Annotated in this window: 99 protein-coding genes, 1 tRNA gene, 2 pseudogenes and 1 riboswitch (1 of these 103 running past the window's edge); of the genes and pseudogenes, 43 read left to right on the forward strand and 59 right to left on the reverse strand. The window is 72.8% G+C overall.

What is annotated here, in order from left to right; all coding sequences use genetic code 11:
* A protein-coding gene (locus AB0O36_RS20800) for an alpha/beta fold hydrolase (RefSeq protein WP_365112384.1) crosses the window boundary here: on the reverse strand, positions 1–505 show its start. The gene continues 626 nt to the left of window position 1, outside the view; 505 of the gene's 1,131 nt are visible here — the first part of the coding sequence; its start codon is at positions 503–505; its stop codon lies off the left edge, out of view.
* A gap of 320 nt (positions 506–825) precedes the next feature.
* On the opposite strand from AB0O36_RS20800, the gene AB0O36_RS20805 reads away from it, so the two are divergent.
* From AB0O36_RS20805 to AB0O36_RS20835, 7 genes are all read left to right on the forward strand, one after another.
* Positions 826–2,088: an inorganic phosphate transporter gene (locus tag AB0O36_RS20805; protein ID WP_365112386.1), complete on the forward strand. Its 1,263-nt coding sequence runs from the start codon at positions 826–828 to the stop codon at positions 2,086–2,088.
* 22 nt (positions 2,089–2,110) lie between these two features.
* Complete coding sequence (locus tag AB0O36_RS20810; protein WP_365112389.1) at positions 2,111–2,332, forward strand: hypothetical protein; 222 nt, start codon at positions 2,111–2,113, stop codon at positions 2,330–2,332.
* Between the two features lie 163 nt (positions 2,333–2,495).
* Positions 2,496–2,598: riboswitch (cobalamin riboswitch) on the forward strand.
* A gap of 57 nt (positions 2,599–2,655) precedes the next feature.
* The gene (locus AB0O36_RS20815) at positions 2,656–3,669 is read left to right on the forward strand and encodes a cobalamin biosynthesis protein (protein WP_365112392.1); all 1,014 of its coding nucleotides are present in this window, start codon (positions 2,656–2,658) and stop codon (positions 3,667–3,669) included.
* Positions 3,666–5,213 carry a cobyric acid synthase gene (locus AB0O36_RS20820; protein ID WP_365112395.1) on the forward strand — a complete coding sequence of 516 codons (1,548 nt, stop codon included), beginning with the start codon at positions 3,666–3,668 and terminating at the stop codon, positions 5,211–5,213. Before AB0O36_RS20815 ends, AB0O36_RS20820 begins: the two co-directional genes overlap by 4 nt.
* A 177-nt stretch (positions 5,214–5,390) precedes the next feature.
* Entirely contained in the window at positions 5,391–7,601 is a 2,211-nt protein-coding gene (locus tag AB0O36_RS20825; RefSeq protein WP_365112398.1) for a putative cobaltochelatase, read from the forward strand.
* Positions 7,601–8,200 carry a cob(I)yrinic acid a,c-diamide adenosyltransferase gene (gene cobO, locus AB0O36_RS20830; RefSeq protein ID WP_365112401.1) on the forward strand — a complete coding sequence of 200 codons (600 nt, stop codon included), beginning with the start codon at positions 7,601–7,603 and terminating at the stop codon, positions 8,198–8,200. Before AB0O36_RS20825 ends, cobO begins: the two co-directional genes overlap by 1 nt.
* Positions 8,197–9,723: a cobyrinate a,c-diamide synthase gene (locus AB0O36_RS20835; protein ID WP_365112649.1), complete on the forward strand. Its 1,527-nt coding sequence runs from the start codon at positions 8,197–8,199 to the stop codon at positions 9,721–9,723. Before cobO ends, AB0O36_RS20835 begins: the two co-directional genes overlap by 4 nt.
* Before the next feature lie 14 nt (positions 9,724–9,737).
* Here AB0O36_RS20835 and AB0O36_RS20840 read toward each other — a convergent pair whose 3' ends face one another.
* The gene (locus AB0O36_RS20840; RefSeq protein WP_365112404.1) at positions 9,738–10,463 is read right to left on the reverse strand and encodes a ZIP family metal transporter; all 726 of its coding nucleotides are present in this window, start codon (positions 10,461–10,463) and stop codon (positions 9,738–9,740) included.
* A gap of 124 nt (positions 10,464–10,587) precedes the next feature.
* On the opposite strand from AB0O36_RS20840, the gene cobC reads away from it, so the two are divergent.
* Positions 10,588–12,153, forward strand: coding sequence for an Rv2231c family pyridoxal phosphate-dependent protein CobC (gene cobC / locus AB0O36_RS20845; RefSeq protein ID WP_365112407.1), 1,566 nt, complete (start codon positions 10,588–10,590; stop codon positions 12,151–12,153).
* A 393-nt stretch (positions 12,154–12,546) separates the two neighbouring features.
* Positions 12,547–13,740, forward strand: a complete 1,194-nt coding sequence (locus AB0O36_RS20850; RefSeq protein ID WP_365112410.1) for a CapA family protein — start codon at positions 12,547–12,549, stop codon at positions 13,738–13,740.
* Positions 13,741–13,757: 17 nt separating this feature from the next.
* Here AB0O36_RS20850 and AB0O36_RS20855 read toward each other — a convergent pair whose 3' ends face one another.
* Both AB0O36_RS20855 and AB0O36_RS20860 read right to left on the reverse strand, forming a co-directional pair.
* Positions 13,758–14,690, reverse strand: coding sequence for an SCO1860 family LAETG-anchored protein (locus AB0O36_RS20855; RefSeq protein ID WP_365112413.1), 933 nt, complete (start codon positions 14,688–14,690; stop codon positions 13,758–13,760).
* A gap of 260 nt (positions 14,691–14,950) precedes the next feature.
* Positions 14,951–16,087 (reverse strand): amidohydrolase family protein, encoded by a 1,137-nt coding sequence (locus AB0O36_RS20860; RefSeq protein ID WP_365112416.1) that lies wholly within the window; start codon positions 16,085–16,087, stop codon positions 14,951–14,953.
* A gap of 84 nt (positions 16,088–16,171) precedes the next feature.
* On the opposite strand from AB0O36_RS20860, the gene AB0O36_RS20865 reads away from it, so the two are divergent.
* A complete protein-coding gene (locus AB0O36_RS20865) occupies positions 16,172–17,260 on the forward strand; it encodes an aminotransferase class V-fold PLP-dependent enzyme (protein ID WP_365112419.1) in 1,089 nt (362 codons plus the stop codon).
* 328 nt (positions 17,261–17,588) lie between these two features.
* On the opposite strand, the gene AB0O36_RS20870 is transcribed toward AB0O36_RS20865, so the two are convergent.
* The 8 genes from AB0O36_RS20870 to AB0O36_RS20905 all read right to left on the reverse strand — a co-directional run bounded on the left by AB0O36_RS20870 (position 17,589) and on the right by AB0O36_RS20905 (position 25,739).
* Positions 17,589–18,656: an aminotransferase class V-fold PLP-dependent enzyme gene (locus tag AB0O36_RS20870; RefSeq protein WP_365112421.1), complete on the reverse strand. Its 1,068-nt coding sequence runs from the start codon at positions 18,654–18,656 to the stop codon at positions 17,589–17,591.
* 89 nt (positions 18,657–18,745) lie between these two features.
* Positions 18,746–19,447 (reverse strand): DsbA family oxidoreductase, encoded by a 702-nt coding sequence (locus AB0O36_RS20875; protein ID WP_365112424.1) that lies wholly within the window; start codon positions 19,445–19,447, stop codon positions 18,746–18,748.
* 57 nt (positions 19,448–19,504) lie between these two features.
* Positions 19,505–20,029: a GNAT family N-acetyltransferase gene (locus AB0O36_RS20880; protein ID WP_365112426.1), complete on the reverse strand. Its 525-nt coding sequence runs from the start codon at positions 20,027–20,029 to the stop codon at positions 19,505–19,507.
* Positions 20,030–20,084: 55 nt separating this feature from the next.
* Positions 20,085–21,533, reverse strand: coding sequence for a penicillin-binding protein 2 (locus AB0O36_RS20885; protein ID WP_365112429.1), 1,449 nt, complete (start codon positions 21,531–21,533; stop codon positions 20,085–20,087).
* A gap of 93 nt (positions 21,534–21,626) precedes the next feature.
* Positions 21,627–22,298 (reverse strand): response regulator transcription factor, encoded by a 672-nt coding sequence (locus AB0O36_RS20890; protein ID WP_365112431.1) that lies wholly within the window; start codon positions 22,296–22,298, stop codon positions 21,627–21,629.
* Entirely contained in the window at positions 22,295–23,689 is a 1,395-nt protein-coding gene (locus AB0O36_RS20895; RefSeq protein WP_365112433.1) for a histidine kinase, read from the reverse strand. The genes AB0O36_RS20890 and AB0O36_RS20895 overlap by 4 nt, the downstream gene beginning before the upstream one ends.
* Before the next feature lie 175 nt (positions 23,690–23,864).
* Positions 23,865–24,854 carry a hypothetical protein gene (locus tag AB0O36_RS20900; protein WP_365112436.1) on the reverse strand — a complete coding sequence of 330 codons (990 nt, stop codon included), beginning with the start codon at positions 24,852–24,854 and terminating at the stop codon, positions 23,865–23,867.
* A gap of 114 nt (positions 24,855–24,968) precedes the next feature.
* Positions 24,969–25,739 carry an IclR family transcriptional regulator gene (locus tag AB0O36_RS20905; protein WP_365112438.1) on the reverse strand — a complete coding sequence of 257 codons (771 nt, stop codon included), beginning with the start codon at positions 25,737–25,739 and terminating at the stop codon, positions 24,969–24,971.
* Between the two features lie 177 nt (positions 25,740–25,916).
* Here AB0O36_RS20905 and AB0O36_RS20910 point away from each other — a divergent pair, with 177 nt between their 5' ends.
* The 4 genes from AB0O36_RS20910 to AB0O36_RS20925 all read left to right on the forward strand — a co-directional run bounded on the left by AB0O36_RS20910 (position 25,917) and on the right by AB0O36_RS20925 (position 29,313).
* On the forward strand, positions 25,917–27,440 hold the full coding sequence (locus AB0O36_RS20910; protein WP_365112441.1) for an aldehyde dehydrogenase (NADP(+)): 1,524 nt from the start codon (positions 25,917–25,919) through the stop codon (positions 27,438–27,440).
* Between the two features lie 42 nt (positions 27,441–27,482).
* Positions 27,483–27,710: a hypothetical protein gene (locus AB0O36_RS20915; protein ID WP_365112443.1), complete on the forward strand. Its 228-nt coding sequence runs from the start codon at positions 27,483–27,485 to the stop codon at positions 27,708–27,710.
* Positions 27,711–27,776: 66 nt separating this feature from the next.
* The gene (locus tag AB0O36_RS20920) at positions 27,777–29,006 is read left to right on the forward strand and encodes a TerD family protein (RefSeq protein WP_365112446.1); all 1,230 of its coding nucleotides are present in this window, start codon (positions 27,777–27,779) and stop codon (positions 29,004–29,006) included.
* 124 nt (positions 29,007–29,130) lie between these two features.
* The gene (locus AB0O36_RS20925) at positions 29,131–29,313 is read left to right on the forward strand and encodes a hypothetical protein (RefSeq protein WP_365112448.1); all 183 of its coding nucleotides are present in this window, start codon (positions 29,131–29,133) and stop codon (positions 29,311–29,313) included.
* 21 nt (positions 29,314–29,334) lie between these two features.
* On the opposite strand, the gene AB0O36_RS20930 is transcribed toward AB0O36_RS20925, so the two are convergent.
* Entirely contained in the window at positions 29,335–30,774 is a 1,440-nt protein-coding gene (locus AB0O36_RS20930; protein WP_365112451.1) for an alkaline phosphatase PhoX, read from the reverse strand.
* A 311-nt stretch (positions 30,775–31,085) separates the two neighbouring features.
* Positions 31,086–32,588 carry a hypothetical protein gene (locus AB0O36_RS20935; RefSeq protein WP_365112454.1) on the reverse strand — a complete coding sequence of 501 codons (1,503 nt, stop codon included), beginning with the start codon at positions 32,586–32,588 and terminating at the stop codon, positions 31,086–31,088.
* Positions 32,589–32,854: 266 nt separating this feature from the next.
* On the opposite strand from AB0O36_RS20935, the gene AB0O36_RS20940 reads away from it, so the two are divergent.
* Together AB0O36_RS20940 and AB0O36_RS20945 are read left to right on the forward strand one after the other, a co-directional pair.
* Positions 32,855–34,711, forward strand: coding sequence for an endonuclease/exonuclease/phosphatase family protein (locus AB0O36_RS20940; RefSeq protein WP_365112457.1), 1,857 nt, complete (start codon positions 32,855–32,857; stop codon positions 34,709–34,711).
* Between the two features lie 200 nt (positions 34,712–34,911).
* Positions 34,912–35,226 (forward strand): hypothetical protein, encoded by a 315-nt coding sequence (locus tag AB0O36_RS20945; RefSeq protein ID WP_365112460.1) that lies wholly within the window; start codon positions 34,912–34,914, stop codon positions 35,224–35,226.
* A 110-nt stretch (positions 35,227–35,336) separates the two neighbouring features.
* Here the strand turns inward: AB0O36_RS20945 and dapD are convergent, their stop codons facing one another.
* Both dapD and AB0O36_RS20955 read right to left on the reverse strand, forming a co-directional pair.
* Positions 35,337–36,320, reverse strand: coding sequence for a 2,3,4,5-tetrahydropyridine-2,6-dicarboxylate N-succinyltransferase (dapD, locus tag AB0O36_RS20950; RefSeq protein ID WP_365112462.1), 984 nt, complete (start codon positions 36,318–36,320; stop codon positions 35,337–35,339).
* 9 nt (positions 36,321–36,329) lie between these two features.
* Positions 36,330–37,556, reverse strand: coding sequence for an MFS transporter (locus tag AB0O36_RS20955; RefSeq protein WP_365112652.1), 1,227 nt, complete (start codon positions 37,554–37,556; stop codon positions 36,330–36,332).
* A 124-nt stretch (positions 37,557–37,680) separates the two neighbouring features.
* Here AB0O36_RS20955 and AB0O36_RS20960 point away from each other — a divergent pair, with 124 nt between their 5' ends.
* Entirely contained in the window at positions 37,681–38,559 is an 879-nt protein-coding gene (locus AB0O36_RS20960; protein ID WP_365112465.1) for a winged helix-turn-helix transcriptional regulator, read from the forward strand.
* A gap of 58 nt (positions 38,560–38,617) precedes the next feature.
* Here the strand turns inward: AB0O36_RS20960 and AB0O36_RS20965 are convergent, their stop codons facing one another.
* The gene (locus AB0O36_RS20965) at positions 38,618–39,169 is read right to left on the reverse strand and encodes a TetR family transcriptional regulator (protein WP_365112468.1); all 552 of its coding nucleotides are present in this window, start codon (positions 39,167–39,169) and stop codon (positions 38,618–38,620) included.
* Complete coding sequence (locus AB0O36_RS20970) at positions 39,169–39,489, reverse strand: multidrug efflux SMR transporter (RefSeq protein WP_365112471.1); 321 nt, start codon at positions 39,487–39,489, stop codon at positions 39,169–39,171. Before AB0O36_RS20970 ends, AB0O36_RS20965 begins: the two co-directional genes overlap by 1 nt.
* A 98-nt stretch (positions 39,490–39,587) precedes the next feature.
* Between AB0O36_RS20970 and AB0O36_RS20975 the strand changes: the two genes are divergently transcribed.
* Complete coding sequence (locus AB0O36_RS20975) at positions 39,588–40,784, forward strand: hypothetical protein (RefSeq protein ID WP_365112474.1); 1,197 nt, start codon at positions 39,588–39,590, stop codon at positions 40,782–40,784.
* Here the strand turns inward: AB0O36_RS20975 and AB0O36_RS20980 are convergent.
* The 9 genes from AB0O36_RS20980 to AB0O36_RS21020 form a co-directional block, all read right to left on the reverse strand.
* Positions 40,771–42,159 carry a hypothetical protein gene (locus AB0O36_RS20980; RefSeq protein WP_365112476.1) on the reverse strand — a complete coding sequence of 463 codons (1,389 nt, stop codon included), beginning with the start codon at positions 42,157–42,159 and terminating at the stop codon, positions 40,771–40,773. The two genes, AB0O36_RS20975 and AB0O36_RS20980, sit on opposite strands and share 14 nt — an antisense overlap.
* 216 nt (positions 42,160–42,375) lie before the next feature.
* Complete coding sequence (locus AB0O36_RS20985; RefSeq protein WP_365112479.1) at positions 42,376–42,720, reverse strand: metal-sulfur cluster assembly factor; 345 nt, start codon at positions 42,718–42,720, stop codon at positions 42,376–42,378.
* Positions 42,721–42,740: 20 nt separating this feature from the next.
* Positions 42,741–43,190: a Fe-S cluster assembly sulfur transfer protein SufU gene (gene sufU / locus AB0O36_RS20990; protein ID WP_365112481.1), complete on the reverse strand. Its 450-nt coding sequence runs from the start codon at positions 43,188–43,190 to the stop codon at positions 42,741–42,743.
* A 41-nt stretch (positions 43,191–43,231) separates the two neighbouring features.
* Positions 43,232–44,488 (reverse strand): cysteine desulfurase, encoded by a 1,257-nt coding sequence (locus tag AB0O36_RS20995; protein WP_365112484.1) that lies wholly within the window; start codon positions 44,486–44,488, stop codon positions 43,232–43,234.
* Positions 44,485–45,249 carry a Fe-S cluster assembly ATPase SufC gene (gene sufC, locus AB0O36_RS21000; protein ID WP_365112487.1) on the reverse strand — a complete coding sequence of 255 codons (765 nt, stop codon included), beginning with the start codon at positions 45,247–45,249 and terminating at the stop codon, positions 44,485–44,487. Before sufC ends, AB0O36_RS20995 begins: the two co-directional genes overlap by 4 nt.
* Positions 45,250–45,256: 7 nt before the next feature.
* A complete protein-coding gene (locus AB0O36_RS21005) occupies positions 45,257–45,574 on the reverse strand; it encodes a bifunctional 3-phenylpropionate/cinnamic acid dioxygenase ferredoxin subunit (protein ID WP_365112490.1) in 318 nt (105 codons plus the stop codon).
* Positions 45,574–46,752 (reverse strand): Fe-S cluster assembly protein SufD, encoded by a 1,179-nt coding sequence (sufD, locus tag AB0O36_RS21010; protein WP_365112493.1) that lies wholly within the window; start codon positions 46,750–46,752, stop codon positions 45,574–45,576. Before sufD ends, AB0O36_RS21005 begins: the two co-directional genes overlap by 1 nt.
* A 58-nt stretch (positions 46,753–46,810) precedes the next feature.
* On the reverse strand, positions 46,811–48,226 hold the full coding sequence (gene sufB, locus AB0O36_RS21015) for a Fe-S cluster assembly protein SufB (protein ID WP_365112495.1): 1,416 nt from the start codon (positions 48,224–48,226) through the stop codon (positions 46,811–46,813).
* On the reverse strand, positions 48,223–48,978 hold the full coding sequence (locus tag AB0O36_RS21020) for an ArsR family transcriptional regulator (RefSeq protein ID WP_365112498.1): 756 nt from the start codon (positions 48,976–48,978) through the stop codon (positions 48,223–48,225). The genes sufB and AB0O36_RS21020 overlap by 4 nt, the downstream gene beginning before the upstream one ends.
* 264 nt (positions 48,979–49,242) lie before the next feature.
* Between AB0O36_RS21020 and AB0O36_RS21025 the strand changes: the two genes are divergently transcribed.
* The 4 genes from AB0O36_RS21025 (at position 49,243) to AB0O36_RS21040 (ending at position 53,245) form a co-directional block, all read left to right on the forward strand.
* The gene (locus AB0O36_RS21025) at positions 49,243–50,169 is read left to right on the forward strand and encodes an ABC transporter ATP-binding protein (protein WP_365112500.1); all 927 of its coding nucleotides are present in this window, start codon (positions 49,243–49,245) and stop codon (positions 50,167–50,169) included.
* A gap of 88 nt (positions 50,170–50,257) precedes the next feature.
* The gene (locus AB0O36_RS21030) at positions 50,258–51,025 is read left to right on the forward strand and encodes an ABC transporter permease (protein WP_365112503.1); all 768 of its coding nucleotides are present in this window, start codon (positions 50,258–50,260) and stop codon (positions 51,023–51,025) included.
* A 71-nt stretch (positions 51,026–51,096) separates the two neighbouring features.
* On the forward strand, positions 51,097–52,251 hold the full coding sequence (locus AB0O36_RS21035) for a hypothetical protein (RefSeq protein ID WP_365112506.1): 1,155 nt from the start codon (positions 51,097–51,099) through the stop codon (positions 52,249–52,251).
* 4 nt (positions 52,252–52,255) lie between these two features.
* Positions 52,256–53,245 (forward strand): COX15/CtaA family protein, encoded by a 990-nt coding sequence (locus AB0O36_RS21040; protein ID WP_365112509.1) that lies wholly within the window; start codon positions 52,256–52,258, stop codon positions 53,243–53,245.
* A 34-nt stretch (positions 53,246–53,279) separates the two neighbouring features.
* Here AB0O36_RS21040 and AB0O36_RS21045 read toward each other — a convergent pair whose 3' ends face one another.
* The 3 genes and pseudogenes from AB0O36_RS21045 to AB0O36_RS21055 all read right to left on the reverse strand — a co-directional run bounded on the left by AB0O36_RS21045 (position 53,280) and on the right by AB0O36_RS21055 (position 56,002).
* Complete coding sequence (locus AB0O36_RS21045) at positions 53,280–54,383, reverse strand: amidohydrolase family protein (RefSeq protein ID WP_365112512.1); 1,104 nt, start codon at positions 54,381–54,383, stop codon at positions 53,280–53,282.
* A 332-nt stretch (positions 54,384–54,715) separates the two neighbouring features.
* Positions 54,716–55,039: pseudogene (locus AB0O36_RS21050) on the reverse strand (hypothetical protein); the annotation flags it as partial.
* Positions 55,040–55,054: 15 nt separating this feature from the next.
* Entirely contained in the window at positions 55,055–56,002 is a 948-nt protein-coding gene (locus AB0O36_RS21055; RefSeq protein WP_365112515.1) for a heme o synthase, read from the reverse strand.
* 317 nt (positions 56,003–56,319) lie between these two features.
* Here AB0O36_RS21055 and tkt point away from each other — a divergent pair, with 317 nt between their 5' ends.
* The 5 genes from tkt (at position 56,320) to pgl (ending at position 63,330) form a co-directional block, all read left to right on the forward strand.
* Positions 56,320–58,422 carry a transketolase gene (tkt, locus tag AB0O36_RS21060; protein WP_365112518.1) on the forward strand — a complete coding sequence of 701 codons (2,103 nt, stop codon included), beginning with the start codon at positions 56,320–56,322 and terminating at the stop codon, positions 58,420–58,422.
* Between the two features lie 35 nt (positions 58,423–58,457).
* Positions 58,458–59,576 carry a transaldolase gene (tal, locus tag AB0O36_RS21065; protein ID WP_365112521.1) on the forward strand — a complete coding sequence of 373 codons (1,119 nt, stop codon included), beginning with the start codon at positions 58,458–58,460 and terminating at the stop codon, positions 59,574–59,576.
* Between the two features lie 5 nt (positions 59,577–59,581).
* Positions 59,582–61,111, forward strand: coding sequence for a glucose-6-phosphate dehydrogenase (gene zwf, locus AB0O36_RS21070; protein WP_365112524.1), 1,530 nt, complete (start codon positions 59,582–59,584; stop codon positions 61,109–61,111).
* A complete protein-coding gene (gene opcA, locus AB0O36_RS21075) occupies positions 61,108–62,181 on the forward strand; it encodes a glucose-6-phosphate dehydrogenase assembly protein OpcA (RefSeq protein WP_365112526.1) in 1,074 nt (357 codons plus the stop codon). Before zwf ends, opcA begins: the two co-directional genes overlap by 4 nt.
* A 366-nt stretch (positions 62,182–62,547) precedes the next feature.
* Positions 62,548–63,330 carry a 6-phosphogluconolactonase gene (pgl, locus tag AB0O36_RS21080; RefSeq protein ID WP_365112529.1) on the forward strand — a complete coding sequence of 261 codons (783 nt, stop codon included), beginning with the start codon at positions 62,548–62,550 and terminating at the stop codon, positions 63,328–63,330.
* A gap of 81 nt (positions 63,331–63,411) precedes the next feature.
* On the opposite strand, the gene pgi is transcribed toward pgl, so the two are convergent.
* The 13 genes from pgi to AB0O36_RS21145 all read right to left on the reverse strand — a co-directional run bounded on the left by pgi (position 63,412) and on the right by AB0O36_RS21145 (position 79,371).
* Positions 63,412–65,067, reverse strand: a complete 1,656-nt coding sequence (gene pgi / locus AB0O36_RS21085) for a glucose-6-phosphate isomerase (protein WP_365112655.1) — start codon at positions 65,065–65,067, stop codon at positions 63,412–63,414.
* Positions 65,068–65,218: 151 nt separating this feature from the next.
* Entirely contained in the window at positions 65,219–65,554 is a 336-nt protein-coding gene (locus AB0O36_RS21090) for an RNA polymerase-binding protein RbpA (RefSeq protein ID WP_007263454.1), read from the reverse strand.
* A gap of 65 nt (positions 65,555–65,619) precedes the next feature.
* Positions 65,620–65,856 carry a preprotein translocase subunit SecG gene (gene secG / locus AB0O36_RS21095; protein ID WP_365112533.1) on the reverse strand — a complete coding sequence of 79 codons (237 nt, stop codon included), beginning with the start codon at positions 65,854–65,856 and terminating at the stop codon, positions 65,620–65,622.
* Positions 65,857–65,970: 114 nt separating this feature from the next.
* The gene (gene tpiA / locus AB0O36_RS21100) at positions 65,971–66,747 is read right to left on the reverse strand and encodes a triose-phosphate isomerase (protein WP_365112536.1); all 777 of its coding nucleotides are present in this window, start codon (positions 66,745–66,747) and stop codon (positions 65,971–65,973) included.
* Positions 66,748–66,753: 6 nt separating this feature from the next.
* Complete coding sequence (locus tag AB0O36_RS21105; protein ID WP_365112538.1) at positions 66,754–67,965, reverse strand: phosphoglycerate kinase; 1,212 nt, start codon at positions 67,963–67,965, stop codon at positions 66,754–66,756.
* A 124-nt stretch (positions 67,966–68,089) separates the two neighbouring features.
* A complete protein-coding gene (gene gap / locus AB0O36_RS21110; RefSeq protein WP_365112541.1) occupies positions 68,090–69,094 on the reverse strand; it encodes a type I glyceraldehyde-3-phosphate dehydrogenase in 1,005 nt (334 codons plus the stop codon).
* 225 nt (positions 69,095–69,319) lie between these two features.
* Positions 69,320–72,277, reverse strand: a complete 2,958-nt coding sequence (locus tag AB0O36_RS21115) for a M14 family zinc carboxypeptidase (RefSeq protein WP_365112544.1) — start codon at positions 72,275–72,277, stop codon at positions 69,320–69,322.
* A 163-nt stretch (positions 72,278–72,440) separates the two neighbouring features.
* Positions 72,441–73,430, reverse strand: coding sequence for a DNA-binding protein WhiA (gene whiA, locus AB0O36_RS21120; protein ID WP_365112547.1), 990 nt, complete (start codon positions 73,428–73,430; stop codon positions 72,441–72,443).
* Entirely contained in the window at positions 73,421–74,455 is a 1,035-nt protein-coding gene (gene yvcK, locus AB0O36_RS21125) for a uridine diphosphate-N-acetylglucosamine-binding protein YvcK (RefSeq protein ID WP_365112658.1), read from the reverse strand. The genes whiA and yvcK overlap by 10 nt, the downstream gene beginning before the upstream one ends.
* A gap of 11 nt (positions 74,456–74,466) precedes the next feature.
* On the reverse strand, positions 74,467–75,402 hold the full coding sequence (gene rapZ / locus AB0O36_RS21130; RefSeq protein WP_365112550.1) for an RNase adapter RapZ: 936 nt from the start codon (positions 75,400–75,402) through the stop codon (positions 74,467–74,469).
* Positions 75,399–77,453 (reverse strand): excinuclease ABC subunit UvrC, encoded by a 2,055-nt coding sequence (uvrC, locus tag AB0O36_RS21135; RefSeq protein WP_365112553.1) that lies wholly within the window; start codon positions 77,451–77,453, stop codon positions 75,399–75,401. Before uvrC ends, rapZ begins: the two co-directional genes overlap by 4 nt.
* A gap of 383 nt (positions 77,454–77,836) precedes the next feature.
* The gene (locus AB0O36_RS21140; protein ID WP_365112556.1) at positions 77,837–78,685 is read right to left on the reverse strand and encodes a hypothetical protein; all 849 of its coding nucleotides are present in this window, start codon (positions 78,683–78,685) and stop codon (positions 77,837–77,839) included.
* Between the two features lie 5 nt (positions 78,686–78,690).
* A complete protein-coding gene (locus AB0O36_RS21145; protein ID WP_365112559.1) occupies positions 78,691–79,371 on the reverse strand; it encodes a papain-like cysteine protease family protein in 681 nt (226 codons plus the stop codon).
* Positions 79,372–79,631: 260 nt separating this feature from the next.
* On the opposite strand from AB0O36_RS21145, the gene AB0O36_RS21150 reads away from it, so the two are divergent.
* Entirely contained in the window at positions 79,632–80,588 is a 957-nt protein-coding gene (locus tag AB0O36_RS21150; RefSeq protein ID WP_365112562.1) for a hypothetical protein, read from the forward strand.
* Positions 80,589–80,726: 138 nt separating this feature from the next.
* Here the strand turns inward: AB0O36_RS21150 and AB0O36_RS21155 are convergent, their stop codons facing one another.
* On the reverse strand, positions 80,727–81,332 hold the full coding sequence (locus tag AB0O36_RS21155) for a TetR/AcrR family transcriptional regulator (protein WP_365112565.1): 606 nt from the start codon (positions 81,330–81,332) through the stop codon (positions 80,727–80,729).
* A gap of 84 nt (positions 81,333–81,416) precedes the next feature.
* Between AB0O36_RS21155 and AB0O36_RS21160 the strand changes: the two genes are divergently transcribed.
* Entirely contained in the window at positions 81,417–81,848 is a 432-nt protein-coding gene (locus tag AB0O36_RS21160) for a DUF4345 domain-containing protein (RefSeq protein WP_365112568.1), read from the forward strand.
* A gap of 44 nt (positions 81,849–81,892) precedes the next feature.
* Here AB0O36_RS21160 and AB0O36_RS21165 read toward each other — a convergent pair whose 3' ends face one another.
* Complete coding sequence (locus tag AB0O36_RS21165) at positions 81,893–82,321, reverse strand: Rieske 2Fe-2S domain-containing protein (protein ID WP_365112571.1); 429 nt, start codon at positions 82,319–82,321, stop codon at positions 81,893–81,895.
* A 214-nt stretch (positions 82,322–82,535) separates the two neighbouring features.
* On the opposite strand from AB0O36_RS21165, the gene AB0O36_RS21170 reads away from it, so the two are divergent.
* A complete protein-coding gene (locus AB0O36_RS21170) occupies positions 82,536–83,414 on the forward strand; it encodes a carbohydrate kinase (protein WP_365112573.1) in 879 nt (292 codons plus the stop codon).
* Here AB0O36_RS21170 and AB0O36_RS21175 read toward each other — a convergent pair.
* Positions 83,404–84,021, reverse strand: coding sequence for a TetR family transcriptional regulator (locus AB0O36_RS21175; RefSeq protein ID WP_365112576.1), 618 nt, complete (start codon positions 84,019–84,021; stop codon positions 83,404–83,406). The two genes, AB0O36_RS21170 and AB0O36_RS21175, sit on opposite strands and share 11 nt — an antisense overlap.
* Before the next feature lie 77 nt (positions 84,022–84,098).
* Between AB0O36_RS21175 and AB0O36_RS21180 the strand changes: the two genes are divergently transcribed.
* The gene (locus AB0O36_RS21180; protein ID WP_365112579.1) at positions 84,099–84,749 is read left to right on the forward strand and encodes an NAD(P)H-binding protein; all 651 of its coding nucleotides are present in this window, start codon (positions 84,099–84,101) and stop codon (positions 84,747–84,749) included.
* Positions 84,750–84,862: 113 nt separating this feature from the next.
* Here AB0O36_RS21180 and uvrA read toward each other — a convergent pair whose 3' ends face one another.
* The gene (gene uvrA, locus AB0O36_RS21185; RefSeq protein WP_365112582.1) at positions 84,863–87,871 is read right to left on the reverse strand and encodes an excinuclease ABC subunit UvrA; all 3,009 of its coding nucleotides are present in this window, start codon (positions 87,869–87,871) and stop codon (positions 84,863–84,865) included.
* 158 nt (positions 87,872–88,029) lie between these two features.
* Here uvrA and AB0O36_RS21190 point away from each other — a divergent pair, with 158 nt between their 5' ends.
* The 5 genes from AB0O36_RS21190 (at position 88,030) to AB0O36_RS21210 (ending at position 93,846) form a co-directional block, all read left to right on the forward strand.
* Entirely contained in the window at positions 88,030–88,719 is a 690-nt protein-coding gene (locus AB0O36_RS21190) for a maleylpyruvate isomerase family mycothiol-dependent enzyme (RefSeq protein ID WP_365112585.1), read from the forward strand.
* Between the two features lie 9 nt (positions 88,720–88,728).
* Positions 88,729–89,385: an MBL fold metallo-hydrolase gene (locus AB0O36_RS21195; RefSeq protein WP_365112588.1), complete on the forward strand. Its 657-nt coding sequence runs from the start codon at positions 88,729–88,731 to the stop codon at positions 89,383–89,385.
* Positions 89,386–89,672: 287 nt separating this feature from the next.
* Positions 89,673–90,956 carry an MFS transporter gene (locus AB0O36_RS21200; protein ID WP_365112661.1) on the forward strand — a complete coding sequence of 428 codons (1,284 nt, stop codon included), beginning with the start codon at positions 89,673–89,675 and terminating at the stop codon, positions 90,954–90,956.
* Between the two features lie 344 nt (positions 90,957–91,300).
* Complete coding sequence (locus AB0O36_RS21205; RefSeq protein WP_365112591.1) at positions 91,301–91,633, forward strand: hypothetical protein; 333 nt, start codon at positions 91,301–91,303, stop codon at positions 91,631–91,633.
* An 83-nt stretch (positions 91,634–91,716) separates the two neighbouring features.
* Positions 91,717–93,846, forward strand: a complete 2,130-nt coding sequence (locus tag AB0O36_RS21210) for a hypothetical protein (RefSeq protein WP_365112594.1) — start codon at positions 91,717–91,719, stop codon at positions 93,844–93,846.
* 85 nt (positions 93,847–93,931) lie between these two features.
* Here the strand turns inward: AB0O36_RS21210 and AB0O36_RS21215 are convergent, their stop codons facing one another.
* From AB0O36_RS21215 to uvrB, 4 genes are all read right to left on the reverse strand, one after another.
* Entirely contained in the window at positions 93,932–94,918 is a 987-nt protein-coding gene (locus tag AB0O36_RS21215) for a TerC/Alx family metal homeostasis membrane protein (RefSeq protein WP_365112597.1), read from the reverse strand.
* 329 nt (positions 94,919–95,247) lie between these two features.
* Positions 95,248–97,209, reverse strand: coding sequence for a TerD family protein (locus tag AB0O36_RS21220; protein WP_365112600.1), 1,962 nt, complete (start codon positions 97,207–97,209; stop codon positions 95,248–95,250).
* Between the two features lie 142 nt (positions 97,210–97,351).
* Positions 97,352–97,930 (reverse strand): TerD family protein, encoded by a 579-nt coding sequence (locus tag AB0O36_RS21225; protein WP_365112664.1) that lies wholly within the window; start codon positions 97,928–97,930, stop codon positions 97,352–97,354.
* A 56-nt stretch (positions 97,931–97,986) separates the two neighbouring features.
* Positions 97,987–100,140 carry an excinuclease ABC subunit UvrB gene (gene uvrB, locus AB0O36_RS21230; protein WP_365112603.1) on the reverse strand — a complete coding sequence of 718 codons (2,154 nt, stop codon included), beginning with the start codon at positions 100,138–100,140 and terminating at the stop codon, positions 97,987–97,989.
* Between the two features lie 163 nt (positions 100,141–100,303).
* On the opposite strand from uvrB, the gene AB0O36_RS21235 reads away from it, so the two are divergent.
* From AB0O36_RS21235 to AB0O36_RS21245, 3 genes are all read left to right on the forward strand, one after another.
* Entirely contained in the window at positions 100,304–101,332 is a 1,029-nt protein-coding gene (locus AB0O36_RS21235; protein ID WP_365112606.1) for a glycerophosphodiester phosphodiesterase family protein, read from the forward strand.
* 114 nt (positions 101,333–101,446) lie between these two features.
* Positions 101,447–102,007: a methylated-DNA--[protein]-cysteine S-methyltransferase gene (locus AB0O36_RS21240; protein ID WP_365112609.1), complete on the forward strand. Its 561-nt coding sequence runs from the start codon at positions 101,447–101,449 to the stop codon at positions 102,005–102,007.
* An 80-nt stretch (positions 102,008–102,087) separates the two neighbouring features.
* Positions 102,088–103,368 carry an MFS transporter gene (locus tag AB0O36_RS21245; RefSeq protein ID WP_365112612.1) on the forward strand — a complete coding sequence of 427 codons (1,281 nt, stop codon included), beginning with the start codon at positions 102,088–102,090 and terminating at the stop codon, positions 103,366–103,368.
* Here AB0O36_RS21245 and AB0O36_RS21250 read toward each other — a convergent pair.
* A complete protein-coding gene (locus tag AB0O36_RS21250) occupies positions 103,358–103,732 on the reverse strand; it encodes a cupin domain-containing protein (RefSeq protein ID WP_365112614.1) in 375 nt (124 codons plus the stop codon). The genes AB0O36_RS21245 and AB0O36_RS21250 overlap by 11 nt on opposite strands.
* A gap of 297 nt (positions 103,733–104,029) precedes the next feature.
* On the opposite strand from AB0O36_RS21250, the gene AB0O36_RS21255 reads away from it, so the two are divergent.
* Together AB0O36_RS21255 and AB0O36_RS21260 are read left to right on the forward strand one after the other, a co-directional pair.
* The gene (locus AB0O36_RS21255) at positions 104,030–104,953 is read left to right on the forward strand and encodes a pseudouridine-5'-phosphate glycosidase (RefSeq protein WP_365112617.1); all 924 of its coding nucleotides are present in this window, start codon (positions 104,030–104,032) and stop codon (positions 104,951–104,953) included.
* Positions 104,954–104,994: 41 nt separating this feature from the next.
* The gene (locus AB0O36_RS21260; RefSeq protein WP_365112620.1) at positions 104,995–105,966 is read left to right on the forward strand and encodes a PfkB family carbohydrate kinase; all 972 of its coding nucleotides are present in this window, start codon (positions 104,995–104,997) and stop codon (positions 105,964–105,966) included.
* Between the two features lie 58 nt (positions 105,967–106,024).
* Here the strand turns inward: AB0O36_RS21260 and AB0O36_RS21265 are convergent, their stop codons facing one another.
* Together AB0O36_RS21265 and AB0O36_RS21270 are read right to left on the reverse strand one after the other, a co-directional pair.
* Complete coding sequence (locus AB0O36_RS21265) at positions 106,025–106,693, reverse strand: hypothetical protein (protein WP_365112623.1); 669 nt, start codon at positions 106,691–106,693, stop codon at positions 106,025–106,027.
* Between the two features lie 215 nt (positions 106,694–106,908).
* Positions 106,909–107,559 (reverse strand): uridine kinase, encoded by a 651-nt coding sequence (locus AB0O36_RS21270; RefSeq protein WP_365112626.1) that lies wholly within the window; start codon positions 107,557–107,559, stop codon positions 106,909–106,911.
* A 93-nt stretch (positions 107,560–107,652) separates the two neighbouring features.
* On the opposite strand from AB0O36_RS21270, the gene AB0O36_RS21275 reads away from it, so the two are divergent.
* Complete coding sequence (locus AB0O36_RS21275) at positions 107,653–109,098, forward strand: WGR domain-containing protein (RefSeq protein ID WP_365112629.1); 1,446 nt, start codon at positions 107,653–107,655, stop codon at positions 109,096–109,098.
* A 102-nt stretch (positions 109,099–109,200) separates the two neighbouring features.
* Here AB0O36_RS21275 and AB0O36_RS21280 read toward each other — a convergent pair.
* Positions 109,201–109,276: transfer RNA gene (locus AB0O36_RS21280), tRNA-Trp, on the reverse strand.
* 16 nt (positions 109,277–109,292) lie between these two features.
* Positions 109,293–109,667 (reverse strand): cupin domain-containing protein, encoded by a 375-nt coding sequence (locus tag AB0O36_RS21285; RefSeq protein WP_365112632.1) that lies wholly within the window; start codon positions 109,665–109,667, stop codon positions 109,293–109,295.
* 106 nt (positions 109,668–109,773) lie between these two features.
* Here AB0O36_RS21285 and AB0O36_RS21290 point away from each other — a divergent pair, with 106 nt between their 5' ends.
* Positions 109,774–110,442, forward strand: a complete 669-nt coding sequence (locus tag AB0O36_RS21290; RefSeq protein ID WP_365112635.1) for a DUF2293 domain-containing protein — start codon at positions 109,774–109,776, stop codon at positions 110,440–110,442.
* On the opposite strand, the gene AB0O36_RS21295 is transcribed toward AB0O36_RS21290, so the two are convergent.
* The 3 genes and pseudogenes from AB0O36_RS21295 to AB0O36_RS21305 all read right to left on the reverse strand — a co-directional run.
* A complete protein-coding gene (locus AB0O36_RS21295) occupies positions 110,426–111,139 on the reverse strand; it encodes a chaplin (protein ID WP_365112638.1) in 714 nt (237 codons plus the stop codon). The genes AB0O36_RS21290 and AB0O36_RS21295 overlap by 17 nt on opposite strands.
* A gap of 146 nt (positions 111,140–111,285) precedes the next feature.
* Positions 111,286–112,440, reverse strand: a complete 1,155-nt coding sequence (locus AB0O36_RS21300; RefSeq protein WP_365112667.1) for an SWIM zinc finger family protein — start codon at positions 112,438–112,440, stop codon at positions 111,286–111,288.
* A gap of 38 nt (positions 112,441–112,478) precedes the next feature.
* Positions 112,479–112,688 (reverse strand): annotated as a pseudogene (locus AB0O36_RS21305) (ATP-dependent helicase); the annotation flags it as partial.

A 112,688-nucleotide genomic window follows, 5' to 3' on the forward strand; every position in this document is an offset into this window, starting at 1 on the left:
GGGTGCCGCCGAGCCCGTGGACGGCGATCACCCAGGTGTCGCGGGCGCCGGGCACGAACCAGGCGGGCAGGCCGCCCAGCTCTCCGGGGACGTCCACGTCTGCGTGGTCGAGCCCGAGCGCGGAGCGCGGGTCGCCGATGTGGATCTGCGGGGTGAGCCGGACCCGGGTGCCGGGTTCCAGGGTGCCGTGGGTGACCCGGACGAGTTCCCGGACCACGGTGTCCGGGTCGTGCGGGACGTCCCGCAGCACCCGGCCGACCACGGCGTGCACGCCGGGGGCGTCCAGCCCGTGGGTGCCGGGGCGGAGGGTGGCCAGGGAGCGGGTCAGGGCGACCCGGCCGGGCGCGGTGGAGTGGACGGTGAGCCGGGGGCCGCCGGGGAGCGGGCGCCCCGGTACGGGCCGCAGCGTGACGTCGGCGGCGTACCGCCCGGCCACGACGGCGGCCGCTCCGGCCCCCAGGAGGGTGGTGGTGACGGCCGCTGCCGTCGCAGTCGCGGTGCGCACCGTTCCAGTTTCGGTGGCGGGATGGGCCCCGGCCAGTGGAAGACACCTGGAAGGGATCGCTCCGGAAGCCTCCGGCCTGGAGTGATGTACGTCTCTTTCGGTGGACCCGAAGGGCGGGCCGCGCACCGGAGGTCCCGTTCGAAAGGTTCCGTTCACCCTTCGATGACGTGCACGAATCCCCCCAATGAGGGCAGTATCGGGACGAGCGTCCGCAACTCGAACCGCACGGGTACACCGCACAGCCCGAGTCAGTTCACTTTTCGTTCACCTAGGTTGCTTACGTTCGCCTCGCCACTGACGCCAAACAGAAGCCTGGGTAAATGGAGCACATAACGCTTCTCCTCGGGATCGTGATCATCACCGCTCTCGTGTTCGACTTCACGAACGGTTTCCACGACACCGCCAACGCGATGGCGACCACCATCTCGACCGGCGCCCTCAAGCCCAAGACGGCGGTGGCCATGTCCGCCGTGCTGAACCTCGTCGGCGCGTTCATGTCCGTGGAGGTCGCCAAGACGATCTCCAAGGGGCTCGTCAACGAAGACGGCATCCAGCCAGAGGTGATCTTCGCGGCGCTCGTCGGCGCCATCCTCTGGAACCTGGTGACCTGGCTGGTCGGCCTGCCCTCCAGCTCCTCGCACGCCCTGATGGGCGGCCTGATCGGTGCCGCGGTCGCTTCTGCCGGCATCGGCGCGGTGAACGGCGACGTCATCGTGACCAAGGTCCTCATCCCCGCAGTGGCCGCGCCGATCGTCGCCGGCGTCGCCGCGATGCTGGCCGCGCGCCTCACCTACAAGCTCGGCAACAACGTCGGCGAGAAGACCTCGGCCAAGGGCTACAAGGCCGGCCAGATCGCCTCCGCCGGCCTGGTCTCCCTCGCGCACGGCACCAACGACGCGCAGAAGACGATGGGCATCATCACCCTGGCCCTGATCGCCGGCGGCGCGCTGGCGCCCGGCTCCAACCCGCCGGTCTGGGTCATCGTCTCCGCCGGCATGGCCATCGCGCTCGGCACCTACCTGGGCGGCTGGCGGATCATCCGCACCATGGGCTCCGGCCTGACCGACCTGCAGCCGCAGCAGGGCTTCGCCGCCCAGACCTCGGCCGCGTCCGTCATCCTCGCCTCCTCCACCCTGGGCTTCTCCCTCTCCACCACCCACTCGTGCTCCGGCGCGGTCATGGGTGCCGGCCTCGGCCGCAAGGGCGGCGTGGTCCGCTGGTCCACCGCGACCCGCATGTTCGTCGCCTGGGGCCTGACCCTGCCGGCCGCCGCCCTCGTCGGCGCGGGCGCCGAGTACGTCATGCGCATCGGTGACATCGGCGTCGCCGCCGTCACCGTCTTCCTGGTCGGCTCCTGCCTGGCCATCTGGCTGATCTCCCGCCGCCAGGTCGTGGACCACAACAACGTCAACGAGACCGGCGCCGAGGAGCCGGGCGTGGTCACCACCGCGATCGCGGCCGTCACCGTCCCGCCGGCGGGCACCATCGCCGCGGTCATCGACGAGGACCTGAAGGCCACCATCCCCGCCCCGAACGCCCACGCGTCCGGCGAGACCCCGACGGCCCCGGCCGCCGCGGTCTGACCAGCAGAGAAGGTTTCGCAGCATGAAGATCGACTGGGCAGCCCTGGGCTCCGTCTTCGGAGTCAGCCTCTCCGCCACCGTCCTCCTGGTCGCCCTGTTCACCCTGGGCCTGATCGGTCTGTCCCGGCACGAGGCCGCCACCGAGCAGGGCGGCACCGCCACCCTGGCCCGGACCGGCGCCTACGCCGCCTTCGCGCTCTGCGCCGCGGCCGTGGCCTACGGGATCTACCTGATCGTCGTCTGACCCTCAGCGGCACCCGCCGCGTCCGAAGGCTCCTCCCGGTTCTCCCGGGGGGAGCTTTCGCATGCCCTGCCCCGCCCGCACCCCCACTTCCACCGCAGGTCAACGGCAAGTTGACGGGCGATCGCGGTGCGTGGTGGACTGCCGGAGCCATCACGGCGGCAGCAGAGGAAGTCCGGTGCGAATCCGGCGCGGTCCCGCCACTGTCACCGCGGAGCCCGGCCCGTACGCCCGTACGAGGACCCGGGGCTCCCGGGAGCCAGGAACTCTCGCCGCCGGACACGTCGAACCAGGGCGCGGACCCTGAGTGAGGACATAGCTGCCCCATGCGTGCCGATCGCGTTTTCGCGTACGGCGTGACGGCGGGCCTGATCGGCGACCGGATCCTCGGTGATCCGCGCCGCGGGCACCCCGTCGCCGCCTTCGGACGAACCGCCGCCGCCGTGGAACGCGCCCTCTGGCGCGACCGGCGCTCCCGGGGCGTCGTGCACGCCGCGGTGTGCGCCGGGGGCGCGGCAGCACTGGGCGCGCTCGCCGCCCGCGCCGTGCGCTCCCGCCCCGCCGCCGTCCGGATCGCCCTGACCGCGGCCGCCACCTGGGCCGTCGTCGGCGGCACCTCGCTGGGCCGGGAGGCCCGTGCGATCGGCGGGGCGCTCGCCGCCGGTGACACCGACGTGGCCCGCGAACGCCTCCCCCACCTGTGCGGGCGCGACCCGCAGTCACTGGACGAGCAGCAGATCGCCCGGGCCGTGGTGGAGTCGGTCGCCGAGAACACCTCCGACGCCGTGGTCGGCGCGCTGGTGTGGGGGGCCGTCGCGGGCGTACCGGGGCTGGTCGCGTTCCGCGCCGTGAACACCCTCGACGCGATGGTGGGCCACAAGTCGCCCCGCCATCTGAACTACGGCTGGGCCTCGGCCCGGCTGGACGACGTCGCGGGCTGGCCGGGCGCCCGGCTGACCGCACTGGCCGCCGTACTCGCCGGCCCTGACCGTCGGGGGGCGGTCAGGGCCTGGCGTACCGACGCGGCGGCCCACCCCAGCCCCAACGCCGGCCCGGTCGAGGCCGCCTTCGCCGGGGCGCTCGGGGTCAGGATGGGCGGCACCCTCGCCTACGGCGGCCGGGTGGAGCACCGGGCGGTGCTCAACGGGGCGGCGGGGCGGCCGGTGCAGGTCGCGGACATCGAACGGGCGGTCCGGCTGTCCCGGCAGGTGACCTGGCTGGCGCTGGGCACGTGCGTGGCGGGCCGGCTGCTGGCGGCACGCACGGTACGGGCGGTACGGGCGGCACGGGCGGCACGGACGGTACGAGCGGTACGAGCGGCACGGAGGGGACGCGGATGAGCGGGACCGGTAGGCGCGGCGGGGGTCTGCTCGTCGCGGGCACGACCTCGGACGCCGGGAAGAGCGTGGTCACCGCCGGCATCTGCCGGTGGCTGGCGCGGCAGGGCGTGAAGGTGGCGCCCTTCAAGGCGCAGAACATGTCGCTGAACTCCTTCGTGACCCGGGAGGGCGCGGAGATCGGCCGCGCCCAGGCCATGCAGGCGCAGGCGGCCCGGGTGGAGCCGACCGCCCTGATGAACCCGGTGCTGCTCAAGCCGGGCAGCGACCGCAGCAGCCAGGTGGTCCTGCTGGGCAAGCCGGTGGGCGAGATGAGCGCCCGCGGCTACCACGGCGGGCGGCAGGAACAGCTGCTCGGTGTGGTCACGGACTGCCTGGAGCAGCTGCGGGGCACGTATGACGCCGTGATCTGCGAGGGGGCGGGCAGTCCGGCCGAGATCAACCTGCGCCGGACGGACATCGTGAACATGGGGATCGCGCGCGCCGCGGACTTCCCCGTGGTGGTGGTCGGGGACATCGACCGGGGCGGGGTGTTCGCGTCCTTCTTCGGCACCACGGCCCTGCTCTCGGAGCAGGACCAGTCGCTGATCGCCGGCTATCTGGTGAACAAGTTCCGCGGTGATGTGTCCCTGCTGGAGCCCGGCCTGGAGATGCTCCGGTCGATGACCGGGCGGGCCACGTACGGAGTGCTGCCGTTCCGGCACGGGCTGGGCATCGACGAGGAGGACGGGCTGCGGGTCTCGCTGCGCGGCGCGGTCCGGGAGTCGGTGGTGGCCCCGCCGGTCGGCGAGGACGTGCTGCGGGTCGCGGTGTGCGCGGTGCCGCTGATGTCCAACTTCACGGACGTGGACGCGCTCGCCGCGGAGCCGGGCGTGGTGGTGCGCTTCGTGGACCGGCCCGAGGAGCTGTCCGACGCGGACCTGGTCGTCGTACCGGGCACCCGCGGGACGGTTAAGGCGCTGGAGTGGCTGCGGGAGCGCGGCCTGGCCGACGCCATCGCCCGGCGGGCCGCGGAGGGGCGGCCGGTGCTGGGCGTCTGCGGCGGCTTCCAGGTCCTCGGCGAGCGGATCGAGGACGAGGTCGAGTCGCGGGCGGGCGTGGTGGACGGCCTCGGACTGCTGCCGGTCCGGATCCGGTTCGCCAGGGAGAAGACCCTGGCCCGTCCGACGGGCACGGCCCTCGGCGAGACCGTCGACGGGTACGAGATCCACCACGGGGTCGCCGAGGTGCTGGGCGGCGAGACGTTCATCTCTGATGACGAGGGACGCAGTCTCGAGGGGTGCCGGGTCGGCGCGGTCTGGGGCACCCACTGGCACGGCTCGCTGGAGTCCGACGGCTTCCGCCGCGCCTTCCTCCGGCAGGTCGCGGAGGCGGCGGGCCGGCGCTTCGTCCCGGCCCCGGACACGTCCTTCGCCGCGCTGCGCGAGGCACAGCTGGACCTGCTGGGCGACCTGATCGAGCAGCACGCGGACACCTCCGCCCTGCTGCGGCTGATCGAGTCCGGCGCGCCCGCGGGCCTGCCGTTCATCCCGCCGGGGGCGCCGTGAAGGTCGGGCAGAAGAAGTTCACCCCCGCATCGGCGGGGACCACGGAAGTGAGCAACGCGTGAGAACGCCCTACCCGGGATCGTCCCCGCAGGAGCGGGGAGCACACGGCAACCCTTGCACGATCGGAGCGCGTCGGCGGGTACGTCCCCGCGCGCCACTCGAAGGAGTGATCGGTTCATGAGCGGCGTCCCCTTCCCCTTCTCGGCCGTGGTCGGCCAGGACGGCCTGCGACTGGCGCTGCTGCTGAACGCCGTCAGCCCCGCGGTCGGCGGCGTGCTGGTGCGCGGCGAGAAGGGCACCGCCAAGTCCACGGCCGTACGCGCCCTGTCGGCGCTGCTGCCGGCGGTCGACGTCGTCGCCGGCTGCCGGTTCTCGTGCGCGCCGGGCACGCCCGACCCGGCCTGCCCGGACGGGCCGCACGACACGGCCGAGGGCACCGCCCGCCCCGCCCGGATGGTGGAGCTGCCCGTCGGCGCCTCCGAGGACCGGCTGGTCGGCGCGCTCGATATCGAACGTGCCCTGGCGGAGGGCGTGAAGGCCTTCGAGCCCGGTCTGCTGGCCGACGCGCACCGCGGGATCCTCTACGTGGACGAGGTCAACCTCCTCCACGACCACCTGATCGACCTGCTGCTGGACGCCGCCGCGATGGGCGCCTCCTACGTGGAGCGGGAAGGGGTGTCGGTCCGGCACGCCGCCCGGTTCCTGCTGGTGGGCACCATGAACCCGGAGGAGGGCGAGCTGCGTCCGCAGCTGCTCGACCGGTTCGGCCTGACCGTGGAGGTCGCGGCCTCCCGCGAGCCGGAGCAGCGGGTCGAGGTGGTCCGGCGCCGGCTCGCCTACGAGGACGACCCGGCCGGTTTCGCCGCCCGCTGGGCCGGCGACGAGGCGGACGTCCGGGCCCGGGTGGTGGCGGCGCGCGCGCTGCTGCCGCAGGTCCGGCTGGGTGACGGCGCGCTGCTGCAGATCGCGGCCGTGTGCGCCGCCTTCGAGGTGGACGGCATGCGGGCCGACATCGTGATGGCCCGGACGGCGACCGCGCTGGCCGCGTGGGCCGGGCGGGACGCCGTACGGAAGGAGGACGTCCGGCAGGCGGCACTGCTGGCGCTCCCCCACCGGCGGCGCCGCAACCCCTTCGACGCGCCGGGGCTGGACGAGGAGATGCTCGACCGGATCCTCGACGGCTTCCCCGACGACGAGCCGGAGCCCGAGCCGGAGCCGGAGCCTGAGCCGGACCCCGACGGGGGCCCGGACGGCGGGCCGGACCAGGGCCCGGACGACGGCGGTGACGGCGGACCGGACGGGGGCGGCGGCGTGCCGCCGCAGGCCGGCCCGGAGCAGCAGGAGCCGCAGGAGCAGCAGCCCGACGGGGCCCCGGACCGGCAGGAGCCCGCCCCCGCGCGCGGCGAGGCCCCCACGGACGCTCCCGAGGGAACACCCGAGCCGGCCGGGGACACCGCGACCCAGGCCGCCGTACGCGCCGCCGACCCGTTCCGGACCCGGATGCTCAGCGTGCCGGGGCTGGGCGAGGGCGCATCCGGACGGCGGTCGCGGGCCCGGACCGAGCACGGCCGGACCACCGGGGCCCAGCGCCCGCGCGGGCACCTGACCAAGCTGCACCTCGCCGCGACCGTGCAGGCCGCCGCCCCGCACCAGCGGGCGCGCGGCCGGTCCGGGCGCGGCCTGGTGATCCGCAAGGACGATCTGCGCCAGGCGACCCGTGAGGGCCGCGAGGGCAATCTGGTGCTGTTCGTCGTGGACGCCTCCGGCTCGATGGCCGCCCGGCAGCGGATGAGCGCCGTCAAGGGCGCCGTACTGTCCCTGCTGCTCGACGCCTACCAGCGGCGGGACAAGGTCGGCATGATCACCTTCCGGGGGGCGGGTGCCGACCTGGCGCTGCCGCCCACCTCCTCGGTGGACGCGGCGGCCGCCCGTCTGGACCGCCTGCCCACCGGCGGCCGCACCCCGCTCGCGGCGGGGCTGCTCAAGGCGCACGAGGTGCTGCGCGTCGAGCGGCTGCGCGATCCCGCGCGGCGGCCGCTGCTGGTGGTGGTCACCGACGGCCGGGCCACCTCGTCGGGTGCCCTCGGCGGGGACCCGCGGGAGGCCGCGAGCCGCTCGGCGCGCCTGCTGGCCGGCGGGGGGATCGCCTCGGTGGTCGTGGACTGCGAGTCCGGGCCGGTCCGGCTGGGCCTGGCCGGGGCGCTGGCCGCCGATCTCGGCGGCCCGGTGGTCACCCTCGACGGGCTGCGGGCCGACTCGCTCGCCGGGCTCGTCAAGCACGTCCGTACGGCCGCCACGTCCGCCACGCCTGCCGCGTCCGCCAGGTACGCCACAGCCACCACGTCCGGCACGTCAGTTCCGGCAAGAAGCCACAGGAGGGCCGCGTAATGCCTCAGGGACAGCCGACCGTCATCCCCGACGACGGTCTCACCACGCGTCAGCGCCGCAACCGGCCGCTGGTGTTCGTCCACACCGGGCCCGGCAAGGGCAAGTCCACGGCGGCCTTCGGGCTGGCACTGCGCGCCTGGAACCAGGGCTGGCCGATCGGGGTGTTCCAGTTCGTCAAGTCGGCGAAGTGGAAGGTCGGCGAGGAGAACGCGCTGAAGGTGCTCGGCGCCTCCGGCGAGGGCGGCTCCGTCGTCTGGCACAAGATGGGCGAGGGTTGGTCCTGGGTCCAGCGGGACGCGCAGCTCGACAACGAGCAGGCCGCGAAGGAGGGCTGGGAGCAGGTCAAGCGCGACCTGGCCGCCGAGACGCACCGGCTGTACGTGCTCGACGAGTTCGCGTACCCGATGCACTGGGGCTGGATCGACGTCGACGAGGTGATCGAGGTGCTGCGGAACCGCCCGGGCACCCAGCACGTGGTGATCACCGGCCGTAACGCCCCCGCGAAGCTGTGCGAGTTCGCGGACCTCGTGACCGAGATGACCAAGATCAAGCACCCGATGGACGCCGGCCAGAAGGGCCAGAAGGGCATCGAGTGGTGACCTCCGTCTCCGTCCCCCGCCTGGTGATCGCCGCCCCGTCCTCGGGGAGCGGCAAGACCACGGTCGCGACCGGCCTGATGGCCGCGTTCGCCGAGCGCGGCCTCGCCGTGTCCCCGCACAAGGCCGGCCCCGACTACATCGACCCCGGCTACCACGCCCTGGCCACCGGGCGGCCGGGACGGAACCTGGATGCCTTCATGTGCGGCCCGGAGCTGGTCGCCCCGCTGTTCGCGCACGGGGCGCGGGGCTGTGACCTGGCCGTGGTCGAAGGCGTGATGGGCCTCTACGACGGCGCCGCCGGGCGCGGGGAGCTCGCCTCGACCGCGCACGTGGCGAAACTGCTGCGGGCGCCGGTGGTGCTGGTCGTCGATGCCTCCTCGCAGTCCCGGTCGGTGGCGGCCCTGGTGCACGGGTTCGCCTCGTTCGACCCGCAGGTGCGGCTCGGCGGCGTGATCCTGAACAAGGTCGGCTCCGACCGGCACGAGGTGATGCTCCGCGAGGCGCTGGAGGAGGCCGGCATGCCGGTGCTGGGCGTGCTGCGCCGGGCCCCGCAGGTCTCCGCGCCGTCCCGGCACCTCGGGCTGGTCCCGGTCGCCGAGCGGCGTGCCGACGCACTGGCCTCCGTACGCGCGCTGGCGGACCAGGTCCGTGCAGGCTGCGACCTGGAGGCCCTGCTGGCCCTGGCGCGGAGCGCGCCGCCGCTGGACACGGTGGCCTGGGACCCGGCCGATGCCGTGGCGAGTGCGTCCGCGGGCGCGAGCGGGGGCCGGGCGCAGGCCGGGCTCGGGGCGGAGCTCCGGGCGGGGTTCGGGGCGGAGGCCCGGGCGGGGTCCGGGGGCGCAGTCCCCGGTTTCGGGAAGGGGCGGGGTGGGGCACCCCTCGTCGCCGTCGCCGGAGGCCCCGCATTCACCTTCTCCTACGCCGAGCACGCCGAGCTGCTCACGGCCGCCGGCGCGGAGGTGGTCACCTTCGACCCCCTCCACGACGAGGCCCTCCCCCACGGCACGAGCGCGCTCGTGATCGGCGGGGGCTTCCCCGAGATGTACACCCCCGAGCTCGCGGCGAACGAGCCGCTCCGCAAGGCCGTGGCGGAGCTGGCCGCGAGCGGTGCCCCGGTGGCCGCCGAGTGCGCGGGCCTGCTCTATCTGGCGCGTTCCCTCGACGGCACGCCGATGTGCGGGGTGCTCGACGCCGACGCGCGGATGTCGGAGCGGCTGACCCTGGGCTACCGCGAGGCCGTCGCGGTGTCCGACAGCGCGCTGGCCGCCGCCGGGAGCCGGCTGCGCGGGCACGAGTTCCACCGGACCGTGATCGAGCCCGGCGCCGGGACCGCCCCCGCGTGGGGGTTCACCCATCCGGAACGCCGGGTCGAGGGCTTCGTCCAGGGCGGTGTGCACGCCAGTTACCTGCACACGCACTGGGCGGCGGAGCCTGCGGTCGCCGTGCGTTTCGTCGCCGCGGCGGCCACATCGGCGGCCACATCGGCGGACGCGTCGGCTGCGGACGCGTCGGCCCGGCCGTGACCCTGCCGCCGGGCTCACTCCGCGAGGCCCACCACCAGCCAGATGCCCACCACTCCGCCCACCGTGCACATCAGCGTGGACAGGGCGGGGTGGCTGTGGTGGGCCTCGGGGAGGATCTCCGCGGCGGCGAGGTAGAGCAGCGCCCCGCCGAAGAACGCGAGGTAGGCGCCGAGCGGTTCCTCGGGGAGCGTGAACAGCAGGGTGGAGGCCGCGCCGACGACCGGGGCGAGCGCGTCGGCGAACAGCATCAGCTGGGCCTTGCGGCGGGCGTTCCCGTACAGGCGGGTCAGGGTGTAGGTGTTGAACCCGTCGGCGAAGTCATGGGTGACCACGGCCAGCGCGACGGCCGCGCCCATGCCCCCGCCGACCTGGAAGGCCGCGCCCAGGGCCACGCCGTCGGCGACGCTGTGACCGACCATGGCCGCGGCGGCGGTCAGGCCGACCTCGGGGGTGCGGCCGCCGTTCTCGGCCCCGTGGGCCGCCTGGCGTACCGCCAGCAGCCGTTCCACGACATGGGCCACGAGGAAGCCGGCCACGAACAGCAGCAGCGCGAGCGGCACGCCGAGGAACGGGCGGCCGGCGGCCTCCAGCGCCTCCGGCAGCAGGTCCAGGCCGACCACGCCGAGCATCAGCCCGCCGGCCAGGCCGAGTACGAGGTGGCGGCGGTCGGTGACCCGCTGCGCCGTCCACCCGCCCGCCAGCGTCATCAGGAACGCGCCCAGAGCCACGATCACCGCCATGTGCCCCTGCATACAGACTGCGGGCGGCGGGCGCACGTCCGCGCGCGGGGTGGCGGCGAACCGGGATGCGGCCGGTATGCGTTCGATGACGGAGAAAACGGAGAAAAGGGAGAAAGGGCCCCGGATGGGCGAGAGTGAGCAGGTCATCGTCGGGGTCGGCGGCCGGGCCGGGGTCGGCGTGGAGGAGGTCTGCGACCTGGTCGAGGAGACGCTGGGCCGGGCCGGGCTGGCGGCCGGTGCGGTGTCGGCGCTGGCGACCGTCGCGGCGAAGGCCGGGGAACCCGGGATCGCGGGCGCGGCGGAACGTTTCGGCGTACCGCTGCTGACGTATGCGGCGGAGGACCTGGCACGGGTGGCGGTGCCCGGCCCGCCGTCCGCGGCGGCCGCGGCCGCGGTGGACACGCCTTCGGTGGCGGAGGCCGCGGCCCTCGCCGGGGGCGGCGAACTCCTGGTCCCCAAGCGGAAGTCGCCTTCGGCGACGTGCGCGGTGGCACGGGTGCCGGGGGGCGCTCGGGGGGCGGGGGCTTCGGCCGATGCGGCTGGTGCTTCTGCCTTTCCCCTTGCCTCTCCCCCTGCCTCTCCTTCAGCCTCCCCCTCTGCTTCTGTCTCTCCCTCGGCTGCTGCCGGCGCCGCCGCCTCCGTGGAGGCGCACGATCTGCGGCACCACGGGGACGCGGAGGTGGTGGACGCCGGGGCCGGGCTGGTCGACCTGGCCGTCAACGTCCGCTCGGACACCCCGCCGGCCTGGCTCAAGGAGCGGATCGCCGGCTCCCTGGACTCCCTCGCCGCCTACCCGGACGGGCGGGCCGCACGGGCGGCGGTCGCGGCGCGACACGGGCTGCCGGTTGAGCGGGTGCTGCTGACCTCGGGTGCAGCCGAGGCGTTCGTCCTGATCGCGCGGGCGCTGGCCGCCGTACGACCGGTGGTGGTGCACCCCCAGTTCACCGAGCCCGAGGCCGCACTGCGGGACGCCGGACACGAGGTGGACCGGGTGCTGCTGCGCGAGGAGGACGGCTTCCGGCTGGATCCGGCGGCGGTGCCGGAGGACGCGGACCTGGTCGTCGTGGGCAACCCGACGAACCCGACGTCGGTGCTGCACCCGGCGGCGGTGCTGGCCTCGCTGGCGCGACCTGGGCGGGTGCTGGTCGTGGACGAGGCGTTCATGGACGCCGTACCGGGCGAACGGGAGGCGCTGGCCGGGCGCACGGACGTGCCCGGCCTGGTCGTCCTGCGGAGCCTGACGAAGACCTGGGGGCTGGCCGGGCTGCGGATCGGTTACGTCCTGGCGGAACCGGAGGTGATCGCCGCACTGGAACGGGTGCAGCCGCTGTGGCCGGTGTCCACGCCGGCACTGGTCGCGGCGGAGGCGTGCGTGTCGCCTGCGGCGCTGGCGGAGGCGGAGGACGCGGCGCGGCGGATCGCGGTGGACCGGGCGCATCTGCTCGCCGGGCTCGCGGAGTTCGAGGAGGTCCTGTCGGTGGGGGCGGCGGAGGCGTCGTTCGTGCTGATCCGGGTGCGGCGGGCGGCGGAGGTCCGGCTGCGGCTGCGGGCGATGGGGTTCGCGGTGCGGCGCGGGGACACGTTTCCCGGGCTGGGGCCGGACTGGTTGCGGGTGGCGGTGCGGGACCGGGGGACGACGGGGCGCTTCCTCCAGGCGCTTGACGCTGCGCTGGCCTTGACGACGCGGTAGCTGCCCGGCGGGGCGGGTGGTGGCCCGCTTCGGGTGCGGGGGCTCCGGCTGCCGGGCCGGGTCGTGCTCCGGGCTCCGGGCTCTGGGTGCGGGGGCTCCGGCTACCGGGCCGGACCGGGCTCCGGGTGAGCGTGGCTTCGGGTGCGGGGGCCGGGGGCTCCGGGTGGGGTGTCCGGGACGGCATGATTTACGGCGCGCTGAGCGGGTCCGGCTGCCTGGCGGCGCGCGCCACACATCACGCTTGAGTGTCCCGGACACCCCACCCTCCACCCCCGTCCCCCTCCCGCCACACTCCGGCTCCCCCGCTCCGGGAGAGCCGCGCTCCGGTCACGAGGTGCGGGTGGGGAACCGTTGTGCGAAGTTGGACATCCTGTTGTGCGGGGGGAGCAAGAGATGAAGACATCAGGGAAGGCCGCGATAGCGGTGGTCGGGGCGGCCGTGGTCGTGGGGGCGGCGTTCGTCGTGCCGCGCATCGGGGGTGACGGCGGGGCACCCGCCACGCAGCGGCTCGGGGGTGCGCGGGCCACGCCCGGGGGCGTCGCGCCTGCGGGTGCGCGGCCGTTCACGCTGGTGGGGACCGGGGACATCATTCCGTACCCGTCGATCATCCAGCGTGCCGCGGACGACGCGGGCGGGAAGGGGCACGACTTCCGGAAGATACTCGCGGGGGTCAAACCCATCGTCGCGGGGGCCGACGTCGCGCTCTGCCACCACGAGATACCGTACGGGCGGCCCGGTGGGCCGTACACCGGCTATCCGACCTTCAAGGCACCGCACCAGCTCGCCGACGCCCTCAAGGACGCGGGGTACGACGGCTGTTCCACGGCCTCGAACCACACCCTGGACGCCGGCTACGAGGGCCTCGCCCGCACCCTGGAGAACCTGGACCGGGTCGGCATCAAGCACGCCGGTTCGGCGCGCAGCCCCGAGGAGGCCCGGACCCCCGGGTGGGTCACCGCCGGCGGGGCGAAGATCGCCCAGCTCTCGTACACGTACGGCACCAACGGCATCCCGCTGCCGGCCGGCAAGCCCTGGGCGGTGAACGTCACCGACAAGGACCGGATCCTCGCCGACGCCCGCGCGGCACGGGCGGCCGGTGCGCACGTGGTGGTGCTCAGCATCCACTGGGGCACCGAGTGGCAGACCGCGCCCGACGCGCAGCAGCGCGAGCTGGCCCAGGCCCTGACGGCCGCCCGTACCGACGGGCTGCCGGACATCGACCTGATCCTCGGTACGCACAACCACGTGCCGCAGCCGTACGAGAAGATCAACGGGACCTGGGTGGTCTTCGGCATGGGCGACCAGGTCGCCAGCTTCGTGCCGGCCGACAAGAAGCGCGGCAACACGTCCTCCGTCCCGCGGTTCACGCTGAACCCGTCCGCCTCGCACCCGGGCCGGTGGGAGGTGGTGAAGGCCGAGTACTTCACCCAGTACTCGGACATGGGGCCGCCGTTCCGGGTGGTGTGCACCTCGTGCGAGGGCACCGGCGGGCGGGCCGACCACCGGGCCGTGGACCGGCAGGTGACGGAGGCCGTGATGTCGCGCGGGGCGGGGGCGCAGGGACTCACCCGCGCCACCCGCCCCTGACCCCGTCCGTCAGGGCGTCACGCGCCCCGGCGGTTCCGGCCGCGGCTGAGGACCAGTGCGCCCGCGCCCACGCCGAGCAGGAGCAGGGCGCCGCCCGCGACGTAGGGGGTGGCCGAACTGCCGCCGGTCTCGGCCAGGTTGGCCTTGGTTCCGGAGGTCTGGGGCTTGAGGCCGGTGTCCGCGGACGGTTCGGCCGGCATCGGCGTGGGCTTCGGGGCGGGTGAGGAGGGGGCGGCGGGGGCCTCGCAGCGCGCTTCGGCGAGGACCACCTCGCCGTCCACCTGCGCCACGTTCAGGTTCAGCGGGTTGACCGAGACCTTGAGGCGGAGCGCCGTCGCGGCGGCGGTGCGCGAGGTGGTCTCGGTGCCGGACAGGGTGAGGCTGACCTCTCCGACGCCGGGTACGGCCACCCTGGTGGTGCCGCCCGTGGACAGGGTGGTCTTCTTGCCGAGGACGGTCACCGAGCCGAGCAGGTTCGAGCTCGCGGCCGGCTTCTCGCCCGCCGCGCACACGGCCTTGGAGGTGACCTGCTCCACCTGGATCAGCGACAGCAGCGGCAGTCCGGGGACGTGGACCTTCGCGTCGACCAGGTTGACCTCGGCAGCGGCACGCGTCCGGTCGGCGGTCGCCTTGGTGGTGGCCACGTCCGCACGGAGCACCTGGACCGGTCGGCCCTGGTCGACGCCGTCGAGGGTGACGCTCAGCGCGGTCTGCCGGGCCGTGGCCGGGGCGCTGACCTCGTTCAGGGTGGCCTTCAGCGGCACGTGCACGGTCTTGTTGAGCAGACCCACGTCGAGTCCGGTGCGGAGGACCACCGCACTGGCCTTGCCGCTTCCGCCGCCGGAACCGCCGCCGCCGGTGGCGTGGGCGGCGGGCGCGGCGGCCAGGACGGCGACGGGCGCGGCCGCGGCGAGCAGGAGTGCGGGCATGCGGAAGGTGTTGCTGTTCACGGGTGGAACCCCCAAGGAGACATGGAGCCGTCGCGCCGCCAATGGGGGACATTGCGCGCGCCGACGACCTCGACCCCGGAATCTTTACGCACTGAGAGTGAACAGGTGGGCACCTGGCGTCAGTTCACCCCAAGGGGTGGTTTCCATGCACATATTCGATTCTTCGGACCACACGCGGAACGCTGGTCCTCTTCCGCCCCAACCGGGCGCCCGGTGCGGGCAGTCACAACGACCGCCCGCACCACCGCGTCACGCCCGGGTCAACCCCGCACCCGCCCGCGCAGCACCACCCGCAGCGGGTCGGCCAGCACCCCGACGTCCTCGCGCGGATCGGCCCCGTAGACCACCAGGTCCGCCGGTGCGCCCTCCGCGAGTCCCGGGCGGCCCAGCCATTCCCTGGCCCCCCAGGTGGTCGCCGAGAGGGCGTCCGGGACCGGGATGCCGGCCTTCACCAGTTCGGCCACCTCGGCCGCGACCAGGCCGTGCGGGAGCGAGCCGCCGGCGTCCGTGCCGACGTACACCGGTACGCCCGCGTCGTACGCCGACCGCACGGTGTCGTAGCGCCGCTCGTGCAGCCGCCGCATGTGCGCCGACCAGCGCGGGAACTTGCCCTCGCCGCCGTCCGCGAGCCGGGGGAAGGTGGCGATGTTGACCAGGGTCGGCACGATCGCCACCCCGCGCTCGGCGAACAGCGGGATGGTCTCGTCGGTCAGCCCGGTGGCGTGTTCGATGCAGTCGATGCCCGCCTCGACCAGATCGCGCAGCGAGTCCTCGGCGAAGCAGTGCGCGGTGACGCGGGCGCCCAGCCGGTGCGCCTCGGCGATGGCCGCCTCGACGGCGGCGCGCGGCCAGCAGGCCGTCAGGTCGCCGGCCTCCCGGTCGATCCAGTCGCCCACCAGCTTCACCCAGCCGTCGCCGCGGACCGCCTCCCGGGCGACGTACGCGACGAGGTCCCCGGGCTCGATCTCGTGGGCGTAGTTGCGGATGTAGCGGCGGGTGCGCGCGATGTGCCGCCCCGCCCGGATGATCTTCGGGAGGTCCTCGCGGTCGTCGATCCAGCGGGTGTCCGAGGGCGATCCGGCATCCCGGACCAGCAGCGTTCCCGCGTCCCGGTCGGTCAGGGCCTGCTTCTCGCTCGTCGCCTCGTCGACCGGGCCGTGCGCGTCGAGGCCGACGTGGCAGTGGGCGTCGACCAGGCCGGGCAGCACCCAGCCGTTCACCGTGGTCACCGCGTCGGCGCGGGCCGCGCGCGGCCGCTCGTAGGTGATCCTCCCGCCGACGACCCAGAGTTCGTCGCGGACCTCCTCGGGTCCGACCAGCACCCGGCCCTTCACATGCAGCACTTCGCTCACGCCGACCACGTCGCTCCTGTCGTCCCGGTCGTTCCCGTCGCCCATGAGCGCACTGTACGCATGCGGTCGGTACCCTCGGCCGGGTAGCACCGGACAACCCCGGCAACCCCGGACGAAGAGAGCGGACCCGTGAGCACCCACCCCCTGCTTGACCTGCCGCCGCTGACCGCGGAGCGTTTCGCGTCGATCGAGAAGGGGGTCGCGCGGCTCCTCGGCACCCGCCAGGACGTGGTGATCACCCAGGGCGAGGCGCTGCTGCCGCTGGAGGGGTGCATCCGGTCGGGGGCCCGGCCGGGCTCCACCGCGCTGAACGTGGTGACCGGCCCCTACGGCACCACCTTCGGCAACTGGCTGCGGGACTGCGGGGCGACCGTGGTGGACCTGGAGGTGCCGTTCGACACGGCCGTCACCGCCGGTCAGGTCGCCGACGCGCTGGCGGCCCACCCGGAGACCGACTTCGTGTCGCTGGTGCACGCGGAGGCGGCGACCGGCAACACCAATCCGGTGGCCGCCGTCGGCGAGGTGGTACGGGCGCACGGGGCGCTGTTCATGCTGGACGCGGTGGCTTCGGTGGGCGCGGAACCGCTGCTGCCGGACGAGTGGGGCGTGGACCTGTGCGTGATCGGCGCGCAGAAGGCGATGGGCGGGCCGGCGGGGGTGTCCGCGGTGTCGGTCTCGGACCGCGCCTGGGAGCGGTTCGCCGCCAACCCCGCGGCTCCGCGCCGGTCCTACCTCTCGCTGCTGGATTGGAAGGAGCGTTGGATCGACGGCGGCCGGAAGGCGCTGCTGCACGCCCCGGCGCAGCTGGAGATGCTGGCGCTGGAGGCGTGCCTGGACCGGATCGCGGAGGAGGGCCCGGACGCGGTCGCGGCCCGGCACGCGGCGGCGGCCGCCGCGACCCGGGCGGGTGCGGCGGCGCTCGGGCTGGCGCCGTACGTGGCGGTGGCGGCGGAGGCCGCGCCGGTGGCCACCACGCTGCGGGTGCCGGAGGCTTCGCTGGTCGCGGCGAAGGCCCTGGCGGCGGACCCGTCGGCGGCGCTGGCGGCGGGCGGGGGCGCGCTGGCGGGCTCGATGCTTCGGGTCAACCATTACGGTGCGGCGGCGGCCCTGCCGGCGGTCACCTCGGCCCTGACCGCCCTCGCGGGCGCCCTGTCGGCACCGGCGGCCCCGGCCCTGGCCGCGGCGGAAGCCGCCTGGTCGACGACCCTGCGGGGCTGACGCCTGGGGCGGTCGCCCGTCGGGCCGACCGCCGGGACGGTGACCCGGCGGGGCCGGGAGCCGGCGTGGCCGCCCGGCCGGACCGACCGCCGGGACAGCGGCCCGGCAGGACCGGAGCCGGCGTGGCCGCCCGGCCGGACCGACCGCCGGGACAGCGGCCCGGCAGGGCCGAGGGCCGGTCCGTCGCCCTGCGAGGCCGTTGGCCGCCACAGGGTCGGGCCGGCCGGGAGTGCCCGGTCCGCCACCAGAGCGTGGACCGCCGACGGGGCGCGGGCCGCCGACGGGATGCGGACCGCCGGGGTCCGCGTGGCGCGCCCGCGGGGTGGGGTCAGCCCGCCAGGACGTTCAGCAGGCGGTCCACCTCCGCTTCCGTGTTGTAGAGGTGGAAGGAGACCCGCAGGGACCCCGCGCGGCCGGCGGTGAGGATGCCCGCGCGTGCCAGTTCCGGCTGGCGCGCGGCCAGCCCCGGCACCGAGACGATCGCCGAGTCGCCCGGCACGGGCTCGATCCCCAGCTCCGCCAGGCCCGCCCGGTACCGGGCGGCCAGGGCGGTGTCGTGCGCGTGCACGGCCTCGATCCCGACGCTCTCCAGCAGGGCCAGCGACGCCTCCACCGCGTGGTACGACAGGAAGGCCGGGGACTCGTCGAACCGCCTCGCGTCCGGGGCCGGTTCCGCCATCGGCCCGTAGATGGCGTCCCACATGGACTTCGCCGCCACCCAGCCCGCGTGCAGCGGGACCAGCGTCTCCTGGGCCTCCTCCGAGACCGTGAGGAACGAGGCCCCGCGCATGCCGAGCATCCACTTGTACCCGGCCGCGACCACGTAGTCGTACGGCGAGGCGTCGAACGGCAGCCAGCCGGCCGCCTGGCTCGCGTCCACGAGCGTCCGCGCTCCGTGGTCCGCCGCGGCCGCCCGGACGGCGGCGAGGTCGGCGGTGCGCCCGTCCGCGGACTGTACGGCGCTGACCGCGACCAGCGCGGTGTCCGCGCGGACGGCCCCGGCGAGCTCCTCCAGCGGGACGAACCGGGTCCGGAGGTCCCCCCGGACGACGAACGGGTTGATCACCGAGGCGAACTCCCCCTCGGCGAAGAGCACTTCCGCCCCGGAGGGCAGGGCCGCGGCGACCAGTCCGACGTGGGTGGCCACGGCGGAGCCGACCGCCACCCGGTCCGCGCCGACGCGGACCAGGCGGGCGAAGCGTTCGCGCGCCGCATCCACCAGGCCGAAGTCGCCGAATCCGGCGGGCACTCCGGCCGCCGCCGCATCGGCCAGCGCGTGGACCGCAGCCACCGCACCGCGCGGGACCAGCCCGCAGGTGGCGGTGTTGAGGTAGGTCGTCGTGGGGGTGAACTCCTGGGCCGGGTCGGGGACCGGCTGCTTCAGCGGAAGATCCATGCCTCCACTGTGCGCCGCCCCGAACCCAAAGTCCATTGCCGAATATTGCGTGACTTTCCCAAGAATTGCTTATACCTGCGGGGTTCGGGTCAGCGGACCGCGCAGGCGCCGTCGGGCTCGCACGCCTCCGCCGGGGCTTCCGGTTCCGTGACCTCGCGTCCGGCCCACGCCTGTTCCAGTGCGCGGGTGAAGACCTCGGCGGGCTGTCCGCCGGAGATGCCGTACCGGCGGTCGAGGACGAAGAACGGCACGGCGTTCGCGCCCAGTTCGGCGGCCTCCCGCTCGTCGGCGCGCACCTCGTCGGCGTAGGCGGTGCGGTCGGCCAGCACCGCCCGCACCTCCGTCTCGTCCAGTCCGGCCCCGACGGCGATGCCGGTCAGGACCTCCGGGTCGAAGAGGGAGCGCTCGTCCGCGAAGTGGGTACGGAACGCCAGGTCGAGCAGCGCGTCCTGGCGTCCGCGGGCGGCGGCGAGATGGAGCAGCCGGTGGACGTCGAAGGTGTTGCCGTGGTCCCGGCCGTCGAGCAGGTAGGCCAGGCCCTCGGCGTGCGCGGTGGCCGCCACGTGCTCCTCCATGGCGCGGGCCTCGTCGAGGGTGCGGCCGTACTTGCGGGCGAGCATCTCGACGACGGGCGCGATGTGGGCCGGGTCGCCGTGCGGGTCGAGCTCGAAGGACCGGAAGACCACCTCGACCCGGTCCCGGTGCTCGAACGCGGCCAGCCCCTTCTCGAACCGGGCCTTGCCGATGTAGCACCACGGGCAGGCGATGTCGCTCCAGATCTCGACGCGCATGATCCTTCTTCTCTCCGATGCGGGGGGTCAGGACCTGCAACGCCCCACCGGAGCGTCTCATTCCCCGGACGCCGCCGGCCCGGGGTCGAGAGTGAGCCAGAGGGCGATGTGGGAGCCGGCCGAGGGGACGGCCGGGTCGGGGCGCCAGCCGTGGGCGGCGTAGAAGGCCTGGGCCCTCAGGTTGTGTTCGTAGACGTCGAGGCGGACCCGGGGCACGCCGGCCCGGAGCCAGGCGTCGCGGCAGCCGGTGTGCAGGGCGGTGCCGACGCCGCGCCGCCAGTGGGCGGGCTCGACGTGCAGCTGGGTGAGGGTCATCCGGCCGTCGACGGGGCGGTAGGCGGCGACTCCGGTCAGCTCGCCGTCCTCCACCGAGCAGAGCACCCCGCCACCGGCACCGCCCTCGCCATCGCCCTCGCTCTGCGCGCGTTGCAGTGCGGTGGACCAGCCCTCCCGGGTCCGGGCGAGTTCCGCGGCGCCGGCGTACGCCTCTTCGGGTATCCGGCCCGCGTAGTAGGTGGCCCGGGCCCGGGCGTGCAGGGCGGCGATGGCATCGAGATCGCCGGGGAGCGCTTGTCGGATCATGGAGGGGAGGACGTGGCGGAAACCGCAGAAGTTCCCGCCGCGCACCTCCGGTGGCTCAATTCTTCAGGGCGGCCGCCATCATCTTCTGGGCGACGGGGGCGGCCAGCCTGCCGCCGCCGATCTCGGAGCGGTCGGTGTCGGAGTTGACGATCATCACGGCGACGGCGACCTGCTTGCCGTTCATCGTGGCGTAGGAGGCGAACCAGGCGAGCGGCGGGATGCTGTTGTTGATACCGCGCTGGGCGGTGCCGGTCTTGCCGCCGACCTCGGCCCCGGCCACCTTGGCGGGCTTTCCGCCGCCCTCGCTGACCACGGTGCGCATGGCGTCGCGGAGCATCGAGGCGGTCCGCTCGCTCATCACCTGCTTGCTCCCGGGGTTCTTGAAGCTTTCCAGCACGCTGCCGCTGCCGTCGGTGACCTCGGAGACCACGTGCGGGGCGACCAGCCTGCCGTCGTTCTCGATCGCGGCCACGACCATCGCCATCTGCAGCGGGGTGGCCTGCACGTCGAACTGGCCGATACCCGTCTGCGCCACCTGGTCCTGGGACAGCTTCCCGGAGGGGTACTTGCTGGGCGTCGCACGGAACGGGATGTCCTGCTTCTTGTCGTTGAAGCCGAGCTTCTCGCTCATCTCCAGCATCTTCTGCTGGCCGAGGCGGTGGGCGAGCTCGGCGAACACGTTGTTGCAGGACAGCCGGAGGGCGGTGCGCAGCGAGACGTTGTCACAGGCGGGGGGCCTTGCCTCGCTCTTCAGCGGGGTGACCGTGCCCGGGATGATGTAGGGGTCCTTGATGCCGGTGGGCGTGTCGATGGAGTCGAACAGCCCGTTCTCCAGCGCCGCGGCGAGGGTGACCAGCTTGAAGGTGGAGCCGGGCGCCATCGGTTTGCGGGCGGCGAGGTTCTCCATCGCCCTGCCGTTGTCGGCGGAGAGCTCCTTCCAGGCCGCCTTGTCGGTGGCGGCCGTGATCCGGTTCGGGTCGAAGGAGGGGTTGGAGACCATGCCGAGGATCTCGCCGGTGGCCGGGTCGATGGCGACCGCGGCACCCTCCTTGCCCTTCAGTGCCTCGTAGCCGGCCTTCTGGACGTCGGGGTCGATGGTGGTCAGGACGTTGCCCGGGTCCGCGTGCTTGTTGGTGAACACGTCGAGGGGGCTCTTCAGGCGGTTGTCGGACCCGTCGAGGACGTCCTTGTAGACGCCCTCCAGCTGGGTCTTGCCGAACGCCTGCGAGCTGTAGCCCGTCACCGGTGCGTAGAGCTCGCCGTCGGTGTACGTCCGCTTGTAGCCGAAGTCGCCCTGGTCCACCTTCTTCGAACCGGTGACGGACTCTCCGGCCACGATGATGTTCCCGAGCGGGCTGGCGTACCGGGCGATCGTGTTCCGTTGGTTGTGGTCGTCGTCTGCGAGGGCCTGGCCCCTGTACGCCTGCACCCAGGTGACCCGCACCAGCAGGGCCAGGACCAGCAGCAGACAGAAGACCGACGCGCGCCTGATTGTCTTGTTCATCCCCCTGGAGGACGTGTCCGCCGCTCCGGGCGTTCCGCTCTGACCCGATTGTGGCCGGATTCTCAGGGATCTCTCATCCGGTGACCGGCCGGCTCATCCGCCGGCCCGTCCGGCCAGGAACCCTCCCTCGTACGCCGCGATGACCGCCTGGGTGCGGTCCCGGGAGCCGGTCTTGGCCAGCACCGCCGTCACATGGGTCTTGACCGTCTGCGGGCCGACCCCGAGCCGTTCGCTGATCTCGTGGTTGGACAGCCCGCCGGCCATCAGCTTCAGTACGTCCGCCTCCCGGTCGGTGAGCCGGGCCACCCAGGGGGCGGCCGCGGGAGCGCCCGCGCCGGAGTGCCGTGCGGCCAGCTCCCGGACGGCGGCCGGGAACAGCAGGGAGTCCCCCCGGGCGACCAGCCGGACCGCGGCCAGCAGGTCCTCGGGGTCGGCCCGCTTGAGCAGGAAGCCGGCCGCTCCGGCGCGCAGCGCGTCGTAGACATAGGCGTCGTTCTCGAAGGTGGTGACGACGACGATCCTGGGCGGCGCGTCCATGCCGGCGAGGATCTGCTCGGTGGCGCGTATGCCGTCGATGCCGGGCATGCGGACGTCCATCAGCACCACGTCGGGGGTGAGGGAGCGGACCACGGAGACGGCCTCGGCTCCGTCGGCTGCCTCGCCGACCACCGTGAGGTCCGGCTCGGCCTCCAGGATGACCCGCAGCGCGGTGCGGACCATGCGTTCGTCGTCGGCGAGGACGACGCGCAGCGGCGGGCGGCTCATCGGCGTCCTCCGGTGGTCTCCGCGGGGGCGTGCCCTCCGGTGTCGGCGGTGGCCCGGCCTCCGCCGTCCGCGGTGGACCCCGTCGCCCGCTCCCGGTCGGCGCCGGTGAGCGGGAGGACCGCCCGCAGCCGCCAGCGGCCCCCGTGCTCCCCCGCCTCGACGGTGCCGCCCAGCAGCGCGGCCCGTTCGGCGGTGCCGTGCAGCCCCCGCCCGCCGCCCGTGCGCTCCGCCCGCCCCGTCCGCTCCGCGCGTCCGGTCGACCGGTCCGGCCGGTTGGTCATGGTGATCTCCAGTTCACGTCGGTCCTCGTCCCCCGGTGCCGGCCGTACGGCCATGCCCAGCTCCACCGGTCCCTCCCCGTGCTTCATGGCGTTGCTCAGTCCTTCCTGGACGATCCGGTACGCCTCCCGCGAGACGATCGCCGGGAGCTGCTCCCAGCTTCCGGAAGGCCCCGGCCGCAGGCGCTCGGCCACCTGCGTCCCGGCGGCCCGGGTCCGGTCCAGCAGCCCGGCCAGGTCGGTGTGCAGGGTCGGCGCGGGCGCCGTGCCCGTGCCGGCCGCGTCCCCGTCCCGCAGCAGGCCCAGTACGGCGTCCAGCTCGCCCACGGTGCGCCGGGTGGTGTCCTCGATCGCGGCCAGCGCCTCGCGGACGAACTCCGGGTCGGTGTCCAGCACCCGGCGGGCGGCCACGGCCTGCAGGGTGACCGCGCTCAGCGCGTGCCCGACCGAGTCGTGCAGCTCGCGGGCGAGCCGGTTGCGGACGGCCAGGTCCGCGGCCCGCTCCTCGGCCGCGGCCAGCCGGTCCGCCGGGGTCGGACCGAGCAGCACCGGCGCCACCCGGGCCAGCAGCGCACCCGCGCCGGCCGCACACAGCACCACCGCGGCCATCAGCAGCAGTCCGAGGAGCGGAGCAAGGTAGGGCGACACCTGGCCGCTGAACCACCCGAGCCCGAGCTCCGCCTTCCGCAGCCGGGTCACGAACGGCACCGTCAGCAGCACCACCGCCATGGGCGTGGCCGCCAGCGTCATCCCGCTGACCAGCGCGCCGAGCCCCAGGTGCAGGGTCCACCAGGCGCAGGCCCGCCCCCGGGCCGCCCGGCCGCGGGCCGGCCCCTCCGCCAGGCGCTCCCCCGGCACCCCGCACAGGGACCGCACGGCGGTCACCGACAGCGGCCTGACCAGCGGGAACAGGCCGGTGACGGTGGCGAGCGGCAGGGCCACGGCGTAGGAGGCCAGGAACAGCGGGAAGGAGGCGAGGGCGTTGCGGCCGTCCGCCACCACCCCGACCGCCACCGAGGCGAGCAGGAAGTACGGCATGAGCAGGGCACCGCCCAATATCTGGTGCACCCAGCGCAGCCGTGCCCGGCCGTCCAGCAGTCGTGCCATCCCCATCCCCGTCGCCCCGTCCTGGTCACCACCACCCACTCCCGGGGTCCCGGTCCCCGGCCCCGTCAGCCCGTCCCCTGTCGGCCCGTCCCCTGTCGGCCCGTCCCCTGTCGGCCCGTCCCCCGTCGGGCGCCACGGCCGCTCCGGCCGCGCCTGCCGCGCCCGCCGGTCTCAGCCGTTCTCAGCCGGTGCGGCGGGCGGTGAGGAACCGGGCCGCCACGGCCGCCACGAGCAGGCCGGTGATCGTTTGGCCAGCGTAGGCGAGATGCAGCAGTGCCGCGGGGTCCTTGGCGGGGTCGTCCGACGGAGCCATGGCGGCGATGCTCAGCCAGGCGCCCCAGCACGCCGCCGCCGAACCGCCCACCCAGGCGAGGGCCAGCGGTCCGCGTGCCGCCCGGCGCCCGCCGCGGACCAGCAACAGCCCGCCGGCCGCTCCGGCCAGCGCGCACAGCGCGTTCACCACGGCCATCACCACCGAGTCCGAGGACCAGTGGGCGATCTGATCGGCGCTCAGGCCCGCCGTACCGCCCGCGGTCCAGTAGATCTGCACGGCGGTGAGGGCCAGGGCGCCGACCGCCCCGGCCGCCGCCACCGCGCGTATCCGCCCGCTCATCGGTGCCCCCAGCGGCCCCTGCCACAGCCGGCCCCACCGCTCCCTGGCGTACGGGACGAACAGCCCGGCCAGGGCGATCGCCTGGAGGGAGAAGCCTGTGTAGACGACGTGGTACACCCACGGGTCGAGGAAGGGCTCGGCCGTTGCCGCCTGCGCCGCGTCCTCGCCGCCCCCGAGCATCCGCATCAGCGTCACCCCCGGGAACCCGAGGAAGATCGGGGTGAGCAGCCCGGTCGCCGTGAACACCGGCACCGTCAGCAGCCAGGACGGTATGCGCCGCCCCCAGGGCCGGGTGAGCGCCAGGACGATCACCACCAGCACCGCGTCCATCAGCAGGGTCGCCGCGTTGGCGACGGTGAAGAACACGCCCGGCTCCCGCAGCACGCTGCCGTCCGGAATGCCGATCCGGCTCCCCGACAGCCAGGCGGCCTTGAGGGTCAGGTAGGGCAGGGTCGCCGCGACGGCGAGGAAGCGCAGGGTCCGGCGAACAGCACCGAGCGGAGCGGGGGTTCCGGGGCCGGCCGCCCCGTACGTCTGGTTCACGAATGCCGTGGTCATGCCTCCACGATCCCCGCCGCAGAGCCGCCGCACCTCCCCCGTGAAGGGGAACCCGCTCCCCCGCACGGGGGAGATCCCCCTCCTCCTCGGCGCATCGGCCCCGGGCTGTCCGGCTCACATGCGCCGGGCCACCAGCGCCAGCCGGTCCCGCGCCTCGAACAGCGCCCGCCTGATCGCCTGCTCGTGCCCGGCGGTCAGCCGGGCCACCGGCACCGAGCAGCTGACCGCGTCCCGGGCGGGCGAGCGGTACGGCACCGCCACCCCGAAGCAGCGCAGCCCCAGGGTGTTCTCCTCGCGGTCCACCGCGTAGCCCTGCTCCCGCACCAGGGCCAGCTCCTCGATCAGCCGTTCCCGGTCGGTGTGGGTGTGCTCGGTGACCGCCTCCAGCCGCTCCGGCAGCAGCCGCCGCACCTCGTCGTCGGTGTGCGTGGCCAGCAGTGCCTTGCCGAGCGCCGTGGAGTGCACCGGCAGCCGGCGCCCCACCCGGGTGAACGGCCTCAGGTAGTGCCGGGAGGGCCGGGTCGCCAGGTAGACCACGCTGGTGCCGTCCATCCGGGCCAGGTGGATGGTCTCCGTGGTCTCGTCCGACAGCCGGTCCAGGGTGGGCCGGGCGGCCGCCACGACCTCGTCCCCGTCGATGTACGAACTCCCGACGAGCAGGGCCCGTACGCCGATCCCGTAGCGGGTCCCGGTCGCGTCGGTCTCCACCCAGCCCAGGTCCACCAGCGTGCGCAGCAGCATGTACAGGCTGGACTTGGGCAGTCCCAGGTCGTGCTGGATGTCGGCCAGGCTGTGCAGTCCCGGCCGGGAGGCGAAGTGCTCCAGCAACAGGACCGTACGGACGGCCGACTTCACCGGTGTGCTCGCCGGCTCGGTTGTGCTCATCGGCTGCTCTTCCCCTCTGACGCCTCCGGACGCCCTCGGGCACCCCTTGGACGTCCTCTGGCGCCCTCTGTCGCCACTTGTCACCTTCAGGACGCGGAAATAGAGTCCGCAGCGGCAGCGATCATTCATCCACCGGAACGGCGTTCAGAATACTGAACGCCCCAGGAGGCAGTGGGCATGGCAGCGAAACCAGTCTGGAGTGTGGACCCCCGCACCGGGAAGCAGCGTGCGCAGGTTGCGGCGGAAGCCACACACCGGGAGGTCGACGCCGTCGTACGGGAGGCCCACGCCGCCCGGGCCGCCCTCGCGGACCGTACCGCCCGGATCGCCTTCCTGCGCACCGCGGCCGAGCTGCTCGACGGGGCGGCCGGCCGGATCGTGGAGACGGCCGACTCCGAGACCGCCCTGGGCGCCGCCCGCCTCACCGGCGAGCTGGCCCGCACCACCTACCAGCTCCGCGCCTTCGCCGACGCCGTCGAGGAGGGCTCGTACCTGGACATCCGGATCGACCACCCCGACCCGGGCCTGACCCCGCCGCGCCCCGCGCTGCGCCGCTACAAGGTGCCGCTCGGCGTGGTCGCCGTCTACGCCGCCTCCAACTTCCCGCTGGCCTTCTCGGTCCCCGGCGGCGACACCGCCAGCGCCCTGGCCGCCGGCTGCCCGGTCGTGGTCAAGGCCCACCCGGACCACCCCGCCACCTCCGAGCTCTGCGGTGCGCTGCTGCGCCGCGCCGCCGTGGCCGCCGGGCTGCCCGCCGACGCGGTCGCGGTGGTCCACGGCTTCGACGCCGGCCTGGAGCTCATCCGGCACCCGCTGGTGGCCGCCGCCGGCTTCACCGGTTCCATCCGCGGCGGACGGGCGCTGTTCGACGCGGCCGCCGCCCGGCCCGTCCCCATTCCCTTCCACGGCGAACTCGGCTCCCTCAACCCCGTCGTCGTCACCCCGGCCGCCGCCGCCGAGCGCGCCGAGGAGATCGGCGCCGGCCTGGCGGCCTCGGTGACCCTCGGCACCGGCCAGTTCTGCGTCAAGCCGGGCCTGGTCCTGGTGCCCGCGGGAGCGGACGGCGACCGGCTCGCCGACACCCTGGGCAAGGCGCTCGGCGAGACCTCCCCCGGAGTGCTCCTGGACCGCCGGATGCGCGAGGAGTTCCTCGCCGGGGTGGCCCGGCGGGCCGCGCTGCCCGAGGTCACCGCCCCCGTCCCGGCCGGACCGGGCGACGGGCACACCGTCGGCGCCGGCTACCTCTCCGTACCGGCCGGCCTGCTCGCCGATCCGGCCTACGAGCTGCTGCTCGACGAGTGCTTCGGCCCGGTGACGGTGCTCGCCCGCTACGCCGGCCAGGAGGAGGCGGAGGCCGTGCTCGACCGGCTCGGCGGGAACCTGAGCGCCACCCTGCAGCTGTCCTCCGCCGAGGCGGACGGCGGCCCGGGCCCGGCCGCGGAGCTGATCGGCCGGGTCACCGCCCTGGCCGGCCGGGTGGTGGTCGACGGCTGGCCGACCGGAGTGGCGGTGGCGCCCGCCCAGCACCACGGCGGCCCGTACCCGGCCGCGACCTCCCACTCCACCTCCGTCGGGGGCACCGCGATCGAGCGCTGGCTGCGCCCGGTGGCCTACCAGTCGGTGCCGGACCCGCTGCTCCCCCCGGAACTGCGGGACGCCAACCCGCTCGGCCTGCCCCGCCGCACCACCGGCGCCCACTAATCCCGTTGCCTGCCCGGCCGTGCGCCGGGCAGGCTTCGCCGCATGCCCAGACCCAGCGGATTCACGTACGAGCAGCGCGGCGACGGAACGGTCGTCATCACCCATCGCGGCCGCGCCGCAGCAACCCTGCGCGGGGACCGGGCCGCCCGGTTCCTGGCCGAGGTCGGCTCCGGGGACGATCAGCTGGTCATGGCCCGCTGGACCGGCGCGTACAAGTTCGGCAACGAGCGCACCGCCCGGAACCACCCGCGCAACGCCGGTCGCCGCTGACCCCGCCCCACCCGGACGGCCCAGGGGTAAGGGAACGGCAAAGGCGCCCCGCTCGTTTGACCCGGCATGACCGCCATGACCCCTGGTTCGAACCTGCCGCTCAACGCCGTCCGCGTGACGGTGGACGTGGCCGCTCCGGTACGGCTCGACGTATCGGGGCTGCTGCTCGCCGCGAACGGCAAGGTGCGCTCCGACGCCGACTTCATCTTCTACAACCAGCCGTCCGGGCCCGGTGTCAGCCACCGCTCCGGCGGCGGGGCGGCGCCCGACTCGATCACCGTGGACACCTCAGCCCTGCCGCCCGGCATCGAGCGGATCGTGGTCACGGCCAGCCCGGACGCCGCCGGCCAGACCTTCCAGGGCATCGAGCCCACCGCCACCGTGCGCAACGCGGACGACGGCGGGGTCATCGCGAGCTTCACCCCGCCGCAGCTGGCCACCGAGACCGCCCTGGTGGTCGTCGAGGTCTACGTGCGCAACGGCCAGTGGAAGGTCCGCGCGGTCGGCCAGGGGTACGCCAACGGGCTGGCCGGGATCGCCACGGACTTCGGCGTCACGGTCGACGAGGAGCCGGCGGCGCCCCAGGCCCCCGCACAGCCCCAGGCCCCTGCCGCGCCCCCGGCCCCGGCCCACGTGCAGCCGCCGGCCCCGGTGCAGCCGCCGGCTCCGCCGATGCCCCCGGCGGCCCCGGCCGCACCCGTGCCCGCGCCCGGCTCGGGGAAGATCAACCTCGACAAGGGCCGGGTCAGCCTGCAGAAGAACCAGACGGTCTCCCTGGTCAAGGGCGGCAAGCCGCTGCTCTCCCAGGTCAAGATGGGTCTCGGCTGGGAGCCCGCCCACCGCGGGCGGAACATCGACCTCGACGCCTCGGTCATCGCCTACGGCCCCCAGCGCAACCATCTGGACAGCTGCTACTTCGGCCGGCTGTCCATCCTCGGCGGCTCGGTCAAGCATTCGGGTGACAACCTCACGGGTGAGGGCGCCGGGGACGACGAGGTCATCGTGGTGGACCTCGGCCGGCTGCCCGCCGAGGTCACCGGTCTGGTCTTCACCGTCAGCTCCTTCACCGGGCAGAAGTTCACCGACGTGGCCAACGCCTACTGCCGTCTGATCGACGCGGCGACCGACGAGGAGCTCGTCCGCTTCGACCTCACCGGCGCCGAACCCCAGACCGGGGTGATGATGGCCAAGTTCATCAAGCAGTTCTCCGGCGAGTGGGAGATGACGGCCATGGGCCAGTTTGTGAAGTCCCGCACAGTGCGCGACCTGGTCAAGCCCGCCGCCCAGGCGCTCTGAGCAGGTGGGCGGGCCGCGGACACCGTCCGCGGCCCGCCCGGGGTGACCCTCCGTGGGCCCTTCGTGACCCATCCCACCCCCAAACCGGAGGTACCTGTCGGTGGCCCCCCGTAGCCTTGGAAGCATGTACGAGACACCCCCGCCCGCGGGTCCCGCGCGTCCGTCCGCCGCCGAGGCGAACGAGGCGATACGGCAGCTCGTGGACAGCCGGGCGGAGGGCGAGGAGTGGCCCGCGGAGGCGTACGAGTTCCTGCTCGCGGAATGGGCGGCCGCCCAGGCCGAGCCGGCGGGCAGCGCGGCCCTCTGAGCCGCCCGCCGCTCCGCGGCGTCAGCCCCTGCGCCGCCAGGGCCCGGTGATGGCCACCAGGAGCCCCGGCTCCTGGATGCCCGCGAACAGGGTGCGTCCGTCCGGTGAGAAGCAGACCCCGGCGAACTCGGAGTACTCCGGCTCCTCCGGGGTCCCGATGTTCAGCTCGTTGCGCGCCAGCGGGTAGGTCCGCCCCGACTCCGTCGCCCCGAAGATGTGCTGCAGTCCGTCGCCGTTCTCGGCGAGGACGAGCCCCCCGTACGGGGAGACGGTGATGTTGTCCGGGCCGTCGTGGGCGCCGGGCGCGGACGGGTCGGCGTTCACCCCGAGCAGCACCGCCAGCCGGACGGTGCGCCGCTTGGGGTCGTAGAACCACACCTGGCCGTCGTGGGCGGCGCCCGGGCTCTCCTCCCGCGCGTAGGAGGAGACGAAGTAGGCGCCGCCGTCCGCCCACCACATGCCCTCCAGCTTGCGGCCCCGGGTGACCGCCCCGGCGGGGAACTGCTCGCGGACCGGTGTGGTCCGGGCGTCCCGGTCGGGCACCTCGACCCAGTCGACCCCGTACACGGTGCCGATCCGGGTGGCCCGCGAGAGGTCGTCCACCAAACGGCCCGCACTGTCGAAGCACTTGGCCGCCGCGAGTACGCCCGCGTCGTCGGCCAGGGTGCGCAGCCGGCCGCGCCCGTGCCGGAACCCGGCCGGCGGAGTCCAGCGGTAGAACAGGCCGTTGGGGCCGGCCGCGTCCTCCGTGAGGTAGGCGTGGCCCCGCTTCGGGTCGATGACGACGGCCTCGTGGTCGTACCGGCCCAGCGCCTTGAGCGGCTTGGGCCGCAGGTTCGCCCGCCGGTCGTGCGGGTCGACCTCGAAGACGTAGCCGTGGTCCCTGGTCATCCCGTTCTCGCCGGCCAGGTCCGAGTTCTCCTCGCAGGTCAGCCACGTGCCCCAGGGGGTGGCGCCGCCCGCGCAGTTGGTCGACGTACCGGCGATGCCGACCCATTCGGCGACCGCGCCGCCGGGCCGTAATTCGACGACGGTGCAGCCGCCGGCCGCCGCCGGGTCGTAGACCAGGCCCTCGGCGAGCGGCACCGGGTGCTCCCACTCGGGCCGGGGGCCCTTCAGCTCGTGGTTGTTCACCAGCAGGGTGACCCCGCGGTGGCCGGCGAAGGCGGCCGTGCCGTCGTGGTTCGAGGGGGTGAACTCGCCGGACTCCAGCCGGGTGACACCGCTGTGGGTGAGGACCCGGTACGAGAACCCGGCGGGCAGGGCCAGCAGTCCGGCCGGGTCGGGCAGCAGGGGCCCGTAGCCGGGTGCGCACGGGCGGCCCCGCTCGTCGCGGAGGGTGCTGTCGTCGGCGGCCAGTGCCCCCGGGGCGGTGGCGAGGGCCCCGACCGTCCCGGTGAGGGCCACGCCCGCCCCGGCGAGGACGGTACGGGCGGCGAAGTCTCTGCGGCTGAGCGGCATCGGATCTCCTGAGGTGGGGAGCCGGCACGCTGCCGTGCGGCCGGCGCACCACCTCCCGCGGACATAACACCAGCTGAATTCCCGACGAATGCCCGGAATCCCCCTCCGGCTTCCGGAATGGCTGAGTCTGATCGAATAAACGACCGATCCCAGCCGTATCAGCCGTATCCGCCTTCCTCAGGGGCACCACCGGCCCCATCCCGCTCGGTCCCACTCGGTCCCGCTGGGCCCCGCTGGGCCCCGCCGGGCCCCGCTGGGCCCCACCCCACAGCAGTGCGGACGGTGCCGCCGCGACACCGCCGCCGGCTGGGTCAGTGCTGCCTGGAGCGGGCCTTGAAGGCCGCCTTGCGGGCCTCCTTGGCCACCGCGCGGTCCGGATGCAGCCGGCCCATCGCCTCCAGCACCTCGGCCGCCGCAGGGTGTTCCACCCGCCAGACCTCGTCGAAGAAGCCCGTGTGGCGGTCGGTCAGGTTCGCCATCAGGCCGGACAGCTCCTCGGTTTCGCCGCCCGCGGCGAGCTGGGCCGCGAGGGTGTCCACGGTCAGCCAGAACACCACGGCCCCGTCCGGCGCGGGTACGTCGGCCGCGCCGTGCTCGGCGAGCCAGACCCGGGCCAGACCGCCGAGCTCCGGATCGGCGAGCACCCCGCGCACCGCGGGCTCGGCCACCGCCCCGGCCAGCGCCAGCGCCTGCTGGCAGCGCAGCCGGCGCAGCGGGCCGCCCTCGTCCCCGCCGCGGGCCGCGGCCAGCAGCCGGGTGACGGCCTCCGGCAGCTCCCCGCCTTCCCGGCGGGCGAGCCACAGCTCGATCTCGGCCAGGGCGGCCTCCTCGGAGAAACCGGACACCGCGTCGAGCAGCGCCTCGGCGCCCTTGTCCGCGAGGTCCCCGATCGCCGGCGCCTCGACTCCGGCGTCCATCATCCGGCTCCGGATGCCGTACAGGCCGAGCGGGGTGAGCCGGACCAGCCCGTACCGGGAGACGTCCTCCTCGGCGCCCTCCCCCTCGCCGAAGGCGCCGGAGCCCGGCTCGCCGAACTCCTCGTCGTCCGCCTCCGCCAGCAGGGCCTCGTCCACCGGCCGGAACTCCACCAGCCCGATCGGCTCCAGCTGCCGGAACTGGTCGTCCAGCCGCATCATCGCGTCGGAGACGCGCTCCAGCACCTCCTCGGTCGGATCGCCCATCTCCTCGGGCACCACCATGGACGCGGCGAGCACGGGCAGCGGCACCGGCGCCTCGCCCGAGCCGCCCTCGGCGACGGTGAGCAGGTAGAGGTTGGCGAGGACGCCCTCCAGGAAGTCCGCCTCGCGCTGCGGGTCCCAGTCCAGCTGGTCGAAGTCGATGCCGCCGCCCGCGTCCAGCGCGTCGACCAGGTCGTCGAGGTCCGGTACGGCCGCGTCGGCGATGACCGAGTCCAGCGCCGCCAGCCACAGGTCCAGCACGTCCGCCGGGGCTCCGCCGGTCACCAGGGCGAGGTCCTCGCCGGGTTCGGCGCTGGCGAACCCGCCCTCGTCGGCGTCCCGCTCCACGTCCTCCGGTTCGGTCACCTCGACGAGTCCGGCGTCGACGGCGACCCGCCACGCCTGGCTCGCGTGCGCCGGCCCGTCCGGGTCCGAGCCGAGGCCGAGCGCCTCGGCCGCCTGGGGGAGCTGCTCGTCGAGGAGTTCGCCGCCGGCGCCGACCCGGATCGCGGGTCCGGCCCAGCGGGCCAGCCGGACGGCGTGGGACAGCAGGGACGTCGAGAGGGCCGTACGGGCCAGTTCCGCTTCGGGGTGCAGCCGTACCGGCGGCAGCGTTTGGCGCGGCTGTGCGGACATGGGGGGTCTCCTCGCGGAACAGAACCAGCAGGTGGGGGGTCAGTGCGGTCCAGAGTAGACGCATTCCGGACCCGTCCGGCCGAACAGCGCCGTCGGTTCATCCGACAGTCAGACGGCGTATCCCCTGGAGGCCTTGACAAGTTCCGTGCCCACGCAGGACATTGACGCGCGTAGATCTCAGCCTGATTTCCTGACGATCGCACCGCCACTCAGAGCTTTCTCCGCTATATCCGTTTTCCCCATCCAGTACCCGGAGTTCCCTGACCATGCGCTCCTCCCTCCCCCGCTCCGCCGCGGTCGCGGCCGTCGTGGCCACCGCCCTCGCCACCGGCCTCCTCGCGGGCACCGCCGACGCCGCGGACACCGCGGCGTCGGCCGACGCCGCGTCCGCCGGATCCGTCCGCATCCACGACATCCAGGGCGCCACGCGCACTTCGCCCCTGGTCGGCAAGCAGGTTGCCGACGTCGAGGGCATCGTGACCGGCGTCCGGACCTACGGCTCGCGCGGCTTCTGGATGCAGGACCCGGACGCCGACGACAACGACGCGACCAGCGAAGGCATCTTCGTCTTCACCAGCAGCGCCCCCACCGTCGCCGTCGGCGACGCGGTCAAGGTCTCGGGCCTCGTCGGCGAGTACGTCCCCGGCGGCCTGAACTCGGGCAACCAGTCGATGACGCAGATCTCCAAGCCCACCGTGACGGTCCTCTCCTCGGGCAACCAGCTGCCCGAGGCCGTCCGCATCACGGAGTACTCGGTGCCGGGCGAGTACGCCCCGGCAGGGGACCCGGCCGCCGGCGGCAGCATCAACGGCCTGACCCTGGAGCCCGGCCGCTACGCCCTGGACTTCTACGAGTCCCTGGAGGGCATGAACGTCGGCATCGGCACCTCCCGCGTCGTCGGTGCCACCGACCCGTACGCCGAGCTGTGGGTCACCGTGAAGGGCTGGGAGAACCCGACCCGCCGCGGCGGCGCCCTCTACGGCTCCTACGACGCCCAGAACACCGGCCGCCTGATGGTCCAGCAGCTGGCCCCGCTGGCCCAGCAGCCCTTCCCGGTGGCCAACGTCGGCGACAAGCTGACGGGCACCACCGAGGGCCCGCTCGACTTCAACCAGTTCGGCGGCTACACGCTGACCGCCCGCACCCTGGGCACCGTGGTCTCCAAGGAACTGCAGCGCGAGAAGACCAAGCCGCAGGCCGAGGGCGAGCTCGCGGTCGCGACGTACAACGTCGAGAACCTGGACCCCAGCGACCCGCAGGAGAAGTTCGACGCGCTCGCCAAGGCGGTCGTCGAGAACCTCGCCTCGCCCGACATCGTGGCGCTGGAGGAGATCCAGGACAACACGGGCGCCAAGAACGACGGAATCGTTTCCGCCGACCAGACCCTGACCAAGTTCACCGAGGCCGTCAAGGCCGCGGGCGGCCCTGCGTACCAGTGGCGGTCCGTCGACCCGGAGAACAACAAGGACGGCGGCGAGCCCGGCGGCAACATCCGCCAGGTGTTCCTCTTCAACCCGGAGCGGGTCTCCTTCACCGACCGCGACGCCGGCAACGCGACCACCCCGACCGGCGTGCTGCAGGACGGCGGCAAGGCCGCCCTCAGCCACTCCCCCGGCCGCATCGACCCGGCGAACGCCGCCTGGGGCGACAGCCGCAAGCCGCTCGCGGGCGAGTTCGTCTTCCGCGGCCGCACGGTCTTCGTGATCGCCAACCACTTCTCCTCGAAGGGCGGCGACGAGGGCCTGACCTCGCACCACCAGCCGCCGGCCCGTCCCTCGGAGACCAAGCGGCTGCAGCAGGCGCAGGCCGTCAACGGCTTCGTGAAGGACATCCTGGCCACCCAGAAGAACGCGAACGTCGTGGTCCTCGGTGACATCAACGACTTCGACTTCTCGAACACCACCAAGGCGCTGACCGACGGCGGGGCCCTGTACCCGGCGATCCAGTCGCTGCCCAAGTCCGAGCGCTACTCGTACGTCTACCAGGGCAACTCGCAGGTGCTGGACCAGATCCTGACCAGCCCGGCGATCAAGAAGTTCACCTACGACAGCGTGCACGTCAACGCCGAGTTCGCCGACCAGAACAGCGACCACGACCCGCAGGTCCTGCGCTTCCGCCCGTAGTCACGGCGGGCGGAGGAGGGGCCCCGGCCGCCGTCCCGGCCGGGGCCCCTGCCGTACTCCGCCCGACCCCCGGGTGGCTCGTTCGGGACCTTCGCCCCTGGCGTGATACTGACCACACGGGCTCCCGCGGCGGGCGCCGTGTGGTGTTGAGTGGCTCCACGCACGATCTTGCGCCGCCCGCACTCCCCTGGAGGCCCCTCGTGTTCTCCTCCGTCCCCCTCGCCCGGGAGATCGGCCTGGCCGTGCTGTTCACGGCCGTCCTGGTCCGGCTCCTCTGCCTGGGACGCGTGCCGCGGGACGAGCGCCCCCACCACGCCGGGCCGTCCGCCGCCACGCCGGCCACCACCCCCGCCGAGGAACTCCCGGTCATCCCCGCGACCCCCGCGATCCCGGCGATCCCGGCGATCCCGGGCCAGCGGACCGCCGCCGCCCACCCGATGGAGTCCGTCGAGCTCACCGAGGCCGAGGAGCAGGCGTTCGCGGGCCTGGTCCGCCGCTTCTCCCCGATGGGCTGACGCCCCCGCACACGGAACGCACACGGGGAACGCCCTCCCGCGGCGCAGGCCGCGGGAGGGCGTTCCCCGTACCGGTGTTCCGACGGTTCGACCGGTTCCGACCCCGTGGGTCAGTTGTGGCTGTGCAGGACCTCGTTGAGGCCGCCCCAGTTCGCCTTGTACGGGCGGGCCTCGACGGCGCCGGTGACCGAGTTGCGGCGGAAGAGGATGTTGTCGGCGCCGGAGAGCTCCAGGGCCTTGACGACCTGGCCGTCCGGCAGGGTGACCCGGGTGCCGGCGGTGACGTAGAGGCCGGCCTCGACCACGCACTCGTTGCCCAGGGCGATGCCGATGCCCGCCTCGGCGCCGATCAGGGTGCGCTCGCCGATCGAGATGATCTGCTTGCCGCCGCCCGACAGGGTGCCCATGGTGGAGGCGCCGCCGCCGATGTCGGAGCCGTCGCCGACCACGACGCCCGCGGAGATCCGGCCCTCGACCATGGAGGTGCCCAGGGTGCCCGCGTTGAAGTTGACGAAGCCCTCGTGCATGACGGTGGTGCCCTCGGCGAGGTGCGCGCCGAGGCGGACGCGGTCGGCGTCGGCGATGCGCACGCCCTTGGGGGCGACGTAGTCGGTCATCCGCGGGAACTTGTCGATCGAGGTGACCTGCAGGTGCAGGCCCTCGGCGCGGGCGTTCAGGCGGACGGTCTCGACCTGGTCGACGGCGACCGGGCCCAGCGAGGTCCAGGCGACGTTGGCCAGCAGGCCGAATACGCCGTCCAGGTTCTGGCCGTGCGGCTTCACCAGGCGGTGGCTCAGCAGGTGCAGGCGCAGGTACGCGTCGTGGGCGTCCAGCGGCTTGTCCTCCAGGGAGGCGATCACCGTGCGGACGGCCACGACCTCGACACCGCGGACGGCGTCCGAGCGGATCGCCTTGGTGGCGGCCGCGCCCAGCAGCTCCACGGCCTGCTCGGCGGAGAGGCGCTCGGTGCCGGCCGGTGCGGCCGGCTCCTCGACCAGCTCGGGGGCCGGGAACCAGGTGTCGAGAACGGTGCCGTCGGCGGCGATGGTGGCAAGTCCGGCGGCGACGGCGCCGGTGGTACGCGTAGCAGTCATACGGGAAACCTAACCGGGGACGGCCTGCCGTTGCGAACCGGTCTCATGTGCCGGTCGTGTCGTCCGCCGCCCCGCCCGCGCCCCCGCGGCCAGGACGGCCGCTCCGGCTGCCGCCGCGAGCAGGGCGCACACCGGCCAGAGCAGGCCGGGGGCCGCCGCGTAGAGGGTGCCGCCCAGGGGCGCGGCGAGCACCACGCCGCTGACGGAGACCCCGGCGTACAGGCTCTGGAACCGGCCGGTGGCGTGCTCGGGGGCCTCGTCGGCGACGTAGGCGGTGGCGGTGGTCTTGTAGAGGATCTCCCCGAGGCTGAGCAGCACCATCATGACGACGGCGGTGGCGGTGCCGACGCCCGCGAGCAGGGCTCCGTATCCGGCGCCGACCAGCAGCAGTCCGGTGCCCACGACCCGCAGCGGCGGACGGTCCCGAAGGGCGACGGCGGCGGGCAGTTCCAGGAGCAGGATCACCAGCCCGTTGAGCGCGATGACCAGGCCGAAGGCCCGTACGTCCAGACCGTGCGCGGCGAGGACGACCGGGAAGGTGGAGTACTGCTGGCGGTAGACCACGTCCGTCACCAGGATCGCGCCCAGCAGCACCAGCAGGGCCGGCCGGGCCGCGAGTTCGGGGAGGATCCCGCGGCCCCGGCCCCCGTGCGGGGCCGCGGGGGTCTTCACGGCGCCGCGGGCCGGGACCACCCGGGCGGTCCACAGCGCCATGGCCAGGGTGCCCAGTCCGTCGGCCACGAACAGCCAGCCGTACGAGAGGCCGGTCGCCATCAGCGCGCCCAGCGGCGGCCCCAGGGCGAAGCCGCCGTTGCCGGCGCAGCGCACCACGGCGAAGGCCTGCCGGCGGGCCCCGGCCGGGACGATCACCGCGACCAGCGCGGAGTTCGCGGCGCGCAGCACTCCGAGGGCGTACTGGGCCAGGGGCAGGGCGGCGTAGAGGGTCGCGGTGGGCAGGACGGGGATCAGGGCCAGGACGGCTCCGCCGAGCACGGCGGCACAGAGCAGCACCCGGCGGTGGCCGAACCGGTCGCCGAACCAGCCGCCGGTGAAGTTCCCGGCGACCGTGCCGAGGCCGCCGATCCCGCTGACGAGTCCGGCCTCCGCCGTTCCCAGCCCGCGCGGGCCGGTGAGGTAGACGAAGACGAAGACGAAGGTGAACGCCGCGAAGGCGTTGACGAACGTGCCCACGGCGAGCAGCCAGACCGCTCTCGGTACGTCCTTGAACCCTTGCAGCACGGCGCCCCCCGTGATCGCGCGGCCGACCGGTCGTCGGACCGGCCCCCCTTGTCAGTTCCTTTTGGGAACTGACTATGCCAACATGACAGCCTCGGGTCAACGGACGACGGAGGGAACGGCCATGGCCCAGCGCACCCGGCTCGACGACGCCGACTGCTCGATCGCCCAGGCCCTCGACGTGGTGGGCGACTGGTGGACCCTGCTGATCGTGCGCGACGCGGCGCGCGGCATGCACCGCTTCGAGGACTTCCAGCGCGAGCTGGGGGTGTCCCGGAAGGTGCTCGCCGAGCGGCTGCGGCTGCTGGTCGAGGCGGAGGTCCTGGTGCGCGAGCCGTACCAGGACCGCCCGGTACGTCACGCGTACCGGCTGACCCCGCGCGGGCGCGCGCTGCTTCCGGTCCTGGTCGCCCTCCAGGACTGGGGGGACACCTGGATCCTGGGAGAGGGAGAGATGACGGCGACCACGGAGACGGCCTCGCGGGAGGCGGCCCGGATGCACGGACTGCGCGGGACGAGGCTGCCGGAGCTGCTGCTCCCGGACCGGTTCGGCGGGATGACCGATCCGGTGTCGGCGGAGACCGCATTCACCGTCCTGTACTGCTTCCCCGGCGCCTACGCGCGCGCCGAGGCGTACCCGCCCGGGTGGGCCTCGATCCCCGGGGCACGCGGCTGCACCTTCGAGTCCTGCACCTACCGCGACCAGCTCGCCGAGTTCACCGCGGCCGGCGCGGCGGTGCACGGGGTGTCCACGCAACGCCCTGACGAGCAGCGGGACTTCGCGGAGAAGGAAGGGCTGCGCTTCGCGCTGCTCTCGGACGCCGAACTGGCCCTGACCGCCGCACTGCGGCTGCCCACCTTCCGCGCGGCGGGGGTCAGCCGGCTGAAGCGGCTGACGCTGGTGGTGGGGCGGGACCGGGTGGTCCGCGAGGTGCTGTACCCGGTCCGGGACATCGAGGCCGGCGTGGCGGCCGCCCTGGCCGCGGTGCGCGCCGGGGACTGACGGGGCCCTGCCCACCGCCGACCGCCCACCGCCCGACGCGGCGCAGGCTGCGCCCGGCTCAGGCGCGCAGCACCCGGGCCAGGACCTCCCGCGCGTACTCCTCGTCGTACGGCAGGTCCGTGAGCAGCACCTGCAGGGTGATCCCGTCCAGTACCGCCACCAGCGCCCGCGCCGTGTCCGGGTCGGTACGGGCGGCCAGTGCGCCCGCCATGGCCTCGCACCACTCCGCCGCGACCGGCCGGAGGGCCGGCCGCCGCAGCGCGGCGAGGTAGAGCTCGTACTCCAGCTCCGCACGGCCGCGGTCCGCCGCGAGGAGCTCGCCGAGGAAACGGGCGAGCGCGGAGGGCAGGTCCGCCGCGGGATCGGCCAGCACGGGACTCGCCGCGACCTCCGCGGCGAAGCCCTCGTTGGCCCGGCGCAGGGCCGCCACCAGCAGGTCGTCCAGGGTCTTGAAGTGGTACGTGGTGGAGCCGAGCGGTACGTCCGCCTCGGCGGCCACGCTCCGGTGGCTCAGCCCGGCGATGCCCCTGGCCCCGACCACCCGGATCGCCGCGTCGATGATCCGGTCCCGCCGGTCCGGGTCGTAGCGGCGTACGGCGCCGGCGGCCATCAGTGCGACCCGCCCAGGTTGAGCAGGACCACGCCGGCGATCACCAGCACGATCCCGGCGAGCTTCGCGGCGGTGGCGGCCTCGCCGAGGAAGAGCACCCCGATCGCGGCGATCGCGGCGGTGCCGACGCCCGCCCAGATGGCGTAGGCGGTGCCCACCGGCATGGACTTCAGGGTCTGCGCGAGCAGGGTGAAGGCCAGCAGGTAGCCCACTGCCGTGCCCAGCGAGGGCCACAGCTTCGTGAAGCCGTGGCTGTACTTCATGGCGGTGGTGCCGGCGACCTCGGCCGCTATGGCCGCGGCAAGCATGACGTAAGGCATGCGTACGAGCGTACACAACGATGTGTACGGTCGTACGCAAAGCCGGAGGATAGGGTGTCCCCGCAGATCAGGGGACGGGAACGGGACCGGAGTACGACGTGTCACAGAACGAGGGGGGCCTCCCGGAACAGCCGGGACAGCCGCACGCACAACCGCAGGCACAGCCGCACGCACAGCCGCGGCACCCGCAGCACCCGCAGCCCCAGGCCCACTGGGGCAGCGCCTGGATACCGCCCCTGCCTCCGCAGCCCGGTGTGATCCCGCTCCGCCCCCTGGGCACGGGCGACGTCTTCAACGGGAGCTTCGCCACCCTGGGCCGCCACTGGAAGCAGCTCACCGGCTTCCTGCTGGCCGTGCAGTTCGCCGCACTGCTGGCCGTGGGCGCCCTCGCCGGCCTCGGCGTCGCCCTCACCCACAGCCACCTCGACGGCGTGTTCGGCCTCGACCACGGCCAGGATCCCGCTCCGGCCGACCTCAACCCGGTGCTGGCCACCTTCGTCCCGCTGGGCCTGGTGGCGGCGGTCGTCGGGGTCTGGTCCCTGGCGCTGACCAGCGCGGGCCTGACCGCGCTGCTCCAGGAGGCCGTGGTCGGCCGGCCCGTCACCGTCCGCCTGATGTTCGCGCGCGCCCGGCAGCACGCCTGGCCGGTGGCCGGCGTCTGGGCGCTGACCGGGCTGCTCGCCGCCCTGCCCGTGCTGCTGGTGCTGCTCGTCACGGTGCCGCTGTCGATCGGCTCGGACGGATCGGACCTGCCCGTCACCCTGTTCCCGGTGGCGTTCCTGCTCAGCCTGCCCTATGCGGCGTGGATCGGGATCCGCTTCAGCCTGGCTCCGGCCGCCGCCGTGTGCGAGGCGCTGGGCCCGGTCACGGCCATGCGGCGTTCGGTGAAGCTGGTGCGCGGCAACTGGTGGCGGATCTTCGGCACCACCCTGCTGATCGGGCTGGTGTCCCTGATCATCGCCTACTTCATCCAGTTCCTGACCGGGCTCCTGGGCCTCGTCCTGATGTTCCCGGCCCTCGGGCTGGCCGCCGGCACCGGGGCCGACGACCCGGCCTCGGGGCTGCTCGTCGTCATCGCCGGCTATGTGCTGATCTCGGCCGCCGGCAGCGCACTGGGGCAGGTCTTCTTCCCCACCCTGCCCCAGCTGGGCACCGCGCTCCTCTACGTCGACCAGCGCATCCGGCAGGAGGACCTGGTCTCGGGCCTGCTCGCGGCCGCCGCAGGGGTCACCGCGGGCCCGGCGTCCGGACCCGGCACGACGGCCGGGCCCGGCACCGACCTCAGGACAGGGTGAACCAGGCGGCCCGGGACTTCTTCCACTCCGGGTGCGTGAGGTCCTTGGCCTCGATGCCGTCGCCGTACAGGTCCGCCGAGCCGTTGTCCGTGATCAGCTGGACCCGGGCGCCCGCCACCGACAGGTCGGGCACCTCCACGATGGCCTCCCAGCCGCCCGGGTCGGTGGTCGGCAGGTCGGCGCGCTTGACCGGCGCGTGGCCGGCGACGCCGTCCCAGGAGTAGACGGCGTACGGGTCGGTGTTGTCGTCCGCGGCCCAGGAGCCGGCCAGGATCAGGTACTGGTCGGCGGCGTTCTTGCGGATGTCGCGGACCGACAGGCCGCCGAGGTCGAGTTCGACCGGGGCACCGAAGACGGCCTTGGCACCGCCGACGACCTTGTCCATGTTGGTGACGGGCACCAGGAGCGCCTTGCCGCCCGGGACGGCCGGCGCCAGCGGGGCGCGGAAGCCGAGGTAGGCGGTGGTGGTGGAACCGGGCGCGAACTCCAGCCCCTCCACGTTGAACCCGTCGATCTGCTTGGGCGCCTGGCCGGCCGCGGTCCCGGCCGCGAAGCCGTAGCGGTTGCCGTTGGCGGTGTCCCAGGCGACGAGGTCGTCCCGGAGCTTCTTGTACGCGCTGCCGAAGCCCAGCTGGGCGCTCGCGCCGGAGCCCGTCACCGTGGTGGTGAACACGGTGTTGCGGGGGGCCTTGTACTCGCCGTCCTTGTTGTTGCCGAGCGAGCCGGTCCAGTAGATCGTGTTGCCGACCCGGGTGGCGCCCTCGATGTCGACCTCCTTGGTGACCCCGAGCTGGGAGCTGAAGTCCCAGGTCCGCAGGGGCGCGCCGGAGACGGAACGGTTGTACAGGCGCAGCACGTTGGACTCGTCGTCGGCGACGACGGCGTAGCCGCCGCCCAGGTCCACGGCCGCCGAGGAGTCCGAGGCACCGGTCAGGTAGCGGGCGTCGGCCGGGTTCTGCACGGCGGCGGAGGCCGCGTAGGACAGGGACTTGGTGGCGGTCTTGCCGCCGAGCCCGGTGACCTTGATCGTGAGGTTGGTGTAGCCGCGGCCGCGCGCGCTGACGGCCAGCTGCCGGACCGCGCCGGTGCCGGTCACGGTGACGTCGGCGGTGCCCGCCACGGAGCTCTTGCTGCTCGCCGACGCGGCCACGGTCAGCGCCGACACGTCGGCCCCGCTCTGCCCGACGGTCACGTTCACGACCGGGTCGCCCACCGCGCCGACGGCACCCGTCAGGTACCCGGCCGACAGGGAGATCGTCGGCGTCCCGTACGTCACGGCCTGCGCGGGGAACACCCCGAAACCCGCCGTGGCCAGCACGGCCGCGCCCGCCGTCACCGCGCCCCGCCGGGCCATCTGCGAAACGAAAACCTGCACTGGGAGCCTCTCCTCGAACCGTCGGCATGGATGCCGAGGAGAAGGCTCCGCTCCGGATCCCAACACGTGGCACACGCCGTCCGTACGGCAGACGAACAGCGCACGCCGAAGGCCCCCGGCGGGAGTGCCGGGGGCCTTCGGAGAGGGCGGGAGGGCCCTCGGGCGTTTCTCGAACGTCTCTCGGACGTCACTCGGACGTCGAAGCCGAGCGACGTCTCAGACGTTGAAGCCGAGCGCGCGGAGCTGCTCGCGGCCGTCGTCCGTGATCTTGTCGGGACCCCACGGCGGCATCCAGACCCAGTTGATCCGGAGCTCGCTGACGATGCCCTCGGTCGCGGACTTGGCCTGGTCCTCGATGACGTCGGTCAGCGGGCAGGCCGCCGAGGTGAGCGTCATGTCCAGGGTCGCGATGTTCGCGTCGTCGATGTGGATGCCGTAGATCAGGCCCAGGTTGACGACGTCGATGCCCAGCTCGGGGTCGACCACGTCGTAGAGGGCCTCGCGGACCTCCTCCTCGGTGGCCGGCTTGATGGACGCCTGGGGCGCCGCGTTCTCGGTCATGCCGACTTCCTCGCTGCTCGTCACTTGCTCTCACCCATGGCCTGAGCGGTCGCGTCCTTCCACGCCATCCAGCTCAGCAGAGCGCACTTCACCCGCGCGGGGTACTTGGAGACACCGGCGAACGCGACCGCGTCCTCCAGCACCTCCTCCATCGCCTCGTCGGGCTCGATCTTGCCCTTGGACTGCATCAGCTCCAGGAACGCCTCCTGGATCTTCTGCGCCTCGGCGACCTGCTTGCCCACCATCAGCTCGTTCAGTACGGACGCGCTGGCCTGGCTGATCGAGCAGCCCTGGCCCTCGTACGAGACGTCCGTGAGCGTCTCGCCGTCGTACTTCACGCGCAGCGTGATCTCGTCGCCGCACGTCGGGTTGACGTGGTGCACCTCGGCGTCACCGTCGCGCAGGCCACGCCCGTGCGGGTGCTTGTAGTGGTCCAGGATCAGTTCCTGGTACATCGAATCCAGCTTCACAGCGCCTCGTCGTCCTGTCCTCGTCGCCTCGTCGTCCTCGGTCAGCCGAAGAAGTTCCGTACGTGCTCCAGCCCGTCGATCAGCGCGTCGACGTCCGCCGGAGAGGAGTACAGGTAGAACGACGCCCGCGTGGTCGCAGGAATTCCGTACCGCAGGCAGACCGGGCGCGCGCAGTGGTGTCCCACGCGGACCGCGATGCCCTGCTCGTCCAGGACCTGGCCGACGTCGTGCGGGTGGATGTCGCCGAGCACGAAGGAGATCGCCGCGCCGCGGTCCTCGGCCGTGGTGGGGCCGATGATCCGCAGGTCGGGAACCTCCTGCAGACGCTTCACCGCGTACTCGGTGATGGCGTGCTCGTGCGCCGCGATGCGCTCCATGCCGATCGAGGTCAGGTAGTCCACGGCCGCGCCGAGGCCGACGGCCTGGGCGATCGGGGGCGTGCCCGCCTCGAACTTGTGGGGCGCCGGGGCGTAGGTGGACGAGTGCATCGACACGGTCTCGATCATCTCGCCGCCGCCGAGGAACGGAGGCAGGTCCTCCAGCAGTTCCTGACGGCCCCACAGGACGCCGATGCCGGTCGGGCCGCACATCTTGTGGCCGGTGAAGGCCACGAAGTCGGCGCCGAGGGCCTGCACGTCCAGCGGCATGTGCGGAGCGGCCTGCGAGGCGTCGATCAGCACCAGGGCGCCGACGTCCTGCGCCCTGCGGACGATCGCCTCGACCGGGTTGACCGTGCCCAGGATGTTGGAGACCAGCGTGAAGGAGACGATCTTCGTCTTCTCCGTGATGACCTCTTCGATGTTGGACAGGTCGAGCCGGCCGTCGTCGGTCAGGCCGAACCACTTCAGCTTCGCGCCGGTGCGCTGCGCGAGCAGCTGCCACGGGACGATGTTGGAGTGGTGCTCCATCTCGGTGATGGCGATCTCGGTCTGGGCGTCGACCCGGTAGGGCTCGTCGGCCCAGCCGAGCATGTTCGCGACCAGGTTGAGCGACTCCGAGGCGTTCTTCGTGAAGATCACCTCGTCACGGCTCGGCGCGTTCACGAAGGCGGCCACCTTGTCGCGGGCGCCCTCGTACAGTGCCGTGGCCTCCTCGGCGAGCACGTGCACGCCGCGGTGCACGTTCGCGTTGTGCCGCTCGTAGTAGGCGTTCAGCGCGTCGAGCACCTGGCGAGGCTTCTGCGAGGTCGCCGCGTTGTCCAGGTAAACGATCTTCTTCCCGTCGTGGACCACACGATCCAGCAGGGGGAAGTCCTTGCGGATCGCCTCGATGTCGAGGAGGCCAGGCAGCTGTGTCACGCGCTCGCGCCACCCTTCACGTACTTGTCGTAGCCCTCGGCCTCCAGCTGGTCGGCGAGCTCGGCACCGCCGGACTCGGCGATCCGGCCGTTCGCGAAGACGTGCACGAAGTCGGGCTTGATGTAGCGCAGGATGCGCGTGTAGTGGGTGATCAGCAGGGTGCCGACCTCACCGCTCTCGCGCACGCGGTTGACGCCCTCGGAGACGATGCGCAGGGCGTCGACGTCCAGACCGGAGTCGGTCTCGTCGAGGATCGCGATCTTCGGCTTGAGCAGCTCCAGCTGGAGGATCTCGTGGCGCTTCTTCTCACCGCCGGAGAAGCCCTCGTTGACGTTGCGCTCGGCGAAGGCGGGGTCCATGGAGAGACGCTCCATGGCCTCCTTGACCTCCTTGACCCAGGTGCGCAGCTTGGGGGCCTCGCCGCGGACGGCGGTGGCCGACGTGCGCAGGAAGTTGGAGACCGAGACGCCGGGGACCTCGACCGGGTACTGCATGGCGAGGAAGACGCCGGCGCGGGCGCGCTCGTCGACGGACATCTCCAGGACGTCTTCGCCGTCGAGGGTCACGGTGCCACCGGTGATGGTGTACTTCGGGTGACCGGCGAGGGAGTACGCGAGGGTGGACTTGCCGGAGCCGTTCGGACCCATGATGGCGTGCGTCTCACCCTGCTTGACGGTGAGGTCGACGCCCTTGAGGATCTCGCGGGCGCCGTTCTCGGCCTCGACGGAGACGTGCAGGTCGTGGATTTCAAGCGTAGCCATGGATGCCTCAGGACTCCTGGGTGAGGGAGACGAGCACGTCGTCCCCTTCGATCTTTACGGGGTATACGGGGACGGGGCGCGTCGCGGGGAGCCCGGACGGCTTGCCGGTGCGCAGGTCGAACGCAGATCCGTGCAGCCAGCACTCGATCTGGCAGTCCTCGACCTCGCCCTCCGACAGGGAGACGTTCGCGTGCGAGCAGACGTCGTGGATCGCGAACACCTCCCCCTCGGTGGAGACGAGGGACACCGGCGTGCCGTCGAGTTCCACCCGCTTGGGGGTGTTCTCCTCGAGCTCGCTCAGCGCGCAGGCCTTGACGTAGGTCATCAGACGGACGCCTCGAGTTCCGCCTCGATCTTGCCGATCAGGCGCTCCTCGACGTCCGGAACGCCGATCTGCTGGACGAGCTCGGCGAAGAAGCCGCGCACCACCAGGCGGCGGGCCTCGTCGGCCGGGATGCCGCGGGCCTGGAGGTAGAACAGCTGCTCGTCGTCGAAGCGGCCGGTCGCGGAGGCGTGGCCGGCGCCGACGATCTCGCCGGTCTCGATCTCCAGGTTCGGCACGGAGTCGACCCGCGCGCCGTCGGTGAGGACGAGGTTGCGGTTGAGCTCGTAGGTGTCGGTGCCCTCGGCGGTCTTCTCGATCAGCACGTCGCCGATCCAGACCGCGTGCGCGCCCTCGCCCTGCAGCGCGCCCTTGTAGGTCACGTTGGACTTGCAGTGCGGCACGTCGTGGTCGACCAGGAGGCGGTGCTCCTGGTGCTGGCCGGCGTCGGTGAAGTACAGGCCGAGGAGCTCGGCCTCGCCGCCGGGGCCCGCGTAGTTCACCCGCGGGTGGATGCGGACCAGGTCGCCGCCGAAGGTGACGACCACGGACTTGAAGGAGGCGTCGCGGCCGACCAGCGCGTTGTGCTGGGAGGTGTGGACGGCGGTGTCGTCCCAGTCCTGCACCGACACGAAGGTGACCTTGGCGCCGTCGCCGACGAGGATGTCGACGTTGGCGGCGCGCACGCCGTCACCGGTGTGGTCGATGACGATGACCGCCTCGGCGAACGGCTTGATGTCGAAGACCGTGTGGCCGAAGGTCGTGCCGCCCTCGCCGTGCAGCGAGACGCGGATCGGGTCGGCGAGGACGGTCTCCTTGGGCACGGTGACGACCGTGGCCTTGGCGAACGAGGAGAACGCCTGGGCGGACACCCGGTCCACCGGGGTTCCGGCCTTGCCGACGCGCTCGTCGTCACGGTCGACGGCCTCGACGGTGACGCCCTCGGGCGCGTCGATCTGGGCCTTCATCGTGCCGTTGGCGATGGCGGTGCCGTCGTGGAGGCCGCGCAGGCGCTCCAGCGGCGTGAACCGCCACTCCTCCTCCCGGCCGTGCGGCACGGGGAAGTCGGCCACGTCGAAGGACGGGGGCGCACTCATCCGGGTGGCGACGGTGGACTCTGCGGCCACCGCGATCGCGCCGGCGGTGGTGGCACCCGCCGGAATGTTCTGAGCCTCAGCCATGGCTGTCGTCTTGCTCTCTTCCTACGTCAACGAATGTGCTGCGAGTGGGGCCGTGGCGTCAGCCGACGGCGCCTTCCATCTGCAGCTCGATCAGCCGGTTCAGCTCCAGCGCGTACTCCATCGGCAGCTCCTTGGCGATCGGCTCGACGAAACCGCGCACGATCATGGCCATGGCCTCGAACTCGGTCATGCCGCGCTGCATCAGGTAGAACAGCTGGTCGTCGGAGACCTTGGAGACCGTGGCCTCGTGGCCCATGGTCACGTCGTCCTCGCGGACGTCGACGTACGGGTACGTGTCCGAGCGGGAGATCTGGTCGACCAGCAGTGCGTCGCAGAGCACGTTGGACTTGGAGCCCGGGGCGCCCTCGCCGATCTCGACCAGGCCGCGGTAGGACGTGCGGCCGCCGCCCCGCGCCACCGACTTGGAGACGATGTTCGAGGAGGTGTTCGGCGCCATGTGGACCATCTTGGAGCCGGCGTCCTGGTGCTGGCCCTCGCCCGCGAAGGCGATGGAGAGGGTCTCGCCCTTGGCGTGCTCGCCCATCAGGTAGACGGCCGGGTACTTCATGGTGACCTTGGAACCGATGTTGCCGTCGATCCACTCCATGGTCGCGCCCTCGTACGCCACAGCGCGCTTGGTGACCAGGTTGTAGACGTTGTTCGACCAGTTCTGGATGGTCGTGTAGCGGCAGCGGCCGCCCTTCTTCACGATGATCTCGACCACGGCGCTGTGCAGCGAGTCCGAGGAGTAGATCGGGGCGGTGCAGCCCTCGACGTAGTGGACGTAGGCGTCCTCGTCGACGACGATCAGCGTCCGCTCGAACTGGCCCATGTTCTCCGTGTTGATGCGGAAGTAGGCCTGGAGCGGGATCTCCACGTGCACGCCCTTCGGCACGTAGATGAAGGAGCCGCCGGACCACACGGCGGTGTTCAGCGAGGCGAACTTGTTGTCGCCGACCGGGATGACGGTGCCGAAGTACTCCTTGAAGAGCTCCTCGTGCTCCTTCAGCGCGGTGTCGGTGTCGACGAAGATGACGCCCTGCTCCTCCAGGTCCTCGCGGATCTGGTGGTAGACGACCTCGGACTCGTACTGGGCCGCGACACCGGCGACGAGGCGCTGCTTCTCCGCCTCCGGGATGCCGAGCTTGTCGTACGTGTTCTTGATGTCCTCGGGCAGTTCGTCCCAGGAAGCGGCCTGCTTCTCGGTGGAACGCACGAAGTACTTGATGTTGTCGAAGTCGATGCCGGACAGGTCGGAACCCCAGGTCGGCATGGGCTTCTTGTCGAAGAGCTTCAGGCCCTTGAGGCGGAGCTTCAGCATCCACTCGGGCTCGTTCTTCTTCGCCGAGATGTCGCGGACGACGTCCTCGTTGAGACCGCGCTTGGCTGCGGCACCGGCCGCGTCGGAGTCGGCCCAGCCGTACTCGTACTTGCCCAGGCCCTCGAGCTCAGGGTGAGCAATCTCCGTGGTCATGCGGGGTTCCTCCCGGCCGTGCTTGCAGATGCTGATGTGGTTGCCTGTGCGGCGCTTCGCGGAATGAAGGTCGTACACACCCCGTCGCCGTGGGCGATCGTGGCGAGACGCTGCACATGCGTCCCGAGCAGGCGCGAGAAGACCTCGGTCTCCGCCTCGCACAGCTGCGGGAACTGCTCGGCGACGTGCGCGACCGGGCAGTGGTGCTGACAGAGCTGTTCTCCGCTGTGCGGACCGGGAGCGCTCTTCGCTGTAGCAGCGTACCCGTCCACGGTCAACGCCTTGGCCAGTGCCTCGGTGCGCTCCGCGGGGTCCGCCGCGTCGACGGCTTCCCGGTACGCCTCCGCCTGTGCGTCCAGTCGCGCCTTGGCGAACGCGGCGACGGCCGCCTCGCCCTTCTCGCCACCGCCGGCGGCCTGCGCGATCCAGCGCAGCGCGTCCGCAGCGAGCGTGTCGTACGACTGGTCGAAGGCGTCGCGTCCGCAGTCGGTCAGCGCGAACACCTTCGCGGGTCGCCCACGGGTGCGCGCGCCGTACACGCGCTGCTCACGGGGTGCGACCACGTCGTCGGCGACGAGCGTGTCGAGATGGCGGCGGACGGCGGCCTGGGTGAGGCCGAGACGCTGGGCGAGGTCGGCGACGGTGGACGGACCGTGGTCCAGGATGGACCGCGCGACCCGGTTGCGGGTGGACCGCTCCCCGGTCGCGAGTTCCCCCTGGGGGGTCTCGGTCAGCCGTTCGCCGTTTTTCACAACGCCATTGTTGCGTAATTAGTCGGGGACCGACAAGCCGTGACCGACGCCACTCCTGGTGTCTTCCATCACTAAGGGTCACCTAATTTATGCACGGAGAGTTAAGCGGAGGTAGACATTCCGAAGCCTTCGCCGGGGATTCCGCAGCTCGGGAATTCACGGCCGTCACAGGCCGTGGAGGAACGTCGAATTCCCGTCGCGGGCCGGAAATGATCGCCTCCCCGGCGCAAAGGCCCTCTTCCGCGGCTCCGTAGACTCACCGGCATGAGCAATGACCCCGCCGTGGAGATCCGCGGACTGGTGAAGCGGTACGGGCCCAAGACCGCGGTGGACGGGCTCGACCTCACCGTCCCGGCGTCCTCGGTCACCGCGGTCCTCGGTCCCAACGGCGCGGGCAAGACGACCACCGTCGAAATCGCGGAGGGCTACCTCCGCCCCGACTCCGGCTCCGTCCGCGTCCTCGGCCTCGACCCGGTCGCCGACGCCTCCGCCCTGCGCCCCCGGACCGGCGTGATGCTGCAGTCCGGCGGGGTCTACTCCGGCGCCCGCGCCGTCGAGATGCTCCGCCACATGTCCAAGCTGTACGCCGACCCGCTCGACGTGGACGCCCTGGTGGAACGGCTGGGCCTGGGCAGCTGCGGCCGGACCCCCTACCGCCGGCTCTCCGGCGGGCAGCAGCAGCGCCTGGCGCTGGCCATGGCCGTGGTCGGCCGCCCCGAGCTGGTCTTCCTCGACGAGCCCACGGCCGGCATGGACCCGCAGGCCCGCCGCGCCACCTGGGACCTCGTACGGGAACTCCGCGCGGACGGGGTCGGCGTCGTCCTGACCACCCACCACATGGACGAGGCCGAGCAGCTGGCCGACGAGGTCGCGATCATCGACGCGGGCCGGGTCATCGCCCACGGCAGCCCCGAGCAGCTGTGCCGCGGCGGCGCCGAGAACACCCTGCGCTTCACCGGCCGCCCCGCCCTGGACCTGGCCTCGCTCCTCAAGGCCCTGCCGGACGGGACCCAGGCCGCCGAGCTGCTCCCCGGCGTCTACCGGGTGACCGGCGACGTCGACCCCCAGATGCTGGCCACCGTCACCTCCTGGTGCGCCCAGCACGGCGTGATGCCAGACAGCCTCTCCGTGGAGCGGCACACCCTGGAGGACGTCTTTCTCGAGCTGACCGGCAAGGAGCTGCGCGGATGACCCGGCACACGACTCGGCCCCGCCGGGGGTCCGGGGGTTGCCCCCCGGGAGGACACGGCCTCGAGCTGACCGGCAAGGAGCTGCGCGGATGAGCGCCGGCACGTACGCCCCCGCACCGGGGGCCGCCCCCGTCTCCCGGATGATCGCCGCGCAGGCGGCCCTGGAGACCCGGATGCTGCTGCGCAACGGGGAGCAGCTGCTGCTGACCGTGATCATCCCGGCGCTGCTGCTGACCCTGTTCTCCGCCGTCGACATCGTCGACACCGGCTCCGGGAAGTCCGTGGACTTCCTCGCCCCGGGCGTGCTCGCGCTCGCCGTGATGTCCACCGCCTTCACCGGGCAGGCCATCGCCACCGGCTTCGACCGGCGCTACGGGGTGCTCAAGCGGCTCGGCGCCTCGCCGCTCCCCCGCTGGGCGCTGATGGCGGCCAAGACCCTGTCCGTGCTGGTCACGGAGGTGCTCCAGGTCGCGCTGCTCACGGTGATCGCGCTGGCGCTGGGCTGGTCCCCGCAGGGGAACCCGCTGTCGGTGGCGGTGCTGCTCCTGCTGGGCACGGCCGCCTTCTCCGGGCTCGGGCTGCTGATGGCCGGCACGCTCAAGGCCGAGGTGACGCTGGCCGCCGCCAATCTGGTGTTCCTGCTCCTCCTGGTGGGCGGCGGGGTGATCGTGCCGCTGGAGAAGTTCCCCGGCCCGGTCCAGGCGGTGCTGGGCCTGCTGCCGATCTCGGCACTGTCCGACGGGCTGCGCGAAGTGCTGCGGCACGGAGCCGCCCTGCCATGGGGCGACGCGGCGGTGCTGGCCGTCTGGGCGGTGCTGGGGCTCGGCGCGGCAGCCCGCTGGTTCCGCTGGGAATGAATCCCTTCCACCCGGCCTGACCGTGCCGGAGGATGTACGTCTAGACCATCCACGTGACGCCGGGGGGCCGTGTGGCGCAGCGAGAGGCCGTTCTGCGGCTGGACGAACAATGGGCCCGGATCCGTTCGGGTGAGGAGCATGCGGAGTCGGCGGAAGCGGACCGGCTGCTCGCCGAGCTGATCGGCGCGCTGCGGGAACCCGCCCGGACCGATGCCGAGTGCGCGGCCCGGCTGGGCCTGCGCCTGGGCGACCTGGCGGCCCGCCGGTTCGCTTCCGGCGACCGGCCCGGGGCGCTGTCCGCCGTGGAGGAGGCCCTGCGGTACGGGGAGCAGGCGGCGGCGCACGCTCCGGAGTACACCCGCTGGTACGCGCGCGGGCTGATCAACCAGGCCGTCTGGCTGTCCTGGCCGCTCAGCGACGAGCTGCGCTGGCCGCGCTATCCGCTGGGCCGGGCAGCCGAGGAGGGGCCGAGCCCGATGGAGCGGGCGGCCGGGGAACGGGCGCTGGACCTGACCCGGACCGCCGTGGACGTCTGGGCCGGCCTGGACCAGCAGGACGTGGTCAACCGGCGCGGGCTGGCGCAGGCCAAGGTGTTCCTCGGGGACCGGCTCGCCGAGCTGGGCCGGACCGGGGAGGCGGTGGCCTGGGCGGTGGACGCCGAGGGCGGCTTCCGCGCGCTGCTGCTGTCGGGCCCGGACCCGGACGCCGCGCAGGAGGCCGAGGAGGCACTCGACCACCTCGCGCGCCAGCTGGAACTGCGGCTGCGCTTCCTTTCCTTCGACTCCCTGGTGCACCTGCGGTCGCAGGGCCTGCTGCCCGAGCGGCTGCTGCCGCAGGCGGCGGTGGCGGCCCGGATCCAGGGGGTGCCGGAGGACCGGATCGCCGCCGGGCTGCAGCTGGACCCGGAGCACGTGGCCACGATGCTGGAGGTCACGCCGTGGCTGGCGGTGTGGCGGTTCGAGGTGCGGGGCGCCGACGGGCTGTGGAGCGCACGGTCGCATCCCTGGCACAGCGCGGCGGAGGTGCGGAACCGGACGGCCGAGGACGTGGCGTCCGAATTGATGCAGGGCTGGCGGAATTCTCCGGATTACCCCGGCCCCTCCGCTTATTGGCGCATCCATCTCTGGTGGCAGGAGGAGGGCGACCCGGCCGGGGCGCAGTTCCGGCTGCTCGTGGGACCCGACTCCGGAAGCGTGCCCTCGCAGACCGCCGTACCCCCCTCGTGAAAGTTTGCACAAGGGTTCGCCTACGATATGGGGCGTGTTGAACCCCCTCGCATACATCGCCACCCGCTGGACCCCGTCACCCCGGACCGTCCGGCGGGCCGCGCTGGCCGCGCTCATCGCGAGCGTGGTCATCGTCGTGACCGGCGGCGCGGTCCGGCTGACCGGATCCGGTCTCGGCTGCGACACCTGGCCCAAGTGCACCGACGACAGCCTGATCACCACCCAGGAACAGGGCTTCCACGGCATCATCGAGTTCGGCAACCGGATGCTCACCTACGTGGTGAGCGCCGCCGTCGGCTGGTGCATCCTGGCCGCGCGCTCGGCCAAGCCGTGGCGCCGTTCGCTGTCCCGGCTCGGCTGGACGCAGTTCTTCATCGTGCTGGGCAACGCGGTCCTCGGCGGCATCACCGTGAAGACGGGCCTCAACCCCTACAGCGTGGCCGGCCACTTCCTCCTCGCCACCGCGCTCATCGCGGTGACCACGGTCACCTGGCAGCGCACCGGCGAGGGCGACGGCGATCCGCGTCCGCGGGTCCCCGGCCCGGTGCGCAAGCTGTCCTGGGCGCTGATCGGCGTCACCCTGGTGCTGATCGCGGCCGGCACGGTGGTGACCGGCTCCGGGCCGCACGCCGGCGACAGCAGCGAGGTCGAGCGGATGGGCTTCGACTGGGAGACCACCGCGCACCTGCACGCGGTCGCCGCCTGGGCGGTCTGCGCGCTGGCGGTGGCGATGTGGCTGGTGCTGCGCGTCGTGGACGCCCCGGACGACACCCGGGCCCGCGCCCGCGACCTGCTGATCGTGCTGCTCGCCCAGGGCGCCATCGGCTACGTCCAGTTCTTCACCCAGCTCCCCGAGGTCCTCGTGGCCGCGCACATGCTCGGCTCCTGCCTGGTGTGGATCGCCGTACTGCGGCTGACCCTGAGCCTGCGCGAACGCCCGGCGGTCCTGCCGGACGTCCCGGAGCGGCAGGACCAGGCCCTGACCGCGGCCTAGGTGTGTTGTCCGGCGGATCAGGGCCGGACAGGCCCTAGGCGCGGTCGAGGCGGTAGACGCGGCGGGCGTTCCCCGCCGCGACCATCGCCGCGACCCGGTCCGCGTCGTGCCGGGACCAGGCGCCGTCGGCCACCCAGCCGCCGAGCACCCGGCCCAGGGCCTCCCGGAACGCGCGGGCGGCCACCACGTGGAGTTCGGGCAGCCGGCGCCCGGCGCTGGAGAACAGCAGCTTGCCGAAGGGCGCGAGTTCGAGGAGCTCGGCGAGGACGGCGGCGGCACGGGCCCCGGTGTGTGCGAGGGCCGGCCCGATGTCGGCGTGGACGTGCGGGAACACGGCGGCCAGCTGTGCCGCGTGCCGGTGGTACGGGTGCCCGTGCAGCAGCACGAGGTCCGACCCCAGTCCGGCGGTGGCCCGTACGAACTCCGTCAGCAGGGCCGGGTCGGTCCGGTCGAGCCGCTCGCCGGGGCCGGAGTGGAGCTGCAGCGGCAGTCCGGTCGCGACCGCGCTCCACAGCAGGTGCCGCAGGAGTACGGGGTCCCGCACCGGCCCGCCCCGGGGCCGCGCGGCCAGCCAGCGCGAGGCGGCACCGCGTACCTCGCCCGGACCGGGCGGCTCGGGCGCACCGGCCAGGACGGTCCCGTTCGCGCCGGCACTGGTGAAGGCGACGGCGGACCGGGCGGCCGCGTGCACGGCTTCGGCCAGCCCGGCGAGGAACGAGGCGACGGTGTCCGCACCGTCCGCCGCCCGCTCCGCGAGCGACTCCAGCCGGACGATCTCGTGCGCCTCGGCGCCCGCCGCGGCGGCCAGTTCCACGGGCCGGGTCAGGTCCCCCGGCCCCCCGGTGTCCACCAGGTACGTCCCGATCCCGGAGCCGCGCAGCAGCAGCCGCCCGGACTCCAGTACGCCGAGCTCCCGCCGCCGCGCGAGGTACCGGGCCGGCGGGCAGTGCGCCTCCAGGCCCAGGAGCGGTGGACACCACCGCCGTACGGCGAAGCCGAGCTGGCTGTCGAAGAAGGTCGTCCCGGCGGCCGGCGCACCCGCGCCCCGCCCCAGCGCGGCCTCGAACGTCCCGAGCCCGAGCTCCGTCCGCAGGACGCCGTGACAGTACTGGTCCACCAGGGGCGGCATTTCGATCATCGGGGCATCCCGTTGCGGCAGCGGACAGCACTTGCACCCCTCCTAACGGGTGACCCACCCCGGAGGTGTTGCTGTCGCCGTGCAAGCAATCATCATTGGGCACACGGCACACCGGCGCGCACCGGCCGCGCAGCGTGCGCCTGCACCCCGGCCCCGCCAAGCAGTCCAGCGGCTCAGGCAGAAGCCCCGGGCTTCGTCGGCTCGTCCCCGGCGGCAGCCTCGGGCTCCGCCCCGGCGGCCGGCTCCGCAGCCCCCGCTTCGGCCGAAGCCGGCTCCGCATCCGCGACCACAGCCTCCGGCTCCGCCTCCGGAGCCACCGGCACCGCCACGGAATTCCGCGGCCCGCCCAACTGGATGCCCGCCATCCGGGTCCACTCGTACGGCCCGGTCTTCACCTTCGCCGCCATCTCGCCGTCAAAGGCGTCCTGCAGCGTCAGCCCGGCCTTCTCCGCCGCGAGCCGCGCCACCTCGCGGGTCGGGGCCACCAGGTCGCCCCAGCCCCCGTCCTCGCCGACGAGCACGATCCGGGTGCCCGCCTGGCCGATGTACGCGAGCTGCCCTTCGGCGCCCCCGTGCTCCTTGGAGAAGGCGCCGATCTGCCGGGCGAGCTTCGCCGCGGTGCGCTCCTGCTTCGTGTCTGCTGCCATGGCAGGCATGCTACCGGCGAGTAATCAGCGGAGGAAGGGATCCACGGCCACCGCCACGAACAGCAGCGACACATAGGTGATCGACCAGTGGAACAGGCGCATCTCCTTGAGCTTCGCGCCGGTCACACCCGCCTTGGCCCGCGCCTGCAGCGCGTGCGCCTCCCACAGCCACCAGCCGCCCGCCACCAGCGCCACCGAGGTGTAGAACCAACCGGTGTACCCCAGCGGGGTGAGCAGCAGGGAGACGGCCACCATCACCCAGCTGTAGAGGACGATCTGCCGGGCCACCACCCTGTTGCCCGCGACGACCGGCAGCATCGGCACGCCGACCCGCGCGTAGTCGTCCTTCACCTTCATGGACAGCGGCCAGTAGTGCGGCGGGGTCCAGAAGAAGATGACCAGGAAGAGGATGATCGCGGCCCACGACATCGAGTTGGTCACCGCGGACCAGCCGATGAGCACCGGCAGGCAGCCGGCGATGCCGCCCCAGACGATGTTCTGCGCGGTGCGCCGCTTCAGCAGCATCGTGTAGACGACCACGTAGAAGAGGAGCGCGCCGAGCGAGAGCGCGGCCGAGAGCCAGTTCACCAGCAGGCCGAACCACAGCGTGGACACCACCGCGAGGGTGATGCCGAACACCATCGCCTCGCGCGGGCTGACCATGCCGGTCACCAGCGGGCGCTGCGCGGTCCGGTCCATCAGCGCGTCGATGTCGCGGTCGATGTACATGTTCAGCGCATTGGCGCCGCCCGCCGACAGGTAACCGCCGATGCAGGTGGCGAGGACCAGCCAGAGCGAGGGCACACCCTGCTCGGCCAGGAACATCACCGGCACCGTGGTGATGAGCAGCAGCTCGATGATCCGCGGCTTGGTCAATGCCACGAACGCCATGACCCGGGCCCCGAACGGCCGGTGATCGGGGCTCGTCCCGAGTACCCCCGCTGGACGGGATTCGACGGCCGTCACGCACACCCCTGACGAAAGACTCCCAGCAAGACTCCAGCCGGACTCGTAGGGGAAGAGACGTGACGGTCCGGTTAAGACTTGCGCGTACCACGCCACTCTAGACGCTGCCCTTGCGTCGCCCCGCGCGGGGGTCGTCCCGTGTTGGCCCGAGAGCCGCAACACGAACCCGACCGCGCGCTCCGGTGATCCAAAGGTGACAGGGTGGTGACGGAGCGGAGGCACTCGAATAGCTGCACGCTGCGGCGAGGGTAGGCTCGGAAACGCGCCGGTGCACCGTTCGTCACCGGGACAACCAAACATGTGGAGAGGAGCCCTGACCGACGGTGAGCACCAAGCCGACCACCACAGAGCTCGAATGGACCGAACTGGACCAGCGGGCGGTTGACACCGCCCGCATCCTGGCCGCCGACGCGGTCCAGAAGGTCGGGAACGGACACCCCGGCACGGCCATGAGTCTGGCCCCTGCCGCGTACACCCTCTTCCAGAAGGTCATGCGGCACGACCCGGCGGACCCGCAGTGGGTCGGCCGCGACCGTTTCGTGCTCTCCGCGGGCCACTCGTCCCTCACCCTGTACACCCAGCTGTACCTGGGCGGCTTCGGGCTGGAGCTGGACGACCTCAAGGCGTTCCGCACCTGGGGTTCCAAGACCCCCGGCCACCCGGAGTACGGCCACACGGCCGGCGTGGAGACCACCACCGGCCCGCTCGGCCAGGGTGTGGCCAACGCCGTGGGCATGGCCATGGCCGCCCGGTACGAGCGCGGCCTGTTCGACCCGGAGGCCGCGCCGGGCACCTCGCCCTTCGACCACATGGTCTACGCCATCGCCGGTGACGGCTGCCTCCAGGAGGGCATCTCCGCCGAGGCCGCCTCCCTGGCCGGCCACCAGAAGCTGGGCAACCTGGTCCTGCTCTGGGACGACAACCACATCTCCATCGAGGGCGACACCGAGACCGCCGTCTCGGAGGACACCTGCAAGCGCTTCGAGGCGTACGGCTGGCACGTCCAGCGCGTGGCCCAGCAGCCGAACGGCGACCTGGACCCCAAGGCCCTCTACGCCGCGATCGAGGCGGCCAAGGCCGAGACCGGGCGCCCGTCCTTCATCGCGGCCCGCTCGATCATCGCCTGGCCGGCCCCGCACGCCCAGGGCACCGAGGCCTCGCACGGCTCCGCCCTCGGCAACGACGAGGTGGCCGCCACCAAGCGCGTCCTCGGCTTCGACCCGGAGCAGACCTTCGAGGTCGCCGACGAGGTCATCGCCCACACCCGCAAGGCGCTGGACCGGGGCCGCGAGGCCAAGGCCGCCTGGGAGAAGGACCTCTCCGCCTGGCGCACCGCCAACCCCGAGCGCGCCGCTGAGTTCGACCGGATCAACGCCAACGAGCTGCCCGAGGGCTGGGAGGCCAAGCTCCCCGTCTTCGAGCCCGGCACCGGTGTCGCCACCCGTGCGGCCTCCGGCAAGGTGCTGCAGGCGCTCGGCGCGGTCATCCCGGAGCTGTGGGGCGGCTCGGCCGACCTGGCCGGCTCCAACAACACCACCATCGACAAGAACTCCTCGTTCCTGCCGAAGGGCAACCCGCTGCCGGAGGCCGACCCGTACGGCCGCACCATCCACTTCGGCATCCGCGAGCACGCCATGGCCGCGGCCATGAACGGCATCGCGCTGCACGGCCACACCCGCATCTACGGCGGCACCTTCCTGGTGTTCTCCGACTACATGCGCAACGCGGTCCGCCTCTCCTCCCTGATGCACCTGCCGGTGACGTACGTGTGGACGCACGACTCCATCGGTCTCGGCGAGGACGGCCCCACGCACCAGCCGGTCGAGCACCTGGCCTCGCTGCGCGCCATCCCGGGCCTGAACGTCGTCCGCCCGGCCGACGCGAACGAGACCGCCCTGGCCTGGCGCGAGATCCTCCGCCGCCACACCAAGGTGTTCGGCAAGGGCGCCCCGCACGGTCTGGCGCTGACCCGCCAGGGCGTGCCGACGTACGAGGCGAACGAGGACACCGCCAAGGGCGGCTACGTGCTGTTCGAGGCCACGGGCGCCGACGGGCAGAGCGCAGCCGCCCAGGTGGTCCTCATCGGCACCGGCTCCGAGGTGCACGTGGCCGTCGAGGCCCGTGAGCAGCTCCAGGCCGCCGGCATCCCGGCCCGCGTGGTCTCCATGCCGTGCGTGGAGTGGTTCGAGGAGCAGGACCAGGCGTACAAGGACAGCGTGCTGCCGCCGTCGGTGAAGGCCCGCGTGGCCGTCGAGGCGGGCATCGGCCTGACCTGGCACCGTTACGTCGGGGACGCCGGCCGGATCGTCTCGCTGGAGCACTTCGGTGCCTCGGCCGACGCCAAGGTGCTGTTCCGCGAGTTCGGATTCACGCCCGAGGCCGTTGCCGCCGCCGCCCGCGAGTCGCTGGCCGCCGCCGCGCGCTGACGCCCCCACCCGTACCAGTAGGAGATGCAATTCCCATGGCAGACGCACTGAAGCGCCTCTCGGACGAAGGCGTGGCGATCTGGCTGGACGACCTGTCCCGCAAGCGCATCACGTCCGGCAACCTGGCCGAGCTGATCGACCAGCAGCACGTGGTGGGCGTGACCACCAACCCGGCGATCTTCCAGAAGGCGATCAGCGGCGGCGACGGCTACGGCCCGCAGCTGGCCGACCTGGCGGCCCGCAAGGTGACGGTCGACGAGGCCATCCGGATGATCACCACGGCGGACGTGCGGGACGCGGCGGACATCCTCCGTCCCGTGTACGACGCGACGGACGGCCAGGACGGCCGGGTGTCGATCGAGGTCGACCCGCGGCTGGCCCACAACACCCCCGCCACCATCGCCGAGGCCAAGCAGCTGGCCTGGCTGGTGGACCGCCCGAACACGCTCATCAAGATCCCGGCGACCAAGGCCGGCCTGCCGGCGATCACCGAGGTCATCGGCCGGGGCATCAGCGTCAACGTGACGCTGATCTTCTCGCTGGAGCGCTACCGCGAGGTCATGGACGCGTACCTGGCGGGTCTGGAGAAGGCCAAGGCCGCCGGCCTGGACCTGTCCAAGATCCACTCGGTCGCCTCCTTCTTCGTGTCCCGCGTGGACACCGAGATCGACAAGCGCCTGGACGCCCTCGGCACCCCCGAGGCCAAGGAGCTCAAGGGCAAGGCCGCCCTGGCCAACGCCCGTCTGGCCTACGAGGCGTTCGAGGAGGTCTTCTCCTCCGAGCGCTGGGCCGCGCTGGACAAGGCCCAGGCCAACAAGCAGCGCCCGCTGTGGGCCTCCACCGGCGTCAAGGACCCCTCGTACAAGGACACCCTGTACGTGGTGGATCTGGTCGCCCCGGGCACGGTGAACACCATGCCGGAGGCCACCCTGGAGGCCACCGCCGACCACGGCGAGGTCGCCGGCGACACCGTCCGCGGTACGTACGACCAGTCCCGCGCCGAGCTCGAAGCGGTCGCCAAGCTGGGCATCTCGTACGACGATGTGGTGCAGCTGCTCGAAGACGAGGGCGTCGAGAAGTTCGAGACGTCCTGGAACGACCTGCTGAAGTCGACCGAGGCGGAGCTGTCGCGCCTCGCCCCCGCGGAGGACTGAGTATTTTGTCAGTGAACGGAGCGAGCAACCCGCTTCGTGACGCACAGGACCGGCGGCTCCCGCGCATCGCGGGGCCGTCCGGCCTGGTCATTTTCGGCGTTACGGGCGACCTGTCGCGCAAGAAGCTGATGCCCGCCGTCTACGACCTGGCGAACCGGGGGCTGCTGCCGCCGGGCTTCTCGCTGATCGGTTTCGCCCGCCGCGAGTGGGAGCACGAGGACTTCGCCCACGAGGTGTACGAGGCCGTCAAGGAGCACTCGCGCACCCCGTTCCGGGAGGAGGTCTGGCAGCAGCTGGTGCAGGGCTGCCGGTTCGTGCAGGGCGACTTCGACGACGACGCGGCGTTCGAGACGCTGAAGGCGACGATCGAGGAGCTCGACAAGCAGCAGGGGACGGGCGGCAACTTCGCCTTCTACCTCTCGGTGCCGCCGAAGTTCTTCCCCCAGGTGGTCCAGCAGCTCAAGAACCACGGGCTGGCCCAGCAGGAGGGTTCGTGGCGGCGCGCCGTCATCGAGAAGCCCTTCGGCCACGACCTGGCGAGCGCCGAGGAGCTCAACAAGATCGTCCACGAGGTATTCCCCCGGGACGAGGTCTTCCGGATCGACCACTACCTCGGCAAGGAGACCGTCCAGAACATCCTGGCGCTCCGCTTCGCCAACACCATGTTCGAGCCGATCTGGAACCGGTCGTACGTCGACCACGTGCAGATCACCATGGCCGAGGACATCGGCATCGGCGGCCGGGCCGGCTACTACGACGGCATCGGCGCCGCCCGTGACGTCATCCAGAACCACCTGCTCCAGCTGCTCGCGCTGACCGCGATGGAGGAGCCCGGCTCCTTCCACCCCAAGGCGCTGGTGGCGGAGAAGCTCAAGGTGCTCAGCGCCGTGCAGATCCCGGAGGACCTGGGCAAGCACACGGTGCGCGGCCAGTACACCTCCGCCTGGCAGGGCGGCGAGAAGGTCGTCGGGTACCTGGAGGAAGAGGGCATCAACCCCGGCTCCAAGACCGACACCTACGCGGCCATCAAGCTGGAGATCAACAACCGGCGCTGGGCGGGCGTCCCCTTCTACCTGCGGACCGGCAAGCGCCTGGGCCGCCGGGTGACGGAGATCGCGGTCGTCTTCAAGCGGGCCCCGTACCTGCCGTTCGAGTCGGGCGCCACCGAGGAACTCGGGCAGAACGCACTCGTCATCCGCGTCCAGCCGGACGAGGGCGTGACGGTCCGCTTCGGCTCCAAGGTCCCCGGCACCTCCATGGAGGTCAGGGACGTCACGATGGACTTCGCGTACGGCGAGTCCTTCACGGAGTCGAGCCCCGAGGCCTACGAGCGCCTCATCCTCGACGTGCTCCTGGGCGACGCGAACCTCTTCCCCCGCCACCAGGAGGTCGAACTGTCCTGGAACATCCTCGACCCGATCGAGGAGTACTGGGACAAGCACGGCAGGCCCGCGCAGTACCCGGCGGGTACCTGGGGGCCGGTCGAGGCGGACGAGATGCTCGCACGAGACGGACGGAGCTGGCGCCGGCCATGAAGATCGATCTCACGGAGACCACCTCCAGCAAGATCAATGCCGCGCTGGTGCAGGCGCGCCGAGCCATCGGCACGCCTGCCATCGGCATGGTCCTCACCCTGGTCATCGTCACCGACGAGGAGAACGCGTACGACGCGCTCAAGTCGGCGAACGACGCCTCGCACGAGCACCCGTCGCGGATCATCGTGGTGATCCGGCGGGTCAGCCGGTCGCCGCGGGCGCGGCGGGACGCGCGGCTGGACGCGGAGGTCCGGGTCGGTACGGACTCGGGGACCGGAGAAACGGTTGTCCTGCGTCTGTACGGCGACCTGGTCAACCACGCGCAGTCGGCGGTGCTCCCGCTGCTGCTGCCGGACGCCCCGGTGGTCGTGTGGTGGCCGGAGGACGCGCCCTCGGACGTGGCGGGCGACCCGCTGGGTTCGCTGGGCCAGCGCCGGATCACCGACACCTACGCGTGCGAGGACCCGGGCGCGCACCTCGGGGCCCGCGCCGCGGCGTACGCGCCGGGCGACACCGACCTGTCGTGGACGCGGATCACCCCGTGGCGTTCGATGCTGGCCGCCGCGCTGGACCAGCGTTCGCTGACGGTGCTCTCGGCCACGGTCGAGGGCGAGGACGAGAACCCCAGCTGCGAACTGCTCGCCATGTGGCTGGCGGACCGGCTGCAGGTGCCCGTCCGGCGGACCGTCTCCGAGGGGCCCGGTCTGACCGCGGTCCGGCTGGAGACCAAGGAGGGCGACATCGTCCTGGACCGGGCGGACGGCTCGCTGGCGACCCTGTGCATGCCCGGTCAGCCGGACCGGGCGGTGGCGCTGAAGCGGCGGGACACGGCCGAGCTGCTGGCGGAGGAGCTCCGCCGGCTGGACCCGGACAACACGTATGCCGCTTCGCTGAAGTTCGGCGTGGCCAAGCTGAACCAGGCCGGTGCGGCGAAGCCGGCCGCGGGTGGGTCTGCCGCGGCTGCCGCGGCCGCCCCGGCGGCGGCCGCCGAATCCGAGGCCCCGGCCTCGGGCTCCGGCTCCGCCAAGCCGGCCGCGGCCAAGCCGGCGAAGAAGCCGGCCGCGAAGTAGCAACCCCCGCAGGGCCCGTCACACCCGTGCCGGGCCCTGCGGGGCTTTACATGTCCCCTCCCCACCCCTTCCCGAAACCGGGGCCTGCGGCCCCGGACCCCGCTCACGCCGGTGCCGCCCTGCGGAACGCCTGCCCACACCGGAGCCGCCAGGGGCGCGGGGAACTGCGCGACCGGCCCCACCGGCCCGCAGGTGAACGAGGGGGTCCGGGGCAGAGCCCCGGTTTCGGGAAGGGGCGGGGTGGGGAAAGGCTCCGCGCAGCGGCACCGCACCCGCCCGGGCACGCACGCCCGCACACGCGCGGGCACGCAGACCCGCACACGCACGCACCACCCGCACAACCGAAAAGGCGGCAGCAACATGGGTATGACGACACCCCAGGTCGTCGTCCACCGGGACAAAGAACTGATGGCACAGGCCGCCGCGGCGCGCCTCATCACCAGGATCGTGGACGCGCAGGCGGCCCGCGGCTCGGCCTCCGTCGTGCTGACCGGCGGCCGCAACGGCAACGGCCTGCTCACGGCACTCGCCGCCGCCCCGGCCCGCGACGCCGTCGACTGGACGCGCCTGGACCTGTGGTGGGGCGACGAGCGGTACGTCCCGGCCGACGACCCGGAGCGCAACCACACCCAGGCCCGCGAAGCCCTCCTGGACTCGGTCCCGCTGGACCCGGCCCGCGTGCACGTGATGCCCGCGTCCGACGGCCCGTACGGCCAGGACGTGGACGCGGCGGCCGCCGCCTACGCGGAGGAGCTCGCCCGCGCGGCCACCCCCGAGGACCACGGTCCGGTCCCCCGCTTCGACGTGCTGATGCTCGGGGTCGGCCCCGACACCCATGTGGCGAGCCTGTTCCCCGAGCACCCCGCCGCGCGGGAGACCGCCCGCACCGTGGTCGGCGTACACGGTTCGCCCAAGCCGCCGCCCACCCGGATCTCGCTCACCCTGCCCGCCATCTGCGCGGCCCGCGAGGTCTGGCTGCTGGCGGCCGGCGAGGACAAGGCCGGGGCGGTGGCCATCGCGCTCGGCGGGGCCGGCGAGGTCCAGGCCCCGGCGGCGGCCGCGTACGGCCGGAGCCGGACGCTCTGGCTGCTGGACCGGGCGGCCGCCGCGAAGCTGCCCGCGGGCATGTACCCGCCCGCGCTCTCCTAGCCCGGCCCTCCCCGTACGAAGTGCCCTGTCCCTCCGACCGCGGGGCAGGGCACTTCTGTCATGGCATCGGCTGCCGTCCCGTCAGCCGCGTCCGCGCAGCTCCCGGTACGCCGCCACCAGCGCCCGCGTCGACGCGTCGAGCCCCGGCACCTCGGCGCCCTCGCTCAGCGCCGGCTCGACCCGCTTGGCGAGCACCTTGCCGAGCTCCACGCCCCACTGGTCGAAGGAGTCGATGTTCCACACCGCGCCCTGGACGAACACCTTGTGCTCGTAGAGGGCGATCAGCTGTCCCAGCACGTTCGGGCTGAGCTCGGGCGCCAGGATGGTCGTCGTCGGGTGGTTGCCGCGGAAGGTCTTGTGCGGGACCAGCTCCTCCGCGACCCCCTCCGCGCGGACCTCCTCGGGCGTCTTGCCGAAGGCCAGCGCCTGGGTCTGCGCGAAGAAGTTCGCCATCAGCAGGTCGTGCTGGGCCGCCAGGAACGGCGGCAGTTCGGGGAGCGGCCGGGCGAAGCCGATGAAGTCCGCCGGGATGGTCTTGGTGCCCTGGTGGATCAGCTGGTAGTAGGCGTGCTGGCCGTTGGTGCCGGGCGTGCCCCACACCACCGGGCCGGTCTGCCATTCGACCGGGTTGCCCTGTCGGTCGACCGACTTGCCGTTGGACTCCATGTCCAGCTGCTGCAGGTAGGCGGTGAACCGGGACAGGTAGTGGCTGTAGGGCAGCACCGCGTGCGACTGCGCGTCGAAGAACCCGCCGTACCAGATGCCCAACAGGCCCATCAGGAGCGGGCCGTTGGCCTCCGGTGGGGCGGTGCGGAAGTGCTCGTCGACGGTGTGGAAGCCGGCCAGCAGCTCGCGGAACGCGTCCGGGCCGATGGCGATCATCAGCGAGAGCCCGATGGCCGAGTCGAAGGAGTAGCGACCGCCGACCCAGTCCCAGAACTCGAACATGTTGGCCGTGTCGATGCCGAACTCCCCGACCTTCTCCTCGTTCGTGGAGAGGGCCACGAAGTGGCGGGCCACCGCGGCCTTGTCGCCGCCGAGTCCGCCCAGCAGCCAGGTCTTGGCCGAGGTGGCGTTGGTGATGGTCTCGACGGTGGTGAAGGTCTTCGAGGCGACGATGAACAGCGTCTCGGCCGGGTCCAGGTCCCGTACCGCCTCGTGCATGTCCGCGCCGTCCACGTTGGAGACGAAACGGACCGTCAGATCGCGGTCGGTGAAGGCGCGCAGGGCCTCGTACGCCATGGCCGGGCCGAGGTCGGAGCCGCCGATGCCGACGTTGACCACGTTCCGGATGCGCTTGCCGGTGTGGCCCGTCCACTCCCCCGACCGGACGCGGTCGGCGAAGGCGGCCATCTTGTCGAGCACGGCGTGGACGCCCGGGACGACGTTCTCGCCGTCCACCTCGACGACCGCGCCGGCCGGTGCGCGCAGTGCGGTGTGCAGGACCGCGCGCCCCTCGGTCGTGTTGATCTTCTCGCCGCGGAACATGGCCTCGCGCAGTTCCGCCACCCCGGTGGCCGTGGCGAGGTCCCGCAGCAGTGCGAGGGTCTCGTCGGTCACGAGGTGCTTGGAGTAGTCGATGTGCAGGTCCCCGACCCGCAGGGTGTAGCCGGTGCCGCGGTCCGGGTCCGCCGCGAACAGCTCCCGCAGATGCGTCTGGCCCAGCGCCTCGCGGTGCTTGCCCAGGGCAAGCCACTCCGGCGTCCGGTTGAGGCTCGTTCGTCCGCCTGCGTTCATCTCGGACATCAACCCACTTCTTCCGTCCTGTTGTGCCCCGCCAGTGACCAACCTAAAGGATCGAAAGGGCCACACTGCACACAAAGGGGCCCGGCCCGCTGGAGAATGCATCCAGCGGGCCGGGCCCTTGGTTCACACGGTGTGGTCGTGCTCAGATCTCGCCCCGGAGCTTGGCGAGGGCCTCGGCGAGGATCGCCTCGCCGTCGGCGTCGGTGCGCCGTTCCCGTACGTACGCGAGGTGCGTCTTGTACGGTTCGGTGCGCGGCGGCGCCGGGGGGTTGTCCCGGTCCTGACCCGCCGGGAACCCGCAGCGCGGGCAGTCCCAGGTGTCCGGTACCTGTGCGTCGCTGGCGAAGCTGGGCTGGGTCTCGTGCCCGTTGGAGCACCAGAAGGAGATGCGCAGACGGGGTGCGGACTCGCCGCGCTCGGCCTCGCCCATCGGCCCCGCTCCGACCCGACTGCCACGGATCGCGTTGCCACTTGCCACGGTCGTAACTCCCTGCGTGATGGTGCCGCGAAGCGTGAGTGTACCGCGCCGTACCCGAGTTGGGGTCAGCTGCCGGACTTGATCAGCAGGCCGAGAGCGACAATGCAGGCGAACCACAGCAGACCGATCACGACGGTGATGCGGTCGAGGTTCCGCTCGGCGACCGAGGAGCCGCCGACGGAGGACTGCATGCCGCCGCCGAACATGTCGGAGAGGCCGCCGCCCTTGCCCTTGTGCATCAGCACGAGCAGCATCAGCAGCAGGCTGAAGACGATCAGGGCGATCGAGAACCCCATAACCACGGCTGGACCCTACTTCCTGTTTCGATGATGCGGGGGCCGGCGGCTGATGGTTCAGCTCTTCCGGCCCCCGCAAGGGTACGACGGATCCGCCTTACCGCATACTCACAGCGATCGTCACTGGTCGCGGAAGCGGACGATCCTGACGAACTCCTCGGAGTCCAGCGCGGCACCGCCGACGAGGGCGCCGTCGACGTCCGGCTGCGCCATGATCGCGGCGATGTTACCGGACTTCACGGAGCCGCCGTACTGGATGCGGATCTTGACGGCCACGTCCTCGGAGTACAGCTCGGCCAGGCGGGCGCGGATCGCACCGCAGACCTCCTGGGCGTCGTCGGGCGTGGCGACCTCGCCGGTGCCGATGGCCCAGACGGGCTCGTAGGCGATCACGATCGTCTCGGCCTGCTCGGCCGGGACGTCCTTCAGGCCGCCGTCGACCTGGGCGAGGGTGTGCGCGACCTGGTTGCCGGCCTTGCGCACGTCCAGGCCCTCGCCGACGCACAGGATCGGGGTGATCCCGTGTGCGAAGGCGGCCTTGACCTTGGCGTTGCAGAGCTCGTCGGACTCTCCGTGGTACTGGCGGCGCTCGCTGTGGCCGACGGCCACGTAGGAGCACTTCAGCTTGGAGAGCATCGCGCCGGAGATCTCGCCGGTGTAGGCGCCGGAGTCGTGCGCGGAGATGTCCTGGGCGCCGTACTTGATCTTCAGCTTGTCGCCGTCGACCAGGGTCTGCACCGAGCGGAGGTCGGTGAAGGGGACCAGCACCGCGACCTCGGTCGCGTCGTAGTCCTTGTCGGCCAGGGCGAAGGCGAGCTTCTGGACGTGGGCGATGGCCTCAAGGTGGTTGAGGTTCATCTTCCAGTTGCCCGCCATCAGCGGGGTGCGGTCAGTCACTGTGGTTCAGTCCTCCAGTGCGGCGATGCCGGGAAGCGTCTTGCCCTCGAGGTATTCGAGGCTGGCGCCGCCACCGGTCGAGATGTGCCCGAACTTCGTCTCGTCGAAGCCCAGGGTGCGGACGGCGGCGGCGGAGTCGCCACCGCCGACCACGGTGAACGCGTCACTGTCGAGCAGCGCCTGTGCGATGGCGGCGGTGCCGTTCGAGTAGTCGGGGTGCTCGAAGACGCCCACCGGACCGTTCCAGAACACGGTCGCGGCGTCGGTGATCTTCGACGCGTACAGCTCGCGGGTCTTGGGGCCGATGTCCAGGCCCTCCTTGTCGGCGGGGATCGAGTCCGCGTCGACGACCTCATAGTCGGCCGGGGTCTTGCCCTTGAGGTCGGGGAAGTCCTTGGAGGCCAGGACGTCGACCGGGAGGACCAGCTCCACGCCGTTGGCCTCGGCGCGGGCCATGTACTCCTTGACCTTCTCGACCTGGTCCTTCTGGAGCAGGGAGATTCCGACCTCGTAGCCCTTGGCGTGGAGGAAGGTGTACGCCATGCCGCCGCCGATCAGCAGGCGGTCGGCCTTGCCGAGCAGCTCGTCGATCACGGCGAGCTTGTCGGAGACCTTGGCGCCGCCGAGCACGACCACGTACGGGCGCTTGACGTCGGCGGTGAGCTTCTGCAGGACGCCGACCTCGGTGGCGATCAGGTGGCCGGCCGCGTGCGGCAGGCGCGCCGGGAGGTCGAAGACCGAGGCGTGCTTGCGGTGCACGGCGCCGAAGCCGTCGCCGACGTAGAGGTCGGCGAGCCGGGCGAGCCGGTCGGCGAAGGCACCGCGCTCGGCGTCGTCCTTGGAGGTCTCGCCGGCGTTGAAGCGCAGGTTCTCGATCACGGCGACCCGGCCGTCGGCGAGGGCGGCGACGGTCTCCTCGGCGGAGGAGCCGACCGTGTCGGTGGCGAACGCGACGTCCTGGCCGAGCAGTTCGCCGAGCCGCGCGGCGGCCGGGGCGAGGGAGAAGGCCGGGTCCGGCTCACCCTTGGGGCGGCCGAGGTGCGAGGCCACGACCACGCGGGCGCCGGCCTCGGCGAGCTTCGCGATGGTCGGCAGGACGGCGCGGATGCGGCCGTCGTCGGTGATCTCGCCGTCCGCGAGGGGCACGTTCAGGTCGGCGCGGACGAAGACCCGCTGGCCGGCCACACCCTCGGCGAGGAGTTCGTCGATCGTCTTCATGTTGTTTCTGACTCCTTAGGCGCCCATGTGCAGGCGAAGAACGACAGGCAAACTACAGGGTCCGGGCTGCGCATCTTCGCGCCACCCGGACCCTGAGCCTTACATCGTGGTTACCGCTCGACGATCAGAGCTGGCCGCCGACGAAGACCGTGAGGTCGACGAGGCGGTTGGAGTAGCCCCACTCGTTGTCGTACCAGCCGACGACCTTGACCTGCTTGCCCTGGACCATGGTCAGGGAGGAGTCGAAGGTGCAGGAGGCCGGCCAGTTCACGATGTCGGAGGAGACGATCTGGTCCTCGGTGTAGTCGAGGATGCCCTTCAGCTGGCCCTCGGCGGCCTTCTGGAAGGCGGCGTTGATCTCGTCCTTGGTGACCTCGCGGTCGAGCTCCAGGACGAGGTCGGTGACCGAGCCGGTCGGGACCGGGACGCGCATGGCGATGCCGTCGAGCTTGCCCTTGAGCTGCGGCAGGACCAGGGCGGTGGCCTTCGCGGCACCGGTGGACGTCGGAATGATGTTCTCGGCGGCGGCGCGGGCGCGGCGCAGGTCCGAGTGCGGGAAGTCCAGGATGCGCTGGTCGTTGGTGTACGCGTGGACCGTGGTCATCATGCCCTTGACGATGCCGAAGTTCTCGTCGAGGACCTTGGCCATCGGCGCCACGCAGTTCGTGGTGCAGGACGCGTTGGAGATGACGTGGTGGTTGGCGGCGTCGTACTTGTCCTGGTTGACGCCCATCACGATGGTGATGTCCTCGTTCTTGGCCGGAGCCGAGATGAGGACCTTCTTCGCACCGGCGGCGAGGTGCTTCGCGGCGTCCTCGCGCTTGGTGAAGATGCCGGTGGACTCGATGACGATGTCGGCGCCCAGCTCGGCCCAGGGGAGCTGCGCCGGGTCGCGCTCGGCCATCGTCTTGAAGGTCTGGCCGCCGACGGTGATGGAGTCATCGGTGTGGCTCACCTCGGCGTTGAGGCGGCCGAGGATGGTGTCGTACTTGAGCAGGTGCACCAGGGTGGCGTTGTCGGTCAGGTCGTTGACACCGACGATCTCGATGTCCGCCCCCTGTTCCAGGAGCGCCCGGAAGTAGTTGCGCCCGATGCGGCCAAAACCATTGATGCCTACGCGGATCGTCACGAACCGATCTCCTCGTTGTCACGCCGGCCTGTCCTGCCGGCGATCTGTATGGGATGTCCCCGACCGCTTACGACCCTACCTCTCCGTACGGCGTTGAGTGACATCGATGAGCAGGGGACACCACCCGGTGCTGACCGGGGGTGCGCCGCCCTCCGGCCCGTACCGGAACAGCGGTACGGGCCGGGCGGGACCGCGGTCCCCGTCACCCCGCCGTGCGGACCCGGGTCAGCGGCGCAGGGTGCGGAGCGCCTTGCCGATCAGAACCTCCCGGTCAGCGGCCGTCGGCAGGTGTTCGAGGCCGAAACCGAGGAGCACCGAGTCACGGGTGGTGACCGCGGCGTAGGACTTGAACAGCTCACCGGTACGGGACCAGTCGCCCGGGATGTCGGGGCTTCCGGCCGGTGAGCCCTGTGCCGACCAGACGCCGAGGGAGGTCTCGAAACCCTCCGCGGCCTGGTCGTTACCGCCGGTGGACAGCCGCGCCTCGTCCATGAAGACGCCGCGGCCGCCGGTGCCGGGGTCGGTGATGTACGCCAGGGACAGCTCGACCTGCTTGCCGGCGTAGGCGCTCAGGTCGAAGGACACCTGGCGCCAGCCGTTCGACGAGCCGGTGAAGCTGTTCCACCGGCCGCTGGTGCCGGAGGGCGTGCAGCCGCCGGCGTCCAGGGTCAGGTAGCGGCGCAGGAACGGGTGGCCCTGGACGAAGAACCCGGCCTCGCACTCCTCGGGGACCGCCTGCGAGGTCAGGCCGTTCGCCTCGGGCAGGGTGGTCCAGTCGTCGCCGCCGGCGGTACGGGCCTCCAGGACGGCGTGGTCGTAGCCGGGTTCGGTGTTCCAGTTGAGGGCCGTCTTCAGGGACGGCCGGTCGGCGGCGGTGACCCCGGTGAGGTCGACGGTGCGGACCAGCCGCTTCCAGTCGTCGTCGGCGTGGGTGGCCGAGGCCATCCAGGAGCCGGCGTAGGGGGCGTAGGGGTTGACGACGCCGGCGTACTGGCCCGCCTGGGCACTGCGGAACTGCGGGTACCGGTCCGCCGGCAGGGTGTCGGAGGTGACGGTGAAGGATCCGGGGGTGTCCAGCGGGTTGCCGGCCGCGTCGGCGAGTCCGCCGCCGGAGCCGCCGAGTCCGCCCGCGCCGGCGAAGCCCGTCGCGCCCTTGACGCCCGTACGCCCGTAGGCGCCGAGCCAGTACTGGCTGAAGTCGTTGGTGACGGCAGGGCCGATCTGGCTGTTGCCGCCCGCGCGTTCACCGGCCTCGATCAGCTTGCCGCCCTCGTTGAGGAAGGCGCGCAGCGCGAGCTGGGTCCCGCCGCCGGGCACCTGGGCTCCGGTGTAGTGGACGGCGGTGGAGAAGTGGGAGAGCACGCCGAGCGGGTGCGGCACTCCCTGTACCGCCACGTCCCACAGGGCAGCGGACCTGCCGTTGGCGCGCAGGGCGTCGACGTACGCCTGTGCGTGCTGCGCCTTGGCGCCTTCCTCGGCGATCACCAGGACGTCGGCGCGGGGCCGGTCGGCCACGGTGTAGGTGAAGTGCTCCGCGGAGACCTTCCTGCCGGTGTCGCGGTCGCGGCCGGTGAACCAGACCTCGACCTTGTCGCCGGGGCGGGTGCCCTCCACCGTGGCGCGGTACTGGTCGAACCAGTTGTTGTCCTCGCCGCCGAAGGTCTCGCCGCCCTTCCAGGGGCGGAGTTCCTCGTCGTGCGTCCGGCCGCCGTTGACGCGGTAGTTGAGGTGCTTGTCGCGCAGCGACTTGCGGGCGGTGACGGCGACCTGCTGGTCCTGGCCGCGGCGTGCGTAGGAGGTGGTGAAGGCGTCCGGGGTGAAGTCGGCCGCGGTCAGGCCCACGGAGGAGGAGGGCCGATCGGGGCGGAGGGCGGTCTCGGCGACGGAGAGCGCGAAGGGGACGTTCTTGGCGAACTCCGCCTGGATGAGCTTCTCGTCGTCCGGGAAGTTGAAGCCGGAGGGGCAGTCCTCGGGCTTCCAGGCGTCGTTCGGGTCGGAGGCGGACGCGGTCTGGCAGGTGGTCATCTCGGGCGTGAACATCATCATGCCGTGGATGTTGGCGGCGTGGCCGTCGGCCTCGCCGTTGGTGGTGTACAGCTCGGAGGAGAGCTGCGGGTGGTAGCCGGGGACGGCCGGGTTCTCCGGGGTGCCGGCCAGCGCCTTGTAGAGCACGTCGTCGGGGGTGGGGGTGGCGACCTGCCAGCCCACTCCGTAGAGCAGCAGCTCGGCGGCGGAGTGGTAGTTGATGCCGTACTCGAAGCCGATGCGCTTCTCGAAGGCGTCGAGGGCGACGGTCTCGGGCTCGGAGTTCGGGCCGGAGCCGCGGAAGGTCTCGCTGGCCTGCTCGGGCGAGGAGCCCTCGTCGTCCCAGCCCCACTTGTAGGCGAAGTTCCGGTTGAGGTCGACGCCGTCGCCGGGGGCGGTCTTGCCGTCGCCGTTGGTGTCGCGGAGGTTCTTCCGCCACAGCCGGGCGCCGTCGCGGGCGTGGGTGTAGTCGTAGCCGTCGGGGTTGGCGGAGATCACGAACCACAGCTCGGAGGAGTCGACGAGCCGGGTGATGCGCTGGTCCTTGCCGTAGTTGTCGAGGTAGTGGTGGAGCAGCCGCCTGGTCATCTCGGGGGTGATCCACTCGCGGGCGTGCTGGTTGGACATGTAGAGGGTGGCCGGTTTGGCGCCGTCCCGGGTGCGGCGGGCGTCCTTGCTGACCTTGACCGCGAGGATGTCCTTGCCCTGGACGGTCTTGCCGATGGAGACGACCTTGGCGATGCCGCGGGGGTCCTGGCCGGTCTTGACGATCTCCTCCTGGAGGCCGCCCTTGCCGCTGTAGGGACGGAAGACCCCGTCCCCCGCGGCCTTGGCGCGGGCGGCCGCCCCGCCGGGCACCCGGCGTTCGGCGAGCTTGATGCCCTGCGCGCCGAGGCCCTTGGCCTGGGCGGCGGTGAGGAACAGCTCGACCCGGGCGGTGCCCTTCGCGGGGGCGCGCTCCCCCAGCTCGTGGGCGTCCTGGCCGGCGGCGAGGACGAGGGGTACCTGTTCCCGGGTGATGTCGGCGTCGTAGACCCGCACCTCGTCGGACGCGGATCCCGCGCCGCCTCCGGGCCGGGCCTGGGCCGCCGGTACGGCGGCCAGTGAAGCAAGTGCCAGTGCGCTGACGGCGAGGATCGATCTCGCTCGGTGCCTCATGTGCCCCCCTGGGCGTCGTCTGCCACGAAGCGGTACGCACGACAGGCTCACGATCGCCCATGGCCATGTCAATGGGGCGTACCGAGCCAGACGTCCGAAGGGCCCGCACGCGTGAGGCGTGCGGGCCCTTCGGAGCAACGCGGGGCGGGGGCCGGCCGGTGCCTCAGCCCGCCAGGTTGTCGGCCATCTCCTCGGTGATGTTGGACTCGGTGCCCGGGATGCCGAGGTCCTGGGCGCGCTTGTCGGCCATCGCCAGCAGGCGCCGGATCCGGCCGGCGACCGCGTCCTTGGTCAGCGGCGGGTCGGCGAGCGCGCCCAGCTCCTCCAGGGATGCCTGCTTGTGCTCCATGCGCAGCCGGCCCGCCGCGGCGAGGTGCTCGGGCACCTCTTCGCCGAGGATCTCCAGTGCGCGCTGCACCCGGGCGCCGGCCGCGACCGCGGCGCGGGCGGAGCGGCGGAGGTTGGCGTCGTCGAAGTTGGCGAGCCGGTTGGCGGTGGCGCGCACCTCGCGGCGCATCCGCCGCTCCTCCCAGGCCAGCACCGACTCGTGGGCGCCGAGCCGGGTCAGCAGGGCGCCGATGGCGTCGCCGTCGCGTACGACGACCCGGTCGACGCCGCGGACCTCGCGGGCCTTGGCGGCGATCGAGAGCCTGCGGGCGGCGCCGACCAGGGCCAGGGCGGCCTCCGGGCCGGGGCAGGTGACCTCCAGGGAGGAGGACCGGCCGGGCTCGGTGAGCGAGCCGTGGGCGAGGAAGGCGCCGCGCCAGGCCGCCTCGGCGTCGCAGGTGGCCCCGGAGACGACCTGCGGGGGGAGGCCGCGGATGGGCCGGCCGCGGCCGTCCACGAGCCCGGTCTGGCGGGCCAGCTGGTCGCCGCCGGCGACGACCCGTACGACGTACCGGCTGCCGCGGCGCAGCCCGCCGGGGGCCATCACCACGAGGTCCGAGGAGTGTCCGAAGATCTCCAGGATGTCCTTGCGGAGCCGCCGGGCGGCGATTCCGGTGTCCAGCTCCGCCTCGATGACGATCCGTCCGCTCACCAGGTGCAGCCCGCCCGCGAACCGAAGAATCGCCGAGACCTCTGCCTTCCTGCAGCAGGTCCGGGTGACGGGGAGCCGGGAGATCTCATCCTTCACCGCTGGCGTCATCGCCATGGGCCGATCCTTCCATGCATCCGAAAAATACGGTCGTACGCGGCGGCCAGCAGCTCCGGGTCGTGCTTCGGGGAGCCGTCCTCCCTGGCCACCGGGGCCAGCTCGACCGCGGCACCGAAGCGTTTGGCCGCATCGGCGAGGGACTCGCGGTCGGGCACGGCGGCCTGGTCGGCCAGCACCACGTCCAGGGCGAGTTTAGGGGCGTGTCGGGCCAAAACCTCCAAATGACGCTGCGGAGAGAACCCCTCGGTTTCCCCGGGCTGCGGCGCGAGGTTCAGCGAGAGCACCCGCCGGGCCTTGGTCTGCGTCAGCGCGTCGAGCAGTTCGGGCACCAGCAGGTGCGGGATCACGGAGGAGAACCAGGAGCCCGGGCCCAGCACCACCCAGTCCGCGTCCAGGACCGCCTCGACGGCCTCGGGGACGGCCGGCGGGTCGGCCGGGACCAGGTGCACGGACTGCACCTCACCGGGGGTGAGGGCGACGGTGGCCTGCCCGCGCACGGTGTCCACCGCGTGCGGGCGGGCCGGGTCGTGGCCGCGTACGAGGGCCTGGAGCTCCAGCGGCACGGCCGACATGGGCAGCACCCTGCCGTGCGCCCCGAGCAGCTTGCCGACCAGGTCCAGGGCCTGTACCGGGTCGCCGAGCTGTTCCCACAGGGCCACGATCAGCAGGTTGCCGACGGCGTGGCCGTGCAGGTCGCCTTCGGACTCGAAGCGGTGCCGGATCACGCGGGACCAGGTCTGGCCCCAGTCGTCGTCCCCGCAGAGTGCGGCCAGCGCCTTGCGCAGGTCGCCTGGGGGCAGGACGCCGAGCTCCTCGCGGAGCCGGCCGCTGGAGCCGCCGTCGTCGGCGACGGTCACCACGGCCGTCAGGTCGCCGGTGATGCGGCGCAGCGCGGCCAGGGAGGCCGAGAGGCCCATGCCGCCGCCGAGGGCGACCACCTTGGGCTGGGCTCCGCGGCGCCGGGCCGAGCGGGCCGTGTCGTCACGGCCCGTGGTCAGCAGGCGCAGGCGGCGCAGCCGCAGGCTCCGTCCGGTCACTCGCGCCCCATGTCCCGGTGTACGACGACGGTCTCGACTCCCTCGGAGGCGAGGCGGGCGGCGAGCTTCTCGGACATGGCCACACTGCGGTGCTTGCCGCCCGTGCAGCCCACCGCGATGGTCACGTACCGCTTGCCCTCGCGGCGGTAGCCGGTGGCGATCAGCTGGAGCAGCTCGGTGTAGCGGTCGAGGAACTCCTTGGAGCCGGGCTGGTCGAAGACGTAGTCCGACACCTCCTGGTGCAGACCGGTGAAGGGGCGCAGCTCGGGGACCCAGTGCGGGTTGGGGATGAAGCGGCAGTCCACGACGAGGTCGGCGTCCACGGGCAGACCGTACTTGTAGCCGAAGGACATGACGGTGGCCCGGAGCTCGGGCTCCTCGTCGCCGGCGAACTGGGCGTCCATCTTGGCGCGCAGCTCGTGCACGTTCAGGCTGGAGGTGTCGATCACCAGGTCGGCGTCCCCGCGCAGCTCGCGCAGCAGGTCGCGCTCGGCGGCGATGCCGTCGGTGATGCGGCCGTCGCCCTGCAGCGGGTGCGGGCGGCGGACCGACTCGAAGCGGCGGACCAGGGCCTCGTCGGAGGACTCCAGGAAGACGATGCGCCGGGTGACGCCGCGGGTGTCGAGGTCGGCGAGGGACTCGCGGAGGGCGTCGAAGAACTGGCGGCCGCGGACGTCGACCACGACGGCGATCCGGGCCACGTTGCCCTGCGAGCGGGCGCCGAGCTCCACCATGGTGGGGATCAGGGCCGGGGGGAGGTTGTCCACGACGAACCAGCCGAGGTCCTCCAGGCACTTGGCGGCCGTGCTCCGGCCGGCTCCGGACATGCCTGAGATGATCACCAGCTCGGGGATGGCCGCCTCGGCGGCCTCGCCGGGCTCCATGGTCGTGCCCGTACTCACCTGTGCTCCGTCTCCGTCGTGCGTGGTCATTGTTCGGCTCCCCGTTCGGACGAGGGTTCCGCGGGTGCGGGCCTCTCGTCCTCCATGATCTCTCCTGTCGCCGTGTTGACGGCAGGACCCGCTGGGGTGGCGGCTGCGAGGGCCGCGGCGACGGTCTCGGCCGTCTTCCGGCCTATCCCGGGCACCTCGCAGATCTGGTCGATTGTGGCCCCTCTCAGCTTCTTCACCGAACCGAAGTGCTTGATCAGTGCCTGCTTGCGGGTCTCACCGAGGCCGGGCACCTCGTCCAACGGGCCCGCCTTGAGGCGCTTGCCGCGCTTGTTGCGCTGGTACTGGATGGCGAACCTGTGCGCTTCGTCACGGACCCGCTGCAGGAGGTAGAGCCCTTCGCTGGTGCGGGGCAGGACCACCGGGTCGTCCTCGCCGGGCAGCCACACCTCCTCCAGGCGCTTGGCCAGCCCGCACACGGCCACGTCGTCGATGCCGAGCTCGGTCAGGGCCCGCTGGGCGGCCGCGACCTGGGGCTGCCCGCCGTCGACCACGACGAGCTGGGGCGGGTACGCGAACCGCTTGGGGCGGCCGTCGTCCTCGGAACGGGCCTGCTCCCCTGGAAGGGCGTCCTCCCCGTCCTCCGGGCTCCACTCCCCCGTCTTGAGCTTCTCCTGGAGGTAGCGCCGGAACCTCCGGGAGACCACTTCGTGCATGGACCGTACGTCGTCCTGCCCGGCGCCGTGCCAGATCTGCGCGTCCCCGACACGGCCCTTGATCTGGAAGCGTCGGTACTCGCTCTTCCGGGCCAGGCCGTCCTCGAAGACGACCATGGAGGCGACGACGTCGTCGCCCTGCAGGTGGGAGATGTCGAAGCACTCGATGCGCAGCGGGGCTCCGTCCAGGTCCAGCGCCGCGGCGATCTCCTCCAGGGCCCGGGAACGGGTGGTGAGGTCGCTGGCCCGCCTGGTCTTGTGCAGGGCCAGGGACTGCTGGGCGTTCCGGTGGACGGTCTCCATCAGCGACTTCTTGTCGCCGCGCTGCGGGATGCGCAGGCTGACCTGGGACCCGCGCCGTGCGGCGAGCCACTCGGAGAGGGCCGGGGTGTCCTCCGGGAGCGCCGGCACCAGCACCTCTTTGGGCACGCTCTCGCCGCTCTCCTCTCCGTAGAGCTGCTGCAGGGCGTGCTCGACCAGGCCTGCGGTGTCGACGGCCTCGACCTTGTCGGTGACCCAGCCGCGCTGGCCGCGGACCCGGCCGCCGCGGACGTGGAAGATCTGGACGGCGGCTTCCAGCTCGTCCTCGGCGACGGCGACGATGTCGGCGTCGGTGGCATCGGCCAGCACCACCGCGTTCTTCTCCATGGCGCGGCGCAGCGCCCCTATGTCGTCGCGCAGCCGGGCGGCCTTCTCGTACTCCATCTCCTCGGCGGCGGCGTGCATCTCCTTCTCCAGCCGGGAGAGGTACGCGCCGGTCCGGCCCGCCATGAAGTCGCAGAAGTCATCGGCGAGTTCGCGGTGCTCCTCGGGGCTGACCCGGCCCACGCAGGGCGCGGAGCACTTGCCGATGTAGCCGAGCAGGCAGGGCCGTCCGATCTGCGCGGACCGCTTGAACACCCCGGCGGAGCAGGTCCGCACCGGGAAGACCCGCAGCATCAGGTCGACGGTCTCGCGGATGGCCCAGGCGTGTGCGTACGGCCCGAAGTAGCGCACGCCCTTCTTCTTGGCCCCCCGCATGACCTGGACCCGGGGGAACTCCTCGTTGAGCGTGACGGCCAGGGACGGATAGCTCTTGTCGTCCCGGTACTTCACGTTGAACCGCGGGTCGTACTCCTTGATCCAGGAGTACTCCAGCTGCAGCGCCTCGACCTCGGTGGAGACCACGGTCCACTCGACGGAGGCGGCGGTGGTCACCATGGTCGCCGTCCGCGGGTGCAGGCCGGCCACGTCCTGGAAGTAGTTCGCCAGGCGCTGGCGCAGGCTCTTGGCCTTCCCGACGTAGATCACCCGGCGGTGCTCGTCGCGGAACCGGTAGACCCCCGGCGAGTCGGGGACCTGCCCCGGCTGGGGACGGTAACTGGAAGGGTCGGCCATGCCAACCACCCTACTGGCGCCCACCGACAACCGACCCGCCCCTCCCGGCCGCGCCACGGCCCGCCTCCGGCGGAAACGGGGCTCCGGGGACGGGTTCCGGCCACCGGGGTTCACGGGCCCGGGGCGCCCCGGGCCCGCCGGGCTGCGCTTGCGCAGCAATCCAGCCCGACCGGCGCTTGAGCGGCGCCCGAGCGGTGCCCGAGCGGCGCTCCACCGGGGCCGGGAAGCGCCGCTCGGCACGCGCCGCGGGCCCGGCGCTGCGGGCGGAGCCGCCACGGCAGGGCCGCCCCTCTTTCAGCCCCGCCGGCGTCTGAGGCGCGGTCCGGGCCGGGTCCGGTTTCGGGAAGGGGCGGGGAGGGGAAGTCCCCGCCCCGCCCGCGCGGCTACGCCGTGGCCCGGCCCCGGCGCACGCGCCGTACGCCGAGCACGGCGAACGCAGCCGCACCCGCGGAGATCGCCGCGCCGATGCCGATCGGCACCCCGGCCCCCCGCCCGGAAGCGGAACCCGCAGCCACGGCTCCGGCCGGATCGGCCGCAGGCACACCGGGAGCCACGGCGGCAGCGTCGTAGCCGCCCGCCTCACCACCCCGCGCGTACCCCGACCCCGGCAGCTTGTCGCCGTAGGCCGTGCCCACCCGCGCCCGGTACGCCGCGAGGCTCGTCCCGCGCTCGCCCACCGCGCGTACCGCGTCCTCGTCCAGCGGCAGGACCCGCTCGCCGCCGGCGACGTACCACGCGTCGATCTGCGGTTCGCGGAACACCGTCCCGCCGGGCAGCTTCCGCGCGCCGAGCCCGGCGTACCGGAACTCGTCGTCCCCGGTGGCGATGTTCACCACCTGCCAGCCGGCCTCCGTCCTCGCCGTCCACAGGGCGGCCCGCTGCCCGTCGGCCGACACCGCCTTGCTGACGAGGAACTCCAGCCGGGACACCGGCGCGCCGGCCCGTCCCGCGACGAACTCGGGCGACAGGTAGTGGACGGGGATGGTCTCGCCCTCGATCCTCGGCCGCGCCGCGGCCGCCGAGACCTTGCCCTCCCGGGCGAAGAACCGGGACAGGGTGTCCAGCGTGCCGGGCGCCGTGGCCGCCTCGCGGGCCTGGGCCCGGTTCTCCGCGGTGGCGGCCTGCGGCTGCGGCACGGGAGTGGCGGCGGCCTGCCCGGCCACGGCCGGCACGGCGGCGAGGGCGGCGAGGACCACCGCTGCGGATGTGGTTGCGGCTGCGCGAAGGCTCATGGCGGTCACGCCCCGATCCGGTAGAGCGAGTGGGTCCAGGAGAAGGAGCTGTTGTCCACGTACCAGGCGTGCGAGGCCCAGTTGTAGCGGTCGCTGGAGGGCCAGGGGTCGCCCCAGTAGACCCAGCCGTTCGCGGTGTCGTAGCCGTAGAGGACGTGCATGTGGCCGCCGCCGCCCGACCACTGGATCCGGGTCTCGACCGGCCGGCCGGCGTCGATCTCGGTCTGTACGGTGGAGTAGCGCAGCCAACCGGTCACGTACGAGCCGGGGTTGATGCCGGCCCAGCTCAGCCCGTTCTGGACGTTGCCCAGCGTGGCCTGGTTGTTGGGGCACTCGGTGCCCTGCCGGCGGTTGAAGGAGGCGTTGCAGAACTGGTTCTGGCTGTAGGTGCGGCCGAACCAGGTGGCGATGGTGTTGCCGCCCGCCGCCCAGCACCAGTTGGTCTTCTGCTGGGCCTGCATGGTGATGTCCAGCCGCTTCCAGGCGAGCGCCCCGTCCTGCCCGGCCCCGCCGGCGGCGGTGACGGCGGAACCGGCAGCGGGAACGGCGGCGGGAACGGCGGAACCGATGGCGGTGGCGGTGGCGGACGCCGCCGTGGCCGTGCCGGCGGGCAGCGCGAAGAGCAGGGCGAGGAGCAGGGTCGTTGCGAAGGCAGCCGGCGAGAGCCGCCTGTTTCGGGTGAGCATCGCGTTCCTCCCGTGTGGGGGTCCCCCGGTGGGGCCGGGGGGGCGGGGATGGAGAGGAGCGCGTCCGGACGCTGTGCACGAGAGCATCAGGGTGTTGTCGCGACCAGGTCAACACGCTTCAATACGCGGTGACACTGCGGTGTGAACGCAGCGGCCCGTGGTGTGAATGCGCGCCGCCCCACCACCTGGGGCCCCGGCGCCACCGGCGCACACTCCCGCACCACCCGGCGTGAACGTTCACATGAGGAGCCGGAGCCGCCATGCCAGGGACCGCCGAGGACCGGGACCCGTCGCCCGGGGACCGCGACGCACTCGCCCGGGTGCTCCGGGCCGGCCCCTTCCACGCGGCCCTGCGCGCCGCCATCGCCGCGCGCCGGCTCCCGCTGCACCGGGTCCGGCACCGGCTCGCCCTGCGCGGCATCAAGCTCGGGGTGACCAGCCTGAGTTACTGGCAGCAGGGCGCCCGGCGGCCACGGCGTCCCGAGTCCTTCCGGGCGGTCCGCGCCCTGGAGGAGATCCTGGAGCTGCCCGCCGGGTCGCTGCTCCGGCTGCTGTCACCGCAGGGCGGTCCCGCCGCCCCGGCGCGCCCGGCCGCCCGCCCGTACCGGGCGCTGCTCGGGGTCGGCGCCGCCGTGGAGGAGCTGCTGGGCGGGCTGGGGCTGCCCGCCGACGGCGGACTGCACACCCTGGGGCACCACGAGCAGGTGCGGATCGGCCCGCTCCGCGAGCTCCGGGGGCGCGACTCCCAGCACGTCGTACGGGCCCACCGCGACGGGGTCGACCGGTACCTGGCCGTCCACCACGGGGACCCCGGCTGCGACCCCTCCCGGGTGCGGGTGCGGGCCCGGGAGAACTGCCGGACCGGGCGGGTCCGCTGGCACCGGGAAGCCGGGGTGGTGGTGGCCGAGCTGCTCTTCGACGCCCGGCTGCGCAGTGGGGACACGTACGTCTTCGGCTACGGCTTCGAGGACGGGACCGGCGGGACGAGCGGCGAGTACCTGCGCGGCTTCGGCTACACCGGCGGGCAGTACGTGCTCCAGGTCCGCTTCGACGAGGCGGCCCTGCCGGTGCGCTGCGTGCGCTTCCGCCAGTCGGGTCCGGGGGGTGCCCGGACCGGCCTGGCCGAGCTCACGGCGAACGGCCCGCACCGCAGCGTGCACCTGGTGGACCAGGACGTGCGCCGCGGCATCCTGGGCATCGGCTGGGACTGGGCCTAGGACCGGGACCCAGGACCGGGACCCAGGACCCGAACCGAGGACCGGGACCGGGGACCGGGACCGGGGACCGGGACCGGGGACCGGGACCGGGGACCGGGACCGGGGACCGGGACCGGGGACCGGGCCGGGCCTTTTCGATCAGGACCACTCCGGAGCCGGGTCCGCGGGGAGCAGGGGCCGCAGTGCGCCGACCGCCGCACCGATGCAGGTGTCCCGCAGCTCGGTGCGGGTGCAGGTCTCACGGGTGAGCCAGTCCACGCACAGCACCTGGACGAACACGAGCCATGCCTTCAGCGCCGCGGAGACGGCGTCGCGGGTGCGCCCGTCCGCGAGCGGCAGCACACCGAGCAGGCGTGAGCGCAGGGCGTCGAGTTCGTTCGTCATGATCGTCTGGATGACCGGGTCGCCGGCCAGCACCCGGTTCGCGGCCAGGACGGCGTGCCGGTTGGCGGTGAAGTAGTCGAGGTGGGCGTCCAGGCCCTGGGTGAGCTGGTCGACGAGCGTGGCGCCGGGGTCGAGCCGGGTCGCCTCCAGGAGCCGGTCGGCCGCCTGTCCGTAGACCGCCGCGAAGAGGGCGTGCTTGCTCGGGAAGTGCTTGTACAGCAGGGCGCGGGACACCCCGGCCCGCGCGGCCACGTCCTCCATCAGCACGTCGTCGTAGGGGGCGGCGGCGAAGAGCCGGGCGCCGACGGCGAGCAGCTGGGCACGGCGGTCGGCGGGTGTCAGGCGTCGGCGGGGCGGCATCCGCACAGCTTACTTGACATGTGTCTACCAAGGGCCCGTACCCTGGAGACAAGTAGACGCATGTCAACCAAGTGGGGTGGAGTCATGGCCGGAGCACTTCGGGGACTGGCGTGGGCGACGGGCCTCGCCTGCACGGCGATCGGGCTGTTGCACGTGCTCGCGGGCAATGCGGCGATCCCGGGAGAGGCCGGTGCCGGCCCCACCGTGGACAGCCTGGGCCGGTTCTTCGGCGCGGTCTTCGCCGGGTACGGGCTGGCGTGGCTGTGGGCCGCCCGGCAGGAGCCCGTTCCGGCGCGCGTGGTGCGGTGGCTCGCGGCGGTGTTCCTGCTGGGCGGCGCGGGGCGGCTGGTGTCCCTGGCCGTGCACGGGTGGCCGCACCCGTTCCAGGTGGCGCTGACCGTGATCGAACTGGTGCTGCCGCCCGTCTGGTTCTGGCTGGCGGACGCCGACGAGCGGGCGTTCCGGCAGCGGCGGCCGGCGGGCGCACCCGGTGCGGGGGTGTCCTTTCCGGCCTGACCGGCGGTGGCCGGTCCGGCCGGCGGGCGATGAACGGGGCCGGCCTAGCCGGCGATGAGCTTGCCGCCCTCGACGCGAACCGGGACGGCCGGCAGCGGGTCGCTCGCCGGGCCGCTCAGCACCTTGCCGGTGCCGACGTCGAAGCGGCTCTTGTGGCAGGGGCAGTTCGCCTCGTCGCCCTCGATCTTGTCGAGGATGCAGCCGGCGTGCGTGCACTGGGCGCTGAACGCCTTGTACTGGCCCTCGGCCGGGCAGCTGACCAGGAGCTTCTTCTCGCGGAACAGCTTCGCTCCGCCGACCGGGACCTCGGCCGCCGCGCCCACCTCCACGGGCGCGGTGGGGGTGGCGGGCGTACGGCCGCCGCTGTCGGTCGCGGTGGAGCAGGCGGTCAGGGCCGCGCCGGCGCCGACGGTTCCCGCAAGGGCGGCGGCACCCTTGAGCACGGTGCGGCGGGCGGCAGGCTGCGACGGCATGGGATCTCCCGGTGGAACGGCGAAACGGCGAATCGACGAAAAGGCCGGACAACCGGACGGCTGGACGGCTGGACGGCTGGACGGCTGGACAACCGAACGGCTGAACGTGCAACGGCAGTGCGCGGACACCCCGACGATACGTGCGCCGGCCGCGCCGCCCGGCGGCGGTACCTGTCCCTCCGCTCCGCCCGTCCCGTGCGGTACGTTCCCCGGTGTGATTGTCGTCGGTGGTGAGGCCCTGATCGATCTGGTGCCGGCGGACCGGCCGGCCGGCGCTCTGCTGCCCCGGCCGGGCGGCGGCCCGTACAACACCGCGCTGGCCCTGGGCCGGCTCGGCGCGAAGGCCGCCTTCTGCTCGCGGGTGTCCACCGACGGCTTCGGGGAGACCCTGCTGTCCGGGCTGAGGGCGGCGGGGGTGGACCTGTCCCTGGTGCAGCGCGGGCCCGAGCCGACCACGCTGGCCGTGCCCTCGCTTGGGCCCGACGGGTCGGCGGCGTACGGCTTCTACACGCAGGGCACGGCGGACCGGCTGTTCGCGCTGCCGGGGGAGCTTCCCGCCGGGACCCGCGCGCTGGCCCTGGGCACCTGCTCGCTGGTGCTGGAGCCGGGTGCGAGCGCCTACGAGGCGCTGCTGCGCCGGGAGTCGGCGCACGGCCTGCTCACCCTGCTGGACCCGAACATCCGCCCGGCGCTGATCGCCGACCCCGAGGCGTACCGTTCCCGCTTCCGGTCGTGGCTGCCGTACGTGTCCGTGCTGAAGCTCTCGGAGGAGGACGCGGCCTGGCTGGGCGGCCGGCCGGAGGACTGGCTGTCGGCCGGGGCCTCGGCGGTGGTGCTGACCCGGGGCGCGGCAGGGCTGACGGTCCGCACCGCGGCCGGCGAGGAGCACTCCGTACCGGCGGAGCGGGTACGGGTGGCGGACACGATCGGGGCCGGGGACACGGTGAACGCGGCCCTTCTGCACCGGCTGGCGGAGACCGGGACGGACCTCGCCGACTGGCCCGCCGCCCTGTCGTACGCGGCCCGCGCAGCGGCCCTGACCTGCACCCGGGCCGGTGCGCAGCCGCCGTTCGCGCACGAGCTCAGCGGATAGCGGCCCAGACCGTGCGGGCGACGGCGGTCGCGAAGTCGTCGACCGGCTCGACCGTGTCCTCGCCGGAGAAGTGCAGGAAGAAGGCCCGCTGGAAGCAGGCCCCCAGCAGCAGTGCGGCCGCGGCGCGCGGGTCGGCGTCGGGGGCGGTCATCCCTCGGGCCCGCCCCCGCTCGAGGTGGGCGACCAGGGCCTCCAGCACCACGTGCGGACCGGCCCCGGCCTTCCGCACGCCCTCCCGGTGGCGGGTCAGCAGGACGGGTTCGGCGAACAGGGACGCGGCCATGGGCATGGCGTCGGCGTAGAAGAGCGACGCGTGCCGGGCGATGGCGGCCAGCCCTTCCTCGACGGTCCGCTCTCCCGGTTCTGCGGCCAGCGCGGCCAGCAGCGGCCCGGCATTGGGGGTGCGCTCAAGGAGCACGCGCACGAACAGCTCTTCCTTGTTCGTGTAGTGCTTGTAGAGCGCGGCCTCGGAGCAGCCGGCTTCGCGGGCGATGGCCTTGGTGGTGGTGTTGGCGAGGCCGACGGTGCGCATCAGCTTCTCGGCGGCGTCCAGGATCCGCTGGGGGGTGGGCCGCGCCGGCTGTCCGCTTGACGAGGGGGTGAGCATTCACTCACCATAGCCTCATCCGGAGGTGAGTGAATGCTCACCCACCCTCTCGCGAGGACCAGGAAGGACGGATCACCATGAGGCTGACTGTCTTCGGAGCCACCGGCGGCGTCGGGCACGAGGTCGTGCGGCAGGCGCTGGCCGCGGGGCACGAGGTGACCGCAGTGGTCCGCGACCCGGCACGGCTGGACGTACCTCCGCACGACCGCCTGGACGTGGCCGTCGTACGCGACCTCACGGACGAGGAGGCACTGCTCCCGGTCCTGACCGGCCGGGACGCGGTGGTCTCGGCGCTGGGCGCGGCGAGCAACAAACAGGCCAGGGAGGCCCCGATCGCCGGACCGGCGCTGAGCGCGATCGTCTCCGCCATGGACCGGGCGGGGGTGCGGCGGCTCTCCGCCGTCAGCGCCGCCCCGGTCGGCCCGCTGCCGGACGGCGAGTCCGTGGTGACCCGTGCCGTGGTCTTCCCGCTGCTGCGCCGACTGCTGCGGGACCTCTACGCCGATCTCGCGGTGATGGAAGCGGCGATGGGCGCGAGCCGTACGGAGTGGACGGTGGTCCGGCCGCCGAAGCTGCTGGACAAGCCGCGGACCGGCGCGTACCGCCGGGCCATCGGCGGGAACGTGCGCGGTGGGCGCACCATCTCCCGCGCGGACGTGGCGGACGCACTGCTGGTCTCGCTGACCGATCCGGCCACTGCCCGGAGGGCGGTGGGCGTGGCGGCCTAGGGCCGGACGGGGCTCGACGACACGGCCCGCGCCGGCGCGGGCGGGGCCGCGGGCGGCCGGACGGGCAGGCCCGGGCGGAAGTCCGCCCCGCCCTGCCCGTCCGGCCGTGCGGCTTACGCCTTGCGGGCGCGCGCCGCGGTCTTCTTGGCCGGGGCGGCCTTCTTCGCGGCGGCCGCCTTCTTCGCCGCGGGTGCCTTCGCCGCCGCCGTCTTCTTCGCCGCCGTGGTCTGCTTCGCGGCGGTGCGGCGGGTGGACGGGGCCGGGACGGAGTCCAGGACGCGGTCCGCGCCCAGGATGTCCCGCAGGAACTTGCCGGTGTGGCTGGCGCCGACCGCGGCGACCTCCTCGGGGGTGCCCTCGGCCACCACCAGACCGCCGCCGTAACCACCCTCCGGGCCCATGTCGATGACCCAGTCCGCGGTCTTGATGACGTCCAGGTTGTGCTCGATGACGATCACCGAGTTGCCCTTGTCCACCAGCCCCGACAGGACCTTGATCAGCTTCGAGATGTCCTCGAAGTGCAGACCGGTGGTCGGCTCGTCCAGCACGTAGACCGTGCGGCCCGTGGACCGCTTCTGGAGCTCCGAGGCGAGCTTCACGCGCTGCGCCTCACCGCCGGAGAGCGTGGGCGCCGACTGGCCCAGCCGGACGTATCCCAGACCCACCTCGGTCAGCGTGCGCAGGTGCCGCGCGATCGTCGGCACCGCCTCGAAGAAGCCCAGCGCCTCCTCGATCGGCAGGTCCAGCACCTCGGCGATGGACTTGCCCTTGTAGTGGACCTCCAGCGTCTCCCGGTTGTAGCGCGCCCCGTGGCAGACCTCGCAGGGGACGTACACGTCCGGCAGGAAGTTCATCTCGATCTTGATGGTGCCGTCACCGGAGCAGTTCTCGCACCGGCCGCCCTTGACGTTGAAGGAGAAGCGGCCGGGGAGGTAGCCCCGCACCTTCGCCTCCATCGTCTCCGCGAACAGCTTGCGGATGTTGTCGAAGACGCCGGTGTACGTCGCCGGGTTGGAGCGCGGGGTGCGGCCGATCGGCGACTGGTCCACGTGCACGACCTTGTCGACCAGGTCGTCGCCGTCGACCCGGGTGTGCCGGCCCGGCACGGACCGCGCGCCGTTCAGCTCGCGCGCCAGGTGCGTGTACAGGATGTCGTTGACCAGGGTGGACTTGCCCGAGCCGGAGACGCCCGTCACCGCGGTGAACACGCCCAGCGGGAAGGCCACGTCGATGTCCTGGAGGTTGTTCTCCTTGGCGCCCCGGACGACCAGCTTCCGCTCGCCGTTGACCGGCCGGCGGATGTCCGGGATGGCGATCTCCTTCTTCCCGGACAGGTACTGCCCGGTCATGGACTCGCCGTTCGCCAGCAGTTCCTTCAGGGAGCCGCTGTGCACGATCTTGCCGCCGTGCTCACCGGCGCCGGGGCCGATGTCCACGACCCAGTCGGCCACCTTGATGGTGTCCTCGTCGTGCTCGACGACGATCAGGGTGTTGCCCATGTCCCGCAGCCGCACCAGGGTCTCGATCAGCCGGTGGTTGTCGCGCTGGTGCAGGCCGATCGAGGGCTCGTCCAGGACGTAGAGCACGCCCACCAGGCCGGAGCCGATCTGCGTGGCCAGCCGGATGCGCTGGGCCTCGCCGCCGGACAGGGTGCCGGCCGCGCGGCTGAGGGAGAGGTAGTCCAGGCCGACGTCGACCAGGAAGCGCAGCCGCTCGTTGACCTCCTTGAGCACCCGCTCGGCGATCTTCTTGTCCCGGGCGTCCAGCTTCAGTTCGCCGAGGAACTCGGCGCACTCGCTGATCGACATCCCGGAGACCTCGGCGATGGACTTCTCCATCACCGTGACGGCGAGCACGATCGGCTTCAGCCGGGAGCCCTCACAGGTCGGGCAGGGCACCTCGCGCATGTAGCCCTCGAAGCGCTCGCGGCTGGCGTCGCTCTCGGCCTCCGAGTGCCGCCGCTTGACGAACGGCACGGCGCCCTCGAAGGCGGTGGTGTAGGCCCGCTCACGGCCGTACCGGTTGCGGTACCGGACCTCGATCTGCGTCCGGTGCCCGTGCAGCAGGGCCTTCCGGGCGCGCTGCGGCAGTCCGGCCCAGGGGATGTCCGTACGGAATCCCAGCTCGCCGGCGAGGGCTCCGACGAGCCGCTGGAAGTAGTCCTTGGTGTGGCCGAGCGACCACGGCGAGATGGCGCCCTCGTCCAGGGACTTGTCCTCGTCGGGGACGATGAGCTCCGGGTCGACCTCCATCCGCGTGCCGATGCCGGTGCAGTCGGGGCAGGCGCCGAAGGGCGAGTTGAAGGAGAAGGAGCGCGGCTCCAGTTCCTCGAAGGACAGGTCGTCGTAGGGGCAGTAGAGGTGTTCGGAGTACATCCGCTCACGCTCGGGGTCGTCCTCGGCGAGGTCGACGAAGTCGAGGATGACCATGCCGCCGGACAGGCCGAGCGCGGTCTCCACGGAGTCGGTGAGGCGACGCTTGGCGCTCTCCTTCACCGTGAGGCGGTCGACGACCACCTCGATGGTGTGCTTCTCCTGCTTCTTCAGCGTCGGCGGCTCGGAGAGCTGGATGGTCCCGCCGTCCACCCGGGCCCGGCTGTAGCCCTTGGTCTGCAGGTCGGCGAAGAGGTCGACGAACTCGCCCTTGCGCTCGCGCACCAGCGGCGACAGCACCTGGAAGCGGCTGCCCTCGGGCAGCGCCAGCACCTTGTCGACGATCGCCTGCGGCGACTGCCGGGAGATCGGGCGGCGGCACTCCGGGCAGTGCGGCTTGCCGATGCGGGCGAACAGCAGGCGGAGGTAGTCGTAGACCTCGGTGATGGTGCCGACGGTGGAGCGCGGGTTGCGCGAGGTCGACTTCTGGTCGATCGAGACCGCCGGGGAGAGGCCCTCGATGAAGTCGACGTCGGGCTTGTCCATCTGGCCCAGGAACTGGCGCGCGTACGAGGACAGCGACTCCACGTAGCGGCGCTGGCCCTCCGCGAAGATGGTGTCGAAGGCCAGCGAGGACTTGCCCGATCCGGACAGGCCGGTGAAGACGATCAGGGAGTCGCGGGGCAGGTCGAGCGAGACGTTCTTCAGGTTGTGCTCGCGAGCGCCACGAACGATGAGACGGTCGGTCACGCCGGTCCGCACCTTTCTTGAGAGAGCGTCCCAGCGTAGGGGGGCGCCACGGAGTCGTTTCTGGCCTTTCGACTATCGAGCGTATAGCACGTGCATTCGATTTACGGTCTCCGGTGTCGTCCTTCACCCGAAGGAGTGGCGGCGCTATCGTCGCCCTCATGATTGATCATGTGCGTGACCTGGCCACCCTGCAGGAAGCCACCGATCGGCTGCTGACCGCGGTCGCCAAACTGGACAACGGAACCCTGGCCGAGCCGTCACGGCTGCCCGGCTGGACCCGGGGCCACATCCTCGCCCACCTCGCCCGCAACGCGGACGCCCTCGTCAACGTCTTCGAGGGCCGCCCCATGTACCCGAGCGCCGACGCGCGCGACGCGGACATCGAGCGCGACTCCGTCCGTCCGTTGCAAGAACAGCTCGCGGACCTGAAGCATTCCGCGGCCGGTTTCGTGGCCGTGACCGACCGCCCGGCCGACTGGTCGCGCACCGTGGAGCTGCGCAACGGGGTCACCGACAGCGCCGCGCGGGTGCCCTTCCGGCGGCTGGTGGAGGTGGAGCTGCACCACGTCGACCTCGGCATCGGCTACGAGCTGGAGGACCTGCCGGCCGAGTTCACCGCGCGCGAGATCGACTTCCTCGCCGACCGCTGGTCGGGCCGCCCGGAGGTCCCGCCCGCCGAGCTGATCGCCTCGGACGGCGGCAGCTGGCGCACCGGCTCCGCGGGCGATCCGCAGGTCACCGTCCGCGGCACGTCGGCGCAGCTGCTGGCATGGCTTTCCGGCCGCGCCGACAAGGGCGCCTCCCTGACCACGTCCGAAGGGCCCCTGCCCGCCCTCCCGCCGCTCTAGGATCGGATCATGACGTACAGCGGAGCGGTCAAGGTCGGCGGTCCGGCCGACGTACACGAACTCACGGACCTGATGATCTCCAAGGTCGCCGTGGGCCCCATGAACAACAACGCTTACCTGCTGCGCTGCCGGGCGACCGACGAGCAGCTGCTGATCGACGCGGCCGCGGAGCCGCACACCCTGCTGAGCCTGATCGGCGACAGCGGCATCGCGTCGGTGGTCACCACCCACCGGCACGGCGACCACTGGGGCGCCCTCCAGGAGGTGGTCGAGGCCACCGGCGCGCGGACGTACGCCGGCCGGTACGACGCCGAGGGGATCCCGGTGGCGACCGACGTCGCGGTGGAGGACGGGGACACCATCACCGTCGGACGGGTCACCCTGACCGCCCGCCACCTGGTCGGCCACACCCCCGGCTCGATCGCCCTGGTCTACGACGACCCGCACGGGCACCCGCACGTGTTCACCGGCGACTGCCTCTTCCCGGGCGGCGTCGGCAACACCTGGGGCGACAAGGCCGCCTTCGCGAGCCTGATCAAGGGCGTGGAGGAGAAGATCTTCGGGCAGCTGCCCGACGAGACCTGGGTCTACCCCGGCCACGGCAACGACACCACCCTCGGCGCCGAGCGCCCGCACCTCGCGGAGTGGCACGAGCGCGGCTGGTGAGCCGGCCGGCCGGTCCGCCCCGTCCGTACGGCGGGCGGACCGGCCGCGAGCACCCCTGCGCCGAGCACCCCGGCGGCGGGCGCGCGGGCATGGCGGGAAGCCGACGGTCCCCCGTCAACCCCGGGATACGGTGCACTCCTTCCGGTCGAGGACGGCCGAACGTGCCGCCGGGCCGCGGGGGAAGGGGTAGGTGGACCTCCATGCACGTCGATCACTCCCCGCCCGGCTCCCCCACTCCGCCCGGCTCCCCCACCGCGCCCGGATCCCCCACCCCGCCCCGGCCCTCGATGCTCCGGATCGCCTCGGCCTCACTGGCCGGCACCGCCATCGAGTTCTACGACTTCTTCGTCTACGGGACCGCGGCCGCCCTGGTCCTCGGTCCGCTCTTCTTCCCGACCTTCTCGCCGCTGGCCGGCACCCTCGCGGCCTTCGCCACCTTCGGCGTCGGCTTCGTCGCCCGCCCCCTCGGCTCCGCCGTCTTCGGCCACATCGGCGACCGCCACGGCCGGCGCCCGGTGCTCCTGGTGTCGCTGCTGCTCACCGGCCTGGCCACCGTCGCGGTCGGCTGCGTGCCCACGTACGCGAGCATCGGCGCGGCCGCCCCCGTACTGCTGGTGCTGCTCCGCTTCCTCCAGGGGCTGGGGCTGGGCGGCGAATGGGGCGGTGCGGTGCTGGTGACGGCGGAGCACGCCCCGGAACACCGGCGCGGGCTGTGGGCGAGCTTCCCGCAGATCGGCCCGCCGGTCGGCTTCCTGCTGGCCAACGGGATCACCCTCGGGCTGTCGGCCGGACTGACCGACGCGCAGTTCGCCTCCTGGGGCTGGCGGGTCCCCTTCTGGGCGGCGGGCCTGCTGGCGCTGGCCGGCCTGTGGCTGCGGCACGCGGTCGAGGAGACCCCGCGGTTCCGGGAGCTCGCCGAGCGCCGGGAGACCGCGAACGCGCCGCTGGCCGACGTCGCCCGCGGGCACTGGCGGCTGCTGCTGTTCAGCGGCGGGGCACTGGCCGTGGGGTACGCGGTGTTCTACGCCGTGACCACCTGGTCGCTGGCGTACGCCACCGAGCACCTGCGGGTGGACCGTACGGTGATGCTGGCCTGCATCATGATCGGCGTGGCGGTGATGGGGCTGGTCACCCCGCTGATCGCGGTCCTCGGTGACCGCTACGGACGGCGTCCGCTGTGCCTGGTGGGCTGTACGGCCTCCGCGCTGTGGATGTTCCCCTTCGTCGCCCTGCTCGGGACCGCCGACCCGGTGCTGATGACCCTGGGCTTCACCGGGGCGCTGCTCGGCATGGTGACGATGTTCGCGGTGGTGGGGGCGTACCTCCCGGAGCTGTACGAGCCCCGGATCCGCTGCACCGGGGCGGCCGTCGGGTACAACCTGGGCGGCGTGATCGGGGGCGCGCTCACGCCGGTCGTGGCGACGGCGCTGGCGGGCGGCTCGGGGCCGCCGTGGGGGGTGGCGGCGTATCTGGTGGGGGTGGCCCTGCTCAGCCTCGGCTGCTTCGCGCTCCTGCCGGAAACCAGCCCGGCGGTCGTCGCACGAGCTGCCACGGAGCCGGCCGCCGCATGAATCTCCCGAAAACCCGGCGACCACATCCGTCGCTGCGGTATCCGTAGATCTGGAGCACGCCCGTGTCGGGCTGAACTCATGCGCCCTTTACCGGCTTTCGGGGAAGGGTGGTCCTCCATGCGGCACGCCGGTCCCGAGGGAAGCAGCGGCCTGACGCCGAGGATGTGCACGGGGGAGGACCGAGGGCGGTCGTTGTCCGGCGTTACGCCACTCCGGCGGACCATACGGCCATCGACGGCGACCGGTTCACTGTGCCGTCCGGTCCTCGTCGAACTCCCCGGTGCCCACCAGGGCACCGGTGGACTGTCGGCGATCACCGACGCGTCACAACGAGGAAGAGCGAGATGCAGAACATCTCCGACGGACGCTCCCACGAGCCGGCCGGCAATGGCGGTTCAGTGCCGCATTCCGCTCCCCTGGGCGTCCCGGCGCCCTATCCGGGCTCAGGCTGGCCCGCCGCCGGCTACGCACCGGGGTCCGCCCCCGACCACGACTCCGAGCTCCGTTCGCTCCGTGAAGCCGTGGCCGCCCTCCGTGTCCGGAGTGAGGCCGTGGCCGATCACGAAACACGCCTCCGCGCCCTTGAGAGCCGCAGCTGGCCGCTGCCGGTCATCGTCGCCCTGACGAGCCTCGGTGCCGTTCTCGTGGCGTTCGCAGCCCTGTTCCTGACCAAGTAACCGCCGGCCGACGGGGGCGCGCCGACGCGCCCCCGCCGGCTGCGTCCGGCCGTAACGGCCTGCGTCGAATCCGGAGAACCGCCTTGTCCTCATCGCCCCTGGCCCCCTTCCCGATCCCCGCCCCCGGCGACTGGCAGGAGAGGTGGGTCGAAGCAGTACTCGCCACTCCGGGCGTCAACACCCCCCGTAGCGCGTTGCAGCAGATCGCGCCGTTCATCGTGCGCCCCAAGGACTCCCTCACCGCTCCCGACGAAGAGCCGGACGGAGTACGGAGGCTCAGGCCCGGGACCTACCGGTGGATTCCCACCGACGCGGGCCGCGTCCTCACGGTGACCGTGCGCATGCACGGTGTCGGCGGCATCGTGTGGGAGCACAACGAACGGATCAGTTCCTCGTGGCGTTCCGTGGTCAATCCGGCCCATGCCCAGGGGGCCGGCCGGGCACTCGCCGCCGTCCGGTCCTGGAAGCGCGTCACGGAGGACGGCTCCGAGGTGACGTTCGCCGCGCTGGAGAGCTCCGTACCCGACCGCGAAACCTTGGTCAACTGCGTGAACCAGGCGGTCAACGCGTTGACCAACCGTGACCACATGCGCGGCTATGACCTCAAGGAAGACCTGGTGCTCAACGGCCAGGTGGAACCGTGCATGTACGTACCGCAGCTCATCACGCTCGCGGAGGAGCCCCCGGCACTGCCCGACGGATCGCCCAGGTTTCCCGGGGCCTACTGGGGCTGGATGGCCGTACGCGGGAACAACCGGACCAAGTACCGTCAGGACCTCTTCGGTCTCAGTTCGGCCGAGGTTCTCACCGGGGTCCCCTTCAGAAAACTGGGTCACGGCAACAGCAAGGACATCTCCGTCAATGCGTCCTTCTGGCTGAAGAAGTTCTCCGAGCGGCTCAACGCCGACTTCGCCGAGGCCGAGAAGGCCGGCGAAACGGATACCCCGGCCCAGCGGGTCAAGGAAATCGCGTCGGTCGAGAGCCATCTGGTCATCGGCTGTCCCACACCCGAGCGCCTGTTCCGCATCGTGCAGGGAAACAACCGCCGAGATCACGTCCATCCACCGCTGGAGTTCGGGCCGAACGATCGCGGCCGCGCCCTGGGCCGTGGCGTCCTCGGGGCATACAGCGCCTACCGACTGCTCGACGACGGTGTCGCCGATGTCCTGGCCGGCCTCGCGCCCATCACGACCCTGCCCGGGGTCCCCGCCGACGCGTCCGTGTCCGAGCTCCGTGACGCGCGCTCCATGCGGATCCTCGCCGAACTGTTCCCGACCGCGGAGCAGGGCGCCAAGCGGCGGCAGATCCGCGTGGCGCTCGGCGAGCCCGCCCCCTCGCAGCTCAGCCTGAAGGACGTGAACCGGCGCGTCCGTGCCTGGTCAGCCCTGACGTCGGAGTCGTATCCGCATCCGTGGAACCCGCGCGTCGCCGAGGTGCTCCCCCGCAACACCGGAACACAGGGGATCACGCTTTCGGGCCGACCGCTGCGTCAGCTGCTGGACACTGCGGAGAGCGATCAGGACGCCTTCGAGGAGCTGCTCGCCTACCGGGCACCGCACTGGCTCGCGGCGTTCGACATCATCGACGCCGACCGCGGATCCATCGCCGGCCAGAAGATCGACGACGACGGCGTGCAGGCCGACAAGGTCCGCCGCAGCGTCACCAACAGCATCCACGCGATGCGCATGAACCGGGTCCAGGCCATCGGGCTGCTCCGGGAACTGGCCGTCGCCATGGACGAGGGCGACCGCCCTCCCATGCAGGTCGACGAGAACGGCGCGCCCATCGACAAACGCGCCACCCGCGCCTGGTTCAACCGGACCTTCACCAAGGAGTCCGGCACCCGCCCGCGCGGTTCACGAGCTGCCTCGGACGCCTGGAGGGACCACGAGGACGGGGAGCCGCCCACCGACTCCGGTGTTCCCGAGAGCACCATCGTGGATCCGGCTGCCCCGACCGAGGCGGCCGAGGAATCCGACATGGACGCGCTGCGCCGGTTGCGGACCGATCTGGAACACCAGATCGCCGCCATACGGGCGGCCGTCCGTGCACTGCCCGGCCACCTCGAGGAAATGTCCGAGCGTGCGACCCTCGCCGGTCTCGACCATGCGCTGGAGGACGAGGACGCCCAGGGGCTCGCGGGTAACGTGACGAAGATCCTGAGCAGCCTGCGCGAAGTACCGGAGCGCATCATCGGCCTCGGCCCCGCCTGACTCCGAACGCGCCGGGGCCGGCCGGGTGTGCGTTCCCGGCCGGCCTCGCGCTCGTCGGCATTGCCCCGTGTGGGACGGGTGCCGGTTACGCCTCGACGCTCTCCGTCTCCTGGCGGGCGGCCTCCGCGGCCGCCTGCTTCTTCGAGGCCATCAGGCTGGTGATGGTCGTGATGACCAGGACACCGCAGATGACGCCGAGGGAGACCGGGATGGAGATCACCGGGACATGGACGCCGGACTCGTGCAGGGCGTGCAGCACCAGCTTGACGCCGATGAAGCCGAGGATGATGGACAGGCCGTAGCTGAGGTGGACCAGCTTCTTGAGCAGGCCGCCGATGAGGAAGTACAGCTGGCGCAGGCCCATCAGGGCGAAGGCGTTGGCGGTGAAGACGATGTACGGGTCCTGGGTCAGACCGAAGATCGCGGGGATGGAGTCGAGGGCGAACAGCACGTCGGTGGTGCCGATGGCGAGCATGACCACCATCAGCGGGGTCAGGATGCGCTTGCCGTTCTGCCGGATGAAGAGCTTGGTGCCGTGGTAGCGGTCGGCGACGCCGAACTTCTTCTCGACGGACTTCAGGAGGCGGTTCTCCTCGAAGTCCTCCTCCGACTCGTCGGCACGGGCCTCCTGGATCAGCTTCCAGGCGGTGTAGATCAGGAACGCGCCGAAGATGTAGAAGACCCAGGCGAAGCTGGCAATGATCGCGGCGCCGGCGGCGATGAAGATCGCACGCAGGACCAGTGCGATCAGCACGCCCACGAGCAGCACGCGCTGCTGGAGGTGGGAGGGCACCGCGAACTTCGCCATGATCAGGACGAAGACGAAGAGGTTGTCGACACTGAGCGACTTCTCGGTGATGAAGCCGGCGAAGAACTCGCCGGACGCCTGCGCGTTGCCGAAGAACAGCAGGCCCAGGCCGAAGAGGGCGGCGAGCGCGATCCAGACGACCGTCCAGATGCCCGCTTCCTTGATCGATACGTCGTGGGGCTTGCGGCCGATGAAGAAATCGGCGCCGATGAGGATGCAGAGACCGGCGATGGTCAGCATCCAGAGGGTCAACGAAACGTCCACTACTGCTCACGCCTCCGGCAGATGGCTCAACAAGGTCAGCGTCATCGCTGCCGGAGGTCTCTTCCACCAGCGGGCCCGTGTCCGGGACCCGTGGGCCGACGCCCCGGGGCCAGTCCGGCGGAATTCATTCGAATTCGGTCGGATCCGGCCCGTACTGACGGGAACGCCGCGCAGGAAACAGCGGGAATACTCCCCTCCGCACGTATGAGCTTACGGGAGGATCTAGCAGAGGTAAAGGTTTAACCAAGGACTGGTCACTGATCGGTCAGGCGCGCCGCCCGGTCACCGCCCCTGTCGCCGTCCCCGTCCTCACCCCTGTGACCGCCCCGTCACCGTCCCCGGGCCCGGGCCGTCTCGGTCAGGACCTGGTCGAGGATGGCGCTGCCGCGGGGCGGGAGGGAGGGCTCGAAGGTCCAGGCGTGCCCGACCCACGGGTCCGCGAGGTGGTCGTCCGGCACCGGGGAGAGCCGCATCAGCGACTTCCACAGCGGATCCAGCAGCGGCCCGTACGCCGACGCCTCGTCGCGGTCCGCGACCATCAGCAGGTGTACCCCGACCGACGGGCCCTCGTCGGCGAGGTAGCGCAGCCGGGTGACGGCCCGGTCGTCGAAGCCGTGCGGGAAGTCGTGGACCACCAGCAGCTGCTCGTCGGTGTCGAGGTCGGGCGGCAGGGATTCCGGGGCGCCGCCGCGGACGGCCATCTGGACCAGGTCGACCCGTCGGGTGAGCCGCTCCAGGGTCTCGGTGACCCCCTGCGCGCCCGCGGCGGGCGGCGCCGCCAGCACCCCGGACCGGACCAGCGGCTCCAGGGCGGCGGCACCGGCCCCGGCGGCGTCGATGACGTGGACGGAGAGCCCGCCGCCGGGCTGGACGGCGAGTACCCGGGCGACGTGGGCGACGGCCGTGTCGAGGGCGGCGCGGCGCAGCCGGTCGGTGTCCATGGCCATCGCGGCCTCGGAGCCCGTCCGTCCGTTGTCGATCCACAGGCCGCGCTGCAGGGGGAGCCGGACCAGCATGGGGATGCGCAGGTCGGGCCGCTCGGGCAGGTGCAGGTCGCCCAGGCGCAGCGCCATCGGGCCGTCCTCGTCCGGGGCGGGCACCCGGTGGGCGTGCCAGACCGGGTTGTCCCAGCGGGCGTACGCGCTCGGCAGGGCCGGCTCGACCACCTCCAGCTCGGCGGCGAGCTGAGCCAGGTCCCGGTCGAGGACGGCGCGGGCCTGATCGGCCAGCTCCTCGCGGCGGGCCCGGGCGGCGTCCCGCGCCTCGTTCCCCGCACCGCCGAGGCGGTGGCGGGGGTCGGACAGGGCCTCGTCGAGCTCGCGGTCCATCCGGGAGTCCGCGAACTCGACCGCGCTGCGGTAGGCGGCCACTGCCCGGGCGAGATCCTCGAACATCCCCCAGACCTGGTTGTAGAGCCGCTCGTCCATGGACCAGCCGGTGGCGTCGCCGGCCACCGGGCGGGGCGGCTCACCGGGTCCGGCGGGCGGGGCCTGCGGCGGGGGCGGGGGCGGCTGGGTGCGGGCACGGCGGGGGTGGGTGTAGTCGATTCCGGCCCCGATGGTGGGGGCCTCGCCGCCGTCGTCGGCCGGTGTCGCGGCCGGTGGCGCCGCCGGTGCCGGGGCCGGTGCCCCGGCAGGGGGTCCGGCCGGGGAGCCGGCCGGGGAGCCGGCTGCCCCGGTCGGCGCGGGGCCGGGCGTGCCGGCGTACGGGACGCCGGAGACCGGCACCGGGTCCGGGGCGGCCGGAACTCCGGCCGAGGCGTCCACGAGGGCGGAGAGCTCGGCCGCGGCGCCGCCGGTCAGCCCGTGATCGGCCAGCAGGGCGCCGAGGCCGTCGGCGTAGCCCTGGCCGACGGCCCGGACCTTCCAGGCTCCCTGGCGGCGGTACAGCTCGACGGCCACCACTGCGGACTCGCTGTCCAGTCCGGTCAGGGTGAATTCGGCGAGGCCGGCCCCGCCGGGCTCGCCGATCCGGACGTGCGGTGCCGCGACCGCGCCGAACCTGCCCGGGCCGCCCGGGGGCAGCGCGAGGAGGACGAGGACCCGCTCGGTCCCGGCGGGCACGGCATCGAGGTCCACCGCGAAGCGGTGTCCCGCGGCGGCGGCCCCGGGGACCTCCAGCCCGGACAGGGACCGGGCCCCGGGGTGGGCGAGCGCGCCGGGGCCGGAGAGGCCGCCCTCCTGGTCCCCGAAGGCGGCCAGGGCGAGCACCGGGGTGCCCGCCGTGACCGTGATCTCCACATCGGTCCGGGACAGGGGGTGGTTCTGTCCCCGGACCAGTTCGGCCGTCATCGTGCAGCCCCTCCCCCGTCGTTCTTCCGCGCCGTGCCGTGTCGCCGTGTTGCCGGTGCTGCCGTGCATCCGGTGTCGCTGTACTGCCGGTGCCGGCCCCCCGGGCCCGGTGGTGCCCTGGGGCGGGGTTACCGGTGCCGGGTCAGAGGTGCGGGATGATGGCCGGCAGCAGGTCCTGGAAGGTCCGGCCGTTGGCCGGGTTGCCCAGGGCCGTCATCTTCCAGCCCGCGCCGACCCGGTGCACCTTCGCCATGATCTGCGCGGTGTACTGGCCGCCGCCGTCGAGGGTGTACCGGGCCAGCTCCTGGCCGTTGGCCTCGTCGACGATCCGGCAGAAGGCGTTCTGCACTTCCTGGAAGGTCTGGCCGGTGAAGGAGTTCACCGTGAACACGATCTGGTCGATGTGGACCGGCACCCGGGCCAGGTCGACGAGGATGGCCTCGTCGTCCCCGCCCTGGCCGACGCCGCCGACCAGGTTGTCACCGGTGTGCCGGACGGAGCCGTCGTTGCTCGTCAGGTGCTGGAAGAAGACCACGTCCTGGGGCTCCCGGCCGGCGAACAGCACCGCCGAGGCGTCCAGGTCGATCTCCCGCGTGCGGGACCCGAACAGTCCCCGCCGCTTCGCCGCCTGCCATCCGAGGCCCATCCGGACCGCGCTCAGCGACCCCCCGTCGGACTTCTCGAGGCTGATGGCCTGGCCCTTGGTCATGTTGACCGTCACGCGCTGTCCCCTCTCGTTCGCCACCTACCGGGCCACCCTACTGAAGCCGCGCTCGCTCAGGCGAGGCCAGCCTCCTTCATCTGCCGGAGCTCCTTCTTCAGTTCGCCGACCTCGTCCCGGATCCGGGCCGCCACCTCGAACTGGAGGTCGGCCGCGGCCGCCCGCATCCGCTCGGTCATCTCCTCGATCAGCCCGGCCAGTTCGGCGGCGGGACGGTCGGTGAGCACCTGTTCCGCGGCGCCCTTGCCGCCCTTTGCGGCCTTCCCGCCCTTCCCGCCCTTCGGGGCGTGCGCGGCGAGCGAGGGCACCGGGGCCTTGGCGCCCTTGCCGTCCTTGGACTGCCGGTAGCCGGTGCCCAGGAGCTGCTCGGTGTCGACCTCCTCGCGGGCGATGGTGGCGACGATGTCGTTGATCTTCTTGCGCAGCGGCTGCGGGTCGATGCCGTTCGCCGTGTTGTAGGCGATCTGCTTCTCCCGGCGCCGGTTGGTCTCCTCGATGGCCTTCTCCATCGCCGGGGTCATCTTGTCGGCGTACATGTGGACCTGGCCGGAGACGTTGCGCGCGGCCCGGCCGATGGTCTGGATCAGCGAGGTCCCCGAGCGCAGGAAGCCCTCCTTGTCCGCGTCCAGGATCGCCACCAGGGAGACCTCGGGCAGGTCGAGGCCCTCGCGGAGCAGGTTGATGCCGACCAGTACGTCGTACTCGCCGGCGCGCAGTTCGCGCAGCAGCTCGATCCGGCGCAGGGTGTCCACGTCGCTGTGCAGATAGCGGACCTGGATGCCGAGCTCCAGGAAGTAGTCCGTGAGGTCCTCGGCCATCTTCTTGGTCAGGGTGGTGACCAGGACCCGCTCGTCCTTCTCCACGCGCTGCCGGATCTCGTGCACCAGGTCGTCGATCTGGCCGTCGGTGGGTTTGACGACCACCTCGGGGTCGACCAGCCCGGTCGGGCGGATGATCTGCTCGACGAAGCCGTCCGAGCGGGACAGCTCGTACGGGCCGGGGGTGGCCGACAGGTAGACCGTCTGGCCGATCCGCTTCTGGAACTCCTCCCACTTCAGCGGGCGGTTGTCCAGGGCCGAGGGGAGCCGGAAGCCGTGCTCGACCAGGGTGCGCTTGCGGGAGGCGTCGCCCTCGTACATCGCGCCGATCTGCGGGACGGTGACGTGCGACTCGTCGATGACGAGGAGGAAGTCCTCGGGGAAGTAGTCGATGAGGGTGTTGGGCGCGGACCCCCGCTCGCGGCCGTCCAGGTGCAGTGAGTAGTTCTCGATGCCCGAGCAGGACCCGATCTGCTGCAGCATCTCCAGGTCGTAGGTGGTGCGCATGCGCAGCCGCTGCGCCTCCAGCAGCTTGCCCTGCTTCTCCAGCTCGGTCAGCCGCGCGGCGAGTTCGGTCTCGATGCCGCGGATCGCGCTCTGCATGCGCTCCGGGCCCGCGATGTAGTGGCTGGCGGGGAAGACGTACAGCTGCCGGTCCTCGCTGATCACCTCGCCGGTGAGCGGGTGCAGCGTGGACAGGGCCTCGATCTCGTCCCCGAACATCTCGATGCGGACGGCCAGTTCCTCGTAGACCGGGAAGATCTCGATGGTGTCGCCGCGGACCCGGAAGGTGCCGCGGGTGAAGGCCAGGTCGTTGCGCGTGTACTGGATGTCCACGAAGCGGCGCAGCAGCTGGTCGCGGTCGATCTCCTCGCCCACCACGAGCGGGACCATGCGGTCCACGTACTCCTGCGGGGTGCCGAGGCCGTAGATGCAGGAGACCGAGGCGACCACGACCACGTCGCGCCGGGTGAGCAGCGAGTTCGTCGCGGAGTGGCGGAGCCGCTCCACCTCCTCGTTGATGGAGGAGTCCTTCTCGATGTAGGTGTCCGACTGCGGGACGTACGCCTCGGGCTGGTAGTAGTCGTAGTACGAGACGAAGTACTCGACCGCGTTGTTGGGCAGCAGCTCGCGGAACTCGTTCGCCAGCTGCGCCGCCAGCGTCTTGTTGGGCGCCATCACCAGGGTCGGCCGCTGGAGCCGCTCGATCATCCAGGCCGTGGTCGCCGACTTTCCGGTGCCGGTCGCGCCGAGCAGTACGACGTCCTTCTCGCCGGCCCGGACGCGCTTCTCCAGGTCGTCGATGGCCGTGGGCTGGTCGCCGCTGGGCCGGTAGGGGCTGACGACCTCGAAAGGCGCCACGGTGCGTTGGATCTTCGATACGGGCCGCATGACTCCACCGTACGACCCGCCACTGACACTCAGGCATTTGTGCGGAGGGGTCCGGCCGGACGGTGATCCTCTGGGCCGTTTGTCGTAGTTCGGTGGCGGCCCGTTGATCACCAACCCCATGATCCGGATCAAGTGCAGCAGTCACGTCTGGAGGGGATCGCGCATGTACCTACGACCCGTGGCCGCGGTGGCGACCGCCCTGCTGGGGCTCGCCCTCGCCCTGGCCGGCGGAACCGCCCCCGCCTCCTCCCGGGGCACCGCCGCGGGGACCGGCCCGGCGGGCGCTCCCGCAGCCCGCCCCGCGGCCGGTCCCGCGGGTGGTCCGGCGACCGGGGCGGCGGCCCGGGCCGTTCCGGCACTGCTCCCCGGTCCGGTCCGGCTGCAGGCCGGCGGACCGGCCGGGCTCCAGGGCGGCGTACCCGTCCTCTACGCCCACCGAGGGGCCTCGGCGTACGCCCCGGAGAACACCCTGGCCGCCATCGACCTGGCCGGCCGGATGGGCGTGGACTGGGTCGAGAACGACGTCCAGCGCACCAAGGACGGCGAGCTGGTGGTCATCCACGACGAGAGCCTGGCCCGCACCACGGACGTGGAGGTGCTGTTCCCGGACCGGAGCCCCTGGCGGGTCCAGGACTTCACCGCGGAGGAGATCGCCCGCCTCGACGCGGGCAGCTGGTTCGGGCCCGAGTACGCCGGGGCCCGGGTCCCGACCCTGCACGACTACCTCGACCGGGTGCGCCACAACCGGCAGCGACTGCTCCTGGAGATCAAGAAGCCGGAGCTCTACCCCGGCATCGAGGAGGACACCCTGCGGGTGCTGGACGAGGCGGGCTGGCTCGACGAGCGGCACGTGGAAGAGCTCCTGGTGGTGCAGAGCTTCAGCGCGGACTGCCTGCGGACCGTGCACCGGCTGCGGCCCGACGTGGTCACCGGCTTCCTGGGCACGCCGGCGGTCACGGACCTGGCCGGGTACAGCGAGTTCGCCGACCGGATCAATCCGTGGCACACCACGATCTCGGCCGACTGGGTGTCGGCGGTGCACGGGCTGCTCGGGGCGCACGGGCGGCCGATGGAGATCGACACCTGGATCGTGGACGCGCCGGACGTGGCCCGGAAGGTCCGGGACATGGGGGTGGACGGGATCATCACCAACGCCCCGGACGTGGTCCGGGACGCCCTGGAGGGCGCCTGAGACGAGGGGGCGGGCCGTCCTGTCCGCAGAAGGCGGGCCATCCCGCCCGCAGGGGCGGGGAGCGCTTGTCCACAGGGGGCGGGCGCGGTCGGTGGCGGGCCGTACCGTGGAGGCGTGGACAGCACCGAGCGGCCTCGCGGGCCGCACCTCGAATGGACCGTGGCCGCAAGCGACATCGGTCCGCTCTTCCTGGCCGCGACCGAGGAGGGACTGGTCCGGGTGGAGTTCCATGCCGACGCCGGCCGGCCGGACCTCGCCGGGCCGCTGGTGTCCCGGCTCGGCGCCGACGCGTGGCGCCCGGCCCCGGGCCGGGAGGTCCTCCTCGCCGAGCCGATACGCCAGCTGGCGGCCTACTTCGCCGGGGAGCTGCGGCGCTTCGAGCTGCCGCTGGACTGGCGGCTGTCGGCCGGCTTCAACCGCCTGGTGCTGCGCGAGCTGGCGAGCTCGGTGCCGTACGGCTCGGTCGTCGGATACGGCGAACTGGCCGCGCGCGTCGGACAGCCGGGCGCGGCCCAGGCGGTCGGCGCGGCGATGGGCTCGAACCCGCTCCCGGTGGTCGTGCCGTGCCACCGCGTCGTGGAGAACGACGGCGGCATAGGCGGTTTCGGCGGGGGCGTCGAAACGAAACGCGCCCTCCTCGCCCTGGAGGGCGTCCTCCCCCAACCCCTGTTCTGACCCCGGGCGGCGGATGCGGGCGGCGGCAGCCGGGATCCGTCCCGTTCCGCCGGCCGGGCCATCGCTGCGAGACTGCCGACGTGACCACTGCAGCCGCCCGCGCCCGGAAGACCCCGCCCGTGACGCCCGAAGACCTCCCCCGCCTCCAGCGCCGCACCACCGCCGTCCTCATGGCCAGCCAGGTCATCGGCGGCCTCGGCGTGCCGATCAGCATCGCCCTGGCCCCCGTCCTCGCCACCGAGGTCAGCGGCACGGAGGCGCTGTCCGGGCTGGCCTCCAGCGCCTCCGTGGCCGGCACGGCCCTGCTCTCGCTGCCCCTCGCCGCCCTGATGACCCGCCGCGGCCGCCGGGCCGGCCTGGTCCTGGCCTACCTCATCGGTGCGGCGGGCGCGCTCACCGTGGTCCTGGCCGCCGTGACCTCCGGCTTCGCGCTGCTGCTGCTCGGCATGGCCGCCTTCGGCGCCGCCTCCTCCGCCAACCTCCAGGCCCGGTTCGCCGCCGCCGACCTCGCGGCCCCGGACCACCGGGCCCGTGCGATCTCCACGGTCGTCTGGTCCACCACGCTCGGCGCCGTCCTCGGCCCCAACCTGTCGGCCCCGGCCAGCCGCAGCTTCGAGGGGACTTCCATACCCGGCACGGCGGGCCCCTTCCTGTGGGCCGCCGGCATCTTCCTGATCACCGCCACCCTGGTCGCCGTACTGCTGCGACCCGATCCACTGCTTACCGCCCGCGCCCTGGCCGATCCCGCCGAGCAGTCTGCCGAGGCACGCTCCCTGCGGGCCGGGCTGGAAGCCGTCAAGGCGTCGCCGCGGGCCCGGCTGGCCCTGCTGACCGTCGCGGTCTGCCACACCGCCATGGTGTCGATCATGGTGATGACCCCGCTCGACCTCGGCCACCACGGCGCCTCGCTGGACCTGATCGGGCTGGTGATCAGCGGCCATATCGCGGGCATGTTCGCCTTCTCCCCGGTGTGGGGCTGGCTGGCTGACCGGATCGGCAGGCTGTCCGTGATCGGTCTGGCGGCCGGCCTGCTGAGCCTGGCCGCCCTGCTCGCGGGTACCGCCGGGGATTCGCACGCGCAGTCCGCGGCCGGCCTGTTCCTGCTGGGCCTGGGCTGGTCGGCCGGCCTGGTGGCGGGTTCCGCCCTGCTGACCGACTCCGTTCCGCAGCCCGCCCGCGCCGCCGTCCAGGGCCTCTCGGACCTGACCATGAACACCTCCGCCGGACTGGGCGGCGCGGCGGCCGGCCTGGTCGTGGCGCAGGCCGGCTACGGCTGGCTGAACGTCATCGGGGCCTCCCTGCTGCTCCCGCTGGCGGCCCTGCTCCTGTTCACCGTCCGGTGGCGCCCGGTCACAGGTTGATGTGGTAGGCCTTGCGGAGCGTCTCGTGGACGGTCCACGTGGTCCGGTCGCCCTTGCGCAGCACGCAGGCCGAACCGGGTCCGACCTCCAGCGTCGGGCCGCCCTCCACCTCGACCGTGGCGCGCCCGCTGACCACGACGAACAGTTCGTCCGCCTCGGTGTCGGTGACCACGCCCGGGGTGATCTGCCAGATGCCCCGCACCTGCGTGCCGTCCGCGGACTCCCACAGCACCTTCCCGGTCACCACCGGGCTGCCGGAGACGATCTGGGCGGGGTCGAGCTCCTCGGTCTCCAGCTCGGAGTCCGGGATGTCGGGGACGGCGACGGCGAAGGAGTCGGGCGTGGTGTGATCACTGGTGCTCATGGCGCGTCACCCTAGCCGGGTATCACCACCCGGCAGGGTGGCCATTCCGTCCACGATCGGCGTGCCGGGCACGTCACCCTGTCGATGCCGCCGGCGCTGCGGTGCCCCCGTCGGGCCGACGGCCGGCGTCCCGACTGCTCGTCCGGCTCTTCCGGCTCTTCCGGCTCTTCCGGCTCGTCCGGCTCTTCCGGCTCTTCCGGCTCGTTGACGCTCCGGACCCGGCCGTTCCCGTCCGGTCTCGGCCGTCCCGTGCCGGAGGGCGTTTGGCGGCCGGGCCGCCGTGCCATGGATGGGGACATGCCACAGCACACCGAGATCCCGGTCCTGTCCGAAGAGGTACGCGAGGCGCTGGCCCGGCGGCAGCCGGTCGTGGCGCTGGAGTCGACCATCCTGGCGCACGGTCTGCCACGCCCCCGCAATCTCGCGGTGGGCCTGGAACTGGAGGACCTGGTACGGGCGGAGGGCGCGGTGCCGGCCACCGTCGCGGTGCTCGACGGGATTCCGCGGGCGGGACTGGACAAGGAGCAGCTGGAGCGGATCGCGACCGGGGACGGCGTACGGAAACTGGGCCACCGGGACCTCGCGCCGGCCGTCGCGGCGGGGGTGACGGGCGCGACGACGGTGTCGGCGACGGCCCTGCTGGCCGCCCGGGCGGGGCTGCGGGTCTTCGCGACCGGCGGGCTGGGCGGCGTACACCGGGAATGGGCGCAGACGCAGGACGAGTCGGCGGACCTGCCGCTGCTGGCACGGACCCGGATCACGGTGGTGTGCGCGGGGGTGAAGTCGATCCTGGACGTGCCGGCCACGCTGCAGCGGCTGGAGACCCTGGGGGTGACGGTGCTGGGCTACGGGACGGACCGGTTCCCCGGGTTCTACCTGGCCGATTCGGGGTTGCCGGTGGACTGGACCGTGCGCACTCCGGCGGAGGTGGCCGCGGTGATGGCCGCTCAGGACGCGCTGGGCGGGCCCGCTTCGGCGCTGCTGGTGGCCCAGCCGGTGGCGGAGGCTGAGCAATTGGATCCGGTGCTGCACGACCGGGTACTGGCGGAGGCGCTCGACGCCTGCCGGGAGCGGGGCATCAGCGGGCAGGCGGTCACCCCGTTCCTGCTGGACTTCCTGGTCCGGGCGACCGGTGGTGCCTCCCTGGAGGCCAATCTGGCGGCGGTGCGCGGCAACGTCCGGCTGGGGGCGCGGATCGCGGCGGCATGGGCGGCCCGGTGAGCGGATCCCCGGTGAACGGATCCTCGATGGGCGGATCCTCGATGGGCGGATCCCCTACGGGCGGAATCTCCGCAGACGCGGTCGCGGTCCAGGCCGACGCGGTCCGGGCGGGCGGGGCCCTGGTGGTGGTCGGAGACGTGGTGACCGACGTCGTCGCGGTGCACACCGAACCCCTCGCCCCGGCCACCGACACGGCGGCGCGGATCCGCATCCTGCCGGGCGGCGCGGGGGCGAACGCGGCCTGCTGGGCGGCCCGCGCGGACCCGTCGGCGGGCCGCCGGGGGGCGGAGGTCCGGTTGCTGGCCCGGGTGGGCGCGGAGTGGGCCGGCTGGCACGAGCGGGCACTGGCCGCGGCCGGGGTACGGGCGCACCTGGTGGTCGACCCGGTGGAGCCGACCGGGACGGTGGTGGCGCTCGTCGACAAGGACACCGAGCGGACCTTCCTGACCGACAGCGGGGCCGCGCTGCGGCTGTGCCCGGCGGACTGGATGCCGGCCCTGCTGGACGGGGCGGCCCATCTGCACCTGTCCGGGTACCTGTACTTCGCGGAGGGCAGCCGGGAGCTGGCCGGTCTGGCGCTGGGCTCGGCGCTGGCCCGCGGGGTGCCGGTGAGCGTGGACCCGGCCTCGGCGGGATTCCTGGCGACCGTAGGGGTGAAACGTTTCCTCAAGGCGGCGGACGGTGCTTCCGTCCTGCTGCCGAACGAGGACGAGGCCCGGCTGCTGGCCGGTACGGAGGACGTGGCCGCGGCGGCCGCCGCGCTCAGCCGGCGGTTCCCGCTGGTGGTGGTGACCCGGGGCGCGGCCGGGGCACTGGTGGCCGAGGGCGGCGCGGTGACGGCCGAGGTGCCCGGGGAGCCCGCCCGCGCGGTGGACTCCACGGGCGCGGGCGACGCGTTCACCGGCGGCTTCCTGGCCGCCCGGCTGGCGGGCGCCCCGCCGGTGGCCGCGGCCGGGGCTGGCTGCCGGGCGGGCGCGCTGGCGGTGACCCGGCTGGGCGGCCGGCCCGCGTGAGTCGCGCACCCAGCCGCGCGCGGATCCCGCCCGGACCGTACTCCGCCCTCGCGGGGGCCTACGGGGTGAAGACCTGGTCCAGCTTGTCGACCGCGCCCTTGGCGCCCAGGTGGTAGCGGAACACCAGGCCCTGGTCCGGATGCGCGACCAGCCAGTCGATGAGCTGCTGCAGGGTGACCTTCTGGTTCTCGGTGCTCTCGACGATCGGTGTGACGGCGGTGATCGCGGCGTCGTCGGCGATCGGGAGGAAGGTCTCCTTGCCCACCTCCTCGAAGGGGGCGCCGTCCGAGTCGGGGGTGCCGCAGCCCCAGTTGCCGTACCGGACGATCAGGCTGTGGAACCCGCCCTCGGGCGTGTAGCGGTGGACCGCGATCTCGTCGGGCGAGATCGGCATCCTGTGGTCGCAGCTCGCCCCCGGCGCGGGGGACTTGGGCCCGCCGGCCGGGGTGGCGGTGGCCTTGGGGGCCCGTACGGGCTTGGACAGGGTCGCCGTAGGGGTGGCCTTGGGGGCGGTCGGCACGGACGCGCCCGAAGGCGCTCCGGACGCCGGGACGGGGGCGGAAGCCGAGGCTCCGGCGGAGGCGGAGGCGCCCGTGCCGCCGCCGGCGGACCCGCTGCCGCCGCCCTGGCAGCCGGCCAGCGCCAGGGTGCCGCAGAGGGCCAGGGCCGCCACCGCGGCCCGGCGGGCCCCTCTCCGGGTCAGGGCCCTTCCACCACGTCCACGCATTGCCGTCTCCTTCTGCCGGGCCTTCTGCCCGTACCCGCCGTCGCATCGCCGACGGGCGCACCGGCCGACCGGTACACCCACTCGCCCGCCGAATCGCCCACCGAATCGCCGACGTCACCGTAAGGGATGGAAATCAGCCAGGTCGACGGCCGGATACGGTTCGTCACCGACCCGGAATCGGGCTGTTGCCCGGCACGGACCTCCGGCGGGCCGGGTCAGTCGGCGAGGCCGGTCCAGGCGGGGCGGCGCGGGTCGTCGGCGCGGATCAGCGTGTCCGCGGCCGCGGCCGGACCGGTCTCCGCCTCGTACCGCGCGAACGCGGGGAGCGTCCACCGGTCGGCCTCGGCCGTGCGCCGGGCCAACGCGCCCGGGGAGAGCGCGATGTGCGCGACGAAGTCGAACGGGAACCAGTGGCCCAGCAGCAGCGGGCCGTGCAGGATCACCACGGCGCCCGGCGGGAGTTCGGCGTACGGGCTGCGGGTGGCCCGGTCGGTGACCGGGTCCCAGAGGTCGGGCAGCACCCGGCCGGTGCCGCCCGGTTCCAGCGGGCCGAAGACCTCGCGCCAGAGCGCGGCCGTGTCGTAGCGGCCGCCGAGGTAGGTGTCGACGTCCTCGCGGCCGTGCTCGAACCGGAGCGAGGCGGGCCGCAGGAAGCCCTCGGCGGGGATCACCAGGGACGGACGGCCGCGCAACCGCAGGGCCCCGGCCAGCAGTTCCGCCAGCGGTCCGGTGCCGGCGGCGGGGGCGCCGTCGACGGCCACGCGCAGCCGCCCGCCCTCGGCCTCCCCGCGGTCGAGGCGGTCCGCGAGCCGGCCGGCGATCCGCTCGGCCAGCCCTTCCCAGGTGATCGGTTCCAAGGTCGGCACGGACCCATTGTCAGTGGTGGCCCCTAGCGTTCTTGACGAGGGATCACCGACGGGAACGGGCCGTCGGGCCCGGCCATTGGGGAGAGGTCTGTCATGGCTCGCGAGACCACGTATCTGGAGCTGTCTCAGGACGGCGGCGGCGCCCACAAGTTCTACGAGGTCACCGTGGACGGCACGGACGTGTCGGTGCGGTACGGCCGGATCGGCGCGGCGGGCCAGCTGCAGAGCTCTTCGTTCGCGACGGCCGAGAAGGCACGGGCGGCCGCCGCGAAGAAGATCGGCGAGAAGGTCCGCAAGGGGTACGCGCCGGCCGTCCAGGGACAGCGGGCCGCGCGGGCGGTGACCCGTCGGCAGGTCACCTCGGCACCCTCCACGGCCCGGGCGGTGGCCCCCGTGCTGTGGCGGTTCCGCACCGGCGCCGCGGCGTTCGGCATCCACGTGGACGAGGACCGCTGCTGGGTGGGCAATCAGGACGGGGACGTCTACACACTGAGCCACGGCGGTGAGGTGCTGGCCCGGTATTCGCTGCCGGACGGGGTGAAGTGCCTGGTCGCGGACGAGTTCTGGATCTACGCCGGATGCGACGACGGCACCGTGTACGACCTGTCCGCGAAGGTGCCCTTCGGCGCCTACGACATCGCGCCGGACGTGGACATCTTCTGGCTGGACATCCGTGAGGGCGTGCTCAGCGTGGCCGACGCGGGGGGCGGTCTGACCGTCATCGACCACGAGGAGGAGTTCCAGTGGTCGCGGAAGTCCTCCGGCCGCCACGCGTGGATGGTGCGGGCCGACGAGCACGCCGTGTACCACGGGCACAGCGGGGGCGTGACGGCGTACGCGGCGGACAGCGGGGCCCAGTTGTGGCACACGCCGACCAGGGGCGGGGTGCTGTTCGGCTGGCAGGAGCAGGACTCGGTGTTCGCGGGCACCGGACGGAACGTGGTGCAGCGGCTGTCGAAGGCGACGGGTGCGGACGAGGCGCTGTACCGGTGCGACACGACGGTGTACTCGTGCGCGGCTTCCCCGGACGGCCGGTACGTGTTCGCGGGGGATTCCAGTTCCTCGGTGTACTGCTTCGACGCAGCCGGGAACCGGCTGTGGAAGCTGGGCACCGGCAGCGGTTCGGCGCTGTCCATGCAGTACCTCGACGAGCGGCTGTACCTGGTCACCTCGGACGGCTCGCTGCTGTGCGTGGACGCGAGCGAGTCGGCCATCGCGGCCGCGCAGCAGGGTTCCGTACCGACGGCGGTGGACGTGAAGTCGGCGGCGGCCCTGCCGGTGTACCGGCCGGCGGCGTCGGCCGCCGCGGTGGCCACGGTCCGGGCGGCCGCGGCACCCGCCGGCGGTGTGGTGGTGGAGTGCGTGCAGCAGGGCGGCCGCCTGCGGGTCCAGGTGATCACGGACGGCTTCGAGTCCGGGTGGAACGTGCAGTTCCCCCGAGGCATCCGGGAGGCGGGCGCGCGGTACGTGGTGGACGGGCTGCACGCCTCCACGGGAGGCTTCTACCGGGTGCGCGGGGAGATACGCCGACTGGTCTGAGCAGCGCCCGCGTACGACCGGCCCGGCATGGGTGACCCGGCTGGGGCCGGGGCCGGCACCAGGGCCGGGAGCGGCGTCGGGGCCGGGAAGGGCGTCAGCACCGGGAGGGCGACGGGACATGAACCCGCATCGCCCGGTTTTGGAGACCGGAGCTCTGGTCATTGAGCTACGCCCCTCCCGGCCGGGTCAGCTTGTCATGCCGTGCGGGCCGACGGCCACGGGTTTCCGGCGGGCTGCCCGCCGGCCTTCACGGCGGCCGTGCAGCAGGTCGGGGGCGTCGCGTCCAGGGTCAGCGGCGCGCCCTCCGGGAGGGCGTAGACGACCTGGAGGCGAACGGTTTCTTCACCGTGGTTGGAGCCGATGTGCACGCGGTCGCGACCCGCGGCCTCGACGAACATCGTTCCGGCGGGGCTGACTTCGACGGAGCCGTCGTGCAGGACCCGGGTCAGCGTTCCCGAGCGGACGACCGCCAGGATCGGGACCAAGTGGTAGTGCCATCCGGTGGATTCTCCCGGCCGCAGGGTGAACTCGTCGACCACCGCGTCCGCCGACCACATCATCCTGAGCATCGTCACACGGTAGGACAACCACCAGGAGTATCGGCCTACATGTCGATTCTCCCACCGGTTGCCGTCCGGAGGTGATATAGGGCTCGGCCGGCGGTATCACCTCTCCATGAACCTCGTGGTGTTCGAGTCGCTCAAGCAGATCCACTGCGCGGAGTGCCGGCGCGGCCCGCTGCCGCACCTGCTCCGCGCTTCCGGTGTACCGCGCTGCCTGTACTGCGCCCGCCTCGGGCACCTCGTCTACCTGCCGCGCGGCGATGCCGCGCTCACCCGCCGGGCACGGCTGGGAAGTTCCCAGTCGGCGGTGGTGGTGCGCTTCAACAAGCGGCGCCGCCGTTACGAACGCCAGGGCCTGCTGGTGGAACCGGCCGCGCTGGCGCACGCCGAGCGGACCTGCCGGGCGGACGCCGAGGTCCGGGCCCGGCAGCGGGACCGTGCCCGGCGTCGGCGGGCCGCCGAGGACGTCCGGTTCACGGCGGCCTTCGCGGCGGAGATACTCCGCCTGTTCCCCGGCTGCCCGGCCGACCGCGCGCTGGCCATCGCCACCCACGCCTCCGTGCGCGGCAGCGGGCGGGTGGGCCGCACCGCGGCCGGCCGGGCCCTGGACGAGCCGGCCGTCTCGGTCGCCGTGCGGGCGGCTGTCCGGCACGACGACACCGAGTACGACCAGCTCCTGTTGGCCGGAGTGCCCCGGTTCCGTGCCCGGGCCCGACTGGCGCCCCGGATCGACGCGATCCTGGACGCCTGGCGCGATCCCCCCGTTACGGGGTCGGGCTGACCCGGAACCGGCGGTACATCAGCGCACCGCCGAGCAGCAGCGCACCGCCGGCGGGGGCCAGGTAGCCGACCCCTTCGGCGCCGGTGTGCGCGAGCGAGGAACCGGCGGGACGGACCGGCTCCGGCGGCGCCGGCGGGATCACGGGGGGCTTCGCGGGAGGCGTCACGACCTTGACCGGCGGCGTCTTGGGCGGCACCACCGGCGGACGCACCGGCTCCGGCTTGACGGGCGTGGTGACGTTCACGGACTCGTTCCCGAACACGGGATTGCCCACGCCGACCACGTTCACCGAGTTGCCGCTGATGTTGACCGGCAGCCGTACGGGCAGCTGGATGTTGTTGCCCGTGATCACACCGGGGGAATCCTTGGCGGTTCCCCCGGCGTGGGCTCCGCCGGCCCGCCCGTTCGTACTGCCGGCGTCGCCCGGACGGGAGGACCCGGACGCGGATCCGTCCGCGTTGGCGCACCGGTTGCCGGCGGCGGGATTGAGGAGCCCGACCACGCTCACGGTGTTGCCGCACAGGTTCACCGGCGCGTTCACGGGAAGTTGCACCAGATTCCCCGCCAGCAGCCCTGGCGACCCCTCGGTCTTGCCTCCGGCCTCCGCGTCGGCGAAAGCGAATCCGCCGGCTCCGACCGAGACCGCACCACTGACGACGACCGCCGCGATCAAGCCATTCCGACGACCCTGACGCATGTGTTTTCCTGCCTTCGGTGAAGTTCGCGGGCGTTCACCCGCACCGAAAACAACGCTCTGAACCCGAATGGGTTATATGGCCGGTACGCAATTCACTCCATCGTGTACAGGGCCGGGCCTACTTCATGACTGGACGCCGGACGTCGTCACCGCAGGGCTGACAGGGGGTCGGGAGACGGGGGGCCGGAGGGCCACCAGTCGTCTTCGGCGGGGCGGGACTCGTACGGGTACCAGAGGTTGTCACGGCCCAGGCGGAGTTGGCGGGTGGTGGAGGTCAGCCGGTTGCGGTGGGGGCGGAAGGAACCGAGTCCCGCGGCGAGCAGGGCCGGGCGAGCCCGGTCGAAGGGGCCGGCGGGCGGGTCCCAGGGGGTTTCGAGGACGGCGAGGGCGAGCGGGCCGCCCTGGCGCCAGGCCGCTGCCGCGCGGGCCAGGTCGGTGGTGGTGCGGCCGGTGGCGCGGGCCAGGTCGCGGTAGAGGCGCCGGGCCGTTCCGGTGAGTCCGGCCGTGGGGTGCGCGGAGGCGAGCCGGACCGCGTCCTGCCACAGGTCCAGTCCGGCGATCGGGTCCGTCCCGGTGGTGAGGAAGGCGTGGGCGCGGGCCGCCGCGTCCGTCGCGAGCTGGTCGAGGACGAGGGGGTCCGGGGCGGCCGGGTCCGCGGGGCACGCCGGGGGCGTCCCGACGGCGTCGGGCGGGCCGGGCGGCGCGGGCAGCGGGGCCAGGACCCGGGCGAGCGCCGTACGGGCCGGGACTCCGGGGAAGTCCGGTGCCGCAGAGGGTTGTTCGCGGGCGGCGTGGGCGGCGTTGCGGCGGGTGAGCTCCTCCAGCAGCTCCCGTTCGCCCCGGCCGCGCAGCAGCAGGACCACGAAGGGGTCCTCGTCGACCAGCCGGGCGGCGCGGAAGCAGAGGGCCGCGGCGTGCTTGCACGGAGGCCGGCCGGTGTCCGGGCAGGAACAGCGCGGGAGGAGGTCTCCGGTGCCGGGCAGGATCCGGTCGGCGAGGGAACGGGGGACCTCCCGTTCCACCAGTGCGGCCAGCGCAGCGGGATCCGCGGCGAGCGAGTCGAGCAGGTCGTCCCACTCGGTCTCGGTGAACTCGGTGAGCACCAGCTCCGTGCGGTAGGGGCGGGGACGGCTCCCCCGGACGTAGGCCACCAGCCGTCCGGGCGTGACGGTGATCGCGTCGACCTGTCCGGAGGCGGCGTAGGCGCGGCCCCGCCCCAGCCGGGCGGAGTCCGCGAGCTGCTCCAGCGCTCCCGTCCAGGCGCGGCCCCACCAGGTGGTGGGCTCGGCGCCCGGCGGCACGGAGCCGAAGGTCCGGCGGCGGTCTTCCCGCGCGGTGATCACGAGGGCCTCCGCAGGGAGACGAGGTCGGCCAGTTCGCGGTCGGTCAGTTCGGTCAGCGCGGTCTCGCCCGAGCCGAGGACGGCGTCGGCCAGTGCCCGCTTGGCTTCGAGGAGTTCGGCGATGCGGTCTTCGACGGTGCCTTCGGCGATGATGCGGTGGACCTGGACGGGCTGGGTCTGGCCGATGCGGTAGGCGCGGTCGGTGGC

The organism is Streptomyces sp. NPDC089799, assembly GCF_040684755.1.
In the GTDB taxonomy this organism is placed as follows: domain Bacteria; phylum Actinomycetota; class Actinomycetes; order Streptomycetales; family Streptomycetaceae; genus Streptomyces.

Coding starts and splice junctions, on each gene's coding strand:
- AB0O36_RS21235 (WP_365112606.1), top strand. CDS start 100,304: ATGTACCTACGACCCGTGGCCGCGGTGGCGACCGCCCTGCTGGGGCTC.
- AB0O36_RS20805 (WP_365112386.1), top strand. CDS start 826: ATGGAGCACATAACGCTTCTCCTCGGGATCGTGATCATCACCGCTCTC.
- AB0O36_RS21250 (WP_365112614.1), bottom strand. CDS start 103,732: ATGAGCACCAGTGATCACACCACGCCCGACTCCTTCGCCGTCGCCGTC.
- AB0O36_RS20850 (WP_365112410.1), top strand. CDS start 12,547: ATGAAGACATCAGGGAAGGCCGCGATAGCGGTGGTCGGGGCGGCCGTG.
- AB0O36_RS20875 (WP_365112424.1), bottom strand. CDS start 19,447: ATGCGCGTCGAGATCTGGAGCGACATCGCCTGCCCGTGGTGCTACATC.
- AB0O36_RS21005 (WP_365112490.1), bottom strand. CDS start 45,574: ATGACCTACGTCAAGGCCTGCGCGCTGAGCGAGCTCGAGGAGAACACC.
- AB0O36_RS20880 (WP_365112426.1), bottom strand. CDS start 20,029: ATGATCCGACAAGCGCTCCCCGGCGATCTCGATGCCATCGCCGCCCTG.
- AB0O36_RS21045 (WP_365112512.1), bottom strand. CDS start 54,383: ATGATCGAAATGCCGCCCCTGGTGGACCAGTACTGTCACGGCGTCCTG.
- AB0O36_RS21220 (WP_365112600.1), bottom strand. CDS start 97,209: ATGACGGCCGAACTGGTCCGGGGACAGAACCACCCCCTGTCCCGGACC.
- AB0O36_RS20905 (WP_365112438.1), bottom strand. CDS start 25,739: ATGAGCACAACCGAGCCGGCGAGCACACCGGTGAAGTCGGCCGTCCGT.
- AB0O36_RS21265 (WP_365112623.1), bottom strand. CDS start 106,693: ATGCGTGGACGTGGTGGAAGGGCCCTGACCCGGAGAGGGGCCCGCCGG.
- uvrC (WP_365112553.1), bottom strand. CDS start 77,453: ATGGCCGACCCTTCCAGTTACCGTCCCCAGCCGGGGCAGGTCCCCGAC.
- AB0O36_RS20925 (WP_365112448.1), top strand. CDS start 29,131: ATGTACGAGACACCCCCGCCCGCGGGTCCCGCGCGTCCGTCCGCCGCC.
- AB0O36_RS21255 (WP_365112617.1), top strand. CDS start 104,030: ATGCCACAGCACACCGAGATCCCGGTCCTGTCCGAAGAGGTACGCGAG.
- cobC (WP_365112407.1), top strand. CDS start 10,588: ATGGGCGAGAGTGAGCAGGTCATCGTCGGGGTCGGCGGCCGGGCCGGG.
- dapD (WP_365112462.1), bottom strand. CDS start 36,320: ATGACTGCTACGCGTACCACCGGCGCCGTCGCCGCCGGACTTGCCACC.
- AB0O36_RS20815 (WP_365112392.1), top strand. CDS start 2,656: ATGCGTGCCGATCGCGTTTTCGCGTACGGCGTGACGGCGGGCCTGATC.
- AB0O36_RS21285 (WP_365112632.1), bottom strand. CDS start 109,667: ATGCTCAGGATGATGTGGTCGGCGGACGCGGTGGTCGACGAGTTCACC.
- AB0O36_RS20970 (WP_365112471.1), bottom strand. CDS start 39,489: ATGCCTTACGTCATGCTTGCCGCGGCCATAGCGGCCGAGGTCGCCGGC.
- AB0O36_RS20960 (WP_365112465.1), top strand. CDS start 37,681: ATGGCCCAGCGCACCCGGCTCGACGACGCCGACTGCTCGATCGCCCAG.
- AB0O36_RS21105 (WP_365112538.1), bottom strand. CDS start 67,965: ATGAAGACGATCGACGAACTCCTCGCCGAGGGTGTGGCCGGCCAGCGG.
- AB0O36_RS21260 (WP_365112620.1), top strand. CDS start 104,995: ATGGGCGGATCCCCTACGGGCGGAATCTCCGCAGACGCGGTCGCGGTC.
- AB0O36_RS21295 (WP_365112638.1), bottom strand. CDS start 111,139: ATGCGTCAGGGTCGTCGGAATGGCTTGATCGCGGCGGTCGTCGTCAGT.
- AB0O36_RS21155 (WP_365112565.1), bottom strand. CDS start 81,332: ATGCCGCCCCGCCGACGCCTGACACCCGCCGACCGCCGTGCCCAGCTG.
- AB0O36_RS21190 (WP_365112585.1), top strand. CDS start 88,030: ATGATTGATCATGTGCGTGACCTGGCCACCCTGCAGGAAGCCACCGAT.
- AB0O36_RS20940 (WP_365112457.1), top strand. CDS start 32,855: ATGCGCTCCTCCCTCCCCCGCTCCGCCGCGGTCGCGGCCGTCGTGGCC.
- AB0O36_RS20920 (WP_365112446.1), top strand. CDS start 27,777: ATGACCGCCATGACCCCTGGTTCGAACCTGCCGCTCAACGCCGTCCGC.
- AB0O36_RS21025 (WP_365112500.1), top strand. CDS start 49,243: ATGAGCAATGACCCCGCCGTGGAGATCCGCGGACTGGTGAAGCGGTAC.
- cobO (WP_365112401.1), top strand. CDS start 7,601: ATGCCTCAGGGACAGCCGACCGTCATCCCCGACGACGGTCTCACCACG.
- AB0O36_RS20885 (WP_365112429.1), bottom strand. CDS start 21,533: ATGAACAAGACAATCAGGCGCGCGTCGGTCTTCTGTCTGCTGCTGGTC.
- AB0O36_RS21165 (WP_365112571.1), bottom strand. CDS start 82,321: ATGCCGTCGCAGCCTGCCGCCCGCCGCACCGTGCTCAAGGGTGCCGCC.
- AB0O36_RS20930 (WP_365112451.1), bottom strand. CDS start 30,774: ATGCCGCTCAGCCGCAGAGACTTCGCCGCCCGTACCGTCCTCGCCGGG.
- sufD (WP_365112493.1), bottom strand. CDS start 46,752: ATGGCTGAGGCTCAGAACATTCCGGCGGGTGCCACCACCGCCGGCGCG.
- AB0O36_RS21145 (WP_365112559.1), bottom strand. CDS start 79,371: ATGCTCACCCGAAACAGGCGGCTCTCGCCGGCTGCCTTCGCAACGACC.
- uvrB (WP_365112603.1), bottom strand. CDS start 100,140: ATGCGGCCCGTATCGAAGATCCAACGCACCGTGGCGCCTTTCGAGGTC.
- sufC (WP_365112487.1), bottom strand. CDS start 45,249: ATGGCTACGCTTGAAATCCACGACCTGCACGTCTCCGTCGAGGCCGAG.
- AB0O36_RS20825 (WP_365112398.1), top strand. CDS start 5,391: ATGAGCGGCGTCCCCTTCCCCTTCTCGGCCGTGGTCGGCCAGGACGGC.
- tal (WP_365112521.1), top strand. CDS start 58,458: ATGGCAGACGCACTGAAGCGCCTCTCGGACGAAGGCGTGGCGATCTGG.
- rapZ (WP_365112550.1), bottom strand. CDS start 75,402: ATGACCACGCACGACGGAGACGGAGCACAGGTGAGTACGGGCACGACC.
- AB0O36_RS21030 (WP_365112503.1), top strand. CDS start 50,258: ATGAGCGCCGGCACGTACGCCCCCGCACCGGGGGCCGCCCCCGTCTCC.
- AB0O36_RS21205 (WP_365112591.1), top strand. CDS start 91,301: ATGCAGAACATCTCCGACGGACGCTCCCACGAGCCGGCCGGCAATGGC.
- AB0O36_RS21175 (WP_365112576.1), bottom strand. CDS start 84,021: ATGCTCACCCCCTCGTCAAGCGGACAGCCGGCGCGGCCCACCCCCCAG.
- AB0O36_RS20985 (WP_365112479.1), bottom strand. CDS start 42,720: ATGACCGAGAACGCGGCGCCCCAGGCGTCCATCAAGCCGGCCACCGAG.
- AB0O36_RS20935 (WP_365112454.1), bottom strand. CDS start 32,588: ATGTCCGCACAGCCGCGCCAAACGCTGCCGCCGGTACGGCTGCACCCC.
- whiA (WP_365112547.1), bottom strand. CDS start 73,430: ATGGCGATGACGCCAGCGGTGAAGGATGAGATCTCCCGGCTCCCCGTC.
- AB0O36_RS20915 (WP_365112443.1), top strand. CDS start 27,483: ATGCCCAGACCCAGCGGATTCACGTACGAGCAGCGCGGCGACGGAACG.
- AB0O36_RS21200 (WP_365112661.1), top strand. CDS start 89,673: ATGCTCCGGATCGCCTCGGCCTCACTGGCCGGCACCGCCATCGAGTTC.
- AB0O36_RS21195 (WP_365112588.1), top strand. CDS start 88,729: ATGACGTACAGCGGAGCGGTCAAGGTCGGCGGTCCGGCCGACGTACAC.
- sufB (WP_365112495.1), bottom strand. CDS start 48,226: ATGACCACGGAGATTGCTCACCCTGAGCTCGAGGGCCTGGGCAAGTAC.
- AB0O36_RS20900 (WP_365112436.1), bottom strand. CDS start 24,854: ATGACCACGGCATTCGTGAACCAGACGTACGGGGCGGCCGGCCCCGGA.
- AB0O36_RS20860 (WP_365112416.1), bottom strand. CDS start 16,087: ATGGGCGACGGGAACGACCGGGACGACAGGAGCGACGTGGTCGGCGTG.
- AB0O36_RS21115 (WP_365112544.1), bottom strand. CDS start 72,277: ATGAGGCACCGAGCGAGATCGATCCTCGCCGTCAGCGCACTGGCACTT.
- AB0O36_RS20965 (WP_365112468.1), bottom strand. CDS start 39,169: ATGGCCGCCGGCGCCGTACGCCGCTACGACCCGGACCGGCGGGACCGG.
- AB0O36_RS21160 (WP_365112568.1), top strand. CDS start 81,417: ATGGCCGGAGCACTTCGGGGACTGGCGTGGGCGACGGGCCTCGCCTGC.
- AB0O36_RS20870 (WP_365112421.1), bottom strand. CDS start 18,656: ATGGATCTTCCGCTGAAGCAGCCGGTCCCCGACCCGGCCCAGGAGTTC.
- pgl (WP_365112529.1), top strand. CDS start 62,548: ATGACGACACCCCAGGTCGTCGTCCACCGGGACAAAGAACTGATGGCA.
- AB0O36_RS20810 (WP_365112389.1), top strand. CDS start 2,111: ATGAAGATCGACTGGGCAGCCCTGGGCTCCGTCTTCGGAGTCAGCCTC.
- AB0O36_RS20820 (WP_365112395.1), top strand. CDS start 3,666: ATGAGCGGGACCGGTAGGCGCGGCGGGGGTCTGCTCGTCGCGGGCACG.
- AB0O36_RS21180 (WP_365112579.1), top strand. CDS start 84,099: ATGAGGCTGACTGTCTTCGGAGCCACCGGCGGCGTCGGGCACGAGGTC.
- AB0O36_RS21140 (WP_365112556.1), bottom strand. CDS start 78,685: ATGAGCCTTCGCGCAGCCGCAACCACATCCGCAGCGGTGGTCCTCGCC.
- opcA (WP_365112526.1), top strand. CDS start 61,108: ATGAAGATCGATCTCACGGAGACCACCTCCAGCAAGATCAATGCCGCG.
- AB0O36_RS20910 (WP_365112441.1), top strand. CDS start 25,917: ATGGCAGCGAAACCAGTCTGGAGTGTGGACCCCCGCACCGGGAAGCAG.
- AB0O36_RS21150 (WP_365112562.1), top strand. CDS start 79,632: ATGCCAGGGACCGCCGAGGACCGGGACCCGTCGCCCGGGGACCGCGAC.
- AB0O36_RS20895 (WP_365112433.1), bottom strand. CDS start 23,689: ATGGGGATGGCACGACTGCTGGACGGCCGGGCACGGCTGCGCTGGGTG.
- AB0O36_RS20890 (WP_365112431.1), bottom strand. CDS start 22,298: ATGAGCCGCCCGCCGCTGCGCGTCGTCCTCGCCGACGACGAACGCATG.
- AB0O36_RS20840 (WP_365112404.1), bottom strand. CDS start 10,463: ATGGCGGTGATCGTGGCTCTGGGCGCGTTCCTGATGACGCTGGCGGGC.
- AB0O36_RS21275 (WP_365112629.1), top strand. CDS start 107,653: ATGGCTCGCGAGACCACGTATCTGGAGCTGTCTCAGGACGGCGGCGGC.
- AB0O36_RS21290 (WP_365112635.1), top strand. CDS start 109,774: ATGAACCTCGTGGTGTTCGAGTCGCTCAAGCAGATCCACTGCGCGGAG.
- pgi (WP_365112655.1), bottom strand. CDS start 65,067: ATGAACGCAGGCGGACGAACGAGCCTCAACCGGACGCCGGAGTGGCTT.